Below are 115343 nucleotides of genomic sequence, written 5' to 3' on the forward strand. Positions count from 1 at the left end.
TAAAAAAACTCAGTTTGTCTCCCCGCGATCTTTGTACTTGATGGATCCTTCTGGTGGATAGCTGATTGTTCCACGGATGTTGGCGATATGCTGCTCCTCAAAATCCGGAATTTGCAATTCATTTTTTTCTTTCCACGCACGTACCTGCGCTTCTATCTCGTCCTTTTTTTCGGTTGTGGCCACTTCTTCCTGTTGTATGTAGATGCTTTGCGATGAGCGCGCGAGGTCTGTGCCGCTACCTTTGATGACTTCCAACAGGTGTAGGTAAAGATCCTCTTGTACGGATAGGAACATGTCGAAATCTACGGCATTGATGTAGGCAAAAATTTCGAACTTTAAACCCTCTTTACTGACGTTTACGAAGCGGACCCGGGCCGGAAGCGTATCGACCTTCGGATGGGCATAGAGTACGCTGCGCATCTCTACCAGTAGGTAGCGGATCTGATCTACGCTGCTGTCTAGCCGGAAATAGAAACTCGGACTGAACAGAAACTTATCGCGGTGGGTAAAATTTTCGATCTGTAGGGATGACAATTCGCCGTTCGGGATAGTTACCACCGTGCGTTCATTGGTCCGTATTTGCGTAGATCGCATCCCGATTTGTTCTACCGTTCCTACAAGCTGTCCGACCTTGCAAAAGTCGCCCACACGTACCGGTTGATCGGCGATCAAGGTCACACTGCCCACGAAATTTTCCACCGTCTTCTGGGCGCCCAAAGCCAGGGCGATACCCCCAATACCTAGTGCGGCAATACCGGTTGTCACATTGAAACCAAAGGTGTCCAGCACGGTGATGATAGCCATAAAAAACAAGGCGATTTTTATAGCTCGACGAAGAAAGAGAATCGCTGATACGCCCGCTTGATTACCCCGCTTTGCCAAGTTGCGCTGCGTAATTTTACTTCCGGCGTCTAACAGCTGCCACATCAACAATAACACGGCTAACATGTAGAAAATGACGCTCAGGCTGCTCAGCCGCTGCCTGACGATAATGGAAATATTGGCTTGCTCTAGCGCAAAAACGAATATCCATACGGCGAAAAATAGCTGAACGGGTCGAAAGAATGCGCGGATAATACCCGTGTTGGGTTCGCGGCGCGCAGCTGTCCATACGCGCGAGACGATAAAAATAATGATTTTTGTTGCTGCCCAAGCAAGTAGGTAGGCCATGAACACTAACAGGATGCTGATCATCCAGTGCGCAATAGGTACACCGCTCCACTTTTTATCGATCAATACCTTTGGCAGCACCTTCGAAATCCACGAACTGGAAAGTTCTTCATCTACCGGCAGTGGTATGCGTTGGATAGTCTGTGTAGAAAAAAGCCATAACGGCGCGCCATGTTCGTCCTGTATACTTTCGACCATGATGTCGAAGGATTCGTTATCGATCATGGCAGAGCCTACGCGGTCTATGTTGGGGCCCAAATTATCGTCGATATGGCCATCCGGACTATCGCTGATTAATGCATAAGGGAGGATGCTGCCGCTCTCATCGAGCAGCTGCTGCAGGCCTTGCGCCAGTTGTTCTGCATTTCTTTTCTTGCGCAGCTTGCGATCGATGTGTAGGTACCGTGCCGCCCGGGCATAGTTCTCTTTAGCAACGGCGCTGATAAAGCCGGCGACGGCACCACGCGGGGTGCGCCGATTCAACGAATCAGCGGGGTATTTCGGCGTGGAGGCACTACTGGTGGTATCGGGTTTGGGGATCTGAGCACTGACGGCCGTCGTTGCCATTAGCCATGCCAGTAGGCATAGCCCCATGTAAATAGTCTTTCGTAGTATATTGCTTGTATGGACAGCGTAAGTAGATGACATGTGTGATAGATTTTTTATGTTGCCTCGAGCAACGTGGTAACGAAATCGCCTATACCTTAGTTTAACGATCTTGGAGCGATGAATGTTTTTTATTTCTTGGATTGCATGGAGCTAGGTCCCTGCTTTGTTCAAAATAGCAGCAAGATACGCGGAAAAGCTATATCGGTTTGTCGAAAATTGGCTACATAATTTTACGCACACGATTGCTTGATTTTCTTTTAACCAATAATAATTTACAGTATTTTTCTGATTTTTGCGGCATCACATAGAACGTGCATGCGAATAAGCAAATTACAGAGGATAGGAACTCCGATTTTTACGTTGCGGTCGCTTGCCGGCAGTAAGCGTGCCTGCTATTATGTAAGTTACGATAGCGAACAGCTTTGCGGGATAGCAATCTTTCATGAGGATGACAACCACTGCACGCTGGCCATGGTTCGAGACGAGAACGGGGAGCGCGTAACGATGGGGTCTTTCACGCCGTCCCACTTCGTGGAACCGGACGATCTGGCGGAAATGGTTAGGCTGTATAATATGACCTTGGGCACATCGAGCGTAACCCTTATCTCACCAGCCATTTGATGGGATTTGTCCAGGCGCTATGCCCGTGTTTATTTCGTGCGCGCACCCGAAAGCAGATATACTGCCCGGCCGTAAAACCATCTTGGAAATTTTTGAATGACCGTGTCGTGACCATCGTTTTCCCCCATATTGCCTTTCCTTGCCGATTGATTAGGGCAAACCCATATGCATACCAGATATCGCGGCCCACGGGTTTGAATCCAAATTCCACTTCACCACTGTTGCGGCCGTCCTTAACAAATGCTGCTAGCGGGCGAGCTGGTATCGTGCTGGCCGCTTTCTTAGCCAGTACTGGAAAACCCGAGCTGTACAGTAAAGATAGCTTACCGTCGGCCAGCCTATTGACATAGAAAGCCAGCTGTTGCAGGATGTCAGCCAGCCGACGCTTGCTTGCTCGCTTCAGTGCAGCCTTTTCGCGATCTTTACCGCGGGCGTCAACGACCTTTTGGTAGTAGTTCCTGTAGGCCTCTTTGAGTATTTCCAACGGCGGGTCCAATGATGTAAATGTATCCGATTCCTTTAGGCAGGTGATAATATGCGCGGCCCTAACCTCCAATTTATCGTCGGGATATCTGAAAAAGCTGGCCTTAACACGTATGTATTTCATGTTGTTTCCCCCCCCTTGCTTTATTTATACTTGGTATCGCTTACTCGTTTTTCTGTTTACCTCTTAAATATAGCGAATTTTTAACCAAAAAAATATTTGTTCGCTTTAGCGCTGTCAAACAGCTGGAATATGTCAGCGGTGGAAAGTGAAGTGTTTCCTAGGTTAGCTACGTTAACGTTTACTAACAATATCCGATAGCGGTGCAGCAACGCACCATCGACAAAGAGATCGAGATCAGTCTTCCACAAGTCTAAGCTAAGGCGGAAGCCCGATGATGTTTTGTATACGAAGGATAGCCTGTGGAGTGGTAAAGGGAAGTTCGTGATTTCACACAAAACATCTATGTATATGGACAACAACATGCATCGTGAACGATAAACATCGTAGCGCAAGAAAGACGTCTCATACGCTTCGTACATGAAAGAAATGCTACGTAGCATTCTTCTAACGAAAGCATAGTTTTATTTTCAGATAGGTTTCTATAGTTTTAAGAAGCTATACTTATCATCATCGCCTCTCCAATTCACAACTTTGCAGATCGACGTTGACTTTCGTTGTCCAAGCAAAGGTAGATCGGGGGAGCAATATGGCGGATTACATTCGTTCGATACAAAAATGTTCAATCAAGACAATTTCCGATTCGCATTCAACAAGGCAAAGTGGCATGATAGCCCTTTCAGGGATGGATGCAATGCCTCGCATTTTGTCTGCATAACACTGTTGTATGACGGCTACAAACGAATGTTACGTAGCATTTGTACCTGCCAAAACAACAAAATATTGTTTTAAATAGCATTTAAGGCAGTTGTCGGACATAAATCGATCAGGAGATCGATATGCTGTCCGACACGTTGACGCCTATTTTTTCCTTCAGAACAAAAGTCAGTGCCGTATTAGCTATCGATCCCATCCTGTAGGGGCGATTTGGCAGGCAGCGTTTTCCCGGTTTTTCGGAGAAAGAAATACCCCAACAGGCCGGCCAAGATGGAGGTCAGGAGAATGGAGAGCTTAGCCTCTTTAATATAAAGCGGATCGCCAAACGACAGGATCGCGATAAAGATGGACATCGTAAATCCGATCCCGGCCAAGAGACCTACACCCAGCATATGTTTGTAGTTGCTGCCTTCGGGCAATTGGCTGATTTTTAGTTTGGAACAGATGAAAGACATCAATAGGATACCTAACGGTTTACCCAATAACAATCCCAAGCTAATGCCCAGTCCCAATGGGGCGATCAGGCCATGTGCCATTTCTGGCAAAAGCGTGATATTGGTGTTGGCGAAAGCAAATACCGGAATAATAAAGAAGTTTACCGGCTTTAGGAGTGCATGCTCGAGGCGTTCGAGCGGCGATTCGTCTGCCGTATCATTGGTGGGGATTGTCATCGCTACGAGTACCCCAGCGATGGTAGCGTGTATTCCGGAGTGATGTATAAAATACCAGATAAATGCTCCGGGTATTAAGTAGAGGTAAGGGTTTTGCAGGTTGAGCCTGTTCATCAGGAACAGCACAGCCATACCTGCCAAGGCATATAGCAGGTAGGTGGTTTCCAGCCCGGCAGAGTAGAAGAAGGCGATCACTAAAATGGCTATCAAATCATCGACAATAGCGAGTGCGGCGAGGAAAATTTTAAGACTCGGCGGTACGCGTTTGTCCAGCAACCCGATTACTGCTAGTGCGAAAGCAATGTCGGTGGCCATCGGAATACCCCATCCACCGGCTGTAACACTGCCCGCATTGAAAAAAAGGTAGATTAGTGCTGGGACAACAGCGCCGCCGAAGGCACACAAAATCGGGAGCGACGCCTGCCGAGGGGAGGATAGTTCGCCTTCGACAATTTCACGTTTGATCTCTAAACCGACCATCAAAAAGAATATAGCCATCAATCCATCGTTGATCCACATCAACACACTGTAGTTAAGATGAATGGACGCTGTTTCAAATCCTACTCTCGTATCTAGGAGGGTGTGCAACCAGCCGGCCAGCGGACTGTTGGCTACAATCATCGAGATGATTACGCAGCTAAAAAGGAGTATCCCACCGGCATTGTTAGAACGTAAAAAGTTTTTAAAAACGTTCAGATTAATTAATTTTCCCATTACTGTATATATGTATGTGCCAATTATTGGCTGTGCATTTATTGTGTCGATCTGTTTCCGCTAAAGTAGGGCTTTTCTATGGATAGCGTTAAAAAAGTTGTATAGATTTTATATTTTTTATAGTTGATTATTATAGATTTTAGCTATACTTTGTTTTGGCCTTGCAAGCAAACATGGGTATCTCCGTGCGCGCTGCGGGCTCGCATGGCTAGCAAGACGATCGGTCGGAAAAAAGCAGCTCGTCGGGCAAGATTTTAAAACCAAACGCATAGATTTCCTGTTCTATTGAAAACAGGGGAAGATGACAGAGTTAGCGTTAACAAAAGATATCGTGAAGGATTTGATCACGCGTGGATATCACCTATTGGTCAATGGTGTTCGTCAAAAGATAGAGGGTGATTTTTGGGACTATATAAAGCATTTGGATGAAGATGCATGTGTCTTGGTTTTGGAAGATCTTTTATTGTGGAAGGACAGGGAGCTGCAGCTTATTGCGCTTGTTGCTTAGCCATTTTGTTTTGTTGATCTGCGGACTTCTTCGCTGATGTCTACCGGAATCGTAACGTATCATGTTGGCCTTCCGCGGCCTTGCTTTTATACGAAAGCGTAGATTGCGCTCCCAATAACCGTCCGTTTTTTTCGTAAAACACGGCGATATTTTTTTAAATTTGGCGGTTATGACACATCATCTCAAAAGGCTAGTGGTCGCTATTGTTGCATGGCCACTTTTGGGGCCAGGCACGTCTTGCGCGCAATCCCTAAAACAACCTTCTTCCACATCCACATCGTCCTTGCCCAAAACTTCTATCTTGCCGGCTATTTTTCCGGCACCGGTATCGATGGAGCTAGGAGTCGGCAATTTTGCGTTGGGCAACTCGGTGACGTTGGTTGCCGGCCCGACGGTCGATGCCGGGACAAGGGCACTCTTGGACCAGACGTTCCGTGAAGCAGGAGTAAAGACGGTGAAAACGGCAAAAAATCTACCCTTAAATAGGAAAGGCACCTATGTGCTCTTGGGTACGCAGGCCGATTCGCAGGTGCTTACTGCGATAAAAGAAATGACAGACACGCTGGACAGCAATACCGGCGGTTACACCTTTGCTAGCCAGCCGCAGGGGTCAGGCGCTGTCGTTGCCATGGCAGCAAAAGACGCAGACGGTCTGTACTATGCCGTGCAGACATTTAGCCAGCTGGCCAGGCGCGGCGTGATCCCAGCAGTGGTTATCCATGACCATCCTGCATTGCCGATCCGTGGTACGATCGAAGGCTTCTATGGTAAGCCATGGTCGATGGAGGAGCGGGAAAAGCATATCCATTTTTTAGCCACGGTGAAAGCAAACACCTATATCTACAGTCCGAAGGATGATCCTTACGCGCGCGATCGCTGGCGCGAGCCCTATCCGGTGTCTACGTTGAAAGCGCTCAAAAAATTGGCCGAGGTGGCGGGCAACAACCATATCAACTTTGTGTATGCGATATCGCCAGGACCTACCGTATGCTTTTCTGATCCGGATGACCTGCAGGCACTACTGCGCAAATTCAACGCTCTGCGGGCGGTAGGGATCCATAGTTTCTACGTAGCACTGGACGACATTGAATACAAGCAATGGAACTGTGAACAGGATTCGATCACCTTTGGCCCCTCGGGGGCCGAGGCTGCAGCCCGTGCACAGGCACATTTGCTGAATGCCGTACAAGCCGATATTAAAAAGGTTGATCCGTCGGCACCGCCTTTGATTATGGTGCCCACCGAATATTACGATGCGAAGGAAACGCCTTACAAAGAAGCGCTACGCAAACATTTGAATCCTTCGATTGTGGTGCAGTGGACGGGCACTGACGTGGTACCGCCAGCTATCTCGATCGCGGATGCACGCACGGCCACGAAAGCGTTCGGGCGTAAGACATTTTTGTGGGACAATTATCCGGTCAACGACTACGGCGAATCGAGTGGTAGGCTGTTGATGGCACCTTATACGCGGCGTGAGGCGGGGCTATCCGACGAGCTGTCGGGCATCGTGTCCAACCCCATGAATCAAGAGGTGGCTAGCCGCGCCGCTGTTACGGGATTGGTGGCTTTCGCTTGGAACGATAAAGATTACGATGCCGATAAGACCTGGAGGTTTGCAGCGCGCGAGCTTGCCGGCTGGAACGAGGAAGTGAGCGAAGCGCTACTGATATTTTTTGATACGCAGCATCTTGCACCAACTTTTGGAACGCATCCTTGGCAGCCGCAAGCGCCACAGCTGAAAACATTTTTGGATGGGGTAGAGGATGCTATTGCCAATGGCGATGCTGACAGCCGTAAGCAGGCGATAGCAGCGCTATCGAAACATGCTGCTCGTTTTGCCGATGTGCCCAGCACCATCCGCAACGGGCATGTCGATACAGCATTTCTCATCGAAGCGGGTCCGTGGCTGGATGCCATGCTGTTATGGGGTAAGGCGCTGGCATGCACAGCCGCGGGACTGGCGGCCGCCAATGAAGCCGATTCGGCAGCGAGCGAGCATTTTAAACAGGCCGAAAAATTTACTGCAGAGGCAGCCGCTATCCGATCGATCCCCGGCGCTACACGCGTGGAGGGGCCGGTAAAGGTAGCGGATGGCGTATTGGATCGCTTTATTGCCAAGGCGCCATCACTCATATACTTTTAACGGGCTGTGGCTTCGTTTTCGATATGCCGCTGGCCATATGGAAAACGAAGCCATATTTCTTTCGCTGGGCGGACACGCTTTGTTTCTCTTGCTTGATGCATACCTCAAGTTACGGAAGGGTAGTCTTCCCTACCTCTTGTTCCAACGGTTTAAAATGGGTATACCAGTTGCAGGACGTGCCATCAAGATCAAAAGTTTCCACCCAGTCAAATCCGATCTTCGACAAGATCCGGTTGGAGCCGATGTTTTGACAATCCGCTACCCCATGGATCGCAGGCAAACCCAGTTGGTTAAAGCCATAGTCAATACAAGCCAACGCTGCTTCCGTTGCTATGCCTTGCCCCCAAAAACGGCGGATCAATCGATAACCCAGATCATAATAATACTGATATCCATTGGTCGTTTCGGTTATAAATTTCAGACCGGCCCATCCGATAAAATCGTTGGTTTGCTTATCGACAACTGCCCAACGACCAATACCGTAGGCTTCATACTGCTTTCTTATATAATCGATCACGGCAACAATATCCTGTTTGTCCTGGACAGGACTATTTCCAAGGTAACGATGCACTTCTGGGTCGGAATCCAATGCAAACATCCCCTCGATGTCGTTCGGCAATATTTCTCTTAAAATCAACCGGTCTGTTTCTATAAGGATCGTCATCGCTGTTCTGATGTAAAGAATAAAAATGGAAGGTAATCGCTTTATCGCAGGATTGGCCGGGCGCAAAAATCCCTCCATCGCATGACAGAGGGACTAGCACTGTCATTTTCCCCGACAGAACTTTCATAAGCATGACTAAGATATTGAATTATTTAGATCTATTAAAGTAATATTTATGTTACAAAATAAGATTTTTTAGCTTATTTTTTCAAAAAATAAGCTCTCCGCGGTAATGCGGAGAGCCGTGCTTATGAAAATTACGCCCTTGGGAGGGGCAGTATTGGAGTTAAAAATAATTAATTATTTTAATATTTTTATTAAAATTCAATATTTATTTTAAAATTCAAATATATTTGGCTGAAACATGGTCATGATAAGGGTCGAATCTCGACAAGCGAGAGCGTTTAAAATACGTAAAAAGTCGGGATGCAACGAGCAGGTTTTTATCAAAAAAGCTTTTATAAGGATGTTTTGGGGAAGTTGTTTCCTGAAAGTGAAATGAGGATTTGTGGTCTTCAGGAGGGCTGGTCATACGTCGTACAACGCGCTGTTCGAAAAAATCCCGTAACGTTAACGCACGGGATTTTTCAACCTCTACACTATTCTACTTCACTTGTATCTATTTGACGCGCCAAATAGGTAAAGGTTTAAAAAAAAATCCCGTGCATCGCTGCAGGGGATATAGATCATACTAAATAAACCAATTATTATTTGCTGTCTATTGAACGGCCGTTATCGTAAAAGGTTTTAAAAAAAGAAAATCCCCGGCCTCGCGCTGGGGATGTTCAATGTTGTGTATATAGAAGTTGTTTAATTAGCACGTTTTGGACGGCATTTTTGTTTTCGCTTTTGCAAATAAATGTTGCTATTCCGGCATCCGCTCGATTTGTAGGCCTGACTTCCCTTAGAGCGCACAGGCTGCTGGATGTGCAGTATGCATATTGTTCCGGAATGCGCCGGCCATTTTTTCGCGATACTGGGCGTTCTTTCCAGCGCACTCACTTTCACAATTATGCAACGTTCGTTATCTTTTCTTGTACGTTAGGCTTTGTTCCAAAACCTCGTATTGTCTAGTGCTTGATTGGGTGATGGTGAGTTGATCTCCGGAAATGCGGTATTTCAACGGGAGCGTTTCAGATCCATTGTCGTAAACGACGGTGATAAACAGCGAGTCGTTGGTATGGGTGAATGTTCCTGGACGGTTGACAGAACTGAGCACCTTTCCATCGGTCGTAAATTCCAAATAATCTTGGCTATCTTCAACCGTATCTCTGTCAACACGCACCGCACCAGTTTCTAAATCCCGCTCTATGTACTCTTGGGAGAATTCGTACCATCTTCCGTAAATCAAATCCTGTTGATTATCGTCTTTTTTGCATGCCACAAAAGCTATTGTGCCAACCAATAGTAGAAGGAGTCTTTTCATAGTTGAATGCGAACAATAACCGTACCTAACCTCTTCCATCGCCGTCAATCCAACGCACTTCCCCAACCGCTATCATACCGATGTATTTTTTCATATGATCATCGCTAATGCACGAATTTTCCTCCACATGGTATTGCCAACGTTTCCCTTCGCTACTGATACTGCCCATATATACATCGTTGACATACACATGCCATACCCCATGCGGTTTAGGTCGGATCTCGACTACCTGCCTTTTTCCCTCGTGGTAGAACATCTCTGCAACGCTGCTATCCAAACGTTGTAAGATAGCATCGATGCAGGCCTCCCTGATATCTTCCTGCAAAAATCCATATATCAGCTTCCAGCCGCTGGATTCTTTACTAAATATATATATGGATTGGCGGTTTTTTCCGGATAGGGTTACCTCTACACGACCGAACGGTTTTCTTTCGGTGGCATAGTGCACCTGAAGGATTTGACCTCGAGCTTGTACTTCTAGCAGTTTCATATTGCAATTTTACTAAAAATATTAGTATTAAATAGTATATTTGAATGTGATATTTAGTATTTATCGTAAGACAGAAAACATATGGACGTGTCGGTTTTAGAGCATATAAGAACGCAGGCCGTAGTGGTGGCGCGATCGACGAAAAGCGAAGATGAGGGCAGATCCCTCCTTGAGAAAGCGCTCAAAGATCATCCACAATTGGCGAGCGAGAGCTTGGTTTGGTTCAACGCAGTTATGAGGGGCATATCGAAAGAACAGATTTTCAGATGGATTTCCCAAGGTTTCACCATTCTGTTAAACGGGGTTCCTTATCGAACCTTCGGTCATCTTTGGCAATTTTTGGAGCGTTTGGATGAGGATTCGGACAATGTGCTTGTGCTGGAAGATCTGCTAAAGATGGACGAGGAGGAGCTGGCCAAGCTGTGGGAGATGCCTAAATAAAAATTTCCATGGTATAAGTGAACCAGCGAGAGGAGCAACTCGAACTGTTGAGGGCTCAACAAAAAAAACAACCTAAGCCTCGCGCCATGGATGTTTTAAATATATGTGTATATGTTGTAATTTACTATATGCACGTTTGAACATGTGCTTTGGTTTTTCAAAATTTAAAAAATATGCAACCGTTAGGTAAAACGAATGGGCTTGCACGACGTTCTCCTAATAAATTGGAAGATATGCAAGGCGAAACGTTTACTAAAAAGTTGATCATCGAACTTATCGAGCAGGGATATAAAGTGGTTGTGAATGGCGTTCCCACAAAATTGGACATCGACCTGTGGGATTACATCGATAAGATCGAAGATTTTTCGAGGTTCCATCTGCTGGAAGATCTGCTGCAATGGAGCGATCGCGATTTGACATTGATCGACCGTGCGGCTTAGCTGAGAGGGGTCTAGGATTTGCAAATAGTGCCGCTTCGCAGCAATTTAACAGTTTTGGCATTTAACTTGCTTAAGTGCTGTATCACCTAATCTTAATTCGTATGGAGACTATCTCTGAATATGTTATGCTATTAACTGCGTTTGTTACATTCGCCCTTGCGGCGATAGACCGATTTGACCATCGTCGCAACTCTCATTAAAATGGCTCTTTTCAATTTATTTGTTGGCAGTTTCGTCTTGGCAGCCGGCGTATTTCTGATGGACCAAAGAAAGACCCGTCTGAATCGCTTCCTGGCCGTTGTCGGTATGGCTTTTGGTGGCTATCTCGTCATTGGCTCGCTTGTGTCCATCTTCCACTGGATTAAGTCGATTTGATTTAAGCGGCCAATTTACAGTAGATTTTTTGGTCGGTTTAGTTTAGATGGACAAGGCGGAATTGATACCAGGGCGATTTTTTCGAATTCCAGCCATTTCAAGGAGGTGAGGATCTATCTAAGCGTCAACTTTTTTCCGAACATCAAACACCATCTTTGCACGTTCAAGATCTTCATGAGGGTTGGAAATTTCAATCTCGCCCATATTTGCAAGCTCCTTCAATCGATGATAGAGAAAAAGATCGCCTACGGAACCATCATGGAATGTATTCCAAATATCACAAAGGGTATAGCCAACAATCAACGACGACCTTTGGGGTGTCTCGCTGCATCGTCTTAAAAGGTATTCATCAAAAAACGTCTGGTCGCCGGCTACAGGATTTCCTGCACTATTAAATAGGTTAATTACTGCATCATTCTTGCGGATATGCGCCCAAAGTGATGCATAAGGTTGAATGTCAGGCTTGCTTAACCGTTGAAAGTGTTTAGCAGCCTCCAAAACTTGGTCTTCTCGCATCACCTGTAAAGAACCGGTATTTAGCTTTTCTCCTTGCTCATCCCTACAGTTCATGCTATGGAAATTAAGTTTATGAATAGGTGTCGACAGTTTTTTCAAGTAGGAAAGGAGGCGTGCTGTCGTGATCTTTTCATTGGCATTATCGCCAAGCCATAAGTAGATATGGCTATAGCGATCGGAAGAAGAGATTACCTTTTTCAAAAGCAGGAGATTGTCATCGACAAAGTTGTTATTCCCTTCGGTATGGATACAACCAACAGACTTTCTCCACCATGTCTTCCTGCGCACGATTGCTTGCAAGTCGTCTAAGTCACATAGCGGTCCAAGAGCAAGTGGATCAGTAAAACATAAGATTTCATCTTTCTCTAAATTAATTAGCTTGCTCTGAACAAGTGTAGCCTTCCCGGAAAAGCCAAATGTAATGTGTAGGCGTTCTTGAGACATGATTACCTACTTATCCTTCAGCAATCGCTCCAAATACGCCAACTTCGTTTTTTCGGCTTCCAACAGGCGTTCATACAATTCAATAATTTTATCTAATGGATTGATTGTGCATAGATAATTGTTATTATTCGAACTGCTATCTTGAAATGTGTTATTTATAATATTGAACACCGCTTCTTCGCTAAAATTCTCAATAGCTTCTGGCGTAACCCCTAGTATTTCGGCGACCTGCGCCAATAGGGCGGCTTCTATAGATTCACTTTTTTCGATATTGGACACGGTCTGCTGACTCACGCCCAATTCTATAGCCAAGGCTTCTTGCTTTAGTCCGCGTAGTTCACGGATGCGGCTGATTTTTCTCCCTATATGGTTTGTCGTGTTAGTTGTATGCATAAGTCCAAAGTTAACATTATTCAGTGTTCAAGATACGAAATTTCTTGAGATGGTACAAAACAAGTATATATCGGTGAGGTACAAATGACATTGGTGGTAAAAAACATAAGCTGGTTGGCTACCTGCCTTATATGTCGTTGATTTGCTTTGTGTTGAACTATTAAAATAATATACCGTTATGGATCATGCATATTTTACCAATCCGGCGAGCAAGTGGGATATACCTTGGGTATTACTAGTCTTTTGCTGCGCTGAATAAGTAGCTGACTTATCAGGAACGGCCCCAAGATACATCCCGCCTTCTGTTAGGTTGTTACGTAAAGTAGGCGGAGTGTGTGTTGATTAAGTTAATATTATTTTTACTTTATCGCTTGTTTTTTTTTAAGTATTTTTTTTATTTAGTGTTACCAAATAAATTTGAATATTATGAAGCCATTATTAATTGCTGGAGCTATCCTTGCCAGCGTTTGCAGGTTGTCGGCACAACATGTGACGGATTCGCTAACATTAAACGCAGCAACAGACTCTTTAAAGAACCGTATTGTAGCTCTTGAAAAAGACGTTGCGGAATCAAAACAAAAAATTAACCAACTTCGTGACAATGTGCCGCTCGAGAAGTATGAAAAATCGCTCCTTTCGATTGAACTTGGCCTGATGAGCGGTACAGAGATTGAGTCTTTGGTGCCAAGTACCATTCAATTGTTGGCGGTAAGTGATTTGGTCAATGTTGTTGCCGACCTGAACAGCCCTACGTCGCCTATCCTTGGTTCCACATTTGTGGATGTTGCGATAGAGTCAGCATCGAATAGCCTGTTACCTAAGTATGCTTCTAAAGCGGAAACAGATACCGCAAGAGCAAAGTTTAAGAGCTTATTGAAAGCGATATACACAGGGCCTTTGGTTCAAGGGGTTTTAAATAGTAATCCGATATCGAGCACGATCAATGGTATTATTCAACAGGCCGGGTTGTTCCAAATAGACAAAACATCGATTAAGATAACGAAACGGCAATTTAAAGACAAGAAAGATGCTAATATTCCGATCCAATTAACAAATACCAGTGGGCCTAATTTTGGAGCTGAGGAGATCAGACAATTTTATAGCCAAATTGCAGACAGGGTGAATTTTTATAAAGAGTTAAATGAGAAGACACTTAAAAATGATGTCGTCATCAGGAAATTAACCGTGGATGCGGAGGTGTTTGAAAAATCAATGAAGTCGAGCAGAGTGGAGATTTGCAAGTTGCTCAAAATCTCTTCTCCAGATAGCTCAAATGTGCTCCTTAGAGAACAATATGGTAAAAAGAGTTTAGCCGAGAAAATAGAACTACTTCGAGAGAACAGCAACTTCGTAAAAGCTGTGAGGCTTTCCGAGCTGGGTGTAGAGCAATTGCCGGAACTTAAGCTATTCAATAAGCAGGTTTCATCGGCTATGAGCAATTACGTTGATGACTATATTTCTGTTCTTAATAAATATGCGCTAATAGATGGTAGCAAACTCGATCACGAAGCTGTAAAAAGGCAGATCGATCGATTAAAGGCGATAAAAGATAGGCTTGCGGCCTATCCAAGACTGTAGGGTGGATTGTATTGGCGGGAATTACAAATCGCAACAGCTATTTGGGGCTTTTGTAGCAGAAAAATTTGAAAAGCATACGGATCCTGAAAGCGACAAGGAGAGTTATACTATGGACGATATTCGCGAACAACATCCGAAAGCGTATCGGCCATGGTCGACTGAAGACGATGAAAAACTGGAGGCTTCGTTTTGTGAAGTAATGACAGTCCAGGAATTGGCTAATATCTTCGAACGGAAAGTAGGCGCTATTACTTCAAGGATCAGAAAGTTGGAGCTAAGGGAGAAATATTCATAAAGCTTTCTTTAAAAGAATAGACATCTGCTTGTCCATGTGCATCAGTATGAGATTGTGATCGCATATTGTTGTAGCGCTTAACAGCTTCAGCAATATCCTCTTTGATGAACTCCCAGTACTTACCTCGTAAGCATACGGGATCAAATTCGTCGTCGGCTAAGGTAGAATCAGTAAAGTTTTTTAAAATGAGGCCTTTGTCATGCGTGTATGGGTAGCGATGTTGATGTAAATCTATCATAGCCTGAATATCTTTATTAGTCAACAGTTCATGCAGATCCCAAAAAAGCTTTCTTTCGGCCGATACGTTGAACGACATCGACCTTCATGGCAATAATCTCCTCTATCGTGGCCAATCGAATGCCGTCGACTACTAAGGCAGGCTGTATGAGCGAATCGGTATAAAACACATCTAACTTGACGGTATTATCATTATCGGAACCTATACTGTAGGGCTTTCCCATTGATGGGTTAATCCCAGAAGAATGAACGTGGAAGGGAAAGGCATTTTCTATAAAATAATCAATCTCTTTGAAGTCAATACTGCCGTATGGCGCATCGGTAAACAAGTCGATATCCACCGATATACGATGACCGATCTGCAGACTTAGCGAAGTGCCACCGACCAATCGAAATTGTTTCAATGATCCACAATTCATTAAAGTGATCAATGAATCTTTCAAGAGATTCGTAACGGTACCATAAAATAAACCGCGCATTTAATGAAAAGAAAACGATAAAGTCGTGGTGGCTTTATTCATTAGAAAGCTCGGCGAATGCCGGGCTTTTATTGTTTTTGAAAGAGCTCTTTCCCATAGCTATAAGTAAGTGTATTTTCTGTTGATAACAAAGAATTGTTGGTTGGAATTAGTAATATAGATTCTTTCCCGAACCTTTCGCTATTAATATAACAATCTTTAGTGCCAAATTCTTCTTTATCAGTATATTTAAAAAATAGCTTTCCATAGCTTTTTGTGAATAAAGTAATTTGTCCTTTCCATTCACGACCATCATGTTGTACAATTATCTCTATAAGGTTTTCGCTTAGTATTTTTAAGGTTGCAATTGAGCCACTTTCACCATGTATTTCAACAGAGTTTGATTTCTTGAAACTGTATCCCTTCCAATGAGTACTTTTATTATTTAAAAATTTGAATTTGCTTTTAAAAAGTCTGTCTCGGATAGATTTCTTGGATAACTTAAGGAGGAGCATGAATGCCTTATCTCATTCCCTTCATACTATTCTGTTACAAACAAACTTAATAGAAAATGAATTAGCACTTATTACCAATCGTGGAATGATAGGACCTAAAAATTGGGTCTTATCGAGCCACAGAAGGTAATCGTAAGTTTACAAAATGAGTGGGCTTGTATCCAAATTTATTTAAATTTAATTTTCTTTTGTTTCTAATATGCTGTAAGTTTGTATAAATGGGCGTAATAAAGGATATATCGCAAATCTTTCCCAAACATTTATTTTGGGATGTTGATCCGAAGAATTTAGATATTCTAGACGACAGGGATTTTATTATCCCGAGGGCGCTAATTGCTACAACTGAAGAGACGTTTGCTAAAGATATCCAACCCTTGGAACAGCTTTACAGCAAAACGCAGATCGTTAAAGAATTGCAAAGAACAAAAGAACGCATTAGCAATGAGGTATGTAAACTTGTTGCTCGTCGTTACCATGTCCGGCAATTTTTACGTTATCAATAATGTCTGCTATTTCTTAAGGTCTATTAAAGACTATTCGTGAATTGCAATCTTTTGAAAGTTTTAAGGGGTCTGCTTTAGGTGGAGGTACTAACTTAGCTATTCGATATTATCATCGGATATCCACGGACATTGATATCTTTTTCCCACATATTATCGGAAAAGCAGGTTATGAAAGAATCAAAGACGAGGTTGAGAATTTTTATGGCGCACGTGTGTTTGGATTCCAATTTCCATGCGATATAGATGACCAGTATATTTTTCTTCGTTTTTTTATTGTATGCCATGGAGAAACGATTAAGGTAGAAGTTCTTCAAAATATGAAAATGCTCAATAGCCTCGAAGATATAGATGGTATCAAATTCGTATCGGAACTGGATATTGCCTTATTTAAGATGATGTCGGCGGCAAACCGTGCAACACAAAAGGATATTTATGATCTTGACCTCCTTTCTGAGAAATTCCCACTGATAGACCTTTATGATCAACTTGAAAGAAAACGTTCGCTGTTTTCAGCCGAGGAGCACCGTACTATTTTTGATCTCGATGGAGAAAACAACCCATTAGATCAACCTCTAACTTTGTTGAAGTTTGACGAGGGAGATGCACAAGGTCGTAAATCAAGGCCTCACCATTCACAAAATAGAATAGACATTATAAAAGATCGAAAGAGTTGGCCCAATGCTCGATCAAGTTGGCGAAAAAAGGTTCGCAGTCTATTTGTTCAATTAAACATGATATTTCCAGATCCTTCTTCTTCGGATGCGGAATAGTAGCTCGTAAACGCAGGATTTCGTCTTCTCTAGATTAATGCCTGAATAGAATTGAGGCAAAAATCATCTATATTGATGGGGTGCGATTAGGGGATTCAAAGTTCTTAGCAAAGCAGTTCGAGTTAATGACAAGATCAAATGACAGACTCCAAAATCCACTTGGACATATTAAGCTGAAACTAAAGGATTTCCTTTAGAATGGCTATTGGATGATATTACAAAAAAGCGAAAACACCCAAAATTACACTCATTAATTTTGGGTGTGAAATTTACCAACTATTGATTTACAGGTCTTTTGTGCAATCGGAGGGATGTTTTGCGCCCCGCATGGCCCCCACATGGCCCGCAAAGAAATTGTTCGAACCCTTCCCACAGCAAGTTCGAATCCACCGATCACAAAAAAAGACATCGTTTTGATGTCTTTTCTTTGTGGAGCCGGAGGGATTCGAACCCTCGTCCAAACATAGTATGATTTACGCTTTCTACATGCTTAGCTTCTCTTTATTTGTCGGGAGAGGGAAGGTGAGTCGCTAACCTATACCGTTCTCCTTATTTACTGTTTCTTACCGATGCTTAGTAAAATCACATCGGCCAGTTCTATCGTTCGATGCCCCGTGTGCTAAACCAAAGAACAGGATCTAGCGGGACAAATAGCTATGTTAAGTCTAACTTAAGCAGCTAAGGCGTAGTTTTCTTCGCCAGTTGTAAAATTGAAAGTTCAGATTTAAGTGCTATACTAACAACGCACTGCATGCTTACATAACCATCGCTATCCTGTCAATTCCGGTCGACCCCAATTATGTAATAGAGTACAAACGTACGAAAAAAAATGGTTTCCTGCAATGGGAAAGGTCTTTTTGCGTGATTGAGCGTACGGCTGCTTTTTCGGTTACTATATGTTTGCGATGCTGATGGGCGCGGATCTGCTGCCGACTTGCTTAGACAGAAACGTACGATGATCGCCGTTTGTTGTGGAGATATACGTTGCACCGACGCTGTTTGCGGATTTATTACGTCGCGAAACGGATTAATACGTCAAATAAATACCTTTTACCCTACATGCCGAAATCTGGCAAATACTGGCGCGAATATTGCCTAACGCTTATCAATCACGAACGATAACACGGAGGTCTTATGAAAAAAGAATTGGAAATGTTGCTGCAGGCTAATAATAAGCTCGTTTATAACGCTCTTTGTGGGGTGGAACGCCTACAAAACAATCGCATGCTCTACTACTATGTGGGGAAACGGAGCGTAGATTATTTTGGCGAAAATATAACGGATGATACGTTGATCAACGTCTTTTTTGATACGGCTGAACTGGATGAGCAGGGCCGATTGATCATTACATCTGCACCAACTGGCTTTTTGCCGATTAAATACAAATATTTGAAAAATGCCGATGCATCCCTAAAGTTGGAGCAGGTCAAAACGTTTTACAAAGAAAGTGTCAATTAACGCTGATCTGGCCGAGAACAGCCGATAAAGTATCCTGAATCCTCTGCCGACGGCTGGGGATTTTTTTTGTCAACATATTCGCGAGCAAAAAAAATGCTGGCAACCTGCGACTTCCCAGTCTTTAGTGATTTAGTTTGTGCATTTCGTCTCCCAATCGGTAACGCAGCTAACTTATATTGCTCGCCTAGCTTCTTAAAATTATTTGCGTATGGTGCAAACAAAGCTAATTTTCCACTGTTAATGAGTAAAATACATTTCGATATGTCTACAGATAATAACGCTAACACAACAGACGCCTCTGCTAAAGAAGGGGTGTCCGCGAAAAGTGCGGAAGAAAAAAAAGTAACTGCGAAAAAAGCGCCTGTCACAAAATCTGCGGCGACAGGCAGTACGAGCGGCACAACGCCTACCAAGGCAACGACGCCTACAAAAGCTGTAGCAAAGCCAGCTACTACGAAGGCCGCTACACCAGCAAAACCTGTTACTTCCAAAGATCCCGCAGCCAAGCCGGCTACTACGAAAGCTGCTACGACAGCAAAACCGGCTGCTTCAAAAACGTCTATCACCAAAGCCGCTACGGCAGCAAAACCGGTTGCCACCAAAGCACCTGCTACAAAATCTGCTCCCACGCCAAAGTCTACGACTGGTGAAGAGCCAACCAGTGGGGAAACAGCTAGAAAAGCAACAAGCACCAAATCAGCAACAGCAAAACCACTGGTAAGCAAAGCTGCTGAACGGGAAGCTAAAAGTGAGCCGTCGGCAAAGCCTGCCGAAGCAACGAAACCAACACCCAAGCCAGCCGCCGCTAAAAAAGCAACAGTGGTAAACAACGTGGCGGAAGAAGATAAGGCCGTGAAGAAAAAAGAAACCAAAAAGTTGGAGAAAGAGGCGTTGTATAAAGAAGATTTCGACGAAAAAGTTAAGGAGGGGACGGCATTTGCGGATAAGACGGCCAAAAAAGATAAGGAAAAAAATGGCAAGAAAGCATCTGGAAAAGCAAAAGGGAAAGTATCGGATGCTAAGAAAACGAAGAAGATAACGGATAAAAAAGGTAAGGAAAAGTCGAAGGCGAAAAAAAGCGATGACGGCCTAAAGTCTAAAGTAAAGAAGATCGTGCAAGGGGTGATGAAGAAAATGGACAAGAAGCCCAAGAAAAAGAAAAAATAATATGGGGATTTTGAAAGCAAATAAGGTCGGGACAAATGCCCGACCTTATTATTTTTTATCCTTCGATATTCGTCCGTACTTCTTTGGCATCCCGCTTCCGTTCGCTGCGGATGATCAAACGGAGTCCAGAGTTGGCCGAGTAGAAAGACCAGATCCAGTTTCCCAATAGTTTCCATTTATTACGGAAGCTAGCGATGGGGATAAGGTGGATCAATAGCCACGTCAACCAAGCGAACCATCCTTTGAAAGAGAATTTCGGTAGGTCGGCAACGGCTTTGTATCGAGCGATTACGGCCATGCTGCCTTTGTCCCAGTAGGAGAATGGTTTCAAACTACCCTGTCGGTCTTTGGCAACAATGTTTTTGGCAAGCAAGGTGCCCTGTTGCATGGCGACCTGTGCCAGCTGGGGATGTCCATTCGGAAAGCCGGCATCGGTAGTCTGCAGACAGATATCGCCGATGGCGAAAATATTGTTGTAACCTTGAACGGTATTGAACTGGTCTACCAATACACGACGGCCGCGGCCAAATTTCTCGGCCGGTAGTCCCGGAAGTTCGCGCGCAATCACGCCGGAAGTCCATATCAACGTTTTGGTTAAGATTTCTTTACCATCGCTCAATACCACCAGATCGTTTTGGTAATCTTTAACAGCAACGTTTAACGTGATCTCTACGCCCAATTTCTCCAGTACTTCTTTGGCTTCCTGTTGTGCAACCTTGCTCATGGGGCCCAGTAGCACGGGAGCTGCATCCACTAGGTGGATTTTCGGTGTCAGACCTGCCAATTCCGGATATTCCTTGCGTACAATACGTTCACTGAGTTCGGCAATCATGCCAGATATCTCTACGCCGGAAGGTCCACCGCCAGCCACGACTATATTGAGGTAAGCATCGCGATGGGGATCATCTACCCGTTGGATGTATTCTTCTAAATTAACCAGTATCTTATTCCGAATAGCCAAAGCATCGGTGATATTTTTCATGGGGAACGCATTTTTCTTGACGTTATCCATGCCGAAATAGTTGGTTTCGGTTCCCACAGCCAGCACCAGGTAATCGTAGTGTAAGAGTCCGGTATCGGTTTCTATCGTATTGTCATCACTGTTGATCTGCAAAAGCTTACCTAAATGGAAGGCAAAATTTTTGTGTTTTTTAAACATCTTCCGGAAGGGCGAACTAATATTGGAAGAGTCGATAAATGCCGTAGCAACTTGGTAGATAAGCGGAGGGAAGAAGTTGTAGTTATTGATATCGACGAGCGTCACCTGATAAGCATCATTGCTCCCTAAAGAGCGGACGAAGTTTATCCCTGCGAAGCCGCCGCCGACAATTACAATATGTTTTTTACTGTTTGCCATAATAAGCTATTCGTTTGTTTTAAGATTTGCCAACAGCTTTAGAACAATAAAGTTGATTCTATAGTTTCGCAAATGAAGGTGCAAATATATTAAAATAAAAAGGGCAGCCGTCGTGGCGCACCCTTTTTTGTTTTATTTTCTGACGCTGACCGCATTTTTGTGCGCATGCAATCCCTCCAGTTCGGCCAAGATCTCTACAGTAGAGCCAATTTGGTTTAAGCCTTCAGCGTTGATGTGCTGGAATGTGATCTTTTTGACAAAAGAATCGACGGATACCCCGGAATAGGAGCGGGCATATCCTGAGGTTGGCAAGGTGTGGTTGGTGCCCGAAGCGTAATCGCCGGCACTCTCGGGGGTAAGGTGTCCTAAGAACACCGATCCGGCATTGCTGATGTACCGCGTTAAGCTTTCCCACAGGTCGGTTTCCAAAATAAGGTGTTCGGGTGCATAGCGGTTGGAAAAGCGTATGGCCTCCTGCAAGTTTTCTACTTCGACGGCGTAGGAGTTGGCGATGGCCATTTTGGCGATTTCTGCGCGCGGCAGGATCGCTAGCTGTTCGTCGAGCTTGCTGTTGACAGCGTTTAGCAGCTCCGCCGATGTGGATACGAGCACCGCTTGGCTATCGGGGCCATGTTCGGCCTGCGCCAATAGATCGGCGGCGACATAGGCTGGATTGGCGGTCTCGTCGGCTATTACGAGCACTTCCGATGGACCTGCCGGCATATCGATGCTGACATTGCTCATACCTTGCACCAAACTTTTCGCTTTGGTGACAAATTGGTTGCCGGGGCCAAATATTTTATCCACTTTGGGAATACTTTCCGTGCCGAAGGCCATCGCCGCAACAGCTTGTGCGCCACCGGAAAGGTATATGCGATCGATCTTCAACAGTTGGAGACAATAGGCCACAAATCCATTGATCTTGCCACTTTGCTGCGGCGGCGAGCAAACGACAATCTCTTTGCAACCAGCAATGCGAGCGGGCACCCCCAACATCAGCAAGGTGCTGGGCAATACGGCAGATCCCCCCGGGATGTATAGCCCTACCTTTTCAATGGGGCGAACCTCCCGCCAGCATTTGACGCCCGGCATGGTTTCTACGGCGCGCTCCCGACGGAGCTGCGTACTATGGAATTTATGTATGTTTTGGAAAGCGATTTCCAGCGCCCGTTGTTGATCGCGCGTAATGGTCATGGCCAACTCTTCAATATCGGCTTTCTCCAAGTAAAGCTGTTGCAGCTCTACCTTGTCAAATTTTGCCGCGAAACTGCGCAGCGCGGTATCGCCATCTTGCCGAACTTCAGCAATGATCTGCTGTACGGCTTCTTCGATAGCGCGGGTGTCATCCATGTTGCGGGCAACCAATGCCTCTACCGCCTCATCGGATAGATCGGTTAACGTATACTGCTTCAGCATTATAGAATAATTTTCTCAATCGGCATCACGACAATTCCTTGTGCGCCAGCCGCCTTTAACGTATTTATCTTGTCCCAGAAATCATCTTCCGTAATAACGGTATGTACGGCCACCCAACCTTCTTCCGCCAAGGGAACCACCGTCGGACTCTTTACGCCATGCAAAAGTTCCGTGATCTGGGGCAAGTTGATTTTTTCGACGTTCAGCACCACATATTTCGTTTCTTTCGCGCGCAGTACCGATTGCACACGCTGCATCAATTCGCAGACGATCGGATTTTCCGATAAACCGTCGCGGCCAATCAATATGGCTTCTGAACTGCGCACATCCGCAAAAGGCTTTAGTCCGTTGCTTTTTAACGTGCCGCCCGTGGATACGATGTCACAAATCGCATCGCTCAAACCCAAACCTGGCGCAATTTCCACGGATCCGGATATTTCGCGGATGTCGGCCTGAATGCGGTATTCATCCAAAAATTGTTGCAGGATAACAGGGTAGGAGGTGGCGATAGCTTTACCATTTAGGTCGGACAGATCTTTAATAGGGGAATCTTTGGGAATAGCAATTTTTAACGTGCAGCGTCCAAACCCAAGACGCTGTAGGTAGGTCACTTTGGCCTCACTTTCATCGATCACGTTCTCGCCAACGATGCCTAGATCGGCAATGCCCTGTGCTACATAACCTGGAATATCATCGTCGCGCAGAAAAAGGATTTCGAGATTAAAATTGTTAACGGTGGTGATCAGGGAGCTTTTATAGTTTTCAAAATCGAGTCCGCAATTTTTCAGCAGTTGAACCGATTTTTCATTTAATCTACCCGATTTTTGGATAGCTATCTTAAGATTTTTCAAAATATAAGGTTTTTGTTGTAAAACGTTTATTAATAAAAGAAATATAACTCGGGGAACTTTGCTTCACGTAGAAACACATAACATTACATATCGCCAAACTGGCGATGATGAAAATGGATGTGATGGGTGAACAAATGAGTCATTGTTTATTAATAGCACAACAAATGTAAGTTATTGCGATATGTTTTGCAAATTACGGACGTTAATTTTTAGAAAACTTTTGTTCACCGGGCGCTGCCCGTCCACAAGGCCCTAGTCAGCTCATATTCCAGCTGAAGTGTGTTTGGATCCGCCGGAGCCGGATAGCTTTTGGTATGCACCGCTCCCAGTTTGGCCAAAGCGGCCTGCGATCGGAAGTTGTGCTCCCGAACATGGAAGATCACGGTGTCCACATACTGAAAGGCGTGTTCCAGCATCATGGCCTTTACGGCGCTATTCGTGATGCCTCCCCAATAGGATCTGGCCAAGAAGGTAAAGCCTATGGCGATTTTGCTGGTTGCGGCGTCGTACTGGTAATAGGATGTAGCACCGATGACCACATCCTTCGCTTTGTCGATGATCAGGAAGGGCATATCTGTTTCCATCAGCTTGTCAAAATACACACGAAAGCCGTCGGGCTGGTACCGGTTCGCATCTGGATGCTGTGCCCATATTTCGGGATCCGATCCCACTTTGAACAACCTGTTTAAATCGCTTGGTTGCAGCGGTTTCAACGCTATATCGCTATTTTCTAATGCGCGAAATTCCATGTTACTTGATGATACGTTTAATCTTATTGGAGCGTTTGATCAACTTGTGCAGACCTTCGTAATCTTCCTGATCGATTTTATTGTACAGGTTTTGCAGTTGCTTGATATGCTCTTCCAGAACTTCTAGGACGTTGGAACGGTTTTGCTTGAAAATTGGTGTCCACATCTCTGGAGAAGATTTGGCTAAACGCACTGTCGACTGAAATCCTGACCCCGCCAATTCGAAGATCCGGCCCTGTGACTTCTCTTTTTCGAGTACCGTAAGGGCTAGCGCAAAGGAGGTCAGGTGCGATATATGCGATACGTAGGCGGTGTGCATATCATGCTCATCGGCATTCATAAAGGAGGTTTTCATCTCCAATTGATCTGTCAGCGCATCGGCCAGCTCAAAGGCGTCTTCATCGGTTTTGAAAGCTTCGACATATACCATCACTTTGTCCTTAAAAAGATTTGGAATCGCTGCTTCGGGACCCGAATACTCCGTACCGGCCATGGGGTGTGCCGCCACGTAGCGACCCCGGTTGGGATGGTCGGCAATGAGGTTGAGGATATTGGTCTTTGTGGATCCCATGTCGATGATCACGTGATCCGTAACCTTGTCGAGCAGACTGGGCAAAAGCGTCAAGATAGCGTCTACAGGAATGGTGAGCACAATAATTTTACAGCTCGATAAGGCCTCATCCAGTGAAAGTATCTCATCTACCAGCCCCATTTGCAGGGCTTTTTTTTGGTTTGATTCGTTCTTCTCCACACCAATGACTTGCTCGCAAAAGTTCGTTTCTTTCAAACGGATACCAATCGATCCCCCGATCAAACCGATACCAACAATGGCTATGTTCATTTTTAAAAGTAAAAATTAAAAGGTAAAAAATAAAAAAATAGGGCGCTAACGGAATGCCACTGCTACGGTAAGCACCACTCATTTAGACCATCGTCATCGCAGGGAGGCACACGATGACGCGATTTTCGCCATAACTTCCAAGCGCTTACTACTTGCCTTTAGCTTCCTTTTGTGCATTCAAGATGCGGGCAATAGCACGATCTAGAACATCCTCCTTTGCGCACAAACTGATGCGGATGTAGTTGTTCCCGGCAGAGCCGAATATGCCGCCCGGTGTAATAAACACCTGCGCTTTGTTCAGCACCTCATCGCTCAAGGCATACGCATCTTGATAGGTAGCTGGTATTTTCGCCCATACAAAGAGACCTACCTGTGCCGTATCGTATGTGCATCCCAATAGATCCATGATGGTGTATACCTTCTCACGACGTTGTGCATATACCGCATTCAACTCGCTGTACCAGCTTTCGTCCAATTGCAATGCTTTGGCTGCCGCCAACTGCATAGGCAGAAACATGCCTGAATCCATATTGCTTTTGAACCGCAATATATCAATGATACGGGTTTGGTCGCCCACCAGCATGCCTATGCGCCAGCCGGCCATATTCGATGATTTACTCAACGAGTTAAGTTCTATGGCTACCTCTTTTGCACCTTCCACGCTCATGATGCTCTGGGGGTGCGCATTGAGGATAAAGCTATAGGGATTATCGTGGCAGATCAATATCTGATGTTTTTTTCCAAAAGCGATGAGCTGCTCGAAAAGTGCGGTCGTCGCCAACGCACCCGTAGGCATATGTGGGTAGTTGATCCACATGATTTTGACGGCCGACAGATCAAGCTTCTCCAATTCCTCAAAGTCGGGTTGCCAGTTACGTTCTGCCTTAAGCTCATAAGGGATAGCTGTAGCCCCCGCGACCTTCACGGCACTGCTGTAGGCTGGATAACCCGGATTTGGGATGAGCACTTGGTCGCCCTCCTGTAGGTATGTCATGCAGATGTGTACGATCCCCTCTTTCGAACCGATTAAAGGTAGGATTTCGGTTTGGGGATCCAACGCCACATGGTAATAGCGCGCATACCACGCAGCCATAGCATCGCGCAGCGCGGGGGCTCCCTTGTAGTTTTGATAGCCATGGGCCGTTGCTCTGCTTGCTTCTTCCTGCAGAACCTGTATGACGGCTGGATGGGGAGGAAGGTCTGGACTGCCTATGCCTAAGTTAATTACTTGCGCACCAGCGCTGTTCATGGCGTCGATCTCGCGTAACTTTTTCGAAAAGTAGTATTCTTCTGTCTGTTTTAGCCTGCCGGCAACTTCCATATACATGCTGTCTATGTTGAAATTTAGCGCCTAAAATACAGATTTAAAGCAAGAAATAACTTATTAAAAAGGAATTTATCAGTTCTATGCAACAATATGGAGGCTTATCGAGGCAATTTGTTAACGCTCATTCTTTTTTATTACTTTTGTAGCCTGAATAAAATACATGAAGACATACTTTAGACTGTTGTCCTTTGCGAAACCTATCGAAAAATACGCCATTCCGTATATTATCTGTACGGTGGTAACGGTGGTTTTTGGGACGCTCAATTTGGCGCTTTTGGCGCCACTGTTGCAGGTGCTTTTCAAAGGAACGGGAGATGCGGATTTGGCGCCGGTAGAGCTTGCGCAAAAACCGCAGGGGTTGGACGACATTGGGGGCTGGTTTACCTATTATGCTGATAAGCTATATTATGATATCGGGCCATTCGAAGCCTTGAAATATGTATGTATCGTGATTGTGATCTCTGTTTTTATAAGCAATCTTTTCCGATATTTTTCGCAGCGGATCATGGAAAATCTCCGCATACACACTTTGCTTAACCTCCGAAAATCGGTTTTCAACAATGTGATGGATCTGCATCTCGGCTATTTCACGAACAGTAGAAAAGGAGATATTATCTCCAAGATAGCATCGGATGTGCAGGTGGTGCAATTCTCGGTTACCTCTACGTTGCAGGTCGCTTTTAAAGAACCGCTTCAACTTATTGCTTACATTGTGGTTCTGTTTGCGCTTTCTGCAAAGCTTACGTTGTTCTCCTTGGCCGTTATTCCTGTTTCGGCCTTTTTTATTTCAAGGATTGTTAAAAAACTGCGCGAGCAGGCACGTGAAGGGCAGAAATCCTATGCCAATATGATCTCCTACTTGGATGAAGCGTTGTCTGGCATTAAAATTATCAAGGCGTTTAATGGTACCCTATTCGTAAAAGATCGCTTCAATGGCGAAAGCGAATATTATTCGAAGATTATGCGTCGCATGGTGCGCAGACAACAGATGGGCTCGCCCGTGTCCGAGCTGTTGGGCGTGTTGATGGTGGCGGTGATCTTACTGTATGGAGGCGGTTTGGTATTGGATGGGGAAGGCGATCTGAAGGCGTCTGAGTTTATCACCTACATCGCTATATTCTCGCAAGTGATGCGCCCGGCCAAAGCATTGACTGATGCCTTTTCCAGCATCCATAATGGTATTGCTGCCGGCGAACGTGTGTTGGATCTTGTCGATGAGCGCAGTGTGGTGAACGATAAAGCTGATGCCGTGACGTTGACGGGATTCGACCAATCGATTGTTTTCCACGATGTGGATTTCTCTTACGAGGAGAAGCAGATCTTGAACAAGATCAACTTGGAAATACCGAAGGGGAAAACCATCGCCTTAGTGGGGCCTTCGGGCGGAGGAAAATCGACTTTGATTGACCTCATACCGCGTTTCATGGATGTCAAAGGCGGAAGCATTACCCTCGATGGGATCGATCTGCGCGATGTCAAGCAAGATTCGCTGCGTAACCTGATCGGTACAGTAAACCAAGAATCTATTTTGTTTAACGACAGTATTTTCAACAATATTGCCTTCGCAAAGGCTGATGCGACGATGGAAGAGGTGGAGCATGCGGCCAAGATAGCCAATGCCCATGAATTTATTGTGAAGACAGAGGAGGGCTACCAGACGAATATTGGGGATCGCGGTGCGAAACTGTCCGGCGGGCAGCGTCAGCGTATATGCATCGCCCGAGCTGTGCTGCGCAATCCGCCGATTATGTTGCTGGATGAGGCGACCTCAGCCTTAGATACCGAATCGGAAAAACTGGTGCAGGACTCCCTATACAAATTGATGGAGAACAGAACCACGGTGGTTATCGCTCACCGCTTGAGCACCATCCAAAATGCGGACAAGATCGTGGTGATCGAAGCGGGGAAGGTTGTGGAACAAGGAAGCCACCTCGAGCTGGTCAATAAACAAGGATTATATAAACGATTGATAGACATGCAGCAATTTGCTGATTGACATAGAAAAGCGGTTTCAGAATCGCTTTTTTCTTTGCTAATTGGTACATTTGCTTAGTTAGGAGGCTGAGATGAATGCAACGAAAAAACTTGATTTCTTGATTCAAGATAAGAATTTAGATGCGGACTTGAAACGTATCGCTCGGAAGGTAATGCAAGCCGAACGCATCACGTTTGAAGAGGGCGTATTGCTTTACGAACGTGGCGAGCTGGGCTACCTAGGTGTTTTAGCAAACTATATCCGAGAAAAGAGGCATGGCGATCATACGTATTTCAACCGCAACTTCCATATAGAGCCCACCAACGTATGTGTATACGACTGTAAATTCTGTGCCTATTCGCGCCTAATCAAGCAACGCGATGAAGGCTGGGAGATGGATGTCGACGGGATGATGGATATCATCCGCAAATACGACGATGAACCCGTTACGGAGGTACATATTACCGGGGGAGTCGTGCCCAAACAAAATCTCGACTTCTATGCCGAGTTTTTTAAGCGCTGTAAAGCACATCGTCCGGCTTTGCATATCAAAGGGCTTACGCCGGTGGAATACTATTATATTTTCAAGAAAGCCAAGCTGACGCATTACGAGGGTTTGAAATATTTGAAAGCATGCGGATTGGATTCTATGCCCGGCGGGGGCGCGGAAATTTTTCATGCAGATGTGCGCGAGAAAATTGCAGGCGACAAATGCACGGCCGAGCAATGGTTAGATATTCATGAGCAAGCGCATAACTTGGGGATGCGCACAAATGCAACGATGCTGTATGGGCATATCGAAGAATTTTGGCACCGGGTAGACCATATGGAGCGTTTGCGACAGTTACAGGATAAAACGGGCGGCTTCCAGACCTTTATTCCGCTGAAGTTTCGTAATCAAGGACATCAAATGTCTGATGTTCCGGAAGTATCGGTCATAGAAGATTTGCGTAACTATGCGATCGCGCGTATCTATATGGATAATTTTGACCATATCAAAGCCTACTGGGCAATGATTTCGCGCGATACCGCACAGCTTTCGCTAGCTTTTGGGGTGGATGATATCGATGGCACGCTAGACGATACCACTAAAATATATTCGATGGCCGGCGCGGAAGAACAACATCCGGGCATGAGCACACAACAGGTGGTGGAACTGATTAAACATGTCGGTAGGCATCCTATTGAGCGCGATACGTTGTATCAGGTAGTCACCGATTATAAGGATCATGTGTTTGAAACCACCAGCAAGGCAAACTATTATTCGTTACCCGTAGTAGAGTAATTATATCAATTTTGAAGAAAACTTTCTATTTTATAAGACACGGACAGACAGACCTTAATCTCAAAGGTATTGTCCAAGGAAGAGGAGTGGATTCTCCTTTGAATGCAACGGGGTTCAGGCAAGCTGAAGCATTTTACGAAGCCTTTAAAGCTGTACCCTTCGATAAGGTGTACACATCCACGTTGCTGCGAACGAAGCAAACGGTACAACGTTTTCTCGACGATGGTATCCCTACCGAGGAACTGATCGGACTCGATGAGATCTCTTGGGGAATCTACGAAGGCAAAGAACAGGACGAAGTTGTCATGACCGGATTTGAGCAGGTCGTCGCTTCTTGGCGCAACGGCGAGCTGGACCTCAGCATAGAAGAGGGCGAATCGCCCAATGCATTGGTTGCCCGGCAGAAAGAAGCCATAAAGCATATGTTGACCCGTACCGATGAAAAGACGGTGTTGGTATGCATGCATGGGCGCGCCTTGCGTATTATGCTATGCCATCTCACCGATGTGGAGGTTTGCCTCATGGATGATTTCCCGCATACCAACACGGCGCTATATGTCTTGGAGTACGATCAAGAGAAATTTACGATCGTTGATCATTACAATATCAAACACTTAGCAGATTTTTAAATGAAGAAAATAAGCGTTTCCGCTGTTTCTTATACCAATACACTACCCTTTCTACAAGGTATCAGAAACTCGGATGATGTGATGCATGCGATCGACCTGTCGGTGGATTATCCCAGTGTTTGCGCACAAAAAGTAATCGATGATGTGGTGGATATGGGGATCATTCCTATTGCAGCTTTGTTAAAATTGCCCGAATACCATATCATCGGCGATTATTGCATCGGTAGCGATGGTGCTGTCGACTCGGTATTTATCTTTTCCCAAAAGCCGATAACGGCAATTCGGTCATTGCGATTGGATGTACAATCACGCACATCAAACGGCTTGGCCCGTATATTACTTAAACACTATTGGAAACGAGACGTAGCCATCCTGACGGAAGGTGAAGCAGATGCATACGTGCTGATTGGTGATCGGACGTTTGGGCAGAAGGATGCGGTGCCCTACGTGTATGACCTTGGCCACTACTGGAAAGAAATGACTGGACTTCCATTTGCTTATGCCGTATGGGTGTCCAATAAGAAACTGCCTGAGGCATTTGTCGAAGCTTTCAATTACGCTTTGGCGGATGGCGTTTCCCGTCCGGAGGATGTCATAGCGGGGCTGCCGCTATACCCTAATTTTGACTACAAAAAATATTTGACGAAGAATCTGGATTTTCATTTGACGGCGGACAAAAAGGAAGCCATTAAGCGATATCTCGCATTTTACGAAGCACTTTAGCGAACTGCTGCTGTAGTGTAGAACAAGTAAAAGCCAAACGAATTTCGTTTGGCTTTTACGATTTAAAATAATAACCTCAGTTATTTCAGGAATCCGTACAGGAATGATTGGCTGTCGCTTTGTTGACGAAGACCACCAAGTGGAACCGTTACCGTAGGCGAACTGCTATCAACCCAGTCCAATACGAATGGGCCTTTCAGGATATATTCTTCCAGCACCCGTAGCTGCGCCAAGCGTGTGGTCCAGTTACCGTTGGAATAGTCACGTCTTGGACTGGTCAAGGTCAGCAGGTTTTGTTGCAAGCTGTAGGTAAAAGACATATCTGCCACGAAGTTGCTCGTGCCAGAAGAGTAAAATACCGATAAGGTGGCTTGCGTTTCCGAGATGATCTTGAACTCCATATACCTGATCGCACGGTTTGTGCTGGTAAAGTTGGCATTCACGGTCGACCACACATCGTTGAAGGCAGAGTTGACGCCTGCAGGAAGGCTGTTGGTGGTGGTGCCTATGGTGCTATACGTTTTGTTGAAGCCAAACTGGAGGTAAAGCGGAAAGACCGGGGTAGGATTGCTTTCCACGACATAGCTACTCCCATTGGTCTGCATCGTATAGCGGCTTGTACTGGCTTGCCAGGCTATTGCCTCTACAGGAGCCCCGTTAAAGGTAAGCTGTGCGGGCGTGATCCCTTGCTGTGTGTACGCAAAGGACGACGTAACGCTGCTGATGGTGATTCCGTCTTCCTCCAGTCTGCTTAAGGTCACCGTACGATTATTTGCGTCAACGGCAAATGCAACTTTGTTTGTGCCATCCGCGATATATAAGTTGCTGTTGCTCTGTAAATAACTATGCAATACTTCACGCGACGTCCTCAGCTGTCCCGCGATAAAACCGTCTTTCTCGTCTTCACTCGCACGGATCAATGTCAACGCGGAAGCATTTTTGTTGCCTAACAGCGAAACGGTATCCCCGGAGAATTTCACAAAGCTGTAATCGTTGTCGCCTTTCAACCCTTGGCCGTTGGTTCCTCCGTTTACTGAACCCTGCGGATCGGCAAAAATGGAGATATAGTTATAGGTATCGAAGATCAGGCTGGGGCGTTGCAGCGCCTTAAGACGATAACTGCTGCTGCCTACGGTCGCTGCAGATGCGTCGGCAAAATCTGAAAGCATGTGTACCCGCCCGTCGCTGTCGAATTGCATGAACAGGGTAAAGGTTTTGCCCTCAACGGTTTCGAGCGATGCCTTATAGCCATATGGTGCTTCCGTGAGGAAAGCAAGGCTGTTGGCCAAATATTCGCTCAAACGGCTATCCGGATCGGCTAGGATCGGATCATCCTCTTTTTTGCATGCGCCGAAAGCGAACAGGACAACGAGGAATATAAATATATGTGTACTTCTAAACTTCATGATTAATAAGTGTTTTTTAGCAATCCATAGATGTAATTTGTCTGATCGTCTTGTCTGATCATCTTGCTATAATCCGTTGGGTAAGCACCGTCGTCGGACCAGCTGTAGCGGAATGTTTGCCCATCAAAGTAATTGAGCAGCTCGACCACATAAGGTCTTATGGTATTGGCATTGCCGCCTGCCGTGCTGTTAAGGTCGGTTGAGGTACCCACATACGTAAAAGTGTTGCTTTTATTCGCCGTGTCCTCGGTGTAGTCAAAACGGAAATCGGCATTGAAAACCGACGTCGGGTTTGAAGGGTTCCGGTATTTCAAACGGAGCATCATTTTTCCTTGCTGATAATGGATGACGTTGAGGTCTTCCAAGTACCGACCAGCGTTGCCTAACGTTCCCAAAGAGCTGGACGCTTTTTGAAAGGTTTCTCTGAACTTTGCCGACCAATTTGTTTCGTCTGTCGTTACGGACGTAAATAGGACCGTATTGCTACGCCCGAAACCTAACCGTTCGAAGGCGGATGGGGGCGGGGAAAGCTTGTTGATTGCGGCTTCTGTTTTTGCTTGCAGATCATAGAGGTTGATATTCCAGGTCTGGCGGAAATAGTTCAGCACGATCTGTTGTTTCTGCCTTATTTTCTGCACACCATCGGCATTGCTGATCGAGCTGATGATGTTTTCGAAAGGGCGGTAGCCCTGTGTCAACATGATAGCGGCGATCTCAACAAAATCTTCATCTGGAGCAGACATCGCATAGGAAGAGATAAAGCCCTTGTTGCGTGCATCCGTCACGTTGACTTGGTTCCATGTCGAGGTATAATCTGCCGGGGTAATGGCCTCAAATTCTCTCGGATACATAACCGTCTGGTGCAGGATATGTGCAAATTCATGGTGGATCGTTTTCAACATGGCCTGTACCAAATCTCGATCTTTTAGATCAAACCAATTGACGCGATACAGCACAATCTTGGCGCCGGCCTCGGCGGTGCCCAACGTGATGGTTCCGGAGGTATTGTACTCTGGGCTTCCCACAAGAAGGTATTGCCGAGGTGCAAACTTTTTTATAAAGTCAGCACCGACCACGTCGATGTAAGGTTCGATCCAGCCCTCTCTGACCATTTCCATGACAGGCCTGATTTTATCTTCCTGTGGTGGAACGAGGTTGTTGACGAAGCTGACCTCTGATGGCGTCCATCGGTATAATACATCGATGTTGTAGGGTACGGTGAAGGTCTGGTAAATATAGTTGTCTATTTCATTTTTTACCCATTTTTCACCGCCCAATCCAACAATCTCTTTATCTAAATTATCTTCCTTGCTGCAGCTAAAACCCAATAAGGCAAGGCTGGCAAGGAGGGCATATGTAGTTATTTTTCTCATTTTCATAATACGGTTCTAGTCGTTTTCAGGTCTTGGGTTCAGCTCGACATTGGAGAGTTTTACTTCCTCAGGCAGTTGCAATACGCGGCGTAGATCATCTGCTGGTAGCGTAATGCTGCTGCCTCCATACACAGCATGCGTTACCGGGATATTGTAACGGAGGATATCAAACCAACGCAAGCCCTCGTGCATAAATTCGGCTCTTCTGAACTGCAGACAGGATTGGATCAATCCTTCTTGCAATACGGCATCGGTGTATGCCTCTTCCGGCAGTTCATTGTAGAAGTACACTTTAATTTTTTGCCTATCGATGACGCGTGTGCTATTGTAGTCTGCCACTTTGATGCGGTTCTTTGCATAGGCATTTAGATCGGCCATGGCTGCGTCGTACTGGCCTTGGTAAGCGAGGGCTTCCGCACGGCTTAGCAACACTTCCTCGGTCGAGAACAAGGGAACCATATTGTATCCCACGCCGGTGGTGGCATTGATGCTCGTACGCACGAAATGTTCCATGAATTTACGCGTGTAGAAGGACTGGCTGCTTAATGACCAGGTACGGATGGCTGTCAAGTTGCCGGCCACGGTGCCTTGGATAACGCTGTTTAACAATGCCGATGTGGTCGAGTAACGATATTGCCTAAAACGGCGTGCCCACCAAGAAGTGGTTTCACCGAGTAGGATATTGGCGCGTTCGGTTGATTTGGTGTATTCGTACGCAAATTCTTCTGAACCGAAAGTGGCGTAGCGCCCATTCATGTCACGCATGTTGTTTTCGATGTTTCCTTCGGGGAAAGCAAGATTTGCATGCGCGATAACTTGTGCGTAGTCTCTCTTGTATAGATAAAAACGAACGGCAAAAGCATGGGCCGCTTTTCTGTTAAAGTGGTAAGATGGAATTTTATAGTTGTCCACTATTAAAGGAAGACCCGCAACCAGATCACGTTCTATCTTTTCATAGACGGCACTCACCGTATTCCTTTCGTAGTTTTTCCAAACGACCGTTTCAGGAATTTCTACATAGGGAATGCCCATATCGACATTGGAGGTGCTGCTGTTGTAGAATTTGGCAAATAAATTGACGAGCATGAAGTGAGCATATGCTCTTGCTACCAGCGCTTCTCCTTTTTTTGAGGCAAATTCTGCCGGGTCTCCGGCATCGGCGATAGCCTTTAGCACTTCATTTGCGGCGGCGATGGCACGGTAGGCGTTGTTCCAGTAGTAGATCGGTGAATCTTGGTTGACCGCCGTTACATCGCGCCATGCGTAGCTGTTGGTATTCGTCTCGTCATTGGTGCCCATACCAAAGTTATCTGTTACGTTGTCGCTCATGGCTTCACAAAAAGTAATGTAGTTGCCCGATGGGTAAGCGGAAACCAACAGCTCTGACAGCTTTTCCCCATTGTTTAATAAGGTACGCTGGTCGGGCAATTGGTCTAAATATTTCTCACAACCCGCGAAGGGGAGTGCGATAAAAAGAAGGATAGGATATATAAATTTTCTTTTCATGGTCTAGATTCCAATTTTTAGGGTTAGGGTAAATTGTTTAGGCATTGGATTGGCCACACCTCCTGAATTGAAAAACTCTGGATCTTGGCCTTTGAGCCCCTTGTCTGCATAGATGAGCCATACGTTGTTGGCGTTCAGCGCCGTCGATAATGATTTTACACCCAATTTGTTGCTGATGCTATTGGGCAACATATAGTTTAGTGCAATCGTCTTTAAACGAACGAAAGATCCATCCACGACGCGCATATCCGAGAAGTTATAGTTGTTGTAAGGATATACGCTTCCTAAGGCTTGTTCCACCTGTCCGTCGATGATAGCAGGAATATTCGTGCTGGTCTCATCGCCTGGCATCGTCCAGCGATCCAAAAATTCACGCGGTGTGGCGTCGAGGTCGCTGTAAGAGGTTTTAAACACACGATCTAACCGTATTTTGTTGCCCCATTGATAGGTTACGAATACATTTAAACTAACGCCTTTATACGAGACAACGTTCGAAAGTCCTCCCGTGTATAGCGGATCTACGGATCCTTCTAATTTCAGGTAGTCGGTATTCGTGCTCTGCAGATAGACATTTGGGCTGGTCTCTCCCAAGTGATTCAGAAAGTTGGGAACACCAGTATAGGGATCTAGCCCGGCGAACTGTACAGAGTAAAGACCGCGTACAGGGCCGTCTAATTTGGGACCTCCTTCAGGGATCACCAAGTCGAAAATGCGCGGTAGGCTACGTAGGTTGGTAATTTTGTTTTTCACATACCCCAAGGTGAAGTTGGTGCGATATTTCCAATTTGATTCTCGAAACCATGCCATGCCCAAAGTAATGTCTACCCCGTTGGATGTCATATCAGCATAGTTTGCCGATTTGGTGGCCTGCCCGCCGATTCCGGATGTACGTACACTGTTGATCAGCTCAAATCCGTCGCGGTGGAAATAGTCGGCTGATAGGGTCAGGCGATTGTTGAAGACGCCCACGTCTAAACCGACGTTTCTTTCGTATTGCTTTTCCCAGGTCAGTTCTTGGTTTTCCAACGCAGTGATTGCTATTTTCGACTCCGTCTCGGACAGGTAAGGTCTGTTAGTCTGCGTATTGCTGAACAGCGCTGTGGAGTTGCGGGCATTTCCGATGTTGGCCGTAAGACCGTAGCTACCACGAAGCTTTAACATAGAGATCTGCGGTAGGTTTTCCATGAAGGGCTCCTCATCTATATTCCAAGATCCGGAAAATGTCCAAGTAGGTAACCATCTCGCGGCACGCGTATCACCCATTTTGTTGGATCCGTCATAGCGGCTGGCGAAACTAAATACATAGCGGCTTTTGTAATCGTACTGTAGATTACCAAAAAAGGAAACAAAGCGATCGTAGTTGTAGTCCATACCAAAATAGTTGTAATTCCCTTCCAACATCTGCTTGATGATGCGATAGTCGGTGAATGGTACACCACCTTTATCATACTGGTAGCCGTAGCCGTTGTTGTAGCTAGATTGGCGATCCGCAAAGCGGATGTCTTGCCCAATGAACACGTTCAAACCGTGATCCTGAAACATTTTTGTATTGTACTGCAGGGTATGGCGGCCATAGTAGCTTTTTAGCATGTCATCGCCACGCATGTAAAAGCCTCCTTCAGGCAGCACAACTTGTGCCTCTTGGTAGGGTTTGTCAGGATCGTTGTATAAGAAGTTGTTGCGATCGCGGATGGTCGAATTGTTGGCCGCGCGGTAAGCACCCGACATGTTTGAGTACTCGGTGATCATGTTTTCGCGACTTGTTTTTACGTAACGTACCGATCCGAGAGCTTTATACTCTAAGTTTTTTAAGATCTTAACGCCTAATTCACCTTGAATTTTGAAATCCACCATATTCACCATGATCTTGTTGTTATCCAACTCATGGATGATATTGAAAGGGGCATAGTTGCGCGTGAAAAATTCAAGATTGCCGTCTTCATCATAGGCGGTAAGGGCGCGGCTGGTATTCAGTGCGTAGGAGTACGGGTTAATGTCAAAGTTACGTGTGTACTCGCCGCGAACAGCGTCGTTTTCGCGGGCCAATGTTCCGGGGACGCGTTGGTCGCGAAGCGACCCGTTCACAATAACGCCGGCAGTCACGCGGCTGCCCAAATTATAGTCGGAACGCATATTTCCTGTAAAGCGCTTCACGTTATCGGCAATGGTATAACCGTTGTCGTGGTAGTAACTTCCGGAAAAATAATGCCGGGCTTTTTCCGTTCCGGACGAGATGCCGATGGAATGCTCTTGTACAAAGGAATTTCGAAAAAGGAGATCAAACCAATCGGTATTGGCACGCGCATAGCGGCTCAAGAATTGTTCACGTGCTTCGGTGCTGTTTTCCAGCATAAAGTTGCCTGTTTGCTCATCATAGGTGTTGATAAGCTCGTACATCTTTGTGTAGATACCCCCGTTAGATCGGCGAAGGGAGGGCGCAAAATTAAAAAGTCCTTTACGATCCATTTCGGAATAGACGGACATTTGGTCCGAAGAATTCATGATATTAAACGTCGAGTAGGAGGGTTTGAGGTAGGTGGAGAAGTTGGCGTTGTAGCTGACCGACGGCGCGCCCACCTTTCCTTTCTTTGTGCTGATAACCACGACACCATTCATGGCTCTAGCGCCATACAGTGCCGTCGCAGATGCATCTTTAAGGATTTCGAAGGTCTCGATATCTTCGGCATTGATTCCTGCTACCGATGATCCGATCAAGGTCAAGGCATCACCGCTGGATAGTTGGTCGTTGGAGATGTTTACGATATCTTCCAGAACGACACCGTCCACCACCCACAGGGGCTTGTTGTCGCCCGTAATGGATGTGGCACCGCGCACGCGAATTTTCGGCGCCGAGCCGAAGGTGCCGGAGACGTTTTGAACGGATACCCCAGCCACACGTCCTTCAAGCATACGGCTGACATCGGTCATCCCTTCAATTTTTGTATCTTCCATTTTTACCGATGCAGACGCGCCGGTAAACAACTTCTTGCTGATATTTTGGAAGCCCGTAACGACCACCTCGTCCATTTCATTTTCATTGATCTGCAGCACGACACGCATGGCATCGCCTTGGTACGGGCGTACCAACGTTTTGTAGCCTACCATGGAAAAGCTGAGGGAGGAATTGCTATTGCGCAGCCGGATACTGAATGCCCCGTCGGAACCACTGGAAACGGCGTTACTGCTGCCAATTTCTTTGACGTTTACACCAGGGATCACCGTGCCATATTCATCCATGATTTTACCGGTAGCGACCGTTTGCTGAGACGAAGAACCAAAATTTCTGGTCTGCACCTCGCTGGTTTTGCGCGGTGCGACGGTGATAATTTCATCGGTCAATGCATAGCCGAAAGGTTGGTGCTCGAAAATAAGATCCAGCGCTTTGTTGATGGGCATGTTTTTTAATTCAACCGACACGGATTTCGATTTGGCCAAATACTCCGCGTTGATCATGAAATCGTAGGATGTCTGTTTCTGCACCTCTTTTAGCGCATTTTTTAAAGGTACATTTTTAAGCGATAAGCTTACATGCTGAGCCACGGAATTGCCCATGGCCTGTAGGTTAATGCACAGAAAAATAAAGAATGTTAATCTCATACAGATCTTTTGAATTAGGCTAGTTAAGTCTGTCTTTTTACTTTTTTTTCGGTGAAATTGAACAGCATATACTGTTTTACATTTCATAATTTTCTCATTGAGTAGCACAGAAGATCAATGACGATGTCCATAGATATCGTTATATTTGTGCTAATAGGTTAGTTATTCTGTTTACGGATTCAGGATCAGGCCTTTTTATACGGGACTAGGGGTGTTGCAACCATCCCTGGTCTTTTTTAACGCCTTATATTTTGTACTATTTCTCCATGTAAACCCTCCTTCCTTTCATAGAAAAATCATACTTGGTATTGATAGATAGGACCTTCAAGAGTTTGTCAAGGGCTACATCTTTGGAAAGATTGCCTTCGATGCGGATATTCGGTAGTTCGCCTTCATATTCGAATTTAATGTCATACCAGCGCTCGATATCCCGTAATACCACTTCCAGAGGTGTTCCGGAGAAAACAAAGCGTTTGTTTACCCACCCCGTGTACTCCTCTGGCGAAACCTGATGCACTTGAATAGCTTTGGTATCAATTGTCGCTTGCTGTGCAGGTAGCAATAGGACGTCTTGTGGCTGTTGTAAATGGATGCCTTTCACTTTGACAGATCCTTCTACCAAGGTCGTTGTTTCTTGATTCTCGTTGTGGTACGATTTGATATTGAAGGTGGTACCCAATACTTCAATATGTTGATTGGCGGTATGGACGTGAAAGGGTGCATTTGGTTTTTTAACCACTTCGAAATAGCCTTCGCCTTCCAAGAATACGTCGCGTTTGTCTGCAGCAAACAGCAACGGGAAACGTAATGTTGATTCTGAGTTCAGGTATACTTTGGTGCCATCTTCCAGCTGAAACTTTGTGAATCCACCTTTGGAGGTATGAATGCTGTTGAATTGCTGTGCTTGAGCGGCTAGGTGCTGATTCTTATAAACAAATCTAAGTTCGCCATTTTCTACACGTACAATCTCCAACTCATTATTTTTATACAACGGTCCCGCAGTACTGTCCTGTATGGTAATAATCTCGCCGTTAGGAAGCGTGATTTGCGATACGTTATCTGCGGGATAGGTTGTCGATGCCGAGGTAGGTAATGGAGTTGGAGTAGTTTCCGACTGCCAAAAATAGAAGGCAAAGCTGAAAGCTAAAATAAGGGTTGCCGCTATTGCCGATAATCCTAAAAACTTGATACGTTTGGTGCGTAAGAGGGTTGATCTAGTTTCGGCTTCCTGTATGTCGACCGGCAATTCATTGAAGAGTTTACCCAGTTTAGCCTCCCACATTGCTTGATCCTTAATTTGTGGCCGCAAATGAAAATCTTGTTGTACTCCCCATGCCGCCAAATAGGCTGCCAAATCATTATCATCCACTTCCGCAAGCTGGTTGAAAAAGCTATCGAATTCCTCACTGCGGAGTTGATCGGTAAGAAAACGCTGAAGAAGGTCTTCAAATTCGGGTAATAAGGGCATAGTAGTATGACGTATACCTGTAATACGAAGCATCTCGATAAAACACACTATGCTAATCTAAACTTTTTTAAAAATAAAGATATTGCAAATATAAGTAGCTGATAATTATGATGTTTTTAGCCCGTCCGTTTAAAGTTTGGCGTAATGTTTTGAGAGCCGAAACCAATTGGTTGCTCACTGTCGAAACAGATACGCCCAGTTCTGTCGCAGCCTCTTGGTAGCTATAGCCTTCCAATTTGCAAAGTCGGAAGATTGCACGCCTTTGTGGAGGTAATTGGGAAAGTATTTGGTCGATGATAAGATGTTGTTCTTTTAAAAGAAACGCTTCTTCTACCGAAAGTGAAAATTCCTCCGCCTGCTCTTTTAACTTCTCTTTTTTTCGCTCGTTTTGAGCAACCTGTCGCAAAAGATCTATACTGCTATAGGAGGCAATTTGAAAAAGATATGCATCAAAAGACCTTTCCATGTCGATTTGGGCATGGCTTTTCCATACCTTCACAAAAGTTAACTGTAAAATATCCTGAGCGAGGTCGATGTCCTTGACGATTTTATAGATAAAGTTGAGTAATGGAGGAGCGTAGTGGTCATAAACTGCCTTAAAGGCTAAATAATTGCCCTCTTTCAACTGTAACAATGCTAATCTGTCGATTTTTTGGCTACTCATTCCGTTTAGATGGTGCTAATTTAGGTTTTATTTTCGTGAAGTAATAAAATAGACCGATATTTAGCATTGTGCGCCTCGCTAACAGTATAAACCGCCTACTACATCCTGCTTTTTATTTAGTTTCGAAATGCCCTACGAAATAGCCGCTTGGTTTTTCTCGTTTTTTGCATGCTGTAAATACCCCGACGACCCGATGCCCAAAAGCTGACGAAACTGATACTTAGAAAAAATAGGGCTGCTTGCCAGCCAAACAATTCTATTGCCATAATGCTGCAGGCGATTGGCGTTTTCGTGCAGCCAGCGAAGACAGCAACAAATCCCGTGGCGGCGAGTAATGCTATGGGCAGCGGAATAATGCTGGCCAGGGCGCTGCCAAGCGTTGCCCCGATAAAGAATAATGGCGTGACCTCCCCCCCCTTGAAACCAGCGCTGAGCGTAATCGCGGTCAACAAAATTTTTAAAAGAAAGTCCGTAGGAGGTAGGGCCGTTTCAAAAGAGGACAGGATGGTGGGAATACCCAAACCAATGTATCTACTGCTCTGCAGGCAAAATACGATCACGATTATAAGCAGCCCGCCAATAAACGGACGCAACAAGGGATGGGGTATTTTTTGGAAAAGTGAGCTAAACAGCTCGCTAGTGAAAATGAATAGGCGCGCCGCGAGGCCAAATGCGATACCAGCCAATAGGATATACCCCAGCAGCGGGATTGAAAGGGAGGGCGTTGTACCTATGGGGGGATAATGTGTGTGCAGCTGACCGTAAAAGCCGCATACCCCATTCGCAAGAAGAGCTGTGATCAAAATTGGGATGAAGGCCTTCCATCTGATTTTTCCTACCTGCACGACCTCAATGGCGAATATGGTACCTGCCCAAGGGGTGCCAAACAATGACGCAAATCCAGCTGCCATACCGCACAATAACAAGACTCTCTTTTCTTGTTTTGACCAACTAAACCATCGGTGGAAAAGACTAGCGATGGTGCCGCCATATTGTATTGCTGTACCTTCGCGTCCTGCCGATCCGCCAAACAGATGCGTCCCTAAGGTGCTCAGCAGGATCATAGGTGCCATTTTCAATGGAATGCCTACCGCCGGATCATAGTAGGATCGTAAAAGAAGGTTGTTGCCCTGTTGTGCTGCGCCAGCATATCGTTGGTACCAGTAGACGATCGCTGCACCGGCAAGGGGCAAGAATAGCAGGATCCACAAATGTGCTTCACGGAAAGACGTGACTTCTTGCAAACCGTACAAAAAGAATGCGGAGGTACTGCCCACTAGGGCGGCTATCATGCAGATAGATAGGAGCCATTTGCCTATGTTTTTAATGTTGGAAGGAGTAACGTTTGCCATGCTACATAAACTACACTAATCAATAGATATAAACTATTCAAATTAAGTAGACATCATCAGCTTCGTGGGCGGTTAAGGGCAGATATCATTGCCTCGGATGGTACGAAGATAAGTATTTTAATAAAAGCTTACAAGTAGCGCAATCCAGCCTACAATCATGAGCAAACCACCCAATGGCGTGATGGGGCCAAGAAAACGAAGGTTGGCTTTCCAATAATCTGCAAACGACAGCCCGTAGATACTCCCGGAAAACAGCAGGCTTCCGAAGGCAATACCGTAAAAAGCCCATTGCTGTGCGGTTTGTGTAAAATCGTTGTTGTAGCCAACGATGAGCAGCACCAATGCCGCATACATTTGATAACGAACACCTACTTCAAACGATTGCAGTTTGTCTTCGGGAAGTATTTTTTTGAAAAGATGGGCACCAAAAGCACCTAAGATAATAGCCAAGGTTCCAAGTATACCGGCCGTCGTTAAAACAATAGTTTGCATAAGGCAATGTGGTTTTTTTAACATTTTTGAACCATGCGTCTGTTTAAAGCGGAAGCGATTACGGCCGCAGCATGCGTATAGAACGTTGAAAACAAAGATAGTCAATCTGGCGGCTTTAACGAATAAAAAAGCCACCCTTTAGGAGGTGGCTTCGCTTTCTACTGCGGGAATATTAGTTTTTCACCAATTCGGTATTCACGATGATGTCCACATTTGCGGCAACAGCAGGGATACCGGTAGGCAATTTGTCGTTATACTTGATGTTGAAGTCTAAGCGGTTGATGGTAGTTTTCGCTGTAAAACCTGCACGTGTTTTTCCCCAAGGATCCGTGATAATGCCATTATTTTGTTGCACATCAAAGGTTACTTTTTTCGTCACGTCACGGATAGTAAGGTCGCCTGTCAACGCGTATTTTCCTTTGCCTACTTTTTTAAGTACGGCATTTTTTAAGGTAATGCTTGGAAACTTCTCGGCATTAAAAAAGTCATCGCTTTTTAAATGGCCATCGCGTGCTTCGATGCGCGTATCAATGCTGTTTACATCAATGGTGAAGCCAACACTTGCACCGTTGAAATCTTCAGCAGATTTTGTCTCTACAGCACCTTCCAATTTCTTGAACTGACCATCGACCATAGAGATCCCTAGGTGGTTTACAGAGAAAAGTACATTGGTATGCGCTGGATCAACAGACCATTTAACCTGTGCAAACGCGACGTTTAACATGAATGCGGCCGCAAACAAAATGGAGAATAGATTTTTCATATTTTTCTTATTTGATTTCTTTCCACAAATCTCCACAAACGCTGCAGGCTATACATTGATGTATGATAAGAAATCAAGAAAAAGTATTTATAGGTTTGCGCGCAGCATCGCGATAGCTGGAAGGTGTTATGGCCGTAATGGATTTGAATGTTTTATGAAAGCTGACGAAATTTTGAAATCCGCAGTCAAAACAGATTTCTTTGATACTTGCTCGCGTATCACTGAGCATTTTGCAGGCCTGACCAATCCGGAACTCGTTTACAAACTGAACCAGTGTCTTTCCGGTTTTCTGTTTAAAATAACGACAAAAGGAATTGGAGGTCATACCGGCTAGCTGGGCAATTTCTTCCAGTCGAATCTTGCTTCGGTAGTGCAGGCGGATATGCTCGAAAATTTTGTTCATGCGTCGATAGTCTTCCTGTTGCTGTGGATTTGCATATTCTTCGCTGACAAGGGTTGTCAATGAGGGGAGCTCTGTAATGGTGCAGAGCGTATCCAGCAGACTGCTAAGCTTGGATAGCGGACTTTTTTCAGCAAGTCTGATAAAAAATTGTGGGAGGAAACTATGCTGAATATCTAGGGAGATTGCCCGCTCGGCAGCCTTATAAATTTTTTTAATTGCCCGGGAATCAGGTAGATTGAGGAAGTCAGCACCGCAAAAATCGACTTTGAAATGTACCGCATGGATCTCTGCAGGGGCTGGCTGATCTTCACGAACGTATTGCTCGTCAAAAAGCCAATAGTGGGGTGTATTCGATCCGATCAATACCAAAAATCCATCTGAAAAGGGCTGTATGCAATCGCCGACGAAAAACGTTCCATTACCTTTTTTGATGTAGATAAATTCCAGTTCCTCGTGGTAATGCCAAATATTATGGTTTTGTGGCGTATGATCATGGCGAACGCTGAGCGTTGCTGCCTGTGATCCGCTGTGATCTAATCGTTGTATATACATGCTTTATTGGCTAGATTTATTTGCATTGCATCGCAGTTCTATTGGTACTTAACTATCCAAATTTACAATTAACTAACTAATTTATTCAATAAAACTGCTTAATATCGTGTAAATATGATAAAATAGTTTATTTATTCGGTAAAATAATTCAATATAGGCTTGTTGATTTATTTTAGCTTTACAGTTCCAATATAAATCTTATGACGCAAACAAAAAATTATACCCTCGCCATTGTTCTGATCACCTCCCTCTTTTTCTTTTGGGGATTTATCCACAACCTGGACCCGATACTCATACCACATTTGCGCAACGCATTCAGTCTTACGCATTTTCAGGCATCATTGGTTGACTCGGCTGTATTTATTGCCTACTTCTTGCTGGCCATACCTGCGGGACTCATTATGAAGCGTTTCGGGTACAAGGTGGGCATTGTCGTCGGACTGATTCTCTTTGCGGCGGGTTGCTTTCTTTTTGTACCCGCGGCAAACACGGTGAATTATGTTTTCTTTTTGGCGGCCTTGTTCGTGGTAGCTTGTGGTCTTACTATATTGGAAACCGCAGCGAACCCCTACATCACTGTGCTGGGGGATCCATCGAAAGCAACGCAACGCTTGAATTTTGCACAATCTTTCAATGGTTTGGCGGCTTTTTTAGCGCCCATTGTTGGGGGTAAATTTATACTAACGGAAGAACCAAAGACAGCAGAGCAAATCGCCGCGCTATCGGCACATGCAAAGAGTGTGTATATCCAAACAGAAACAGCTTCTGTAAAAGGGCCTTACGTCATCTTGGGTCTTATTATATTGGCTGTGACCGCGGTGTTTATCTTCACGAAGTTGCCCGATATCAAAGAGGAAGAAGGGGCAAGCACTGGAGGGGTGTTCAGTGCTTTTCGACACAAGAATGTCACTTGGGCGGTCGTTGCACAATTCTTTTATGTGGGCGCGCAAGTCTGTGTATTAAGTTTTTTGGTGATGTTTGCGACCGATGTATCCGGCATAGCGCCTTCAGATGCTAAATATTACGCAGGTGTCGCCGGTCTCGCTTTTATGGTTGGACGTTTTATAGGTACGTTTTTCATGCGCTATGTGTCACCTGTAAAGCTGTTGCTGCTATATGCGTTGATTTCCGTGCTGCTTACGTTTATCGTGATCTATGCAAGTGGGCTGTGGACGTTGTATGCATTAATTGGGATAGCATTTTTTATGTCCATCATGTTTCCTACCATATTTGCTGTCGGTGTAGAAGGAGTTGGGGCAGATACCAAGTCGGCCTCTAGCCTGATCGTGATGTCTATCGTTGGCGGGGCGGTGCTTCCACCATTGCTCGGGCAGGTATCGGATTCTACGGGAAGCTTTCAGCACGCTTATTACGTGGTGTCGATTTGTTTTGTTGTGGTCGCTTTATTTGCCTGGAACAATAGGAGCAGCAAACTACGTGAAGCAGCCGGTGGACACTAATAGATAACAAATAGATATATTATATAACACGATAAGAGGATGAGAAGATTTGCACTGGCACTGGATCTGGTTGACGATCCGCAATTGATTGATGAATACGAACGCTACCACAAATCGCTGTGGCCCGAAATTAAAGCGTCCATCCTAGATGCCGGAATTGGAATGATGGAAATCTATCGCTTTTCCAATCGCTTGGTTATGATTATGGAAGTGGACGATGAATTTTCTTTCAGTCGTAAAGCGGAGATGGATCAAGAAAATCCAAAGGTTCAAGAGTGGGAAGAGTTGATGTGGACATACCAGCGGGCGATCCCCGGTGCTAAGCCTGGAGAAAAGTGGGTGATGATGGATAAAATTTTTGAGTTAGAAAAATAATGGACAGCACACGGTTATCATATCTACAAATTCATCCGGCGGATAACGTCTTGGTTGCGCTACGGGACCTCCCGGCTGGGTTCATGATCGATTTTAAAGGACGCCAATTCCCGTTGGTAAAAGCTGTCGCGGCTAAACATAAGTTTACGGTAGATGCTTTACCGAAAGATGCATCCATTTTCATGTATGGTGTGCTGGTCGGTAAGATGAATGCGACGGTGGACCAAGGCGAGGTGGTTACGACAGCCAATCTGCGTCATGCAGCAGATGACTTTGAACTGGGGACCCGAAAGTTGGCTTGGACCAAACCGGATGTGTCACGCTATGTAGGTCGTACCTTTGACGGGTTTTATCGCAGCAATGGCACCGTTGGTACGGCAAACCATTGGTTGGTTATTCCTTTGGTTTTTTGTGAAAACCGCAATGTACTCACATTAAAATCGGCATTGGAAGAAAAGCTGGGTTATCAGGTCGATTCCAAAGATTATGCCGATGAAGTGAACGCGCTTATTGCACGTTACAAATCGGGAGCTTCTGTGGATGAATTGCTTGCGGTAGACTTGTCTTCGGAAAAAGAAAAGGTAAAAAAAGAGCGGTTGTTTCCGTACGTGGACGGCGTAAAATTTTTGAATCACGACATGGGATGTGGTGGTACCCGTATGGATTCCGATGCGCTGTGCGGGCTCTTGGCGGGCTATGTTACCCATCCGAACGTGGCTGGTGCGACCATATTAAGCTTGGGCTGTCAACATGCACAAGCATCCATCTTGCGCGATGAAATCAAAAAACGTGATCCGCAATTCGATAAACCGCTGTTTGTGTTTGAACAACAATTGGAGGGTACCGAACAGGAGCTGATGCAGAAAGCCATAAAGGCGACGTTTGCCGGTTTAAGCATGGCCAATGAACAACGACGCCAGCCAGCGTCGCTCGACAAGCTGTGTATCGGTTTGGAATGTGGTGGCTCGGACGGTTTTTCTGGGATATCGGCAAACCCGGCGTTGGGCTATCTCTCAGATATGCTGGTTGCGCTAGGCGGATCGGTTATTTTAGCAGAATTTCCGGAGCTTTGCGGCGTAGAGCAGGAGTTGAGTGATCGCTGTATCGATGAAGCTACAGCGAAAAAGTTTATGCACCTGATGACGAGCTACAATGCTAAGGCCGAGGCTGACGGATCTGGGTTTTACATGAATCCTTCTCCGGGAAATATCCGTGATGGTTTGATTACCGACGCTATAAAGTCAGCAGGAGCAGCTAAAAAAGGAGGCACATCGCCCGTCATGGCGGTTGTGGATTATCCGGAGCAAGCAAATTTCCCGGGTTTGAACCTGCTTTGTACACCAGGCAACGACGTGGAAAGTACCACAGCCGAAGTTGCTGCAGGCGCAAATGTGGTGCTTTTTACAACCGGATTGGGGACGCCTACAGGCAATCCTATAGCACCGGTAATCAAGTTGTCGAGCAACACGAAGACCTTTGAGAAAATGCCAGATATCATCGACTTAAACTGTGGTACGATCATCGATGGCGAGGAGACCATAGAAGAAGCCGCACATCGGATCTTCGATCATGTGATAGCCGTAGCGAGTGGCGTGTCGCAGGCCAAGGCGGTACAGCTCGGGCAGGATGATTTCATTCCATGGCGAAGGGGAGTTTCACTGTAACTGTATAAACTAAAATTATTGATATGAAAAAGTTATTGGTCTTTGCATTACTGTTCGGCTTGCTGAGCGGTTCTTTCGCACAAACTGCCTATCAACCTAGTGCGGCGAATCTAGAAAACAGGAAATGGTTTTCCGAATCGCGTTTTGGTGTTTTTATACATTGGGGGGTGTATTCCGTGCTGGGTGATGGCGAGTGGGTGATGAATAATAAAAATCTAGGGATTAGTGAATACGGGCTTTTGCCTACATTTTTTAATCCTATTGATTTTGATGCAAAAGCATGGGCCAGGCTTTTTAAAGATGCTGGAGCGAAGTATATAACTTTCACCACAAGGCATCATGATGGTTTTTCCATGTGGGATTCGAAAGCTTCGGATTATAATATCGTGAAAGCAACACCATTCAAACGCGATATTGTGAAAGAACTGGTGAGCGCCTGCCGCGAGGAAGGTATTCGTATCATGTTTTATTATTCGTTGCTGGATTGGAAGCGAGATGACTACACGCCGTTGGGCCGAACCGGAAGAGGTATACCCGGTCGACAGGTTGAAAAGGGGTCTTGGGATAAGTACATACAATTCATGAAGGCCCAACTGACGGAATTACTGACTGAATACGGGCAGATCGATGGCATTTGGTTTGACGGGCATTGGGACAAAAATGACGCGAATTGGCATTATGATGAAATTTATTCGTTGATTCATTCGCTGCAACCTTCATGTCTGGTAGGTAACAACCACCATCTTGCTCCTTTTGATGGGGAAGATTTTCAAATGTTTGAGCGCGACCTGCCCGGGCACAACACCACCGGTTTTGGAACAGCGGCCGACGCAGTGGGTCAGTTGCCTAAAGAGGTATGCGGCACTATTGCTGGTTCGTGGGGCTTCGATATCAAGGATAGGCAACAGAAGTCATTTAAGGAGGTACTTAATTATTTGGTGAAAGCGGCGGGATATGGGTCGAACCTCCTTCTTAACGTGGGGCCAATGCCGAATGGAGAAATCCAAGATTATCAACAGGAACGCTTGAAGCAACTGGGCGAATGGCTGAAAACCTACGGAGAAACTATTTACGGCACGGAAGGTGGCTTTGTGGTCCCAACCGACGACTATGCCTTAACAAAAAAGGGCAAGACGGTATATTTACATGTGCTCAATACCGAAAAGAACAGTTTTTTGATACCGAATTTCAATTTTAAGGTATCGTCACTGACATCCTTTGATGGAAAAACGAAAATTAAATACCATCAGCTCGACAACGATGTACTGGTGGTGCAGCTGCCCGAAGGAACGACCGACACAGCTGATTTAGTATTAAAGTTAAGTATAAAATAAATATGTCGAAACTAACGAGTAAGGTGGCCATCATTACCGGTGGCGGTAGTGGGATAGGCCGTGCGATTGCGGAACTTTTCGCTGATGAGGGGGCCATTGTCCATATTTTAGATCTCAATGCAGAAATTGGCCAAACGGTTGTAGACGATATCGTCACTCGAGGCGGACAGGCCAAAATACACGCGTGTAATGTGAGCGTGCAGGAAGAGGTGGTAGCAATCGTGACCAAAATAGGCCAAGTAGATATATTAGTGAATAATGCGGGTATCGCCCATGTTGGCAATCTCGAGAACTGCGCCGCGACAGATTTTGAACGTGTATTCAACGTTAACGTGAAAGGAGCCTACAATGCGCTTTATGCCGTTATTCCGGCCATGAAGAAGCAAGGTGCGGGCGCCATTCTCAATTTAGCTTCTATTGCTGCCGTGGTAGGCATCGCAGATCGTTTTGCCTATTCCATGAGTAAAGGGGCTATCCATGCGATGAGCATGTCTGTGGCGCGAGACTACATGCAAGATAACATTCGCTGTAACTCCATCTCGCCGGCACGCGTGCATACGCCCTTCGTGGATGGATTTATTGCAAAGAACTATCCCGGTCGAGAGGCTGAGATGTTCCAAAAGCTGTCGCAATCGCAGCCTATAGGCAGGATGGCTAAACCGGAGGAAATTGCTAAATTGGCCCTGTTCCTTTGTTCGGAGGATGCGGCTTTTATCACTGGAAACGATTATCCAATCGACGGCGGCTTTATCAAATTGAATAATTAGTAGAATACTAAGTTAAAAGTTAAAAAGGCAAATATTTTAAAAACGTGGAACCTGTTGGATGTATTGGTGGCTATTCCCTGCCCTATACAAACAACCGCTGTCCAATATTATATAAGAAATGAGATTATTACGATTTGGAGAATTAGGAAAAGAGCAGATTGCTGTTCAGATTGATGGTGTCAACTACGATGTATCGGCCTTTGGTGGCGATTACAATGAACAGTTCTTTGCGGAGAATGGCTTGGCAAGATTGGAAGAATTTGTGAAAGCCAACGCCGGAAAATTGATAGAGGTACCTCAAGATGCAAGGCTGGGCGCTCCGTTTGCGCGGCCATCGAAGATTGTGTGCATTGGCCTTAACTATAAGGATCACGCTGCAGAGACGGGCGCACAGATTCCGGCAGAGCCCATCATCTTTATGAAATCAACCACCTCTTTGGTGGGGCCTAACGATCAGATTGTTATACCTAGAAATTCTGAAAAAACCGATTGGGAAGTGGAGTTTGGTATTGTGATCGGTAAAAAAGCTTCCTATGTGGACGAAGCGGACGCGCTAAGCTACATCGCGGGTTATGTGCTACATAACGATGTATCCGAACGCGCCTATCAATTGGAACGTGGTGGAACTTGGGACAAAGGAAAAGGCTGCGACACCTTTGCTCCCATGGGACCATATTTAACGACGGCAGATGAGATCCCCGATATCAGCAATGTACGTCTTTGGTTAAAGGTAAACGGCAAAACTTTCCAGAATGGAAATACCAGCAATCTGATTTTCTCGGTGGCGCACGTTGTCTCTTACGTTTCTCAGTTTATGACCTTACTTCCGGGAGACGTTATTTCCACAGGTACACCGGCTGGGGTAGGCCTAGGATTTAATCCGCCGATCTACCTAAAAGCAGGAGATGTGGTTGAGTTGGGGGCAGATTATTTGGGAGAATCGCGTCAGGAAGTGGTAGCTTATACCGGACAATAAAAGAAAGATCGTTATGCGTATAGATGCCCATCAACACTTTTGGATTTTTAATTCGGATCGGGACAGCTGGATCACAGATGACATGGCTGCCATCCAGCGTAATTTTTTACCGACAGACCTAGCGCCGTCTTTGAAAGAAAACGGCGTGGACGGCGTTATTGCGGTTCAGGCTTCGCAGTCGATCGAAGAAACAAAATTTTTGGCAGATCTTTCCACCATGTATGCGATGGTGAAAGGCGTGGTGGGTTGGGTAGATCTGCAGGCTGCAGATATCGAACAGCAGTTACAGCATCTTAGTCAACATCGTGTCATCAAAGGTTTTCGTCATGTTATCGAAGGAGAGGATGATCCCGATTTTTTGATGCGTCCAGCGTTCCTGAGAGGTATAGAAGCTTTAACCAAATTTCATTATACCTACGATCTGTTGATCCGTCCACGTCATTATGCCAGCACACTTTCTTGCGTGGAGCAACATCCAAATCAACGATTCGTCTTGGATCATATGGCCAAGCCAAACATCAAGACTGGGGAGTTCACGGCGTGGGCTGCATTTATGGAAAAGTTATCCGCTTTTCCGAATGTGTACTGTAAAGTGTCGGGCCTAGTGACGGAAGCCAATTGGAATCAGTGGATGCTTGCTGATTTCAAACCTTACATACAGCACGCTATTAGGTGTTTTGGCAGCAAGCGTTTAATGTTTGGTACAGATTGGCCGGTGTGCTTGTTGGCCGGATCCTATGCCGATGTCATGCGTGTAGCTGCGGATAATATTACCGGATTTACTGCAGCTGAACGGGATGCATTTTGGGGCGGAAATGCTGCAGAATTTTACAATTTATAAAGAGAAGATAATTATGGACTTAAATTTAAGGGATAAGATTTTTATTGTCACGGGCGGTGCGAAAGGCATAGGCCGCGCCATTGTGATGGCCTTGGCGCAGGAGGGTGCCATACCTGTTATCATCGGGCGCAAGCAGGGCGACAACGATTTGGTGAAGGCGGAAGTTGAAGCGATAGGAGGAAAAGCATTTAGCGTCGAGGCAGAGCTTTCAGATCCTGAAGCCTGCAGGACTGCCGTAGAGAGAACGTTGGCCGTATACGGGCGGATAGACGGGTTGGTCAATAACGCTGGCCATAACGATGGGGTGGGACTCATCTCTGGGAGTTATCAAGGTTTTGTTGATTCCTTACATAAGAATTTGATTCACTACTATTTAATGGCTCACTACTGTATTGATGCGTTGCGTGTTTCCAAGGGAACAATTCTTAACATCAGCTCGAAGACAGCGGAAACCGGACAGGGTAATACGTCGGCCTATGCGGCAGCTAACGGGGGGCGTAACGCCTTGACACGTGAGTGGGCAGTAGAGTTGCTCCCTTATGGTATCCGTGTCAATGCTATTATCGTTGCCGAATGTGCGACGCCACAGTATGACTCTTGGATTCAGACGCTCGACAACCCTAAAGAGACTTTACAGAAAATTACGGATCGAATTCCGCTGGAACACCGCATGACCACGGCGGAGGAGATCGCGCAGACGACAGTCTTTTTGCTGTCGGACAAATCCAGCCACACGACGGGCCAATTGATCCATGTGGATGGCGGATACGTACATCTCGATCGCGCTCTAATCAAGGAAAATTAAAAAAAATAGGCATTTCCATGATGCTAGGGATAGCGATAAGCTCGCGTGGTAAAATGTACATATCGAGATGGCAGGAGCGGTGCTTACACCCTTTGGCTGCCATCTCGCTATGTTATCCATCACGTGTAGCTATCTATTTGCTGTGATCGCAGCTGGAATCTTCGTCGAAGGGTTCGATATGCACAAATACGTTCCCGATATTTGCTATGTGGGCGATAAGATAATCTTTCAGCCGGTGAGCGATCTCATGACCCTCACGTACCGAAATATGGGGTGAGACAACGGCGTGCAGATCAATTTGAAAAAGCATGCCGATCTTGCGGATATAGCATTTCTCGATCAAAAGTATGCCTTCTACTTTTAAAGATTCTGCGCGGACTTCTTCTTCGAGCTCCTCATACCGATTCTCATCCATAATCTCCGCCAGCGCAGGACGGAAAATGCCATAACAGTTGTATAGGATCAGCGCAGATGCTAATAAAGCAGCCCAGTCGTCTGCACTTTCGTAACCTTCACCGCAAAACAAGGCGATCGAAATACCAATAAATGCGGCGACCGAGGTTATAGCGTCACTACGATGATGCCAAGCGTCTGCTTTTAATGACGTGCTGTTGAGTGCCTTACTCCGTTTCATGATGATACGAAAAGAGGTTTCCTTCCAGATGATGATGGCAGCCAGCACAATCAACGTCCATGGTTTAGGTAGATCATGTGGTGTTTGGATATTGTTTATACTTTCCTTTGCAATCACAAAGGCAGAGACCACCAAAAAGATGACGACGATAAACGTGATGAGCGGCTCGATACGGCCATGGCCATAGGGGTGCGATTGATCTGCCGGACGCTTAGAATATTTTAGTCCCAACAGGACGAGGAAGGATGAAAAAATATCTGCCGTTGATTCGATGGCATCCGCTATCAGCGCATATGAATTTCCGAAAAACCCGGCTAGCCATTTGATTAGTGCCAATAGAAAGTTTGTCAGTATGCTGAAATATGTCGTTCTTATTGCTTTATCCGAGTTTGACATACGCGCTTTTTTTTGTCAAAGATAGCCCATTTATTCCAAATATCTTCACCGGTAAGACGCTTGGGAAGAAAAGATTTCATGCGCACCATCGCAGCGATGGTTGCTTATTGCAGCAATGCACGGCGAAGAGCCTGAGGCTGCGGCGTAAAAGATTAGCTATCCGTTGGCAACGTTCAGGTTCAGCATGCTACGCAGTTTTTGGCTACATACAAAAAAAATGGTATCTTGCTGTTATGAGAAAGATGAGGTGGATACGCGCATTTCAGCTGTTTGAACAATTCCGTAAGACGTCCATATCGCAAAGCGACTTGCACCGTGCGGAAGGAAAGGCTGTACATTTGGCGGATAAAATGAATGACTTTAAGCTACTGTTGGCCATGGCCAAGGATAGCCTTTCGGGGCATTACAAGATGAACAAATGGAATTTATCCATCATCGTAGGTACGGTGCTTTATGTGCTTTCCCCACTAGATGCCATTCCAGATGTCGTGCCGGTTTTGGGATGGCTCGATGATTTAACCATCGTAGGTTATGCCATCAGCAAGCTTTCTGAAGAAATGCTAAAATATAAAAAGTTCAAAGAAAAAGGTATGGCAGCAGCCGGTTAGCCAAAGTTAATTCATATCAAGGTGCAAAGTAATGGTTTGGCTTATGCCCTTTTCTGCTGTACTATCCTATCCCAGAACAGGTGGTAGCAAATATCAGCACAAATGCGACAAATGCAAGAACCAAAAATGTTGTTAACGGTGTCCTTTTCATTACTGTTTTTTGTTTAGCGTGTTTGTGGATACACTATAAACAATTAGTATGCCCAAAAGTTGAGATAAAAACCGATTCTGTAAACTTTATATTAAAGCGCGCTAAAAAAGCTGTTTTTTTAACTTTTAAGCTCGCATGTATATCACGTTTAGCGCTGCTGTGTCGGTCTAAAACACATTAACTTGGTACACTATTTACACTTTGGGGGCTTATTTATTAATGTCACCGCTAATAGGGGACCGTAATTCCTAGGTTAGTTGTTGCATCAATTTATCAAATTCCTCTCTCAAGGTAGCCAGCTGTGCTTCAAGGCTTGCGACACGTGCTTCCAGCATCTGTGCGTCGTTATCGTTACCTGTGGGCGTTTCATAATCTTCGTCAGTTACTGTTCCCAGCAGATGCATATAGCGCACTTCCTTTTGTCCGGCTCGCTTAGGTAGCATTTGAACAAAGGGGGGATCCTGCGCTTGCAATCGGTTCAATACTTCCTGCACCTCGTCGATGCTTTCAAAGTCGAACAGACGACCGGCGTTGGAGTTGATTTCTCCTGGGGTCATCGGACCTCGTAGTAGTAACAAACATAGGGCTGCCAATTCTTGGGGAATGAGCGGGTATTGGATAGCCATGTTGTGCTTGTATTTTGTAACCCTACTGCCACCGCCGACTACCGTCGAGATAAGACCACGCTTGCGTAGCGTATCCAACGCCTCGATAATCGTATGTTCATCATAGGAAACCACAGGTTTTCGGGAAGACTTTTGATTGCAGGCCGCTTGCAAGCTGTTAAGTGTCATAGGGTAATACTCCGGGGTCGTCTTTGACTTCTCCAAAAGAGAGCCAATTACGCGTAGTTCAACGGCACTCAATATAGGTAAACTCGCTAGGTCGTCCATTTTTTCTAAATTAATTTGGTCTATTTTTCGAAGATAAAAAAAATATATAGTTTTCAAAATTTAAATAGCCATGAGACAAGACCCTTATTAAAATGAGTTTTCTAGCCTTAAATCTTTTAGTAAATTCGCGATAAACAAAATAGGTAAACTGTGTTACGCATTGCACACCATCCGGCATACATACATCCGCTTCGCGAGGGGCATCGTTTTCCGATGCTGAAATATGAGCTTATTCCTGCACAGCTTTTGCATGAAGGGGTTGTCTCGGCTGCGAACTTTTTCATACCCGGCCTGGCTCAGCAGGCAGACATCTTGCTGGCGCATGACGACAGGTATGTGAAGGCTTTGCTGGACTTGACATTGGATCCAAGGATGGTAAGGCGCATTGGCTTTCCGCTGTCGAAAGGATTAGTGGATAGAGAGCTTTACCTCGTTGATGGGACTATACAAGCCAGTATGTTTGCGCAGCAATACGGCGTAGCCTTTAATACGGCCGGCGGTACCCACCACGCGGGGCGCGATTTTGGCGAAGGTTTTTGTTTATTCAATGATCAAGCGGTCGCCGCAGCCTATCTGCTTAACCGTAAGCTAGCAGAACGAATCCTGATCATCGATTTGGATGTGCATCAGGGAAACGGCACGGCACATATTTTCGCAGGGCACCGGAATATTTTTACGTTTAGTATGCATGGTGACAAAAATTTTCCGTTTGTCAAAGAGCTGTCGCATATCGACGTTCCGCTACCAGATGGTGTAGGAGACGAAGCTTATTTGAGCCTACTGGAAAGTGAATTAGAACAAGCCCTAGCGAGATACAATCCGGATTTTGTGTTTTATCAGGCAGGTGTGGATATTCTGGCGACAGATAAACTGGGCAAGCTGAACATTAGTGAAGAGGGATGCAGGCAGCGTGACAAATTTGTTTTTGCCGCCTGCCACGAGCGTGGTATTCCGGTACAGGTAAGTATGGGCGGAGGATATTCCGTGCACATCAAGGATATCGTTAATGCCCATGTCAATACTTATAAAACTGCAATAGAAGTGTTCGGCTTTTAATTTTAAGCTATTGCGTGCAACCGGTGATTTTTCTCATAACACTTTGTATTTTTAAATTTTAATTTTGACTTTTTAATTTTCTTCATGTTTTTTCACCAAGACGCTACATTCGAACAACTGTCTATCCATCGGGTCGGTAACAAAACTCAAGATGAGTTTTATATCCTGTCTGATAATCCCATTGACCTGAGTCAAGACGAGGTCTTACCTGATCTATTGATGCAATATTTTATGAAGCCTTTTGGCAAGGCAAACGAAGTATATCGATTCTACCATCCGAATGATGATCTGCAATTGAATGAGGTTTACTACTTCAGCAAGCAGTTCTTTGCTGGTAAAATCGCCTTTCACGATATGTCGCAGCAGCTGGCTAAACATCTGTACGAAGTGTCGGAACATCCGAAAATAAAAGGAGGGGAGCTATATATCGTAGCCCTTAAAAATGTACAGATGGAAGGGGAGGACCACGATGCTATCGGTATTTTTAAGTCGGAGAACAAGGAGGCGTATTTAAAGGTATACCCTAATGGCGAAGGCTTTGACCTTGATTATGAACAAGAAGCGATCAATATCAACAAGCTGGATAAAGGCGTGGTGATCGTGAATGTCGAAGAGGAAGAAGGTTACAAAGTGCTGGTTGTTGACCAAACGAACCAATCGGAAGCCGTATATTGGAAAGACGATTTTCTAAAAATCCGGACGCGCAATGATAGCTATCAGCAAACGGGAAGCATAATGAAGGTGTATAAAAAATTTGTTAACGAAAAGCTCGACGAGGTATTTGAGTTGGAAAGTGCGGATAAAATCGACCTGTTAAATCGCTCGATGAACTATTTCAAAACCAAAGATACTTTTGACCAAAGCGAATTTGAGGAGGAGGTCATTGCCAATCCAGATGCGGTATCACTTTTCAAAACGTATCAACAAAATTTCGAGGAGGAATTTGATACATCATTCCAGTCCAGTTTTGAGATCGCTGCTCCCGCGGTGAAAAAAATGGCTTCCGCTTATAAATCCGTTGTCAAACTGGATAAAAACTTCCATATCTATATCCATGGCAAACGGGATTATCTAGAAACTGGATTCGATGAAGAGCGAGGGCTACATTACTATAAGCTGTATTTTGAAAACGAAACGCAATCCTAACACAACCTGGTCTAGGCGTATTAAACGCCAGTATGTTATTATTGCAGCACTGCTGCCGATCATGTTTCTTTTGGAGCTGCTCAAACAATATCCAGGTGCCGTTGAGCAGTACTACAGCCAAGGCTTTTATCCTTGGTTTTCCTATTTGCCAAAATGGCTTGTCGGCTGGATACCCTTTAGTGTTGGTGACCTGTTCTACATCGTAGCATTGCTTTCTTTTCTATTCTTACTTGTGCGCGCGATCGTGAGGCTATCCAGAAGGCAGTGGCAAGGGGCTTGGCTGTGCGCATTACGTGTTTTTACTTGCAGCGTGCTGCTGTACGGCTATTTCTATGTGAGTTGGGGGATGAATTATTACCGTATACCGCTGCAGGTACAGCTTCAATTGCAGGTGGATAGCTTAGACCAACACGATTATTTAGACATATTGGATCGTTATATTGACACGTTAAATAAACTACGGGCTCAGATCGATACGACCGCACTGGACAGAGCGCACGTGCAGGAAGAATTAGCTACGATGATGAAGCAGAAGGTTGAATTCCTGCCTATGCTGTCTCGCACACAGGTGCGCGCTAAAAATCCGCTGTCAAGCGAGATGGTCTCTTATTTCACGGTCACGGGTTACCTCAACCCTTTTACGCAGGAGGTGCAGGTAAACGCAGTAGCGCCTAGCACCTCGTATCCGTTCACGGTGGTACACGAACTGGCACACCAAATGGGGATAGGTTTTGAAGACGAATGTAATTTTATCGCTTTTTTAGCGCTACACGATCACAGCAATTTACGCTACCGATATGCGGCCTACTACGAAACTGTAGCATATCTGTTGCGACCGCTTTATTTTCAAGATGAACAGCAGTACCGTGCCTATGCAAACAAACTGACGGGTGCTGTGAAGAAAGATTACCTTGTTGACCGTTTGTTTTGGCAACGTTATCGTGGTCCTGTCGATCGCTTGATGGGCTTTTTCTACGGGAATTACTTGAAACATAACAATCAACCAGAAGGGGTGGCGCGCTACTCGTTGATGTCTCGCCTAGTCGTGGCTTGGGATAAAAGCCATCCGGTCGAATAAAAACAGAAGCGAGCCTTTCTCCGTGCTTCTGTTTTTATTGTCACACGTTCATCTTGGCGCGGACCACCTTAACCCAAAAAGTGTAAGCCAAAACAGCACCTGTGGCCGCCATCACCACACCGATCAAAGAAGGGTAATTGTAGGCATAGCCCAAGCTGATGGGAATAGCGCCCAAATAGGCTCCAAGTGTGTTTCCTATGTTAAAGCTAGCCTGCCCTCCTGCAGCGGCAAAGGTTTCGGCACCCTTTGCATTATTGATCAGCATCATCTGTAGCGGAGAACCGATGGAAAAAGATATCATACCCGTAATGAAAGCCATTGGATAAGCTAAAGCGGTGATATGGGCCGTGAAAAACACGACAACCAAACAAATGGACATCGCCGAAAAACTTAATATGGCCGCCTTCGAGGGCGAAATGGTGTCGGAGAGCTTCCCACCAACGATATTTCCGAAAAACATGCCTAAACCTATCAGTACCATGATGATCGGCACACGATCGGCATCGAGCTTTGAAACAAAGGTGACGAGCGGCGCGATATAGGAGATCCAAGCAAAAAGTCCGCCAGTCCCGATAGCAATAACGGCCACCATTAACCAAGCATCCCAACGTCCAAAATAGCCGATCTGCTTCCTAATGTTTCCATCTTGGTTGGCTTCCATCTTGGGCATCCAAAAATAAATGGCCAAAAAGGTGACGAGCCCCAGTAGGCTGATCACCCCATAGGTGATGCGCCAAGAGTAATGATGGCCTACGTAGGTACCTAGTGGAACACCAGCTAGGTTAGCGATGGTCATACCGGTAAACATCATGGATATCGCTTGTGCTTCCTTGCCCGGTTTAACCAATCTTGCTGCGACCACCGATCCTACACCGAAAAACGCACCATGAGGTAGCCCTGCAATAAAACGGGAGGTTAACAGTAGGATCTTGTTTGGCGCGATGGCAAAGATGCCATTGAAGACAAAAAAGAGTAACATCAAAAAAAGCAACACGCGCTGCGGCGAATATTGGGACGTAAACGCAACGAGCGTGGGCGCGCCAACGACGACTCCCAGTGCATACAATGCGATCAGATTACTGGCAGTAGGGATATCTATACGTAAATCTTTCGCAATGTCGGGAAGGATACCCATCATGGTAAATTCTGTCATACCGATGGCCAATCCACCAAGGGCTAAGGCGATTAGTGCTTTGTTCATGTGATATCTGCGTGAGACGGCAAATGTAAGCTTTATTGAGGAATGCGGCTAATTAATTTTCCATGAATCTTTGCGGTAGCTGTATGGTTGTGCTGCAAATTTTTTGATGGATTCCTTGTGATTAAATCCGCCTTATTAATTAACTTTATGCCTTAATGTGTAACCCTAAGTTCAAATTTTATGTTTTGTAAACCATCCGTATGTTTTTTTTATGTTTTATCGGTGCTTGCCGTCGCTTTTTCTTGCAAACAAGCGGATAAAACAAAGGAAAAATCCAGTAAAGCCCCAGAAAAGCTTGTGCTGACGGAAGAAAAAGCAAAAGTCATATTTGCGCTTCCTACGCATTGTTTGACCGTGGAGTACCCGAACAAAATGGGGGAGGTGCTCGGGAGTGCCTCCGATTTAAAAACACCAAAAGCCTTACGTCCGATTTTCTACGGCTGCTTTGACTGGCATTCGTCCGTACATGGCTACTGGTCTATCGTTCGTTTACTGAAAAAGTTTCCGCATCTCGATGCGGATGGTATGGTTCGGCAACAACTGAAAAGACATATCACCATCGAAAATTTATCCGTTGAGCTTGCTTTCTTCAACGATAAAAACAACCTGAGCTTCGAGCGTACCTACGGTTGGGCTTGGTTAATGAAACTACAGCAGGAATTGCGTTCCTGGGATGATCCGGATGCCAAGCAATGGGCAGCGGTGCTGCAGCCCCTAGCCGATTTGTTGTCCCAACGTACGCAAGTTTACCTGACGAAGTTGGTTTATCCTATACGTACAGGCCAGCATGAAAACACCGCATTCAGTTTGACGCTCATGTACGAGTATGCCGAAGCGGTGGACGATCGGGATCTACTGAATGCGATAAAAACAAACAGTGTACGTCTTTTTGAAAATGATAAAAATTGCGATCTCGCCTACGAGCCTAGTGGATCGGATTTTCTTTCTCCCTGCTTGGAAGAAGCTTATCTGATGAGCAAGATTTTGGCGAAGGACGCCTATCAACCATGGTTGCGCAACTTTATGCCTGTACTGTTCGAAGAAGAGGTAGACGTGTTGCAGCCCGGTATCGTCAGTGATCGTACAGATGGCAAACTTGTGCACCTTGATGGTTTGAATTTTAGTCGCGCCAACTGCTTGTACGGGATCGGAAACGCTATTCCTGAACTGCAAGCGAACCTAATTCCGTTGGCCAATCGGCATATTGAGTTTTCGCTTAAGAATATTTCCAACGACGATTATATGGGCAGCCATTGGCTGGGGACATTCGCCCTACTCGCACTGTCCAACGCCAGCCTTTAAATTGATCCCAAGTAAGAATTGTTATGCTGCTACTGCCGCAACGGTATCAGGACATTGTTCTCCAAACGAAGTTTCACAATTTGGATGCTGCTGAAACCATCCTCTCTGGAAATAATCGGCGAAAGATCAATCCCTTTTTTTACCAAGGCTGTGAGAATCGCATGGCGGAATGTAGACCGCGAGGTACCCCAGCCGTCACGATCCACAATGTCGTTATTAATAGTAATTAGCTCTGTAATACTGTAGTTATTGAACTGTTCTTGAAGGTGTTTTGATAAAGGAAGTATCGTTGACATACAATTTAAAATTAAAGGTTTAACCATAAATTGTATTCAGAAACTACTAGGTTGAAAACGTTATAAGATCTTTTGGCTCTTTACCCGTATTATTTAACCACCGCGGTGACGACACTCGGTTGGTATTGCCGAAGCAATTCTGAATACTCTACAAAATTAGTAGTCTTTTTTGAAATTCCAAATTTTTTGCACATAAAATGCAAAGTCGTCAGTTTTTTGTGCGCCTAACGTCAGCAAACTGTCATCCTGTCTGCAAAAGTCTTTTTGGAATATTACTTGTAGATCGTTCAACATTAAATAGATAAAAACATCATAGTATATGCAAGAAAAAGGTAGTATTTCGATTCACACGGAGAATATCTTCCCGGTGATCAAAAAATTTCTCTATTCGGATAACGAGATTTTTTTACGGGAGTTGGTTTCCAACGCGGTGGATGCATCGCAAAAAATTAAACGTTTATCATCATTGGGCCAGTTCCAAGGTGAGTTGGGTGATTTGACGGTGGATGTTAAATTTGACGAAGCAGCGAAGACGATCACGATTTCTGATCGTGGTATTGGAATGACCGCTGACGAGATTAAAAAATACATCAATCAGATAGCTTTCTCTGGAGCAACAGAGTTCATGGAGAAATTCAAAGAAGCAAATGATGCGAATGAGATCATCGGTCGTTTTGGTTTGGGTTTCTACTCGGCGTTCATGGTGGCCGATCGTGTAGAAATCGAGTCTCTTTCATACCAAGAAGGGGCAGAACCTGCACACTGGACATGCGATGGCAGTACCTCTTATGAAATTTCGGAAGGCAGCCGCACCGATCGCGGTACAGATATTATCCTACATGTCAATGAGGAGTCGGCCGAGTTCTTAAATAAGAGCCGTTTAGGCGATATACTGAACAAGTATGCACGCTTTTTGCCTGTTCCGGTTCGCTTCGGTACCAAAACGGAATCGCAGCCCGATGGGGAAGACGAAGAGGGAAAGCCGAAATATACTTCTGTTGATGTCGATAACATCATCAATAACACCAATCCTGCTTGGACGAAAGCGCCTTCAGAATTGAAAGATGAAGACTATTTGGCCTTCTATCGTGAACTCTATCCGCATTCCATGGATGAGCCTTTGTTTTGGATTCACTTAAATGTTGATTATCCTTTTAATCTAACGGGTATACTATACTTCCCGAAGGTGAAGAACGAGATGGAAATCCAGCGCAACAAAATCCAGCTTTATTCGCGTCAAGTATTTATCACGGATGAAGTAAAAGATATTGTGCCAGAATTTTTGATGCTATTGCAAGGTGTTATTGATTCGCCAGATATTCCTTTAAATGTTTCCCGTTCTTTCTTGCAGGCCGATAGCAATGTGAAGAAAATCAACAACTACATTACCAAAAAAGTTGCGGATAAATTGAACGAACTATTCAAGGCAGATCGTAAAAACTTTGAGGAAAAATGGAATGACATCGCGCTTTTTATTAAGTATGGTATGTTGAGCGATGAGAAATTTGCGGAGAAAGCGAACGACTTTTGCCTGTTGAAGAATACCGAGGCAGCAAGCTACACCTTGAAGGAGTATTATGAGAAGGTTAAGGATATCCAAGTGGACAAAGATGGCAACATTATTTATCTCTACACCAACGACCCGGCACAGCAAGATGGTTTCATTGGCTCGGTAAAAGCTAAAGGTTACGATGTGTTGGTGCTGGATGGCCCATTGGACACGCACTTTACCAGTTATTTAGAGCAAAAAGGCGGAGAAAAAGTGCAAGCGAAGCGCGTGGATGCGGATGTGGTCGATAAGTTAATTCCAAAGGAGGAGCAACAGACCCTAACGCTTTCGGAGGACGAATCGAAGAAGGCATCAGCAGTCTTTGAAAAAGCCATTGCTCGAGCAGATATGAAGGTCGAGGTTGATGCCTTAGCAGCAGACGATCTACCGGTTGCCGTTACTATTGACGAGTTTATGCGTCGTATGAAGGATATGGCGAAAACAGGAGGCGGAATGGGCTTCTATGGGACGTTGCCAGATAACTATAAAGTGACCGTCAACGGAAACCATCCCCTGATAAAACGTATTATCGATAGCGGTGAAGATGAAGGTGAGAAACTTGCAAAACAGGCTTTTGATTTGGCTTTGCTGTCAAGAGGCCTCTTAACCGGAGCAGACCTGACTTCGTTTGTCAAACGTAGCGTAGAGATGATCTAAGCTTATCGTGCACAAGAGCTGGTTAGCTTTCTGAAAGTGGCTAAGGGATACCTGCGGTATCTTTTTAGCCACTTTCATCGTTTAAATAGTTCCTTTCGGAAGGCGCTGGGACTTTGCCCGAAATGCTTTTTGAAGGCTACGGCGAAGTAATTGGCAGAAGAGAAACCTACTTCGTTGGCAACTTCATTGATGTGGAATCCTTCTCTGATGAGGTGCTTGGCTTTTGTAAGGCGGCGCTGAAGGATATACTCGTTCATGCTGCAGTTTAAAAGGCTTTTCGCTTTGCGATATAGTTGCACGCGCGATATCTGTAAGGCCTTCGCAAGCTCTTCGGTTGTTAGCTTTTGGTCACTCAACCGTTCCTCGACCAGTAGCTCCACATGTTGCAGAAAGCGCTTGTCTTGATCGCTCATCGAGCTGTGATCCTGCATGGAGTTGTGAACACCCTGCGGGATGCTGGAGAAATGAGCTTTTAATTGTTTGCGCGTTTCTAGTAGATTTTCAACCATAGCTAATAGATGAGGAACCTTAAACGGTTTGTTGATATAGGCATCGGCCCTCAGCCTGATACCATCCAGCTTACTCTCCTCACTATCGACGGCGCTGAGCAGCAAAACGGGGATATGCGATAGGCCGGTGCTTCCCTTCATGGTCTTTAAGAACTCTAGGCCACTGCCATCCGGCAACATGATGTCACTGATGATAAGGTCAGGAAGTTGATCGCGGAGTTTTTCTTCTGCCTCACCTATATTTTTCGCAAAAACAAGGTTATATTGTTTGTTCATGATACTGCGCAGCAATTGTCGGATTTCTGCATGGTCATCAATAATAAATATCGTCGCGGCTTTGTGCGAGTAAAATGAACTTAGATCATGCTGGTCTGTTGCAAATGCGATTCCATGCTGTTCGGGAGGGGCGTTGGCAGGCAATCGGTATATTTCTTCTTGAGATAAATGGGCATTACCAACGGGTAGTCGCAGCGTGAACGATGATCCGACATTGATCTTGCTACTCACCGTAATTTGTCCGTGGTGAAGCTCGACGATTTGTTTTACGTGTGCAAGCCCGATGCCCGAACCTTGATGGTTAGGCTGACTTTGGTAAAATGGTTCAAACACATGGTCAATGTCAGATGGTGCTATGCCTGTGCCATCATCCTGTACGCGGATGTAAATAAAATCCCCAAAGCTGTTGTCCTCCAGCAATATCGCTATTTTACCGCGCTCTTTGGTGAACTGAATAGCATTAGCTAGCAGGTTGGAAAGGGCTTGCTCCATCAGGTAGGGGTCTATCCATATCTCGGTTACGGTACTTTGGTTGCTAAAACTGAGGGAAATGTGCTGGTGTTGCGCAAAAGGCTTAAAATTGGCGAGTACTTGTCGTATGAATGCCGGAAGGGCTGTGCAGGTAGCCTTTAGCTGCAGTTTAGTGTTATCGCTGCGATGAATGTCCACAAGGCTCTGTAGCAGCTGCAATAAAGTGTTGGCATTGCGCTCTATGCGGTGGAGTTGTTCTCTGCCTTCGGCGGATAGTTGTCGCTCGGTTTGTAAGATATTCAACGGCGCCAATATAAGCGTAAGTGGCGTTTTAAACTCATGCGATACCTGCGCAAAAAATCTGTTTTTGGCATCGGCAGCCTCTTGTACTTGCTTACTCATCGAGATAATCTGTTGCTGCTGTTGTTTAATCTCGATATTTTGCTGTTCTAGATTCCGGTTCTTCTTGCGGTTACTGCGAATCACAATAAGGGATAATGCACCAAAAGCAACAGCAAGGGCCAAGCTTACCGCTAGCGTATTCAAGGTCGTTCGTTGGTTTTTGTAAACCTCCTGTTGTGTAGCAATAAGCTGCTGCCGTTTGTCTATATCCTCTTGTTGATCCTTTATCTTTTGCGACTGTAAAGCCATCAATGCTGCGTTGGTATGATCGATGACCACGGTGCCTAAGATGTTGTCTCGGATAAAGGGCTTTTTCTCTAAAATAGCAATTGCTGTGCGGATGGCTTCGGCGCCGCCGGTGGGATAGAGCAAGGATGCATATAGCACCCCCTTGTTCACCGCTTCCAATCCGTTTCCTTCACCAGGAAGCGCGTCTATACCTAATATTTTGCGGTCGGTATGGCCAGCTTCTGTATAGGCTTGTTGGACGCCTTTTGCCATTTGATCATTGAATGCAAGCACCACATCTTGCTTCAGCAATTCGCTGAGGTTAGCTTTTGCAAGTCGGTAAGCAGTCTCTTTTGTCCAATCGCCTTCCAGCGCAATACCGATACGCATGGACGGAAGGCTATCGACAACTTTTCTCAGGCCCCTCTGGCGTTCGATGGATGCCGAGGACCCGCCCAATCCTGATATCATACCGATATTGAGTCGTTTGGAGGATAACTGATGGATGTATTGACCGGCTAGCCTTCCTATCGCGACATTGTCTGCACCGACATAGGCATGGTATAATCCTGATCCTGTCTTTCTATCAGTAACGATAACGGGAATTTTTTCGCGGAAAACAGAATCTACGATAGGAGTGAGTGGCTGTGTTTCGTTCGGCGATACAATAAGTAAGTCAACATGTCGCCGCATCAAATCGCTGATTTGGGCAACTTGCCGTTCATTGCTGCCGTTAGCATCACGATATATAAACTGCACATCGGGATAAAACGAAAGCTCGCGTTTCATTTCCTCCAGCATCGTTTGTCGCCAAGCATCATTACCTACACATTGCGAAAAGGCCACTACGTATTTTCTCTTTGTAGTCGACTCTTGGCAGCCCAAAGTAAGTAATAGTCCAATGATCAATAACCAAACACGATTGTACGCTGACATCCCCAGTAAATTTTGAAAAAGCAATATACATATTTTTGTTTTTATGGGTAAGCACATGTCTTAGGTGTAATAAGTACACTATTTCATCGTCGGATCAATGCGAAACAAAATAGATAGATCTTGCTTACTTATCGATGATTCGGATCTGTTGGTATGTTTTAAATCATTATATATCAATATTTTATTTGGTTTTGTTCAATGTAACAAAATCTGTATTTTTTGTTTGATAATAATTATGCCCGTCCTGTCCCTTCCAATAACTTTGATTGCATCAATGAGGGAACATACTATGCGTAGCCAATCGATTTTAGCCTGGTCATTTGTCGTGGCCTTGGGCGGTTTTTTATTTGGGTTTGATACAGCGGTCATTTCTGGTGCAGAAAAGGCTGTCCAGTTATTTTGGTCGCTGAACGAGTTCCAGCATGGTCTTACCATGGCGATTGCGCTATTTGGCACGGTGCTTGGCGCAGCTCTAGGGGCCTTTCCGTCCGATAGGTTTGGGCGTAAAAATACCTTGTTCTTTGTGGCTAGTTTGTATTTCTTTTCCGCACTGGGCACGGCCTTGGCTCAAGACTGGACTATATTTATTGTTTTTCGCTTATTAGGCGGTATCGGTGTAGGCGTGTCGTCGGTCACGGCGCCGATTTATATCTCTGAAATATCGCCTGCAGAATCACGAGGGAAGCTTGTTGGATTATTTCAGTTTAATGTGGTGTTCGGTATTCTTATCGCTTACCTATCCAATTATTTTATCGGGCAGTTTGGCGAAGAGTCTTGGCGATGGATGCTGGGCGTTCAGGCTTTTCCAGCGTTGTTGTTTTTTATCTTGATCTTCTTTGTGCCAGAAAGCCCCCGTTGGTTGCTTCTGCATGGCAATAACAGACAGGAAGCGATGCGGGTCATGCAGCAGATCAGCGGTGATCACTACTTAAGGGATATTAACGATATGCTAGCGGCACAAAAGCGTACATTGCAGGGCGGGCGTTTGTTTACGAAGGGAAATCGCGTTCCGGTCATGTTGGCGATTCTTTTCGCGGTGTTCAATCAGGTGTCGGGTATAAACGCCATTATTTATTACGCACCACGTGTTTTTGAAATGGCTGGTCTAGGCGCCCAAAGTTCGTTGCTATCCTCGGTGGGCATTGGCTTGGTCAATTTTGCGTTTACGTTGATAGCGATTAATTTTATCGATAAGGTGGGTCGGCGTAAACTGATGCTGATCGGTTCGTTCGGCCTAATTGCTTCGTTATCGCTGGTATCCTATTCTTTTTTTGCCGGTCGTACAGAGGGTGTAGCCGTAACGATCTACTTGATGTTTTATATTGCCTTTTTCGCTTTTTCGCAAGGGGCAGTCATTTGGGTCTTCATCTCGGAAATCTTTCCTAATGATGTGCGGGCCAAGGGGCAGACTTTAGGTAGTCTGACGCATTGGGTAATGGCAGCCGTTATCACCTTTTGTTTTCCAGCGCTCACCGAAATGTTGGGTGGCGGCTACACGTTTTTGATATTCGCAGGTTTTATGCTGTTACAATTGCTTTTTGTGTGGAAGATGATGCCCGAAACCGGAGGGCGCTCTTTGGAAGAGGTGGGCAGGAGCGTGGCCGATTAAAAAAAAATATTGGTACAGGGATTTCCCTATTTTTAGTGTCATAAAATTTAAGAATGAGAACAGAAAAATTAACGATCAAAGGGATGTGTTTTGGTGAGGTGCTGTGGGATAATTTACCGACAGGTCGTCAATTGGGAGGTGCACCGCTCAATGTGGCCTATCATTTAAACAAGCTCGGTGTGGAGACCCTATTGTTAACGCGGGTTGGCGAGGATGAAGCGGGCGACGATCTTTTGCAGCGGTGTGCGAGCCTGGGCATACCGACGGGCCTCTTTCAGCGCGACCCTATACATCCAACCTCTACTGTAGAGGTACATATCGATAAAAATAGGGATGTCACCTACGAGATCTTGTTTCCTGTTGCTTGGGACTATATTGCGCTAGGTGAGCAGGAGCTTCAAGCTGTTAAAGAAGCTGATTTTTTGGTGTTTGGAAGTCTGTCAACAAGAAATCAAGTGAGTTATGAAACATGGAAGCTGTTGCTGCCTTTTGCTAAGTTTAAGGTGCTGGATGTAAATCTCCGAGCTCCCTTTTACACGCCGGAGCGTGTCTTGGAACTCTTATCGCATGTGGACTTGGTGAAAATGAATCAAGAGGAGTTGGGCATGGTGGCTACTTGGATGGGGCTTGCTGAGACGTCGACCGATAGGATGAAGGTGGATGCCATTATGGATAAGTGCTGTGTGGATGAGATTATTATTACCTATGGTGCTAAAGGAGCTGTTTACCATGTGCAATCAGCCGGTTTTAGTTATCACTTTCCGGCGTTGCCGGTTCGAGTGAAAGATACGATCGGTAGCGGCGACTCCTTTCTTGCGGCCTTTTTGGCACAGCGCTGCCGGAAAGATAAGGTTACAAGTCCAGAGGAGATGCTCTCTTTCGCCGCTACATTAAGTGGCTTTATCACGCAGAGTGAAGGGGCTTGTCCGATCTATCATGCCGCGACCTTAAACCGGTTTCAATGGCTGCACGATTTAGAAGCGTTTCATATTAATGGGGCGAGTTAGATGTTGAAAAACCTATACATAATTGCTACACGATGAATAAACCCATGTTTTTGATTACTGTTTGTTTGCTGCTATCGCTTACAATTGAAGCGCAAACGCGTTTTTCCAGTACGTTTCGCGGCGAGAAAAAATTTCTGCAAATTCCTATCAGGAATGGTGCCAGCCCACGGCAGGTCGACCTTTTGCTCGACAATAAGAAAGTACGTTGGTTTACTGCCGAGCTGGCCGAAGGTAAGGCAGATTGGTTTGCCTACCTCGATATCAGTGATTGGAAGGACAACGAACTTATGATTCGCGTAGATGGACTTCCTGAGGACAGCCAGGCTTTCAGTCCCATTGTGCAAACGGATCAGGACAGCAATGCGCATGTTTACGCAGAACCGCACCGCGGGCAGATCCATTTTTCGCCTAAACGAGGGTGGACGAATGATCCCAACGGATTGGTGTATTACAATGGCGAATATCATCTGTTCTTTCAGCATAATCCTTATGGCGTCAATTGGGGCAATATGCATTGGGGGCATGCCGTTTCCACGGATTTGGTGCATTGGAAGGAGCTGGCCATCGCATTATACCCCGATGAACTTGGTACGATGTTTAGTGGAGGTGCTGTGGTCGATACCAAAAATTCTTCTGGTTTTGGATCGCTTCAAAAGGTGCCACTGATCCTGTTTTACACCGCCGCAGAGAAGAGCTGGACGCAGGGATTGGCGCATAGCACTGACGGACGTAACTTTCAAAAAACGGACAAGCCTGTCGTGGATAAGATCACAGCCGGTAACAGGGATCCAAAGGTCATCTGGCACGAACCTTCGAAGCGTTGGGTGCTGGTGGTATACGTTACAGAAGAAGGGGATCAGCATGCGATGCATTTTTTTACTTCAACGGACCTGAAATCTTGGACATTTACCAGCAAAGTCCTGGGTGGGCAGGGCAACGATCGCTATCTCTTTGAATGTCCGGAGTTTTTTGAGCTTCCGGTCGAGGGGGCCACAAAAAAGGAAAGCAAATGGGTGCTTACCGGCGCGAACAGCCAATATGCCATTGGTACTTTCGATGGTAAAACGTTTCGTCCGGAAGAAGAACGTATGTATAGTCAACAGGGGCGCGATTATTATGCAGCGCAGACCTTTAGCGACGAACCAAATGGTCGCCGTGTAGAAATCGGTTGGTGGCGCACCAATACCCATCAAAATGGGAGCGCATTTAATCAATCTATGAGTATCCCGACAGAGCTCTCCTTGCGGAAGACGGCGCGAGGGACACGTCTTATTCGCAAGCCTGTTGTCGAATTGGAAGCTTTAAGAGTAGACGCACAGCAACTGCAGAGCAGCAACTTGACGCCAACATCAGCTAATGCATTGGCAGCCTTTGATAGTGAGCTGGCAGAGATTAAATTGCGTATTAAACCAAAAGACGCGCATACTATCCATATTAATGTGCGCGGTCTTCATATTTTGTACCAAGTGGCCGATCAGGAGCTCGTGGTCGATAATGTGCGTGCCCATGCTCCGCTTATTAATGGCGAACAGGAGCTGACTATTTTTGTCGATCGTACAGGAGTCGAGATTTTCGCTAGTGAAGGCGAGGTTTTTATGCCGATAAATTATAATTTCGATCAGAAAAATATGCGCTACAGCCTCCATGTTGCAGGAGGTGCTGCGACATTAGTTAGTGGGCAGCTACATACGTTGAAAAGTATTTGGTAATCTTGCACCGCCGTCTACTAATTAGCCGCTCGCTTCAACCGAAATAACGGAAAGCCATGAAGCGTGATTGGTCAATCTCTCGTGGCTTTTTTTGTATTTCATCGGTCATGTGGAGGCAAAAACTTTGCATAAGGAATTAATAGGAGCGGGTGCGTCATCGTTTTATTAGCCGTGCCAGATAACTTTTCCCTAGAGGGGGCTGCTTTCAGAAAATTATCTCGTTAAAAATGAACTTCTTTACTGTCTACACGTATTAATTTGTTTAAAATATTTGGAGGATATGGGTATTTGTTCTACTTTTGTGTCATCAAAATCACGGTAGGTATAGCTCAGTTGGTTAGAGCACTAGATTGTGGTTCTAGGGGTCGTGGGTTCGAGCCCCATTACTTACCCAAAGATAGAGGTCCAATAGGCCTCTATTTTTGTTTTTGCTCCCTTCTACTTTCAATGCTGTATATAAAACTATCTGCTCTGTAATAACCCAAGTTGTATTCTACCGGCCGGTCGGCTTGATCGAAAACAAACCGCTTACGAAACAAAACAGGGCTGCCCACTTCCAGGTCAAGTTTAGCAGCGATAAATTTGTCGGCCATCCGTGCACTTATTTCTTCTTTGGAAAGATCGACGCGCACAGCATAATCTTGTTCCAGAATTTCGTATAGCGGACGTTTGAAATCTTCTTCACCGTCCATTCCTATGCGGGGATGGAAGTAGGAAATAAAGTAAACAAAAGGTCCCTCCGCCCTTCCACGCAGGCGTGCCAATTTTAACACTTTTCTGTTGACATCAATGTCAAAAAAATGTGCTAATTTCTCATCCGGCAATTCCCAACTGATGTGCAGTTCAAAATTTTTGATAGGAATATTACGGGCTTCCATTTCTTGCGAAAAGCTGAGCCAGTTGTTGGATTTAGAGCTAACCGAAGCGTCAGCAACACGCGTTCCTACGCCTTTCTTTCGGATCAGGAGTCCTTCATACACCAATTTATTTAATGCTTGCCTCAAGGTAGTACGCGAGATGGCAAGCTGTTTCGCCATCTCTACCTCATTAGGCAAAAATTTTGTGGCATAGGCAGGGTCTTTGATCAGCTCCCGTATCAATTGCTCTGCTTGGATATGAAGAGGTATGGGGCTTTTATGATCGATAGAAAGTTTCATAGCAACGTCGTACAGTAATATCTTTTCGTTATCGCAAAAATAGCTAAAATATTGTCAGGTTGCTTATAAGTGTGAACATAAAGCAGCGTACCTTGCACACTGCTTATACGATAATGCGTTAATTGTTTTTTTTGCTCGCTGAAATGCTTTACGTACAATATTTTATAGGAAATTTTGTTTATATGTTGGTATGTATGTACATTTGTTTAAACGTAGTAAGATAATTAATGAAATCGAAAACAGACAGGTTGTCGGATGAAGGAGCTTCTAGCTGGCGAAAAAGTGGGGAGCGCTTGTTGCCAAGTGATATTTCGCAGATTGTTCCCGCCAAAAATGGGTATGATATCTATCCGTATCATCCTATGGCTTCTGGTAACATTGCCGATATTGGGCAGCTTGCTGATTGGATCATTGATCAAGGAACAGTGTCGATAGACGGATATGTTGGTGTGTTATGGAAACAGCTAGCGGAGCTTCTACAACGTGAATTTGACCAGCGTGGTGTTAGGGTAAATTGGATTCCCACCAGCGATTTTATGAAGGAAAGTGCAGCGATTGATGCGCTCGTGTCGCCTTTTTTAGGTCCTGCAGATAGTGTATGGGGGACGAAAACATCGTTGATGTTGACCGACTTTTTCGACATGCCACAACGGAAGCTTGAAACAACGGATGGCATCAACGTGGTACTCGGAATAGGTGCGGCCCTTGTTTGTACGGAAACACCGGTGGTTTATGTGGATATCCCTAAAAACGAAATTCAATATCGCATGCGGGCGGGTGCGATTAAGAACGTGGGGTATGTTGGTGAGGCCTCGGCCGCGGCAGTCTACAAACGTTTTTATTTTGTGGATTGGGTGGTCTTAAATAATCATAAGGAGGCAATCCTAAACCGTATACAGGCGGTCGCTGATGGGCAACAATTAGACAGACTCCACTGGATGTTCATGGCTGATCTGAAAGATGCGCTACACCACATCGCACACTCCGTATTTAGGGTTCGCCCTTGGTTTGAGGCGGGAGCGTGGGGTGGGCATTGGATGCAGAATCGTTTTGCAGGTCTAAACAAAGAAGAGGTGAACTACGCTTGGTCTTTTGAACTGATCGTTCCGGAGAACGGCTTGGTATTTGAAAATGGAGGAAAGCTGCTGGAAGTAGCTTTCGATTGGCTCATGCTTTTCGAACAGGAAGCCATATTGGGTAAACATGCCGAAATATTCAAGACGGAATTTCCCATTCGTTTTGATTTTTTGGATACATTCGAGGGGGGTAACCTATCGATTCAATGTCATCCGTCGCTGTCTTATATCCGAGAAAATTTTGGCGAGCATATTACCCAAGATGAAACCTACTACATCCTAGATAGCAAAGCGGACGCCAAAGTTTACCTAGGATTTCAGGAGGATATCGATCCGTCTGATTTCCGCCAAGCATTGGAGCGAAGCCAAGCTGTGCAACAAGAACTGAATATCGAACAGTATGTGCAGGCGATGCCTGCAAAAAAACATGATCTGTTCTTGATACCGAACGGCACGGTGCATAGCGCTGGTGTTAATAACTTGGTGCTGGAAATCAGCGCTACCCCTTATATTTTTACGTTCAAGATGTATGATTGGGTGCGCCTAGGCCTGGATGGCAGTCCCCGGCCAATTAATATCGAACACGCGTTCCGAAATCTGAATTTTGATCGCAAAGGAAAACGGGTGGAGGAAGAGCTCATTGCCAAGCCTTATGTGTTGGAAAATGGAGAAGACTGGAGCATCATGCATTTGCCTACGCACGCCGATCATTTTTATGATGTGCATAGGTTGGAGTTCGATAACGACATGTCGGTGCAGACACGAAATTGCTGTCACGTATTGATGCTCGTGGAAGGCGTGTGCATTGTTGTAGAAACCGCGGATGGATCGGAGAAAGTTCTTCATTATGCCGAAACATTCGTTATCCCAGCAGGGGCAAAAAGCTATCGGTTGCGTAATATGGATAACGAGCGTGCAAAAGTGATCAAGGCGTTCGTGAAGGACGATGTGACCTATCTGTTGCAGCATGAAGCCAAAACCAAGCAATCAACTCCGAATGGGGGTAAATCCGGGGATTTTTCTTAAATTAAAAAACCATATTTTATGAGCGATCGAAAGTCCTTGGGTTTACTATTTATTACGTTGGTTGCTTCTGTGGGGGGCTTCCTATTTGGATTCGATATGGCCGTCATCTCGGGGGTATTGCCTTTAGTCAAACAGCAGTTTAACCTCACGGCCGGGCAAGAGGGGTGGTTTGTATCATCCGCCCTAGTAGGTTGTATCATTGGGGTGCTATGTTCGGGTGAGATCAGCGATCGCTTGGGCAGGAAAAACGCACTGAATTTGGCGGCCTTGCTATTTATCTTATCCGCGATGGGCTGTGCCTTGGTTCCCAGTCTAATGGGTGTCATTGCTTTTCGAATTGTAGCAGGCTTGGGGATCGGCATGGCATCCAGTGTCGTCCCGCTGTATATTTCTGAAATCGCGCCAGCGAATCGCCGGGGACAATTGGTGACATACTACCAATTTGCCGTCACGTTTGGCATACTACTCGCCTATCTCAGTAACGCGGCTTTATTGCATGGTTATGGTATATCGATGTTACCTTTTTTACGGCATACGAAAATGGTGGACCAAATTTGGCGGCTGATGTTGGGGATAAGCGTTTTACCATCGTTCCTTTTTCTTGTTGGCCTACTATTCGTTCCGGAGAGTCCGCGATGGCTTTTACAAAAAAAGGAAGTTTCGACGTCGGAAAGTAAGGAAAAAAGGACACTCAAAAACATGGAAAGCGATTTGCTACAGCCAGGACCCGCACTGGATACCCAACCAGCAGCTGGCTATCGCGCGCTCTTCGCTCCACGTATCAGACGAGCACTATTGATCGGAATCTTGCTTCCTGTATTCTCGCAATTTAGCGGAATAAATGCCATTATCTATTATGGACCGACCATATTAAGCAATGCAGGTATCCCTTTAAGCAATTCACTCTATAGTCAGGTGATTTTTGGTGTCGCAAATATGATGTTCACACTGTTGGCTATTTGGAAAGTAGATCAATGGGGACGTAGGCCGCTGTATCTTTTGGGGACGGCTGGTGCTGCCATTTCCTTATTGGCAACGGGTCTTTGTTTTTACATGGGTGCGGTAGGCAGTATCTGGCTTTTGCTTTCCGTATTGATGTTTTTGGCTTGTTTCGCCTGCTCTATTGGTCCGTTAAAATTTGTTGTGGCGTCAGAAATATTCCCAAATGCTATTCGCGCGCGCGCCTTGGCGTTTAGTGTAACGCTGATGTGGATTGCGGATACGGCTGTGGGACAAATCACACCGCTTTTATTACAGCACATAGGGAATGCGGGCACGTTTTGGGTTTTCGCCACCTGTTGTATCGCCGCTTTTGTGGTCGTCTATCGCCTTCTTCCGGAAACGAAAGGAAAATCGTTGGAAGAGATCGAGGAAGGTTGGAACAGCCAAAGGAATAATTGAAACCCTGCATCTGCAAATAAGAAGGATGGGGGCGCTTTGCACCTGTAAACCGATAAAATATGAAAAAATTACTGTTATGCTGTTTTTCGCTTTTGCTGGTAACAGCACTTTTTGCTCAGGCAGACCATGATTTGCTGGCCTATGTCGACCCGCGCATCGGGACAGCACATGCGCGCTGGTTTTATTTCACCCCGGGATCGAGTCCCTTCGGGATGGCAAAACCCGCTCCTTCAACAGACGCTTCATACGGCAACAAATCTGGTTGGGAAGCTGTAGGCTACGACGCCCGGCATCGTTCTATAGAGGGTTTTGCCAATTTTCACGAATTTCAGATAGGAGGGGTGGTGTTTGCACCAATGGTCGGAGAGCTTAAGACGGTTCCGGGTAGGCTGGAAGATCCGGATAAAGGTTACCGGATGACGTTTAATAAGGATGATGAATTGGCCTCTCCGGGGTATTATTCGATCAAGTTTCGGAAGGAACGGATCCAGGCCGAGCTAACCTCCACGAAAAGAGTCGCTTTTCATCGCTATACCTTCCCAGAAACGGAAGAAGCAATTATTCTCTTCGACATTGGAAAACAACAGGGCGAAAGTGGACCTGTGGAAAATGCCGAGGTATACTTGACGACCGACGGCCGAATTGAAGGCTATGTCGCCACGTTACCAGCCTACGTGCAGAAATACCAACCCGCCGCTACGGTCAAAATGTTTTTTTCGGTGGAACTAAGCAAGCAGCCGAAAGCCTATGGTGCATGCAACGGCAGTAGCATAACTCCGGGCGAAAATAGCAGCACAGGTAAAGGCGCCGGCCTTTATCTTCGATTTTCGACTTCCCAGCAGGAAAGTATTGTTCTCAAGGCAGGCCTTTCCTATACCTCAGTGGCCAATGCCCGTGCCAATCTGCGCGCAGAAGCGGCTGCACTGTCGTTTGATGCCGCTCGCGCGCAGGCAGAGCAGGACTGGGCAGAACATCTTGGCCGGATTCGTGTGCAGTCGAGCAGCAAGGTGGATATGGTCAAATTTTACACCGGCCTGTACCATGCTTTGTGTGGAAGAGGATTGGCAAGTGATATCAACGGCGCCTACCCTAAAAATGATGGAACGGTTGGGCAGATCCCACTGGACGCCTCCAATATTCCTCTGCATCATCATTATAATACAGACGCTATTTGGGGAGCCTTTTGGAACTTGACGCAGCTTTGGACGCTCGCTTATCCGGAATACTATTCCGACTGGGTAAAAAGTCAGCTGTTGGTTTACAAAGATGCCGGCTGGCTAGGTGATGGCATCGCGAACAGCCGTTATGTTTCTGGCGTGGGCACAAACTTCGTAGGCCTAGCGCTGGCCTCGGCCTACACATCGGGTATTCGCGATTTTGACGTCGAGCAAGGTTATGCGGCAGCGCTAAAAAATGAGCTACAGTATCAAGATCGACCTTTCGGTGCTGGAAAAACAGACGTGGACCGCTTCCTAAAATATGGTTATGTCAACCATCTCGATGATGGTTCGGGTTTTGATGAGCGCTGGCGTTTCTCCGCATCACATACGCTGGAATATGCATATAGTGCTTATGCGGTAGGGCAGTGGGCAAAACTATTGGGAAAAAGAAATGATCAGCGTAAATTATTACGGCTTAGCCAAGCCTGGCAAAATATTTTTGATAGGCAATCACGTTTTATACGTCCCAAAGATGCCGAAGGTAAGTTTATCGATAATTTCAAGCCAGCGGAAGCCTGGCGTGGTTTTCAGGAGGGTAACGCGTGGCAGTATAGTTTTTATGTGCCTCATCAACCAGAGCAATTGGTGAAAGCCATTGGTCGGGAAAGGTTTGTGGCCCGGCTCGATAGTATATTTTCGGTGTCCCAACAAAATAAATTTGGCGGAGGAACCACGTTGGATGCCTTCTCAGGTCTGGAAGGGCTTTACAACCATGGAAATCAGCCCAGTCTGCATATCGCTTGGTTGTTTAACTTTGCCGGCAAACCTTCACTTACCCAAAAATGGGTTCGACAGATCTTAAACGAATTTTATGGTGCCGACCAGATACATGGTTATGGCTACGGACAGGATGAGGACCAGGGGCAACTGGGCGCTTGGTATGTGCTCGCCGCGATGGGGCTATTCGATGTAAAGGGATTCACCGATCCACAGGCAGAGTTGGGCATCGCTGCTCCGCTATTCGATTCAATAAGAATAAAGGGTAACCCAAGCTACTTCAGTGGCCGTGATTTCGAGATCAAAGTGCTAGGCAATAGGGAAGAGACTAGCTATGCGCAATCGTTTACCTTAAATGGAAAGCGTTTGAAGAAACCATTCATTCGACTCAGCGATATCCAAGCAGGCGGAAAACTTGTGATAGAACTGGGAAGCCAGCCAACAGATAAATATGAATAGACATCTTTCTCTTTCTGACCCTGTAATGTTCATTTCTACCTGCTTTTCTTTTTATTGGAGTAAAAGTAGTTAGGTGGTATGGGCTAAACAAAACCGGTAAGAAAAAGTGAGGTAAACCAAGATACTATGATGCAAGATTTCAAGACGATATGTCACCAGCCATATCTTGTCATGTGGCTGCTTAGTTTGATGATTTCGGCTACCGTGCAGGGACAGACAATTTGGTCAATAGGTCAATTGGATGGGAAAAGCGATGAGTTCGCACTCGCTCCAAACGGTTATATGCGTTTTTTGGAGGAAGATTTTGGATGGGAAGATCGGTTTTATCTAATTGGAAAATCATCTCCTGAAAAGGATTGGCCGTATGTATTGCCAGGGCCAGCTGACTCTTGGGGAGGGACGGGCCCGACATCCGGCCTACGTTCGCATCAGCTCCATATCCTTTTCGAACCGATATTTCCCCTAGCTGGCGATGCATACACGTTCATTACCGATGTTTTGGCTTTTAACGGGAAGAATCCGCCCCTGTTGAAGGTGACGGTTAATGGAGCAGATTTCAAGTTCAGACTACCGAAGACCAACGATGATAGCGGCCTAAACGTAGCGACAAGCGATCAGCAAGGTGCAACGTACCGGGTGCCCATTCCTGCGCATTTGCTGCGTCGGGGAGGCAATGTGATCCAGCTGACCATATTAGAGGGGAGTTGGCTGGTATTCGATGATGTGCGTTTGGAGGGGGCCGGTGCCACCCGTCCGCTTCCCTCGAATGAAGTTTTTCTACGCGGCGTGCAAGCAGCAGACTATACGCTGTATGAGGGAAAAACTCGTGTGCAGCCGTTGCTCGTGGATCTTGAACATTTGTCCGGAACACCAAAGGTTTCGGTGCGTATAGATGGCAAGCATGTATTAGGTCGACAACTCGATACAGGCCGATATATCTTGGAGGTGCCTATGCCTCTTTCAAAAACGGAAACGAAACGTCACTGGCAGCTGTACGTGGGAAGAAGTTTACTATGGGAAGGGGAGGTTACGACTGCGGATAAACCGCTACGTTCGTCGAGCGGATATGTCGACACGCGCGTGGGTACGGCGCATTCGCGCTGGATGATTGCACCGGGACCGTGGATGCCGTTCAGTATGGTGAAGCTAAGTCCGGACAATCAAGATGCGGGCTGGATGGCCGGCTATGATCCCACGATAGAGAGCATTGGTACGTTTAGTCATATCCACGAGTGGACGATGGCCGGACTGGGGATGATGCCGGCAAGCGGAGAGATGAAGTATACGGTTGGCAGCCAATATGATCCCAATAGCGGATATCGTTCAGAAATTGATAAAAGCACAGAGGAGGCACCCATCGGCTATTATAAGGTGATGCTTAAAAAATATGGTATTGAGGCCGAGCTGACCTCCACCACGCGATGCGGTTTTCAGCGTTATACCTACCCCAAAGGAGTCGATGGCCGGGTTATGATTGATTTAAGTATTCCGGCTGAGTACCCATATCACATCCGGCAGTTTAAAATCAGGAAAGTAGGGCCCCGCCGTTTGGAGGGATATAGTGTACAGCAAACCAAAGATGCGTGGGCGGGAGGCGTAGACCAAGATTATACTTTGCATTTTGTTATTGAATTTGATCAGGATATCAAGCATTTTGCCGGATGGATTGACGGTCATGAACAGCTTGGTGAAACGGTAGCTGGCAGCGCAGTAGGCAGTGCCGGAGCGTACGTGGTTTTTGATACCCAGCGGCATCCCGTTGTGCAGGCGCGATCCGGCATTTCGTTAGTGAGCATCGACGGGGCGGCGGCCAATTTAGTAACGGAGATCGCACAGCCCTTCGGTTGGAATTTTGAAGCGGTGCGTCTGGCTCATGTGGCAAGCTGGGATGCTTTAATGAGCAGATTACAGGTCTCTTCGGACGATAGCCGAGAGAAAGGACGCTTTTATAACAATATGTACCGCGCGCTGTGCAGCAGAAATACCTGGAGTGATGTTGATGGTGCTTGGATCGATGCAAGCGAACAACGGCAGCAGCTGGCCAACCCGCAAGATGTGGCTCTTGGTTGCGATGCTTTTTGGAATACCTTTTGGAACTTAAATCAGTTTTGGAACCTAGTGACGCCCGAATGGTCTTCTAGGTGGGTCAAGTCGCAGCTGGCCATGTACGATGCGCATGGTTATTTGGCAAAAGGACCTGCCGGTATGGAGTATATCCCGGTGATGGTTGCAGAGCACGAGATCCCGCTGATAGTGGGTGCCTATCAAATGGGGATACGTGATTTCGATGCGCAAAAGGCCTTTGATGCCGTATATAGGATGCAAACTACACCAGCGGTCAACGTAGGAAAAGGCAGGGCGGGCAACGAAGATCTAGTGGCTTATTTAACGCATCAGTACGTACCCTATGATAAGGGTCGTTTTAGCAATAGCCTCGAGTATGCATATGATGATTGGACGGTGGCGCAGTTCGCGAAGGCTTTGGGAAAGGAACAGGAATATGGCATGTTTCAGCAACGCGGTGGATGGTGGAAAAATGTGATCGACACGGTGTCGGGATTTGCACGCATGCGTAAATCAGACGGATCATGGTTGCCAGATTTCGATGCTTTTAAATCGGGTGCCAATAAGCACTACGTGGAAGGGAATGCGTGGCAGTTGACGTTTTTTGTTCCACAAGATATCGCTGGATTGGCCGCCGTGATCGGCAAGCAGCGTTTTTCCGATCGGTTGGAGTGGGGTTTTCAAGAAAGCTATACTTGGCGCTTCAATGCGCCAAACGATGCGTATTGGGATTATCCGGTGATACAGGGCAACCAGCAATCGATGCACTTTTCGTTTTTGTTTAACCATATCGGCAAACCTTGGTTGACCCAGCGATGGAGTCGAGCCATCATCGATCGCTACTACGGATTCGATGTCGCCAATGCTTATCTAGGTGATGAAGACCAAGGACAAATGAGTGCATGGTTTATCATGGCTGCGCTCGGACTGTTCCAAACGGATGGCGGCTGTCGAGTAGATCCACAGTACGAAATTGGTAGTCCAATTTTTGAACAGGTAACCATCGACCTCGGCAATCAGTACGGTCGTGGCAAATCCTTTGTGATCGAGGCGAAAAATGCATCTCGCGCCAATAAATATGTGCAAGCGGCGAAGCTTAATGGTAAACGGTTAAATCATTTTTTCTTCCCTGCGTCAGCACTGCTGCAGGGCGGTAAGCTAGAACTGGAAATGGGCAATCAGCCGAATAGGAAATGGGGACTAGCCGGCTACATAAAATAACGTAAACAGAACCCTATCCATAAAATCACGATGTGACTATCTAGCTGGGGCTCGAAAGCGCAAATGTTTTTATTCTTTTTATTGTTGCTTTTGCGCTGTGCGATGAAAATTCGTAGAAGTCGGCAAAGTGTATCGTTTCATTGGAAAGCTTTAACTGCCCACAGGCGGAACCGAGCTTTCCGTGCGACAGTACATCCTGCAATTCGAAAGATATCACCGAAAGGTTGGCATTTTTTTCGATAAAATCCCGAACAGCATCATGCCCATGCATCATCTGTTCACCAATGATTTCCCACTGTATATCTTCGTGCAAAAAGCTTAATGCGCTGGCTATGTCCGAAGCGGCATAGGCCAAATTGAAATCGGCGATAAATTGCATTTTCGGCGAATTTCCGCAATAGTTTGGTACGCTAGTTTTCATCGTGTATCTGTTTGTAATTTGGCGCCTGCTTTTTTTGCAGAGGCAATGCAGCAGGGGCAGCCGTATGTTGGCATTTTTTTGAGATCGTTCACCTCCAGCATCGTCCTATCCGAGAGCCGCTGGCTATATCAAAGCCTGTTTCAAATGTGGTTTGAGAACGTATTAGCCGACATTTTTTGCTAGTTCCAACAACTTTTGATACGTGTTTAAATTACGTCCTGTGGCAGTTACCTGTAGTTTTTTTTCAAAATAACTATTGCTCAGCTTTGCTTTCGCGGCACCTTCTGGCAAATAAAAGTAGAGGATATTGCCTACGAGAGCAAAGGTTTCGCTTCCGTGATCCGCAGTTTGCAGTGTATCGACTAGAACTTGCTGGGGCGTTTTATCCAGTACCGTGATAAACAGCCTATTTGGCAGCAGCTCGCCTGTTATCGGAATTGTGCGAAGCGCCCGTTCAATAAATTCGGCATCGACAACGAAGGTGTGTATCGCGAGACCAAATTTATCCAAGATGAGTTGTTGCACTTTTTGTCGGACAAGATCAGCTGTATCGCTCGATGCCAGTAAGATGTTTCCGCTTTGTATGTAGGTGCTCACATGCTGGAATCCGACATGGACTAACTCCTGCCGTAGGTCGGACATTTTGATGATGTTCTTTCCGGCTACGTTGACGGCACGAAGGAGTACCACATATGTAAATAACGTGTTTTCTATACGCATCTTTTTTCTTTAAGGTTTTCTGCATAAATTTAAAGAACCTTTTGGCAAGATGGAGGCCATATTACTGATATGTCTCCAAGAACATCACCAGGTTTATCCATCCAACAGTTTGTTTTTTCATCTGCTCGGGGCCTTCGGATCTGTGGTCCAGCAGTTGGAACGTTTTATCTGCTGTAGGCATGGTCTTTTTATCTGTTAGGAAAGTAATGCCGCGATATCAATCTTGTTCATTTTCATCAATGCTTTGTTGGCTGCAGGATTCGAGCGCAAAATTTCATCAATGTTGTGGGGTACAATTTGCCAGCTTACGCCATAGGGGTCTCTGCACCATCCACAACGGCTTTCTTCGCCATCTTTGGTCATTGCCGCCCAATAATAGTCAATTTCTTCCTGATCTTGACAAGGAATCACCAAGGAAATGCCCTCATTGAAGGTGAAATCCTGCGTTACACCACTGTCCATAGCCATAAGCGTAAAGCCATGGATAATAAATTGTGCATGCATCACCTGTCCCTGCATATCACCATCGGGGTAGTGCACGCTTCCTTGCTCAATAAAGTCGCTGAAAACCGTTTTGTAAAATGCGATGGCTGCTTCGCATTTCCCCTGTTGTGGCCCGCAGAACATCAAGGTCGGCACAATAGCTTGTTGGTTAACGTCTGCTAACGTTCCCAAGTAAAGTTGCCAAGACACCTTGTTCTTGTCGATCAGCCAGCCATAGTGGGGACTCCAAGGATAGGCTTGTAGGGGCATCATGACTTCGCCCTGATCGCTCAACATGGCCCACAAGCGATCAATCTCCTCTGTCGTTTCGCAGATCACCATAAAGGAAATGGAAGCATTGGGCGTAAAGTATGGCCCTCCATTGATACCGATAAAGGGCACGCCATCTAGCTTGGCCGATACCACCACCGGATTGCTCTCGATAATCGAGCTGTTCTGGAATGTGTCTACGTAATCGTTAAAGGCTTCCTTGGCCGCTTCGCTAAACCATATCGCCGGGTAAATAGCTTTTGTCATCGTCTCGTGTTTTTCGTTTTAATCGGTTGACTTGTGTGGTACGCGCTGCATTTTGTAGCTAACTTCCTGCGTTTCGTTTTTCAGGTAGATCTGAATGTCGTTATCGCTGAGCAGCTCGTAGATAATAATTTGAGGGAAATCGTTAGCTGGATTCTCGTAGATCCATTGCATCCCTGCTTTTCGCTGTAAAAACGAGAACGTCTCTCCATCATGCTGTCCAGGTATATTTACCTTACACCAAACGCTGTCTTTTTCCTGCACGATCTCCATGTATTCAAGTACTTTGGGAAGCTCGTTGTTTTTTGTATAGGAAAAGCCTTTTAACAAGTTGCCGTTCATCCGGTCCCAATGCTCATAGCTTTCTTTGCCCTCAACTTTCCAGTCGCCCGTTAGAAAGGTTGGTAAATCCTGTGCACGGCCGCTGAGGGGGAGGAGCAGGCCTAGTAAAAAGATGGCTATGTAGTGCTGTAAGAAATCGATCGCCTGTTGCATTATTATTGCTCTAAAATACTTTTTAGACTTTGCAAGCCTGCCTCAAAGTCCTTATTCATGTCGTAAAAAAGGTTCATGAAATTGAATGGATAAGGCATCTTACCATCAATTTCCCAAGTCACTTGACTCTGGGTAGGACTGAGCTCCTTCACCTCCATAAAGGAGGGGTTTGCGATATCTGTTCCTTGAAAGTAAAGGTTCATATCAATCCGCTTACCCGGCTCTATTTTAGTGATTACCTGTTTGCCGTCACCGACCTTTTTACTCTTCCATTCGTAAGTGAATCCCACGGTTCCATCGGTACCGCTGTATTTCTTTTCAATGTTGGGATCCTGTTTAGACCAAGCGTCATAGTTGCCTTGGTTTTTAAGGGAGGATATGTAGGCAAACACTTCGGCGCTAGGGCGGTCAATGTTGATTTGGCTGCCCGCATGGAACGTTTTAGGCAAAAATAATGCAACGATTAATACGAGGGCTATCAAGCCTATAATCGTGAAGAGGATGTACTTTAAGATTTTCATAATAGTTTAAGAATGAGTTGTTGGTACTGTGTAAATAAGCTGTACTACGCCTTGCTGATAGGCAATGCTTTCGGTTAAAGTTAGGGAAAGATGTTCAAATTCTGCAGGAAAAAGTGTGTACCCTTTGCCGATGGCGATAGGGCATATAAACAAGCGGATCTCATCAATCAGGGCGGCACGCAGTAAGGATTGTGCCAAGGCGATGCTTCCCCAAATGACCAGATCTTTGCCATGATCGGCCTTCAAGGCCTTGATGTAGTCGATGGCGTTATCCTTGATTAGGATAGCATTGTTCCAATCTCCCCAATGTACGTTTTGCAACGTTGACGAGAAAATAAACTTAGGAAGCTTGTTTAGATCGTTAGCTATAACCTGTTCATCATGAGTAGTTTTTGGCCAGAAGTTTACGAACATTTCATACGTGCTTTTTCCGAGGATAACGCTGTCTATTTGGCGTATGAACGATAACAGGTCATCATTCACGGCAGCATCGATCAAAGGATTAGTGTCAAAAAAGCTCGTGGTCTTGTTGCGATCGGCTGCAAAACCGTCCAACGAGACAAATTGGGACATGATAAGCTTTCTCATGCTTTCTTTTTTAATGGATCAAGGGATCGTGCTTTCATTTTTGCCAAAATTGCAAAAATGAAAGTTAATCATTTTGTGACGAGTGACTTGATTGTGGTTACATCTAGTATACATTAACCCATTTTTTTATTTCCCTCGTAGTGAATCATCCAGCTGATGCCGAACTTGTCGGTGAATGAGGAGAAGAGTTCTGCAAAAAAGGTTTCGACCAGATCCATCTCCAGATTTTGCGCATCTACGCTAAGTTTTCCGTGCAGCTCCTGTGCTTCTTCTGGCGTCGCGGTATCTAACATGATATAAGTTCCCGTTCCAAAAACGGCTTTTTGTCCAAAACTTTCGATGCAATCGGAGCCCATCAGCATCACATCGTCGTTGATGTGCAAAGCGGTGTGCATAATCTTGTTGTTGTCGCCTTCCGGAATACTGAAGTTGGGGTCTGCCGGCATATCGCCAAATCGATGGGTGCCCAATAGTGGTGTATTGAACACCGTTTGGTAAAAATTGAACGCTTCTTCGCAGTTGCCGTTAAAGTTTAGGTAAGCATGTAGTTTTGCCATGATTGCTAGTTTTTTATATGTGATTTAAATTGAACTGTTGTGTGTTGATCTCGTCTTATCGACTATGTTCTGCCAACCATGCTTCGAGGTTGTTCTGTCCCATCTCAAATCCTTCTCTAAATCCTAGGCTAATCAATTGTTGAAGCTCGTCTGCCGATTTTGCGCGCAGGTGGTTCTTAACAAGCGTACCCAATTCGTTTTCGCTAAACTCGGTGCGCCAATGTATGGATGGGAAGTCCTGATTAGGATTTCCATGCTCGTCACAAAAAGCATCCTTGCCTTCGAAGTAAGATAGTGGCTCTATTTCTTCGTAGCTACAAAGGCTCCATCCTTCTTCTCCTTCGGGGCCTTGCATGCTATATAGCCACTGTCCACCTTCGCTAAAGTCCATGTGCTTCGTGCGGCATTTCCAAGGTTGTGGCGCCCACCATTGGTCCAAAATTGTTGCATCTGTCCATGCTTCCCAAACCTGCTGCAAAGGAGCCGCATATTGCCTAGAAATATGGACAGATTTGCCATCTGCGGCCAGCTTAAATTGCATTTGATGTGTCTGCTCCATGATTTTTCGTTTTTTAGTGTATCGGTGTCTTTTATTTGTTGCGTTAGCTTTGGCTTATTGACTTCATCAAAGTTAATCCCTTACCTAAACGATGCGCTTAGCATAGGGCAAGAATTCATTGGTTATCGTTCTTTTTGTTTTTAAACACGAAAACTATGTTTTTGTTCGTAAACATGACCGTCATCCTATCACTGCGTATAGCTCCGCCAGATGAAATGTCGCCGTTCTGTTTAATAAACGTTTTGTTGACATTTAATTATTTTTGTGTATTTTGGATGTGCTGGGCTTCAGCGATGCTGTGCGTTGGCCCTGCGGATATGAACTTCATGATAAACCTATTTTTTTAGCTATGAAACGTTATTTATTTGCTGTTCTTATGACGGGATCGTTGTTTGGGCATGTTTCCGGACAGACAACTGTTCAACTGGCTCCGATCGAGAAGCCGGTACAAATCAGTAAACATATTTATGGACATTTTGCCGAACACCTCGGACGTTGTGTATACGACGGCTTTTATGTCGGAGAAGACAACGCGGTTATACCGCACACCAATGGTATCCGGAACGATGTAATCGACGCGCTCAAAGAGCTGCAGATCCCAAATTTGCGGTGGCCTGGCGGATGTTTCGCAGATACTTACCACTGGAAAGATGGGATCGGCCCGAAAGCAAACCGACCAGCAATCGTGAACAATTGGTGGGGAGGTGTCACGGAAGATAACTCCTTCGGTACGCACGACTTTTTGGATATGTGCGAGCTATTGGGCACCGAGCCCTATTTGGCGGGTAACGTAGGCAGTGGCGAGGTACAAGAGTTGGCGGATTGGGTGCAATATGTCAATTTCGAAGGCAAAAGCCCGATGTCCGATCTTCGTCGGGAAAATGGACGTGATAAGCCTTGGAACGTCAAGTTTTGGGGCGTGGGCAATGAAGCTTGGGGCTGCGGCGGAAACATGACCGCCGAATACTACACCGACATCTACAGAAAGTATGCTACTTTCATGGCGGATTGGACAAATACCGGCGGACTCTATCGCATCGCATCAGGTGCTAATAGTGCGGATTACCACTGGACGGAAACCTTGATGAAGCAGTTGCCCAAACATTTGGTGAAAGGTATCGCTCTGCACCACTATGCCGTAATCGATTGGAAACAAAAGGGGCCATCTATTACTTATAGCGACGAGCAATACTTCCAGACGATGAAGTCTGCTTGGTTCATGAATGAGCTGGTGGAGAAACATAGTGCTATCATGGATAAGTATGATCCGAAGAAGGAAGTTGCGCTGGTCGTGGACGAATGGGGCGGATGGTACGAGGTGGAGCCCAACACCAATCCGGGCTTTCTCTATCAGCAGAATACCATGCGGGATGCGATGATCGCTGGGTTGACCTTAAATATCTTTAACAACCACGCCGATCGTATCAAGATGGCCAACTTGGCACAGACGATCAATGTGCTGCAGGCCGTTATTCTCACCAAAGAGGATAAGATGCTCAAGACACCTACCTTCCACGTGTTGGAAATGTATAAGGTACATCAGGACGCAGAGCTGATTCCATTGCATATCAAGAGTGCCAACTATGTGCTCAACGGTGAAGCTATTCCGGCGGTATCGGCCTCGGCTTCTTTGGATAAGAACGGTCGCACACATATTTCCTTGGTCAATATTGACCCGAAGGTTGCTCAAGAGGTTACCATTGACCTTGCGCAGCAGCGTAAGCTCCATGGCGCTCGTCTGCTAACCTCCGCCAACCTCCGCGATTTCAACGACTTTGATGCTGCAAACCGCATTGCGCCCACAAGTTTCAAAGCCGTCAAACTGGATAATCAGCAGATGAAGGTAAAACTACCGCCTTTCGCGGTGGTGGTGCTAGCGCTTGACTAAGCGCTGCCTCGTATGCTTTTGATACACGCAGCTAGCGCGCGACCAGCGTTTTTACGCTTTTGCATTCATTCGATCCAAGTTGAATCGAACAATATTTTGTAAAAGCTGCTGCGGCAATGGCGCATCTAAGGGTAACTGTATGGTTCCTTTAGATGTTTTGTAAGGAGCAAGTTCGGCTTGGTAATGGGTGATGGCCTCCGGGCCAGGATAGATCCCTAGGTGATTTTTAAACAGAGCAAAGTGGATGAGATTCCCCCGTTGCCGAAAGGTGGGCATTTGATAGCTGATTGTTTCCTCGGCCATTGGAGCTGCCTGCTGTAAAATTTCCCGTATGCGTTGAAGCAGGGCTTGCTGCTCCGTGTCAAACTGGGCAATGTATTCGTCGATGTTTGTAAAAGCCTTATGATCCATAATGTTTATTTTTTAGATTTCATAGCCGGCACCTTCTTGATGCTGTCTGTGCGGAGCAGTGCTTGGTATTCGTCGGAGGCAGAATCGATCAGCCGTACTTTTCCTGCCGCATTGGAGAGGATACCCCAACCATAGGTTTTGGCCAAGGGCGAGGTACGTAAGCAGGGCTGTCCTTTGGCAAAAAACTGCGCGCGGGCTTCTTCCATTTCGGAATCAAGTAGCTCATGGCGGTAGGCGTAGGTCAAAAAAATCACCTCGTCCGAATTATGGGAAAAGGGTTGCTCGGTCATGAGTTCGAATTGCCAATTGGCGATGGTCTTCTTTCCGTTTTTTGATAATGGTACTTGGCCCTGGTCGGCCTTGCTATCTTCAGCTACGGTAATCAATGTATCGTAGTAATTGGTGGAATGGATCTTCATGATGCTATGCTAAGCGTAATACGATGTTTTAGTTGTTGGCCACGCGCGTGTAGGTATTGCTTAAAAAGGCGATCGTTTCCGTCATCAATGTAGTTAATACCGTGCTGTCAATATCCGTCAGTCGTTTGACGTAGATGCAGGCTTTGCCCATCTTGAATTTTCCCAAGCCATCCAAGAGGTGGCGGTGTTCATCGGCACCGGTATATACGTAGAGGGATATGGCATCTTTTCGTGGGGAGAAACCAACCAGCGGCGCTTCGCCTGCGTGGCCGCTGGCATAGCGGTACGCATATTTGCCAAAGCCGATGATGCTCGGGCCAAACATTTGTGCCTGCTCGCCGCTCACTTCCTCCATAAGCGCTATCAGCGCGAGGCTATCTTGCCTTTTTTGTTCATCGCTCAGCTGCTGTAGGAAGTTACTTACCTCTTCGCCGGTGTAGGTGGTTTTGTTTTTTGCCATAGCGTCTTTTATGATTTTTATCGCAGGCTTATGCTTTGCTGTTGCCGTAGATCCGCTCTACATAGCTCTTGAAGTTATCCAAGATGGCCTGCCAGCCGTCACGCTGCATGTTGATGGGATGTTCAGATTCTGCATCGAAGGTGATGTCCACCGTTGTGCTTTCGCCCTGCTCACGGAAGTGTATGTCGACCTGTCGACCATCTTCCATTGCATACGAGATGCGCTTGAAAGGTTCGATTGCGGTATATTTCCCTTCGAAGTCAAAGCCGAAACTTCCGTCTTTGGCTTCCATGCGGTTACTGAATTTCCCCCCAACACGTAGGTCGTTAAAAGAACTGGTACAGTGCCAATCCGCTGAGGCGTGGTTCCACTGCATAATATCTTCGGCAGAATTATAGGCATTCCAAATAGTGGCTACATTGTTGTTTATCGTGGCTTGGATGTTTATCTTTTCCATAGTTTCTTATTTATCGTTATCCAATTTTTTTACTAACAATACGGTACCCGCTGGATCTTTGATCCAGTGCATACCCGGGCTTATCTTTTCGATATCATCGCAGGTCTGCACATCGTTGGTTTGCAGGTAGGCGGTGGCGCGATCTACATCTGTCGTTTGTAGTTCCAGCCATAGCTGCCCCTGCGTCACACCCTCTACACAATCCAACCACAGTATCGTTTCGCCAAAGCGAAGCTTGTGTGTGGCCAGCACCGTGGGGTGGTCGATCGGCACTTCCTCCACATCGAATAGGAGGATATCGCGGTAAAACGCGACCGTCTTTTCATAGTCTCCCGGTGGAATTTTCATCGCTATGTTAGGCCCGCCTCTAAAATTGATTTCCATACGTACATGCTGTTTGTTTTCCTCTATCAAAATTACGTGCCTGTGCGAGGTAAACGCTTGTCTTAGGGCAACTTTTTGCGGATATAGCTTATTTGCCGACCAATTCTTTTCGTATGCGGCTCAGGGAGGTGTCTGTTATCCCTAAAAAGGTCGCTATATGCTTCAAGGGCGCTTGCTGCAGGATCTGCGGCTTTTCGTCCAGCAGCTGCTGGTAGCGGTCGATGGCCGAAAGGGTGATCATATCCAAGGCTCTTTTTTTGGTTAAAAACAGTTGGTGCGCAAACCAGGCGCGTCCCCATTCCGTTAAAGCGGGAATACGCTCAAAAAGATCTTGAAAGGCATCAAACTTGATACGCCATAATACACAATCGGTTAAGCAAATGATGTTTTCCTTTGTTGGGATGTGGTGGAAGATAGATGCTACCTCGATCACGATTTCATCTGCACAGAAGAAATTGGTGCTGATATCGTTGCCATCATAATCATACACGAAAGAACGCACAATTCCTCCTTCGAGAATATAGTAACAATCGCTCACCTGGCCCTCGCGTAATAAGAGGTCGCCTTTTTTGAACGTCACACGTTCGTGCTGTGCCGTAATCTGGTCGAGATCGGCATAGCTCATGGATGGATACTGGTAAATCAGATGGAGTTTGTCTGGGTACATAAGCGTTAGCTGCTAGTCTGCATTGTTTATTCGTTAGTAAGCTGTAAAAGCCCAATAAAAATAGAAAAATCTTTGCAATGTGCAAGGTTTATCCGGTACAATCGATAGTATTCATTGAAAAAGTGTGACTACTTTCAGACCCTTAGCGTCTAACAAAATGCTTGGTTATTTTTACACACCTGTCTTGCGGACATAGCTAACACCCAAACCAAGCGTAATTGACGGAAGTTTTTCATTTTGTTAACGACTTTTATAGAGAATATTTGCGTTTTTTGTTAACTGAAATGCCGTTTAAAATTTCATCGATTTGCTGAGGTTAGACCATATCCGTTTGAAAATGGATTGGTCGTCGGTAATGATCTCTGCATCCGCATATATTCCCGGCTTTAACTTGATCAACGAGTCTTTCGCTTCGCGGATTAAGCGCGCGCGCGCAAAAAACAAACTATCTTTTATAGGGATATCTGATATGTAATCCACCTTTCCGCGCAAGAAGCCATATTCTTTATACGGGTAGCTACGCACCTTGACCAAAACTTCCTGTCCTTGCTTCACTTTCGCTATCGCCTGCTGAGGCAGCAGCATTTCTCCGTAGTAACGATCGCTATTCGGATTTACATAAAATAATTCCTGATCTACCTGTACCAATTGATTCTCCTGAAGGAAAGAACCGTAAATCAATTTGCCCCGAGCTGGACTGAGGAGTACATATTTCTTTTCCCATATTTTCGCGTCGCTGATAAAGCTGTTTAGCGATTGGACAAACTTCTTTTTCTCATCAACAATTTGGTTATCAAGATCAGACAACTCTTTCTTTTTACTAAGCAGGTTGCTCTCATAAGCAATCATATTTCCTTCCAGCTGCGGTATAGACTGTCGCTTGGCCAGTAACAGCGCTTCTTTCTGTTGCAGTTCCAGCGGACTGATCACCTTTTTTTCTGCCAAAATACGGTATCTATCATATTCCTGCTCGGCAAGATCAAGCTGTGCTCTTTGCAACTTAAAAGACTCTTCTGCACGATCGTATTGTTGGCGGATGTTGTTCATTTCGTTATGCAAGATTCCCTTGCGCTGATGATAGATTCCATCTTCACCCGCCGATCGATAATTAAGGTAAGCCAGATAAAACGATTCGTAGCTACCTTGCAGTTCGCCTAACTGCAGCTGATTGGGCGGGATAATATTCTCCAGGTCGTATACATGATCAGTTTCCGTTCGAAATTGTTGCAGCGTAGCCAGTAAGTTTAATAGCTGTTCATGATCTGCTGTACTTTCTAGGTACGCAATTGGCGTTTGCGCTTCAACCCAAGTACCATCATTTGCTAACAACTTGGTAATACTTCCGCTAACGCGGCTGACGACAACTTTTGGTGCATTAGCCGTATTAAACTTCAATTCTGTCATCACCAGCTCCGGATAACGAATAAAAAACGATAGCCCCAACAAGAGAAAGATCGTCAGCAAGACGAAGGAAATTCCGCGCTCTAGTAACCAAGAGGGTGGCTTAGAGATTATTTCCTGCAAATCTTCCGAATGCAGATCCTCTTCCGATAAATTGTATTTCTTTGCCATAACTTAATTGCCTAATTCCAGTTGATTTTTGACGAGTTCGAAATATCTTCCTTTTTTTGCAGTAAGTTGTTGATGGTTTCCTTCTTCCACGATAGCGCCTTTTTCCAAAACAACGATATTATCTGCGTTTTTTACCGTGCTTAAGCGGTGTGCCACTACGATAACGGTTCGATTTTTGAAGAAGCGATCCAGATTCTCGATGATCACTTTTTCGTTATTGGCGTCGAGCGAATTCGTCGCCTCATCCAAAAAGATAAATTCAGGTTCCTTGTACACCGCGCGCGCAATCATCAAGCGCTGTCGCTGCCCTTGGCTAATACCTTTTCCCGCTGTTCCAATTTTTGTTGCCAACCCAAAAGGTTGCTCATCAATAAACTGATTAAGGTTCGCCATGGCTATCGCGTTTCTTAAGCGCTGCTCATCCGGAAACTCATCATTTATTGCAATATTTCGTTCGATCGTATCAGCGTATACAAAGTTATCCTGCAATACAGAGCCGCAGCTATCCCGCCACATGGCAAAATCCAACTGTTCCAATTTACGTCCACCTACTAAAATCTCGCCTTCTTCATAGGGATAAAACCGCAGCAAAAGTTTCAGCAAGCTAGTTTTTCCGCTGCCGCTCGTTCCCACAATTGCCGTTGTTTTACCTTCCGGAAACGTAATATTTAATTTATTAAAGATTGGCTCATTGCCGGCGCCAAAATAACGAAAGGTCAGGTTGCGCATCGTGATGCTCCTGCTCGCAGGCAATTGCATCAGGTAATCCTTCTGTATTGTGTCTTCTTCTTCTGTTTCATAGATTTCATTCAATCGTTCTAGGCTTATCTTGGCATCTTGGTAATCCTGCATAAAGCCGAGTAACGATTGCACCGGATTACTGACCATCCCGACGATATATTGAACAGCCATCATCCCGCCCAGTGTAAGCTCATCTTCGATCACGGCCTTCGCACTGATATACGTAATGAAGATCCCTTGTACCTGGCTGATTGCCAGCGAACCCGCCGATTGATATTGTGATAAGGCTAAACTGCGTACCTTAAATTTAAAAAGCTTGGCCTGCAAAGCTTCCCAGCCCCATCGTTTTTGCTTTTGCGCATTATTTAACTTGATATCTTTGATGCTTTGGATCATCTCTACCATGTAGGTCTGGTTTTCGGACGATATTTTAAATCGCCTTTGGTCCAATTCCCGTCGGTAGCGCATAAACAGCAGAATCCAAATCGTATACAGTATCGTAGCGCCAAAAAAAACGAAGAAAATAGTTTTATGATAGACCAAGAGCAGCGTACCAAACACCAACATATTGACCATAGAAAACAGCGTATTTAACGTGTTTCCGGTCAAAAATGCTTCGACGCGTTGTTGATCCGCCATGCGCTGCATCAAATCGCCATGCGTTTTCAAATCGAAGAACGCCATGGGCAGGCGCATGATCTTGATCAGCAGATCGGTCAAAATTGAAATATTCACCCGAGTACTGATGTGCAGCATAATCCACGATCGGATAAAAGAAACGGCCGTACTGCCAACAAAAAGCATGAGCTGTGCGATCAAAATGAGGTTGATGAAACTTATATTTCTGGTGTTAATCCCGATATCGACAATCGATTGTGTAAGAAAAGGCGCAACCAACTGCAAGATCGTTCCTAATACCATTCCGAGGATCAGCTGAAAGAAAAGCTTTTTATACTTATAGAAATAGGTAAAGATTTTGCGCCATTCAAGCTTGTTGGACGGTTCATCTTCTTCGAGTTGATAGAAGTTAGGTCCCGGGCTTAATATCAAAGAGAGGCCGGCATGTAATTCACGTGTTGAAAACCAATTTTTTGCGAACTCTTTTTCGTCGTAGGTGAGTAAACCGGATGCCGGATCGGATATATAGTATTTCTTTTTCCGAATTTTATAGAGTACCACAAAGTGATTTTGGTTCCAGTGCAGGATACAGGGCAGCTCTGCTTCTTGCAGTTGCTCCAAGGTTAGACGAACGCCATAGGTTCGAAATCCCAGTTTTTCCGCAGCTTCGCTAATCCCAAGTAGATTTACACCATTTTTCGTGGTTTGACAGAGCTTACGAATTTTATAAATGGATATCTGCTGACCGTAGTATTTGAACACTATTCGTAGACAGGTGGCGCCGCAGTCCATCATATCCATTTGCTTATAATGTGGGAAGCGCTTTAGCATGGTTGTTTTACTATCATATAATCGTGAAGAAATTATAAACATCCTAAAGTCGAATATATCCTAATCTTCGTTATAGTCGGATAGCTTATTAAAATCCCTTTGGTTGCAATACCTTGTTTAATCATATCGACGGCCTAAATAATAATCTTTTATATGGCAACTACATTTTTAATTTCTAAGATAGGCTGACCATTTGTCGCTTGGCAAAGCATATCTTGAAAACTTATCCGAAATTTTAGAAAATTAAACTACAGTCATTCTGTGTTTCGGTTTTTCATATCGAAATCATATCATCAAAAATTATATCGTTTAAGCCCCTTCTTTCTTCTCACCTCTTTTTCACCATCAAACTGCTGCTTCCTATTTATCGAATGATCGTTATTACTATGTAATCTATATTCATAAGTCGGTGTATAAATGAATTTCGTTTTGTCGAATCCCGCTAACTCAAAAAGTGGTAACAAAATTGCCATGTCATAGGGCATACGTAGTAAATTTCCATGTTTGTCCCGAAATAGCTTTAAAGTGGGGTCCAGTTCGATAAATTTTTTAAAAACCTTATATTTAAATGTACGCATATGCGAAGCCTTCCATTGGGATTTCCTAATATTTTCAAAATCGGACTCGTAGTAAGGCTGGCCCCATTTGCTGTATTCATTAATAATCGATGTCGATCCATAAGTTAGTAACAGAGATTCATCTTGATAGATGGTTTGTAGAATATTTAAAACGTATTTGTGAGGAAGTCGGTCATCAGCATCAACCAAACAAACGACATCATCGTCAGCAATCTTTTCGGTAAGTAAAATATTTAAAATATTTTGAAGGGCGTATTGACGATTTATATTGGTGTACATTTTAAAAGTCGTATTTTCCTTGACGCAGCTTGCCCCCTTGTCTGTAGAGCAATCGTCGATGAGATAAACATTATAATTTGTAGAAACCTGCGCCTGTATAGACGATACATAATCCGGTAGAAATTTGGCTGCATTCCGAAACGGCGAGATAATGTGAAAATTAATTCGTTTTTGACAAGCAGTGGAGTTTTCGGAAATTGCAAATGCGTGGGGCGAAAGAATTGAAAGGAAATTTAACCATGACATGTGATTTACAAAGTTATTATTTTCCAAAATAGATAGCGCCAATTTGAAAATAGGTCTGGTCAAAATAAACGAAGAAACACTCGAAATGCCATCAATTGCAATATAATTTTCATTAACAATAACTTGTTCCGCATATTCAGCCTCGACGTATAAAAAGTAAATTCCTTCCGCGACGACATCAAAAATCAAACTTTCCAATTTTTCATAACATGGCGGTGTACTTTGTATATGGTCGGAAATACAAAATATCACATCTTCATCTTCCATCAAGGCCCATTTAATGACGTTTGCTAGGCTGGCATTTAGTGAGCTGCAAACCCTATACCCTTTAGGGTTAACGGTAAACCCCATTGTCAGATCTTTATTTAATCCTTTAATTTCTTCATTCAAAATAAAAGCAGTTAACATAATCCTCCTTATTTGTACGTAATGTCCGTCTCTCAAGAAGCTGTGGCTCCCCAATAACGGAAATAATAGATATATCCCCCCTTTGACATTGATTAAGCATTACTTATCAGTTAGTTACAACGATGTTTGATAAACATTCAAAAATAAAATGGTGACTTTTTCTAGTTCTGCGAGCTCTGCCTAGCAAGCAATCTCGAGTCCAATGATCTTTTCGAGCTATTTCAAACCAGCCGTCATCGTTTGGATTAGCTACAATTGCTCTATTGAATACTTGTCTAATCTTGCTTTCCCAATATGGATTTTCATACTGTCTAACTGCAATATAAAGTTTAGCAAGATCTATAAGGTAGGCGTCCAAATTTTGCTGTTGTTCAAAAAACGTGATCAATCTTTCTATAGCGAAATAAAGGGCCTCTTCTACGAGCGACTCACTTAAACAAACTTTAACTAAATAAGTGTATTTTAATATTACTTTTAGCTGCGTCGAAACACCTTCAGGAGACAACCTACGATCATTTAGTAAAAAATGATTGAGTTTACCCAATAAAAGCTTTGTACATTCTAAATGTGTAAAGCTTCGGTAAGACTGAATCGATGATTTTGAACTTAAACGATGCTGATAATAGGTTATATGATAAAGCAGAGAGTCTATATTATCGTCTTGCTGCGTCACTTCTCGAATCGTGAACTTGTAAACTAAGTCATCAATATGCTCCAATATTTCATCCGCATTACCTTCCATATAGTTAATATCTATCAAATAACCTATTAGCCAACCTAAGCCTATAATACCAAATTCGAAATCATACCTCTCTCTTTCCACCACTTCCTTAGCCCAATTATCAATAGCAGCTTTATTCCTATTTTCTTTGTCAGAAAGCAGAAACAGGTATAGCATGTCAAACGTACTTACGTAATTATTCATAACAATTATAAAAAATTAAATGCCACTTCTATATTTTCTCGAGCCACTTCGTATTTTGGCGCATTGCTCGTGTAAGTTTCCAATACTTTACATTTACTTTCAACGTCGGGAGGTAGTCTAAAATAAAATAAACCTCGTTTCGTAATGTCGGCTTGCATATTAAATTTCCCTCGATTAACGTAAAACAGTTCCATATCCAACACCTTGGCAAATGCTTCTAGGAAAAGCTCATCGACTCTATATAAAGTTGTTGAATAAAAGAAACGATCCGACTTTTCCGTTCGATTGAAAATTGCTTCTACAGTTACATAGTCTACACAGAAATCTAATGACATCAGAATAGCCTCTGAATAATCATTAGCGACAATCTTATTTATCACTTTTTCTTGATTGAAATTATGATCGCTACCGTGTTCATTTTTTTCGAGTATAAAAACATCCAAAGCGAGATACTTTTGCAGATATTTTTTTAAAACAAGGTACCTTTCTAGCGTGCGATCCGTAAGCGTTTCTTGATTGAAAATGACACAAATTTTGGAATAGATTGGACGTTCGTCATCTAACCGCTGCCTATGTGACTGGATAAATTCTACAATTTTGTAGCTACAGGTGTCTTGATTAATCTTGATTAAACCGTCATCATACCACGGTGGATAATTCAAGTACTCTGTCTTCTTAAAATGCTGCGTTTTATCCTTTATATCTCCGGAGTAATGTTGGATAGCTTTTTTATCCCAATCGACAATAGAGTCGAAAGGCCACGAAAAATCCATCTCCGGATGAATCTCTACTTTCTTATCTAGTAACCAAAGATTCCACAGAACAGCCCACATGTCAGCACACCAAGCTTGAATGCCTCTTTTTTTGCTTCGATATTCTTTATTAATAGCATACTCTTCTTCCCAACATTTTTTGTTATAGGCATTCATAAGCACATATAGATTTTCTGAATCTTCTTCCACTTTTTCCCAGAAAGAACTGTTGATACCTTTTAGTATGTATTGCGCTCCACCAGTTTGAGCATCTTCATTTAAGAGTTTACTCTTTTCTAGCCCGACTTCTTTTAGCATCCCTTCCAAAAGTTCTTCAGAGCTCGATGCTCGGATATATGACACATCCAGATAATTTCTGGTATCCGAAACATAACACGTAGTATTATGCAGTTCAACATTTATATTGAGACTTCTTGAAAAAAGTATGTCAGAATCATGATAAAAAATAGTCTCGTCTTCCAAATATTTAAATTTTGCAAAGTGCTGTTTTAAAATATGCGGCCGTATAGTGGAAGTGTAGCTTACATTGCTACGTAAATCGGGATAACAAAAAAACTCGGCAAGCAATTTATTTCTATCGGTAAAAGAATTTAGCTCTTTAGGAATTTCAATTTCAGGATCAAAAGAAAAGAGTACATGAATACAATCTTTAGCGATACCATGCTTACTAAAATTATGCAGTTGTATTTCCAGCTGCCAGGCAAAGTAAATAGAAAAGGGTTGAGCTGAGATATGAATCATACATCAAAATTTATGTAGCAACGCTATCTATTTCATTATACTGTTGAAGTTGAGATTTTAACTTTATTAAATCAGATCGCAAAAAATCTTTCTTATTTTTCAAAACCATTATTGACTTTTTTTAATTTGCCAGTGTGTTTGCTATATCTCCCTATTTCCAATATCATTGCGCTAATTTTTTGCACGCTGCTCCGACTTCAATGAGTTCTGGATAGACAATGTTGTCGATTGGCTTTCCATGGATTTTTAATACTAAATAACAAGTATGTTTAAATATTTCAATCTTTAAAGATTATTTTAGGGCTTCCTCACAAACCTTATTATATGGTTTACTTGGACGTGTAATCAAACGCTCGCCATAGTCAGACACCTTTTCTTGGTCGATTTAAGTAAGGATGACAGAGTATAATAGGTTATTACTCCCGTATTTTCCAATTTTGGATCCAGGCTCACGATTGTTAAGATTGATAAAAAAATCACTTTTTTTGTAAAATTTAAAAACTGATAAGAACTAAAAAACACCGAGAAAGAAATATGACATCATAATATGTTTCTGTATTCCCTTTATTTTATAGTACTTCCGATCCACTTAATTAGTTTCTCGTTACCCATGTAACCTCCAATATTTTTGTGCGCCAGACTGCCATTTTTATCAAAAAGAAGATAACTAGGTATAGATTCGATATTGTATTCGGTATATATAGCATTCATTTGTGTTTTAGATAAGTAATAATGCTCTCCAGCAATTATATCAGCGTAGCCTTCCCATCGGGAGCGATCCGAAGATTGGTCTGTTAAGTAAACAAACACGACATCATCAGAAGATGTATATTGGGCCTTGACTTCCTTAATCTTATTAAAGGCATCAATACATGGTCCACACCAAGTTGCCCAAAAATCAGCGATTACAACCTTGCCTTTATATTTTAATAAAAGATCGTTTAACACATCATTTTTTGCAGTGTCGTAGGGTAGATAATATCTTCCGAAGGATTTTTTAGAAAAATCTGAGACTAACGCATTCCGATAGTGTATATAATTGCTAATTTGCGCATTCTTAAAATAGCTATTCACTATTGTTTTCTGATTTTCGGACAAAGGTATTTTTTGATTTATTTGATCTACATATGCCCCTATCAGTATTACTTCGTAAAATAAATCGTTTTGTCCAGGCAACAATTTCCGTAGCCTGCTTATAAATGAATCAGCCGGATTATTGATCAAATTTGGCAAATCTAAAACTGAATCTTTTCTGATCGCTTGTAAAAATGTGGGATCAAAAAACATTAGGATATCATCTTCTGAATTATTCAACTTCAAGAGGTTTTGATAATATGAAATATCTCTTTCAGGACTCACTGGGCTATCTAACAAAGAATCAACAACAATTTCTCTGTTATACCTAACGACCAAACTATCGTATTTATTTATCAAATCGGCCTTCATAAACATGGATAGTTTATTTTGCAAAGAACGGGAAACAGTAAGGGGCTTCATTTTTTCAACAGCAAAAGCAATTCGATCGTCAAACTCTCTTAATTTACTATCTCTAAAATCATTTGCGCTCTGAAATCTGCTCTTCTTTGACAGCGGATTTCTGTCTTTTGGAGATTTATATCCGAAGAGGGCATTTTTAATTAGCTCAGCGTAAGCTTCCGACTGGCGAAAAACCTGTTCAAATTCCCCCTCAAACTTTACGTTGTAATTGTTACAATCAATATGCGCAAAATTTAAGGTTGTTGTTTTGTTAGGACTGAGAAGGATAAGATTGTATTTTTCTTTGTAAAAGAAATAAAAAAATGATTGTCCCAATATGAACGTGGAAAAATGTAATACACTGTCGTTGACAATAGTAAATTTTGCCGGCACATCGCTTTCGAAGAGCGATGATAAATGAGCTTGATTTAGGCTATGAACACTATCGCATGAGCCCGAAATTTTTATATATAAATTCGTATTACCAAATTGAAGCGACTGGGCCAAGGCAGGCTTGCCGTAAAAAAAGAAGATCATGGTTAACGATAAATACGCGGAAAACATTTTATATGTGTACATAAAAATCTATAGGGAGGGGATTTCGATATACATCGATCGAAATCCCCAATAACTATTAATGATATTTAAAAATTAATCTTGAGGCTTATTTACATCCAAAAAAACCCATATACCAGCCACAAGTACCAGGTTTACAATCTGTTGTTATACAGCTGCTTCCTTCAGTTCGACAAGCAACGGCGCAACCACCCCCAGTAGTTGGTTGAACCACTCCTCCGAAAACATCTTTCAACTGCTCTCTTGTTAATTTCTCTACCTCTTTAAGATTAAGATTTTTTAATGAAATTTTCATAACTTTGTGTTTTAAGTAAATCGATGTTCACTCACTCCTGAACATCTTGGGAGGGCCTTTTTACAGAGGAACCTTCTGTTTGCCCGAGATCGTTTGCAACCGGCTCGGGCTTTTCTATATAGTTTTATAAAATATTTTTTAGCTCAGCAATTTGATAGCTGTCTGGCAACTCTCTTCCATTGATAAAAATGGTTGGTGTAGCCCTTATTTTCATTGCATCACACCATGCATTCATAGCTTCCACTTTGGCTAAAGCCGTTGTCATCTCCCCATTAACTGGGTGTTTTGCAGCAAATAGTTCGTAATCTTTCTCTTTAGCCAAATACCAATCATCTAAGGCTTCTTTAACTTGCTCCGCACCATACACTTGTTGTATGGCTAGTAAATGTGCTACCGGAGCCGTTCTTTTATCATCTTCCCGCCCGCTGGCAGTAAAAATAATCCGTACACGAACATCCGGGTTTTTATGAACAACCGCATCCAACGCAGGATGGGCTTTTGAGCAAGGACCGCAGTAGGGATTGCAGACTTTTACAATCTCTGTCTTTGCTTGTGGGTTACCAACAACAATACCCAAGCCTTCTACAGAAAATGTAATTCTATTGTTCTTTTCCAGCAGCGATTGAAAAACATCCGGGTTATAACGCAAACGTTTCCACCGCCGCTCTAAATCTTTACTTTTCTTAGCGTCTTTTAGTAAAGGAACTGCCTTATGTGTAAGCGCTAGCATGCCGAAAAATAAAAATGCCATAGGCAGTAAAGCAAAGCTATTTAGTTCATTAAAAGCTGCGTCAGATTGCTTAAGAAAATAGTAGGAAGCAAGAGCATTAACCAGCAATACCCCTTGCACAAACAAGCAGAGCGGACACCATTGCCGCACAACAAGAGCTTGATAGTAAATTGAATAGATAATGTATGGCGAAACAAATAACGAAGCATATGCAAGCCAATTGTATCCCGCTGGATCCGCTATAAAAAAGAGTTGCGCTGCAAAAAAAGAGGCAAAGAACGCCATACCCCAAGCTGACCAACTTATGCCCAAAAAATTGGATCCGGCGGAAGATAGCACGGCGTTACAGTCTGCTTTTTTTCCAAAACCACCGCATACTTCCTTGAGAAAAGGGTGGAAGGCATCGATATCGTGCCATATGAGCAAGGAGGAAAGCGCCAAACCAATAGATGAGCTTATTAAAAAGGTAAGAGCAATCCAGTTGGATGCAGGCGAGCTGTTCCATGCAGCGAAACCCGCAAGCAGTATGAAGATTCCTAAACCACCAAAAGAGACCTGTCGAAGCGACTGACTTCGCTTTTCATCGGCCCTATTTTTTTCATAGTCCATTTCGTCTTTCTTCGTCGTATCGTCCAGTAACAAGACTATTTCCTTATCTATGGATTTAAAATCGGCTATGCGCACAGTTTCCTGTCGTTTCTTTTCCGGATCCCAGAAACTGATATGCTGCTCACCCACTTCCGTAACGAGTGTTAATGCGGCATTCGGCCAGTGCTCGCGCTGTAGCGCGCAAACAAAAGGTGTTTCAAAATCCTCGTATGCGTATTCACCTAGCCTGACGCCGGCACTTTCCACGCCATAGTCTTTCAAAACGTCCTGCACAGCGACTAAGGAAATGGGGTCTAGATGTTTTTCTATCGCCCTGGATAGATTAAGTCGAGTGTGTTTGATGTCCGAAGCATGAAGAATCAGTTGGAAAATATCCAACAGGTTTTCTTCCAAATCGATATAGTTTTGACCGAATAGTTTCATTAGGGTTATATTTTCATAGCACTGAACATCATAAAGGAAAATTTGCCAGCTTGATTTTTACTAACCAAATATAAATAAATAACAACAATTAGGAGATAATATTTTAATGCAAACGTTTGTTTAAAATATATCTAACCAAAGTATAATCTTTATTTGTCGGTTTTGTAGTTTTTTACGAAACTATAGGTTTTAAATTCAATTTAATTGTTATTATAACATTAATTTTTTTTACCAAATAAAGATGGTTGTAAATTGACAAGCACGATTATAAAATAATTTCAAAAGACGTTAATAGGTAGAGGGCCTAATTTTGACTATTAATTGCTCGAATCATCTGCAGGCGAGGAGTGCTGTGATAAAATCTCAGTGCCCATGATTTTCCAATCGATCTTTTAGCAACACAACCTTTTTACTTTCTATAGTGCCTCCTAAAGAAAATAGGACACACCATCAGATTCATCTAATGAAGATCTCTTTCAAAAATATTTTTTAAAAACAGCTCTATTTGTTCTCCTCGGAGTCCTCTAGCGATAATTCTACCTTCGGGATCCAAAAGAAAGTTATCCGGTATGCCTTGAACGAGCAATTCGTACCCTGCTTTATTCCCGCGAAAGCCTTTTAAATCGGATACTTGCTTCCACAGAAGTCCATCATCCAACACCGCCTGTAGCCATTTATGCTTGTCTTCGTCCAACGAAATACCTAAAATCTCAAATCCTTGATTCTGATATTGTTTGTACAATTTTACCAACATAGGATTTTCGGTTCGACAGGGAACACACCAGCTCGCCCAAAAGTCCACTAACAAATATTTGCCACGGTAATCGGAGATTTTATAGATGCGACCCTCTGCATCAGGTTGGTCGATATCGGGAAGTTGGGCACCTGTAACGAGGTTTCTTTTCCTCCTAATATCATGTGCGAGATTCGTATTTTTCAGATCCGAGGGCAGGATTGCCATCATTTCATCCAAAAAGTCATAATCAACATCCGTCTTCATCAACATATACCATAACAACTCCAGTGCGTAATAAGTTGCTATATTTTCCCGGATAAACTGCTTTGAACGAGCATCTTGCTGATGAACGTCTAACTTTTTCAACGCTGTTCGTAAAGCACTATAACGTTGTTGCAGCCTGTCTGTTTCTGAGTTGGTAAGTGTATAGGCTCTGTCGGCTTTGCTTCCCATCGACCGCGCTTTGCCATGGAAATCCATTTCCTTATACGGTTCTATCCAAAACAAATACGCCGACTCTCGTTCTTTCTCGCTTTTATAATACCTTATCTCAACCAACGTTGGTTCCGGTATTGCGCCAATCAATTTAAATTCACTGTTTTGATCAAGGATCAAAGGTTCAATTACGAGGGAATCAAAGCGTACGTAATAACAGGCTTCATATGCTGCGAAAGGGACTGTGTCGATTTGACCTTTGACCACAAAGGGTTTGTTAACTTGTGCTACTGCTGTTGAACAAACTGACAAAAATGTGATTAGATGTAATAGTTTCATATCGTTTTAAATCTGTGGAAATACATAATACTGGTAGGCTGTACTATCATAACCAATTGTTGATCTATACCTTCTCAAAGCAACAATCGTTGGTTACTTCGACACAAGATGTCCGAACAAATACCTCTCCTGCACATCTTCGGAGGGCCTTTTACAGGGTATCTTTCGCTTTCCCGAGCTAGTTTACCGCCGGTCAAGAGATATTGTAAAACACTCACTATTGTTTTCAAATCCTTCGACATCATGATAGCGTATATGTTTAGCTATGGGTAAAGCTCTATCCAATTATTATCGCGTTTGACTTGTTCGCTGATTTGTTTTTTTTGAAGTTGGCTTCCCTTTAGATGAACATCCGTTCCGTTTTGAGATGCAGTACGAATCTCCCAATGATTTTTCAACAAACTCTTAGCTTGTTTTAGAAAATCTGTTCGGGTTACTCTTCTATAGCGCACCCCTTCGTCAAAGTTGAAAGCGATACGGCTTTCTTTTCTTATGAACTTGGTTAACTCAAACTTCCAAGAAGATGTAGCATCTTCAATTGTAACGATAAGACCTGGAAGTCCACAAAACTTATAGGGACCATCACTAATAGGTATTTCCGTCGAAAACCAAGCCTCCCAACGACGACCTCCATAATCAACAACAGCTTTTTGACATCGGTACCCCATCACTGTCATCGTATCCGTTAACAAGTCCCAATCTAAAACATTTTGTGGTTCAGAATAATAAAAATGTACCATATTATTGGCTCCGCCGGCATTGATTCCCTGAAAATAAAATAGACTATCGCTGTCTTTAATAATTGTATAATCTGGTTTAAATTGTCCAGCTATTGAAATGGCTGCTCCACCCTTGAAATTAGATCTATCAAAAAGATATTGGTATCGCGCTAAATCTTTCTGTGCCTTCTCTTCAGATCGGAAAAGCGACTGCTTGTTATTGATAAGTAATTCGCAGTTTAATTGGTCAACTATATGCGATAGACTATCTTTTTTGAATCTCAAGGTGTAATCGACCTTTATATCGAAAACGAAATCTTCACGACTCTGTGCAAATATTGCTTCATAATTGATGCTGAAAAATAAGCAAATAATGAAAGGCAAAATACCGTTATGTTTCATGCTAAAATTTGATAATCCTTAATATAAAAGGAATGTTCGAAAAGTTTATCTGACTTATAAAAAGCTACATTTTGCTGCTTTATGATTTATCCGCAACTCAACGCTAACCAGCGAGCTGGTTAGGTAACAACTTTTCGAACAATCCTCACACTAATTACTACGGATTGCAAAAGCTACTGCAAAAGAGATAGACACGACTCGTAGTCCAACTCATCGCATGCCAATACGGTACCTCTGCCGTCCCCACATTCGCAACTCACGACACCAATCCCAGTAGTTTGTTGTGTCTGTCCTCCTAAAACATCTTTTAATTGGTGCTTTAATAAACGCGTCAATTTTCACTAAAATTTAGCGTTAGAAAAAAAATAATAACGACAAAAAATAGTATGTCTCAAAAGACGATTTTATTAGCTTTACTTTCGAGCAGTTTCAATCCACTCAATCAGTTTTTTGTTACCCATGTAACCTCCAATACTTTGATGACTCAAACTGCCATTTTTATCGAAAAGAAGATAGCTAGGTATCGATTCGATATTGAATTTTGTATAAATAGCATTCATTTGTGTTTTATATAAGTAGTAATGTTCTCCAGCAATTATATCAGTGTAGCCTTCCCAGCGAGATCGATCCGAAGATTCGTCTGTCAAGTAAATAAATACCACATCATCAGAAGATGCATATCGGGCCTTCACTTCCCTAATTTTATCAAAAGCATCAATACATGGTCCACACCAAGTAGCCCAAAAATCAGCGATTACAACCTTACCTTTATACTTTGATAAAAGCTCCTTTAACACATCATTTTTTGAGGAATCGTTAGGAAGATAGTATCTACCGAAGGATTTGGAAAAATCTGAGAGCAACGCATTGCGATACTGAAGGTAATTGGCAATTCCCGTATTTTTAAAATAGCTATTCACGCTTGTTTTCTGATTTTCTGACAAAGGTATTCCTTGATTTATTTGGTCTATAAATGCACCTGTTAGGATTATTTCATAGAATAAATCCTTTTGTCCAGGCAACAATTTTCGAAGCTTTCCTACGTATAAATCTGCTGGATTATTGATCAAATCCGGCAAGTTTAAAAGCAAATCTCCTCGGATCGCTTTTAAAAATGTGGGATCAAAAAACATTAGGATATCATGTTCCGAATTATTTAAATCCAAGAGCTTTTCATAATATGAAATATCTCTTTTCGGAATCAATGCGCTATTTAATAAGGAGTCGAGATCATTATTTCTATTGTATCTAACAAACAAACTATCGTATTTATTTATTAAATCCGCCTTCATGAACATGGATAGTTTATTTTGCAAAGGACGGCCAACAGTAAGGGGTTTCATTTTTTCCATAGCATAAGCAATTCGATCGTCGAACTCCCTCAATTTACTGTCTCTAAAATCGTTTGCACTCTGAAATCTTGTCCTCGTTGACAGCGGATTGGGATCTTTTGGAGATCCGTATCCGAAGAGGACATTTTTAATAAGTTCGCCGTAAGCTTCCGACTGACGAAAAAGATGTTCATATTCTCCATCAAACTTTACGTTGTATTTGTCACAATCAATATGCTCAAAGTTTAGGGTGGTTGTTTTGTTAGGACTAAGGAGGATAAGATGGTATTTATTCCTGTAAAAGAAATAAAAGTATGATTGTCCCAATATAAACTTGGAAAAATGTAATATACTATCGTTGACCACAGTAAATCTTGCCGGCACATCGTTTTCAAAGAGCGATGATAGATGGGCGTAATTAAGATTATGGACACTATCACATGAGCCCGAGATTTTTACATATAAATTCGTGTTACCAGATTGAAGCGATTGGGCGAAGGCAAGTTTGCCACAAAAAAAGAAGATCATGGTTAACGATAAATACGCCGAAAACATTTTAGATATGTACATAAAATTTATTGGTAAGGGATTTCAATATACAATTTCCTGTCGTCTCTTTTCCGGATCCCAGAAACTGATATCCTGCTTACCCATTTCCGTAACGAGTGTTAATGCCGCATTCGGCCAGTGCTTACGCTGTAGCGCGCAAACAAAGGGTGTTTCAAAATCCTCGTATGCGTATTCACCTAGCCTGACGCCGGCACTTTCCACGCCATAGTCTTTCAAAACGTCCTGCACCGCGACTAAGGAAATGGGGTCTAGATGTTTTTCTATCGCCCTGGATAGATTAAGTCGAGTGTGTTTGATGTCCGAAGCATGAAGAATCAGTTGGCAAATATGCAACAGGTTTCCTTCCAAATCGATATAGTTTTGACCGAGTAGTTTCATTAGGGTTATATTTTCATAGCACTGAACATCATAAAGGAATATTTGCCAGCTTGATTATTACTAACCAAATATAAATAAATAGAAATAATTAGGAGATAATATTTTAACGCAAACGTTTGTTTAAAAAATATCTAACCAAAAAAGACTCATTATTTGTCGGTTTAGGAATGTTTTGCGAAATTCTTGCTGTTACATTAATATTAATTGTTGTTTTAACATTAATTTTTTATCAAATAAAGATGGTTGTAAATTGACAAGCACGATTATAAAATAATTTCAAAAGACGTTAATAGGTAGAGGGCCTAATTTTGACTATTAATTGCTCGAATCATCTGCAGCCGAGGAGTGCCGTGATAACATCAAGTCCGTCCATCAAATGGAGTAGTCCGCCTTTACCAGTTTAGGCTTGCATGTTGGGGATCGTCATACCCAAATGATGGAAAGATCGACCTTCTCACCAATTTTTAAAACTCGTAAAGAAGGCGAAAAACAATCATTTGTTTGCATTGCCATGTGAAGGGAATGTTTTTAGCTATTCCAAAACGATTAAAAGTCAAATTTTACCCGCACGCGGATACCGTGCTTAGGGGCATCCGGCTGATCGAGGTAATTCAATCGACGTACATAGTCGACGCGAATGAACTTAAAGATATTTGTTAATCCTACGCTGGCCTCGATGTAGGGTTTGCTGCCAAATCCGTAGGTGATCGGCTCACCATTGTCATTTTTTTGAAATTGGAAGACATTGTTGGTGTAAGCTGGATTGTTTTCATTGCGGAGTCCGCCGTAGATGGCTTTCATGCTGAACACCTCGCGCCATTTGAGCTTCTTGATCAAGGGCACCTTATTCAGGATAAATCCGTTCATGTAATACTGGATGTTCGCCGATACGGAATGGTCGCTCACAAACTCTAGGAAGTTCATGAGGTTATAGGAGCGTAACTGATAGGCATAGGTTTGGTTGGCGCGGTGGATGTTTAGGAATGGGAAAGGGATGTTTTCGCCCAGTATGTAGTTGCCCTCTACATTCACATCCGCATAGCCCAACTGGGAAAAATAGAAACGCTTGTCGGCGCCCAGCGTAAAATTATGGTAGTTGTACTCCCCATCCAGCACATCCTTTATTCCAGCTACATAGTTGAAATAAAAGATGGGGTACTTGTTGAAAATCGGCGTGCGATACAATTTACCTTGATAGTATTCTTCGTGTGGCGCATAGCGCAGGCTGAGTGATAGCTCTGTCGTGTTCAGTTCGTTGAATAATCGGTTGTTTCCGTTTTCATCAAACATCTGGTAGGTCAGGATACCTGCGGGCTGTTGCTTCCATTTGGAGAACCCCAATACGTAGGATAGGTTATTGGCAAATTCACGTTTATACTCCAATCGATAGATATCATTGTAGAGATAGCGCTCGTTTTCGCCCCGTTTGAAGGAAAGTAGGAAATTGTCTTCCTGTACAAATTCGAGGTTCTGTCCGGGTATTTTGGTATCGCGCATCACCGAGGCACGGAGGTAGTGTTGCGGGAAGGTGTATACCGATTTGTTGTTTAAGGCATAGGTAGCGCTTAGGAAATATTTCCATTTCTCATCCTTGAAGCCATATGCCGTGTATCCTTCTGCATAAAAACGTTTGCTCAGCCGGTCGGTGGTGCGGCCTCCGAGTCGCAGGCGAAAGCCCTCCACGGGATTGAAGCTGTAGAAGGTATTTACCGGACCAACTTCGATCGGCCCCAACTGCTTATAGCCCGAGAGCACCAATGCACTGATATCCAGAAAACGCTGAAAAGAAGGCATCAGCTGCAGAGTGTCTATATTGCGGTAGATATTTTGTTCGTTGGATTGCAAAGGCACTGGGCGATGCGTGAGCCAATAATCCTCCGCAATAGGCGCTCGCTGCTGTTCAAAAACCTTCACCACTGCCGGACCTGCATAGGTACTATCTGGTTTGACGAGACCCGTTTTGAAATCCTCGTAAACCACCGTACGGTTTCCTTTGATACCGGTACCCTTGTCTGTTAACGAAAAATCCAATCCCAGCGAGCTGGTTTTTAAGTAGTAGCGGTTGTTGCTATGGCGTTCGTAATCCAGTTTTGCGTCCAAGTCGCGCACAAAGTTCAGGTTAATGTCATTGGCAACGCTTAGCTCGGCATGTTTTACGGCATAGCGACCATCCAGCGTGATATAGAGCTTCCCTTGGAAGAGCAGGTCCGCTTTATTGCGCGGAAAAAAGCTCAACTCGACCAAGTAAGGGGTCTCCGTTTTGATCGTATCGGTGATGTAGAATTTATAAAATGTTGGCGAAGCACCGGAAATTGGACTTAGGAACTGGTTGGTGACCAACTCGATGTTGCTGTCATAGATATCGATATCCTGATACAGTTTATTGAAGTAAGCGCTCATACCATTGTTGTCAATGAATTTGGGATCGAACTGTGCGCGCTGTTCGGCCAAGATCAACTGCTTGCTGTTATTGGGCTTTTTACGGGAGTAAATCTGGGAAAGACGCTCTTCAATATACGCCGGTAGGGTATAACCTTTTGCGGTACCCTCTTCGGCATCTTCCTGTTCAAAAAGGAATTGGTAGTTCTTAAACACCTTCCGATTTTTAAATTTCTCCGATAAGTTGCTTAGACCAAGCGATATCTTCTCATATTGCTGGTATTCGACATAATCGTAAGCCTCCAAACGGTTTTCATCTTTATGCGCAATTACCTGACGAATCAATTCTACAGCCGGATTGTTTTTGTTGGAGTATTTGGAACGCCTGGGCGCATTAATTTGGACGGCCTCGAGCGTATTTTCCTCTGGAACGAGATAGATAGTAAGTTCTTGGTAGGCATCACTGCTTATGGACAGATCCTGCGGTTCGTAGCCAACATAAGAAACCCTGACCTTCGAAAATCCAGGTTCTATGCGCAGGGCAAAGTTCCCGTTATCGTCAGTAGCAGCAGCAGTGGTTGATCCCAAAGCAGCCACCGTGGCGTAACCTATAGCCTGTTTATTGGTGACATCGATAACCCGACCTTTAATATGGATACTTTGCGCAATGGAAAAAAACGGAAGAGTAAGTAGGGCAGTTAACAAACTGACATACCGAACGGCCACCCTTATATATCTTGTAAACATAACGTATAAATTTGAAACTATCGAGTTGACTTTTGAACTATTAAAGTCAGCTCTTTAGGAAGTCGAACAAAAGTAGCGATTGTTTAAATGATTTTAAAAGGGAATATTCGGTCGCGAGGTTAATGTGACGTTGTTCTGATGATTCTGTTTTTTCCGTTACAATCAAAAGGGATCGGGAACGTGGAAACGCACGATTTCGCGGCTCGTAGGGTGTTCAAATTGGATGTATCCAGCATGGAGATGTAAACGTTCATGTCGGGTGCCATAAAGATCATCACCGACTATGGGGCAGTGGAGCCCCAAGTGGTGGGCGGCATGTACACGCAACTGATGGGTGCGGCCTGTCAACGGAAAAAAGTGAACGCGTGTTTTGCCTTCCTCATGTTTCAACAGGCGGTAGCGGGTGCGAGCAGGCTTGCCATAATCATAGCACACCACTTGCCGAGGTCGGTCGTCAAGGTCTACCCGCAAGGGCAAATCGATCTCTCCCTCTTTCAGCGGAAGCTCGCCGTCGAGTAGGGCAGTATAACGCTTGATCACGGTATGCCGTATGAATTGATCCTGGATACATCGATGGGCTTCCTTATTTTTTGCTAAAATCAGTATACCTGAAGTAGACATGTCTAACCGGTGGATGATCACCGGACCGGATATATCGGGTATTATGCTGAGGATACGGCTATATACCGAGTCCTGTATATGAATGCCAGGCACGGAGAGGAATTCCGCCGGTTTGTTAGCTACGACGATGTCATCATCTTGGTAAATAATCTCCAAGTCCTTACCGAAGGCCGGGTTTTCCAATAGTGGGTTGGGATCCACGGATAGGCCTTCGAGCATATGCGACAAAATAGGCTCGCATTTGCTTTTGCAGGCCGGGTAGTAATTTTTATGTTTGCGCACCTCCGATGCAGGCGATGCTCCCCACCAAAATTCAGCCATAGCTATGGGCTTTAAGTTCTGTTGGTAGGCATATTGGAGCAGCTTTGGCGCCGCGCATTCTCCTGCTCCGGCAGGTGGTGTAAGTTGTTTGCTGTCTGCAAAGATGGACAACACACTGCGTTGTTCGCCGGCAGCATTCAGAAACTGGTATTGGTCGAACAGGCGGCGCTGTAGCGCGGCAGAGCGCGACTTACGCTCGTTTCGCAAGCGCTCGATCGCTTGCTGCCGATCCACCAGCTGCTGTTGCATGGCCTGCACGGTGTTTTTCCAGCCAGCCTTCAAAACGTCGTATTCGTGCTGGTCGCGGTAGCTTTGTTTGATAAGGTCTTCTTCCAGCAGTAGATAGGCCGCTTCATCGAGTTGCTCTTTCCCTTGCTTACGCTTTTCTTTGCGGCCCGCCTTTTCTCTTTTCATGTGTTGGCGAAATTCGGACAAGGCGGTTTGCGCCTGCTGCTGTAAGTCGGCAAGATCTGTCTCCAACTGCGGGAGCGTTGTGTCTTTCGTCAGTTGCTCGATTTTGCTGTTCAAGGCATTAATCTGTTCTTCTTCCTGCAAAAAGAAACTGTCCTTGCTTAGCATATCAAAAACCGGAGGTACAAAGTATTGGTGTGTATTGCTATTGGCTAGCTTGCCCGATACAGCGGCTAGATAGCCAAGTTGTCCATCTTTGGTTTCGACCACCAGCACGCCGAACATCTTCCCAATAACCAGCCCTTCCATGGCCTGCAAACCGAAGTTGTGCACGAAATCTTCTTGTGTTTCCAGATAGTGCTGTAGCTCGCTTACGGCCAACTGGCTCAGCGGATCGGGCTCATAGCTAAACGGAAAGGTAAAGCGTACCGGTTTGGTCAAATGAGAGACTTCCGATTGGAATGGGTGTAAGAAAGGGACGCTTGTTGTTGCCATCTGGGTACTTTGTTGCGGGACAAAATTAAAAATTTATCCGGATTTATGACAATATTATGGAGCAGCGCTTTTCCTGAAAAACGGTAAAAAGCGTAACTTGTCTTAGAACAAAATGAACGTATACATGGAAAAAATAACATTAAAAAATACCCAGCTTGCGATTGCGCCGATTATTTTCGGAGGCAACGTTTTTGGATGGACATTAGACGAAAAAGGTTCATTTGCTATTTTAGATGCTTTTGTGGATCGTGGTTTCAACGCCATTGACACCGCCAACCAATATTCATACTGGGTGCCGGGAAATCAGGGAGGCGAGTCCGAGAAGATATTGGGTGCTTGGACAAAATCGAGAGCCAATCGGGAGCGGGTGGTGCTGATGACAAAAGTTGGCGGCGCGTTTGCAGGTAGCGCAACGCCAAATACCACACGGCAGCATATCATCGAGCAGGTGGAGCTGTCGCTGAAACGTCTGCAGACAGACTACATCGACCTGTACCAAACGCATTTTGACCAGGAAGAAACACCGGTAGAGGAGACGCTTCGCGCTTACGAAGAACTGGTCAAAACAGGAAAAGTGCGCTACATTGGCGCCTCCAACCTGGCTCCGGATCGGCTTCGGGATTCGTTAGATACCAGTCGCAACTTGGATTTACCCACCTACAGGACGCTGCAGCCGGAGTACAATCTGTACTCGCGCGAAGGGTTCGAGACAAACTATCGCGACATCGCGCAGGCATACGAGTTGTCGGTCATTCCCTACTTTTCACTCGCTAGTGGTTTCCTGACTGGGAAATACCAAAGCGAGGATGATTTTGGTAAATCGGCACGCGGACAGGGGGTGAAGGAGCAGTATTGGAACGAGCGTGGTCAGAAAATCGTGACGGCACTGCAGCATGTGGCGGAGCAACACGACAGCACGCCATCGGCAGTGGCGCTTGCTTGGCTATTGCAGCAGCCGACGGTGGTGGCACCTATCGCGAGTGCTACCAAGGAATTGCACCTGCAACCGTTTTTGGATGCCGTAGGGTTAACCTTTGCCAAAGAGGAATTGATTTTGCTGGACGAAGCTAGTGGTTATTAATTTTATTTAAAGTAATATGAAAACAAGCATTGGTATTAAAGAGAAAGATACGCAGGCTGTGGCCGCGATATTAAATAAGTTGCTAGCCGATGAGCATGTGCTGTACGTCAAAACACGCAATGCACACTGGAACGTGGAAGGTTCTGACTTTCATGCGCAACATTTGTTTTTTGAAGGTATTTACGACCAACTGGGCGAAACGATTGATGAGATCGCCGAACGGGTCCGCGCAATAGGACATTACGCCGTAGGAACCATGAAGGAATTTTTGGCGCTGACACAGCTGTCGGAAATGCGACACAACAAGAACGACAGCCAAGGGTATATCAAAGAGTTGTTGACCGACTTTGAGTCGATTATCGTCTCCCTCCGCGAGCAGATCGATCTTGTTGGTGATACACACAAGGATGCCGGAACGGAAGATTTCTTGGTGGGCATTATCGAGCAGCACGAGAAGACGGCTTGGATGCTTCGTGCCCACTTGCGCTAGGGGGCACGAAGATGATTTTACGCTGCAGGCTTGGTGTTTCCCCCGAGTCTGCAGCTTATTGTTATGATCCAGGGTGGTGATCTATCGCGGATATTTTTATTGATAAACGGGTATTTCTGTTATATTTGTTGTAGATAACTTTTAACAACCATGAAGAAATTTTTTCTTTCTGTTCCAAAAGGGACTGCCACATCGAACTTAGCTGCGTTCATTCTTCGTGTCGGCTTCGGTGCACTGATGATTCCCCACCACGGCTATGTCAAATTGGTCGAGTTTGGTGAGCGAAAAGGACAGTTTATGGATTTTTTGGGTTTAGGGAGTACCATATCGTTGAGCTTGACGATCTTCGCGGAGTTTTTTTGTTCGCTTTTTTTAATTTTGGGGCTTTTCACACGTTTGGCCACCATACCTTTGCTGATCACGGCCTTGGTCATTCTATCGGTACACCAATGGGCGTTCTTTGGCAAGCACGAGCTAGGCAGCGCTTTCCTTTTGGGATACCTGGCTATTTTCTTGCTCGGGCCAGGCAAGTTTAGTTTAGATTATCTGTTGTTTAAACGCGGGCGTTAAGTTGTTGAGATATAGTGATGAGGTGACAACGTGATAAGGTGACATAATGACGATTGATGGTGGTAATCTCAGCATTTATCGCTCCCTTTATCGCATTACGCTATACTCAATACCCAATACTTTTTTGTCCCTAAGCCCGGGACGGGGGCGATACTTGTGTGGGGCAAAGGTTTACGGCTACGCCGGAGTAATACTTTTTGTCCCTTTCAGGGACCGGTTCGTCCCTAAGCCCGGGACGGAGGCGATACTTTTGTGGGCAAAGGTTTACGGCTACGCCGGAGTAATACTTTTTGTCCCTTTCAGGGACCGGTTCGTCCCTAAGCCCGGGACGGGGGCGATACTTTTGTGGGGCAAAGGTTTACGGCTACGCCGGAGTAATACTTTTTGTCCCTTTCAGGGACCGGTTCGTCCCTAAGCCCGGGACGGGGGCGATACTTTTGTGGGGCAAAAGTATCCAAAACCCTGTCGCGAATTTTTGTTGCATCCTAATTGGGTAGTGCAGGGGCAAATGTCTACAGACGCAACAAAAATAAGGCGACGTTCGTGTTAATATTAGGCAGTAGCTATACCGATAGCAGTGATGAGATTTTGCTTTGT

General features: G+C 44.6%; 101 protein-coding genes, 1 tRNA gene, 1 other RNA gene and 2 riboswitches. Of the genes, 41 read left to right on the forward strand and 62 right to left on the reverse strand.

Annotation, left to right across the window (positions count from 1 at the left end; genetic code table 11):
- Positions 1-9: 9 nt before the first annotated feature.
- Positions 10-1818 (reverse strand): mechanosensitive ion channel family protein, encoded by a 1809-nt coding sequence (locus IE165_RS06595; protein ID WP_229826401.1) that lies wholly within the window; start codon positions 1816-1818, stop codon positions 10-12.
- Positions 1819-2094: 276 nt separating this feature from the next.
- On the opposite strand from IE165_RS06595, the gene IE165_RS06600 reads away from it, so the two are divergent.
- On the forward strand, positions 2095-2400 hold the full coding sequence (locus tag IE165_RS06600; RefSeq protein WP_189625810.1) for a hypothetical protein: 306 nt from the start codon (positions 2095-2097) through the stop codon (positions 2398-2400).
- Here the strand turns inward: IE165_RS06600 and IE165_RS06605 are convergent.
- The 3 genes from IE165_RS06605 to nhaA all read right to left on the reverse strand — a co-directional run bounded on the left by IE165_RS06605 (position 2381) and on the right by nhaA (position 5106).
- Complete coding sequence (locus IE165_RS06605; RefSeq protein WP_189625811.1) at positions 2381-3007, reverse strand: hypothetical protein; 627 nt, start codon at positions 3005-3007, stop codon at positions 2381-2383. The genes IE165_RS06600 and IE165_RS06605 overlap by 20 nt on opposite strands.
- A gap of 80 nt (positions 3008-3087) precedes the next feature.
- Entirely contained in the window at positions 3088-3447 is a 360-nt protein-coding gene (locus IE165_RS06610) for a hypothetical protein (protein ID WP_189625812.1), read from the reverse strand.
- 453 nt (positions 3448-3900) lie between these two features.
- Positions 3901-5106, reverse strand: coding sequence for a Na+/H+ antiporter NhaA (gene nhaA / locus IE165_RS06615; RefSeq protein WP_189625813.1), 1206 nt, complete (start codon positions 5104-5106; stop codon positions 3901-3903).
- Between the two features lie 301 nt (positions 5107-5407).
- On the opposite strand from nhaA, the gene IE165_RS06620 reads away from it, so the two are divergent.
- Together IE165_RS06620 and IE165_RS06625 are read left to right on the forward strand one after the other, a co-directional pair.
- On the forward strand, positions 5408-5614 hold the full coding sequence (locus tag IE165_RS06620) for a hypothetical protein (protein ID WP_189625814.1): 207 nt from the start codon (positions 5408-5410) through the stop codon (positions 5612-5614).
- A 169-nt stretch (positions 5615-5783) separates the two neighbouring features.
- On the forward strand, positions 5784-7760 hold the full coding sequence (locus tag IE165_RS06625; protein WP_189625815.1) for a glycoside hydrolase family 84 protein: 1977 nt from the start codon (positions 5784-5786) through the stop codon (positions 7758-7760).
- Between the two features lie 109 nt (positions 7761-7869).
- On the opposite strand, the gene IE165_RS06630 is transcribed toward IE165_RS06625, so the two are convergent.
- From IE165_RS06630 to IE165_RS06640, 3 genes are all read right to left on the reverse strand, one after another.
- Complete coding sequence (locus tag IE165_RS06630; RefSeq protein ID WP_189625816.1) at positions 7870-8424, reverse strand: GNAT family N-acetyltransferase; 555 nt, start codon at positions 8422-8424, stop codon at positions 7870-7872.
- Positions 8425-9448: 1024 nt separating this feature from the next.
- On the reverse strand, positions 9449-9850 hold the full coding sequence (locus IE165_RS06635; RefSeq protein ID WP_189625817.1) for a hypothetical protein: 402 nt from the start codon (positions 9848-9850) through the stop codon (positions 9449-9451).
- Positions 9851-9875: 25 nt separating this feature from the next.
- Entirely contained in the window at positions 9876-10340 is a 465-nt protein-coding gene (locus tag IE165_RS06640; protein WP_189625818.1) for a hypothetical protein, read from the reverse strand.
- Between the two features lie 81 nt (positions 10341-10421).
- Here IE165_RS06640 and IE165_RS06645 point away from each other — a divergent pair, with 81 nt between their 5' ends.
- Together IE165_RS06645 and IE165_RS06650 are read left to right on the forward strand one after the other, a co-directional pair.
- Entirely contained in the window at positions 10422-10781 is a 360-nt protein-coding gene (locus tag IE165_RS06645; protein ID WP_189625819.1) for a hypothetical protein, read from the forward strand.
- Positions 10782-10954: 173 nt separating this feature from the next.
- Positions 10955-11221 (forward strand): hypothetical protein, encoded by a 267-nt coding sequence (locus IE165_RS06650; RefSeq protein ID WP_189625820.1) that lies wholly within the window; start codon positions 10955-10957, stop codon positions 11219-11221.
- Between the two features lie 492 nt (positions 11222-11713).
- On the opposite strand, the gene IE165_RS06655 is transcribed toward IE165_RS06650, so the two are convergent.
- Positions 11714-12556, reverse strand: coding sequence for a DUF1835 domain-containing protein (locus IE165_RS06655; protein ID WP_189625821.1), 843 nt, complete (start codon positions 12554-12556; stop codon positions 11714-11716).
- A gap of 6 nt (positions 12557-12562) precedes the next feature.
- Complete coding sequence (locus IE165_RS06660) at positions 12563-12949, reverse strand: helix-turn-helix domain-containing protein (protein WP_189625822.1); 387 nt, start codon at positions 12947-12949, stop codon at positions 12563-12565.
- A gap of 426 nt (positions 12950-13375) precedes the next feature.
- Between IE165_RS06660 and IE165_RS06665 the strand changes: the two genes are divergently transcribed.
- Positions 13376-14527 (forward strand): hypothetical protein, encoded by a 1152-nt coding sequence (locus tag IE165_RS06665; RefSeq protein WP_189625823.1) that lies wholly within the window; start codon positions 13376-13378, stop codon positions 14525-14527.
- Between the two features lies 1 nt (position 14528).
- The gene (locus IE165_RS06670) at positions 14529-14822 is read left to right on the forward strand and encodes a hypothetical protein (protein ID WP_189625824.1); all 294 of its coding nucleotides are present in this window, start codon (positions 14529-14531) and stop codon (positions 14820-14822) included.
- 266 nt (positions 14823-15088) lie between these two features.
- Here IE165_RS06670 and IE165_RS18510 read toward each other — a convergent pair whose 3' ends face one another.
- Complete coding sequence (locus IE165_RS18510) at positions 15089-15538, reverse strand: nucleotidyl transferase AbiEii/AbiGii toxin family protein (protein WP_229826403.1); 450 nt, start codon at positions 15536-15538, stop codon at positions 15089-15091.
- Between the two features lie 68 nt (positions 15539-15606).
- Entirely contained in the window at positions 15607-16032 is a 426-nt protein-coding gene (locus IE165_RS06680; protein WP_189625825.1) for a hypothetical protein, read from the reverse strand.
- Positions 16033-16250: 218 nt separating this feature from the next.
- Here IE165_RS06680 and IE165_RS06685 point away from each other — a divergent pair, with 218 nt between their 5' ends.
- Together IE165_RS06685 and IE165_RS06690 are read left to right on the forward strand one after the other, a co-directional pair.
- Positions 16251-16535 carry a DUF6922 domain-containing protein gene (locus tag IE165_RS06685; protein WP_189625826.1) on the forward strand — a complete coding sequence of 95 codons (285 nt, stop codon included), beginning with the start codon at positions 16251-16253 and terminating at the stop codon, positions 16533-16535.
- A 41-nt stretch (positions 16536-16576) separates the two neighbouring features.
- Positions 16577-17305, forward strand: coding sequence for a nucleotidyl transferase AbiEii/AbiGii toxin family protein (locus tag IE165_RS06690; protein WP_189625827.1), 729 nt, complete (start codon positions 16577-16579; stop codon positions 17303-17305).
- A 427-nt stretch (positions 17306-17732) separates the two neighbouring features.
- Here the strand turns inward: IE165_RS06690 and ssrA are convergent.
- Positions 17733-18100: a transfer-messenger RNA gene (gene ssrA / locus IE165_RS06695) on the reverse strand.
- Positions 18101-18439: 339 nt separating this feature from the next.
- Here ssrA and IE165_RS06700 point away from each other — a divergent pair.
- Both IE165_RS06700 and IE165_RS06705 read left to right on the forward strand, forming a co-directional pair.
- Complete coding sequence (locus tag IE165_RS06700; protein ID WP_189625828.1) at positions 18440-18763, forward strand: hypothetical protein; 324 nt, start codon at positions 18440-18442, stop codon at positions 18761-18763.
- A 261-nt stretch (positions 18764-19024) separates the two neighbouring features.
- On the forward strand, positions 19025-19930 hold the full coding sequence (locus IE165_RS06705) for a hypothetical protein (protein WP_189625829.1): 906 nt from the start codon (positions 19025-19027) through the stop codon (positions 19928-19930).
- Positions 19931-19985: 55 nt separating this feature from the next.
- Here IE165_RS06705 and IE165_RS06710 read toward each other — a convergent pair whose 3' ends face one another.
- From IE165_RS06710 to IE165_RS06735, 6 genes are all read right to left on the reverse strand, one after another.
- Positions 19986-21287 carry an NAD(P)/FAD-dependent oxidoreductase gene (locus tag IE165_RS06710; RefSeq protein ID WP_189625830.1) on the reverse strand — a complete coding sequence of 434 codons (1302 nt, stop codon included), beginning with the start codon at positions 21285-21287 and terminating at the stop codon, positions 19986-19988.
- Positions 21288-21419: 132 nt separating this feature from the next.
- Positions 21420-22703 carry a histidinol dehydrogenase gene (hisD, locus tag IE165_RS06715; RefSeq protein ID WP_189625831.1) on the reverse strand — a complete coding sequence of 428 codons (1284 nt, stop codon included), beginning with the start codon at positions 22701-22703 and terminating at the stop codon, positions 21420-21422.
- The gene (gene hisG / locus IE165_RS06720; RefSeq protein ID WP_189625832.1) at positions 22703-23554 is read right to left on the reverse strand and encodes an ATP phosphoribosyltransferase; all 852 of its coding nucleotides are present in this window, start codon (positions 23552-23554) and stop codon (positions 22703-22705) included. The genes hisD and hisG overlap by 1 nt, the downstream gene beginning before the upstream one ends.
- A gap of 224 nt (positions 23555-23778) precedes the next feature.
- Positions 23779-24303 (reverse strand): GNAT family N-acetyltransferase, encoded by a 525-nt coding sequence (locus tag IE165_RS06725; RefSeq protein WP_189625833.1) that lies wholly within the window; start codon positions 24301-24303, stop codon positions 23779-23781.
- A gap of 1 nt (position 24304) precedes the next feature.
- A complete protein-coding gene (locus IE165_RS06730; protein ID WP_189625834.1) occupies positions 24305-25144 on the reverse strand; it encodes a prephenate dehydrogenase in 840 nt (279 codons plus the stop codon).
- Positions 25145-25292: 148 nt separating this feature from the next.
- Complete coding sequence (locus IE165_RS06735) at positions 25293-26471, reverse strand: pyridoxal phosphate-dependent aminotransferase (RefSeq protein ID WP_189625835.1); 1179 nt, start codon at positions 26469-26471, stop codon at positions 25293-25295.
- 160 nt (positions 26472-26631) lie between these two features.
- Here IE165_RS06735 and IE165_RS06740 point away from each other — a divergent pair, with 160 nt between their 5' ends.
- The 4 genes from IE165_RS06740 to IE165_RS06755 all read left to right on the forward strand — a co-directional run bounded on the left by IE165_RS06740 (position 26632) and on the right by IE165_RS06755 (position 31083).
- Positions 26632-28467, forward strand: coding sequence for an ABC transporter ATP-binding protein (locus IE165_RS06740; protein WP_189625836.1), 1836 nt, complete (start codon positions 26632-26634; stop codon positions 28465-28467).
- Between the two features lie 70 nt (positions 28468-28537).
- Positions 28538-29731: a radical SAM protein gene (locus IE165_RS06745; protein WP_189625837.1), complete on the forward strand. Its 1194-nt coding sequence runs from the start codon at positions 28538-28540 to the stop codon at positions 29729-29731.
- Between the two features lie 11 nt (positions 29732-29742).
- On the forward strand, positions 29743-30360 hold the full coding sequence (locus IE165_RS06750; protein ID WP_189625838.1) for a histidine phosphatase family protein: 618 nt from the start codon (positions 29743-29745) through the stop codon (positions 30358-30360).
- A complete protein-coding gene (locus IE165_RS06755; protein WP_189625839.1) occupies positions 30361-31083 on the forward strand; it encodes a menaquinone biosynthetic enzyme MqnA/MqnD family protein in 723 nt (240 codons plus the stop codon).
- A gap of 80 nt (positions 31084-31163) precedes the next feature.
- Here IE165_RS06755 and IE165_RS06760 read toward each other — a convergent pair whose 3' ends face one another.
- From IE165_RS06760 to IE165_RS06805, 10 genes are all read right to left on the reverse strand, one after another.
- Positions 31164-32489, reverse strand: coding sequence for a DUF4302 domain-containing protein (locus tag IE165_RS06760; protein ID WP_189625840.1), 1326 nt, complete (start codon positions 32487-32489; stop codon positions 31164-31166).
- 2 nt (positions 32490-32491) lie between these two features.
- The gene (locus tag IE165_RS06765) at positions 32492-33868 is read right to left on the reverse strand and encodes a zinc-binding metallopeptidase (RefSeq protein ID WP_229826404.1); all 1377 of its coding nucleotides are present in this window, start codon (positions 33866-33868) and stop codon (positions 32492-32494) included.
- A 9-nt stretch (positions 33869-33877) separates the two neighbouring features.
- Positions 33878-35368, reverse strand: a complete 1491-nt coding sequence (locus tag IE165_RS06770) for a RagB/SusD family nutrient uptake outer membrane protein (protein ID WP_189625841.1) — start codon at positions 35366-35368, stop codon at positions 33878-33880.
- A gap of 3 nt (positions 35369-35371) precedes the next feature.
- A complete protein-coding gene (locus IE165_RS06775) occupies positions 35372-38965 on the reverse strand; it encodes a SusC/RagA family TonB-linked outer membrane protein (protein ID WP_229826410.1) in 3594 nt (1197 codons plus the stop codon).
- 256 nt (positions 38966-39221) lie between these two features.
- Positions 39222-40433 carry a FecR family protein gene (locus IE165_RS06780; protein ID WP_189625843.1) on the reverse strand — a complete coding sequence of 404 codons (1212 nt, stop codon included), beginning with the start codon at positions 40431-40433 and terminating at the stop codon, positions 39222-39224.
- Between the two features lie 67 nt (positions 40434-40500).
- Positions 40501-41097, reverse strand: a complete 597-nt coding sequence (locus tag IE165_RS06785; protein WP_189625844.1) for an RNA polymerase sigma factor — start codon at positions 41095-41097, stop codon at positions 40501-40503.
- A 116-nt stretch (positions 41098-41213) separates the two neighbouring features.
- Positions 41214-42449: a chloride channel protein gene (locus IE165_RS06790; RefSeq protein ID WP_189625845.1), complete on the reverse strand. Its 1236-nt coding sequence runs from the start codon at positions 42447-42449 to the stop codon at positions 41214-41216.
- Positions 42450-42489: 40 nt separating this feature from the next.
- Positions 42490-42551, reverse strand: a riboswitch (Fluoride riboswitch).
- 15 nt (positions 42552-42566) lie between these two features.
- Positions 42567-42941 carry a DUF423 domain-containing protein gene (locus IE165_RS06795; protein WP_189625846.1) on the reverse strand — a complete coding sequence of 125 codons (375 nt, stop codon included), beginning with the start codon at positions 42939-42941 and terminating at the stop codon, positions 42567-42569.
- 172 nt (positions 42942-43113) lie between these two features.
- A complete protein-coding gene (locus IE165_RS06800) occupies positions 43114-43704 on the reverse strand; it encodes a YceI family protein (RefSeq protein WP_189625847.1) in 591 nt (196 codons plus the stop codon).
- A gap of 73 nt (positions 43705-43777) precedes the next feature.
- Positions 43778-44659, reverse strand: a complete 882-nt coding sequence (locus IE165_RS06805; protein WP_189625848.1) for an AraC family transcriptional regulator — start codon at positions 44657-44659, stop codon at positions 43778-43780.
- A gap of 200 nt (positions 44660-44859) precedes the next feature.
- Between IE165_RS06805 and fucP the strand changes: the two genes are divergently transcribed.
- The 8 genes from fucP to IE165_RS06845 all read left to right on the forward strand — a co-directional run bounded on the left by fucP (position 44860) and on the right by IE165_RS06845 (position 52881).
- Positions 44860-46119, forward strand: a complete 1260-nt coding sequence (gene fucP / locus IE165_RS06810; RefSeq protein WP_189625849.1) for an L-fucose:H+ symporter permease — start codon at positions 44860-44862, stop codon at positions 46117-46119.
- 39 nt (positions 46120-46158) lie between these two features.
- Complete coding sequence (locus IE165_RS06815; protein ID WP_189625850.1) at positions 46159-46494, forward strand: L-rhamnose mutarotase; 336 nt, start codon at positions 46159-46161, stop codon at positions 46492-46494.
- A complete protein-coding gene (locus tag IE165_RS06820) occupies positions 46494-48158 on the forward strand; it encodes a UxaA family hydrolase (protein ID WP_189625851.1) in 1665 nt (554 codons plus the stop codon). The genes IE165_RS06815 and IE165_RS06820 overlap by 1 nt, the downstream gene beginning before the upstream one ends.
- Before the next feature lie 23 nt (positions 48159-48181).
- Positions 48182-49492 (forward strand): alpha-L-fucosidase, encoded by a 1311-nt coding sequence (locus IE165_RS06825; protein ID WP_189625852.1) that lies wholly within the window; start codon positions 48182-48184, stop codon positions 49490-49492.
- A gap of 2 nt (positions 49493-49494) precedes the next feature.
- Complete coding sequence (locus IE165_RS06830) at positions 49495-50259, forward strand: SDR family NAD(P)-dependent oxidoreductase (RefSeq protein WP_189625853.1); 765 nt, start codon at positions 49495-49497, stop codon at positions 50257-50259.
- A gap of 118 nt (positions 50260-50377) precedes the next feature.
- Positions 50378-51235 (forward strand): fumarylacetoacetate hydrolase family protein, encoded by an 858-nt coding sequence (locus tag IE165_RS06835; protein ID WP_189625854.1) that lies wholly within the window; start codon positions 50378-50380, stop codon positions 51233-51235.
- A 13-nt stretch (positions 51236-51248) separates the two neighbouring features.
- Positions 51249-52076, forward strand: a complete 828-nt coding sequence (locus IE165_RS06840) for an amidohydrolase family protein (protein WP_189625855.1) — start codon at positions 51249-51251, stop codon at positions 52074-52076.
- Positions 52077-52089: 13 nt separating this feature from the next.
- On the forward strand, positions 52090-52881 hold the full coding sequence (locus IE165_RS06845; RefSeq protein ID WP_189625856.1) for an L-fucose dehydrogenase: 792 nt from the start codon (positions 52090-52092) through the stop codon (positions 52879-52881).
- 133 nt (positions 52882-53014) lie between these two features.
- Here the strand turns inward: IE165_RS06845 and IE165_RS06850 are convergent, their stop codons facing one another.
- Entirely contained in the window at positions 53015-53911 is an 897-nt protein-coding gene (locus IE165_RS06850) for a cation diffusion facilitator family transporter (RefSeq protein WP_189625857.1), read from the reverse strand.
- 233 nt (positions 53912-54144) lie between these two features.
- Here IE165_RS06850 and IE165_RS06855 point away from each other — a divergent pair, with 233 nt between their 5' ends.
- On the forward strand, positions 54145-54519 hold the full coding sequence (locus IE165_RS06855) for a YkvA family protein (protein WP_189625858.1): 375 nt from the start codon (positions 54145-54147) through the stop codon (positions 54517-54519).
- Positions 54520-54918: 399 nt separating this feature from the next.
- Here the strand turns inward: IE165_RS06855 and IE165_RS06860 are convergent, their stop codons facing one another.
- On the reverse strand, positions 54919-55563 hold the full coding sequence (locus IE165_RS06860) for a YceH family protein (protein ID WP_189625859.1): 645 nt from the start codon (positions 55561-55563) through the stop codon (positions 54919-54921).
- Between the two features lie 150 nt (positions 55564-55713).
- Here IE165_RS06860 and IE165_RS06865 point away from each other — a divergent pair, with 150 nt between their 5' ends.
- The 3 genes from IE165_RS06865 (at position 55714) to IE165_RS06875 (ending at position 58843) form a co-directional block, all read left to right on the forward strand.
- Positions 55714-56619, forward strand: a complete 906-nt coding sequence (locus IE165_RS06865; RefSeq protein WP_189625860.1) for a histone deacetylase family protein — start codon at positions 55714-55716, stop codon at positions 56617-56619.
- An 84-nt stretch (positions 56620-56703) separates the two neighbouring features.
- Positions 56704-57765: a nucleoid-associated protein gene (locus IE165_RS06870; protein ID WP_189625861.1), complete on the forward strand. Its 1062-nt coding sequence runs from the start codon at positions 56704-56706 to the stop codon at positions 57763-57765.
- Positions 57743-58843, forward strand: a complete 1101-nt coding sequence (locus tag IE165_RS06875; RefSeq protein ID WP_189625862.1) for a DUF3810 domain-containing protein — start codon at positions 57743-57745, stop codon at positions 58841-58843. Before IE165_RS06870 ends, IE165_RS06875 begins: the two co-directional genes overlap by 23 nt.
- 40 nt (positions 58844-58883) lie before the next feature.
- Here the strand turns inward: IE165_RS06875 and IE165_RS06880 are convergent, their stop codons facing one another.
- Complete coding sequence (locus tag IE165_RS06880; RefSeq protein WP_189625863.1) at positions 58884-60044, reverse strand: MFS transporter; 1161 nt, start codon at positions 60042-60044, stop codon at positions 58884-58886.
- Positions 60045-60341: 297 nt separating this feature from the next.
- On the opposite strand from IE165_RS06880, the gene IE165_RS06885 reads away from it, so the two are divergent.
- A complete protein-coding gene (locus IE165_RS06885) occupies positions 60342-61346 on the forward strand; it encodes a DUF2891 domain-containing protein (protein ID WP_229826414.1) in 1005 nt (334 codons plus the stop codon).
- 29 nt (positions 61347-61375) lie between these two features.
- Here IE165_RS06885 and IE165_RS06890 read toward each other — a convergent pair whose 3' ends face one another.
- Entirely contained in the window at positions 61376-61642 is a 267-nt protein-coding gene (locus IE165_RS06890) for a 5-oxoprolinase (protein ID WP_229826418.1), read from the reverse strand.
- A gap of 58 nt (positions 61643-61700) precedes the next feature.
- A riboswitch (SAM-I-IV-variant riboswitch) is annotated at positions 61701-61794 on the reverse strand.
- 167 nt (positions 61795-61961) lie between these two features.
- Between IE165_RS06890 and htpG the strand changes: the two genes are divergently transcribed.
- A complete protein-coding gene (gene htpG, locus IE165_RS06895; RefSeq protein ID WP_189625866.1) occupies positions 61962-63848 on the forward strand; it encodes a molecular chaperone HtpG in 1887 nt (628 codons plus the stop codon).
- A 74-nt stretch (positions 63849-63922) separates the two neighbouring features.
- Here the strand turns inward: htpG and IE165_RS06900 are convergent, their stop codons facing one another.
- Positions 63923-66670: a hybrid sensor histidine kinase/response regulator transcription factor gene (locus IE165_RS06900; RefSeq protein WP_189625867.1), complete on the reverse strand. Its 2748-nt coding sequence runs from the start codon at positions 66668-66670 to the stop codon at positions 63923-63925.
- A 274-nt stretch (positions 66671-66944) separates the two neighbouring features.
- On the opposite strand from IE165_RS06900, the gene IE165_RS06905 reads away from it, so the two are divergent.
- The 4 genes from IE165_RS06905 to IE165_RS06920 all read left to right on the forward strand — a co-directional run bounded on the left by IE165_RS06905 (position 66945) and on the right by IE165_RS06920 (position 71387).
- The gene (locus IE165_RS06905) at positions 66945-68279 is read left to right on the forward strand and encodes a sugar porter family MFS transporter (protein WP_229826420.1); all 1335 of its coding nucleotides are present in this window, start codon (positions 66945-66947) and stop codon (positions 68277-68279) included.
- 53 nt (positions 68280-68332) lie between these two features.
- Entirely contained in the window at positions 68333-69286 is a 954-nt protein-coding gene (locus IE165_RS06910) for a carbohydrate kinase family protein (protein ID WP_189625868.1), read from the forward strand.
- A gap of 32 nt (positions 69287-69318) precedes the next feature.
- Positions 69319-70995, forward strand: coding sequence for a glycoside hydrolase family 32 protein (locus IE165_RS06915; protein WP_189625869.1), 1677 nt, complete (start codon positions 69319-69321; stop codon positions 70993-70995).
- A gap of 318 nt (positions 70996-71313) precedes the next feature.
- Positions 71314-71387: transfer RNA gene (locus IE165_RS06920), tRNA-His, on the forward strand.
- A 24-nt stretch (positions 71388-71411) separates the two neighbouring features.
- Here the strand turns inward: IE165_RS06920 and IE165_RS06925 are convergent.
- Entirely contained in the window at positions 71412-72152 is a 741-nt protein-coding gene (locus IE165_RS06925; RefSeq protein WP_189625870.1) for a GntR family transcriptional regulator, read from the reverse strand.
- A gap of 227 nt (positions 72153-72379) precedes the next feature.
- Here IE165_RS06925 and IE165_RS06930 point away from each other — a divergent pair, with 227 nt between their 5' ends.
- The 4 genes from IE165_RS06930 (at position 72380) to IE165_RS06945 (ending at position 81336) form a co-directional block, all read left to right on the forward strand.
- On the forward strand, positions 72380-74254 hold the full coding sequence (locus IE165_RS06930) for a class I mannose-6-phosphate isomerase (RefSeq protein WP_189625871.1): 1875 nt from the start codon (positions 72380-72382) through the stop codon (positions 74252-74254).
- Positions 74255-74272: 18 nt separating this feature from the next.
- Positions 74273-75655 (forward strand): sugar porter family MFS transporter, encoded by a 1383-nt coding sequence (locus tag IE165_RS06935; RefSeq protein ID WP_189625872.1) that lies wholly within the window; start codon positions 74273-74275, stop codon positions 75653-75655.
- Between the two features lie 59 nt (positions 75656-75714).
- Positions 75715-78051, forward strand: a complete 2337-nt coding sequence (locus tag IE165_RS06940; protein WP_189625873.1) for a GH92 family glycosyl hydrolase — start codon at positions 75715-75717, stop codon at positions 78049-78051.
- 126 nt (positions 78052-78177) lie between these two features.
- Entirely contained in the window at positions 78178-81336 is a 3159-nt protein-coding gene (locus IE165_RS06945) for a GH92 family glycosyl hydrolase (protein ID WP_229826422.1), read from the forward strand.
- Positions 81337-81376: 40 nt separating this feature from the next.
- Here IE165_RS06945 and IE165_RS06950 read toward each other — a convergent pair whose 3' ends face one another.
- From IE165_RS06950 to IE165_RS06985, 8 genes are all read right to left on the reverse strand, one after another.
- Positions 81377-81757, reverse strand: a complete 381-nt coding sequence (locus tag IE165_RS06950; RefSeq protein WP_189625874.1) for a nuclear transport factor 2 family protein — start codon at positions 81755-81757, stop codon at positions 81377-81379.
- A gap of 162 nt (positions 81758-81919) precedes the next feature.
- Positions 81920-82477, reverse strand: coding sequence for a DUF1697 domain-containing protein (locus tag IE165_RS06955; RefSeq protein ID WP_189625875.1), 558 nt, complete (start codon positions 82475-82477; stop codon positions 81920-81922).
- 195 nt (positions 82478-82672) lie between these two features.
- Complete coding sequence (locus tag IE165_RS06960) at positions 82673-83497, reverse strand: VOC family protein (RefSeq protein WP_189625876.1); 825 nt, start codon at positions 83495-83497, stop codon at positions 82673-82675.
- Positions 83498-83515: 18 nt separating this feature from the next.
- Positions 83516-83989, reverse strand: a complete 474-nt coding sequence (locus tag IE165_RS06965) for a DUF6265 family protein (protein WP_189625877.1) — start codon at positions 83987-83989, stop codon at positions 83516-83518.
- 2 nt (positions 83990-83991) lie between these two features.
- Positions 83992-84510 (reverse strand): SRPBCC family protein, encoded by a 519-nt coding sequence (locus IE165_RS06970; protein ID WP_189625878.1) that lies wholly within the window; start codon positions 84508-84510, stop codon positions 83992-83994.
- Between the two features lie 6 nt (positions 84511-84516).
- Positions 84517-85098 (reverse strand): dihydrofolate reductase family protein, encoded by a 582-nt coding sequence (locus tag IE165_RS06975; RefSeq protein WP_189625879.1) that lies wholly within the window; start codon positions 85096-85098, stop codon positions 84517-84519.
- Between the two features lie 113 nt (positions 85099-85211).
- Positions 85212-85655: a VOC family protein gene (locus IE165_RS06980; RefSeq protein WP_189625880.1), complete on the reverse strand. Its 444-nt coding sequence runs from the start codon at positions 85653-85655 to the stop codon at positions 85212-85214.
- Positions 85656-85710: 55 nt separating this feature from the next.
- Complete coding sequence (locus IE165_RS06985; RefSeq protein WP_189625881.1) at positions 85711-86214, reverse strand: SRPBCC family protein; 504 nt, start codon at positions 86212-86214, stop codon at positions 85711-85713.
- 349 nt (positions 86215-86563) lie between these two features.
- On the opposite strand from IE165_RS06985, the gene IE165_RS06990 reads away from it, so the two are divergent.
- The gene (locus IE165_RS06990; protein WP_189625882.1) at positions 86564-88102 is read left to right on the forward strand and encodes an alpha-N-arabinofuranosidase; all 1539 of its coding nucleotides are present in this window, start codon (positions 86564-86566) and stop codon (positions 88100-88102) included.
- A 51-nt stretch (positions 88103-88153) separates the two neighbouring features.
- Here the strand turns inward: IE165_RS06990 and IE165_RS06995 are convergent, their stop codons facing one another.
- The 20 genes from IE165_RS06995 to IE165_RS07090 form a co-directional block, all read right to left on the reverse strand.
- On the reverse strand, positions 88154-88513 hold the full coding sequence (locus IE165_RS06995) for an iron chaperone (protein ID WP_189625883.1): 360 nt from the start codon (positions 88511-88513) through the stop codon (positions 88154-88156).
- A 5-nt stretch (positions 88514-88518) separates the two neighbouring features.
- Positions 88519-88932, reverse strand: a complete 414-nt coding sequence (locus IE165_RS07000) for a DUF6157 family protein (RefSeq protein ID WP_189625884.1) — start codon at positions 88930-88932, stop codon at positions 88519-88521.
- A gap of 28 nt (positions 88933-88960) precedes the next feature.
- Complete coding sequence (locus IE165_RS07005; RefSeq protein ID WP_189625885.1) at positions 88961-89392, reverse strand: DUF1801 domain-containing protein; 432 nt, start codon at positions 89390-89392, stop codon at positions 88961-88963.
- 28 nt (positions 89393-89420) lie between these two features.
- Entirely contained in the window at positions 89421-89849 is a 429-nt protein-coding gene (locus IE165_RS07010) for an SRPBCC family protein (protein WP_189625886.1), read from the reverse strand.
- A 6-nt stretch (positions 89850-89855) separates the two neighbouring features.
- Positions 89856-90233, reverse strand: a complete 378-nt coding sequence (locus IE165_RS07015; protein WP_189625887.1) for a VOC family protein — start codon at positions 90231-90233, stop codon at positions 89856-89858.
- 88 nt (positions 90234-90321) lie between these two features.
- Entirely contained in the window at positions 90322-90900 is a 579-nt protein-coding gene (locus tag IE165_RS07020; protein ID WP_189625888.1) for a Crp/Fnr family transcriptional regulator, read from the reverse strand.
- Positions 90901-91191: 291 nt separating this feature from the next.
- Positions 91192-92472 (reverse strand): HlyD family secretion protein, encoded by a 1281-nt coding sequence (locus IE165_RS07025; protein ID WP_189625889.1) that lies wholly within the window; start codon positions 92470-92472, stop codon positions 91192-91194.
- A gap of 3 nt (positions 92473-92475) precedes the next feature.
- Positions 92476-94662, reverse strand: coding sequence for a peptidase domain-containing ABC transporter (locus IE165_RS07030; RefSeq protein ID WP_189625890.1), 2187 nt, complete (start codon positions 94660-94662; stop codon positions 92476-92478).
- Positions 94663-94955: 293 nt separating this feature from the next.
- Positions 94956-96173, reverse strand: coding sequence for a glycosyltransferase family A protein (locus IE165_RS07035; RefSeq protein WP_189625891.1), 1218 nt, complete (start codon positions 96171-96173; stop codon positions 94956-94958).
- A 106-nt stretch (positions 96174-96279) separates the two neighbouring features.
- A complete protein-coding gene (locus tag IE165_RS07040) occupies positions 96280-97098 on the reverse strand; it encodes a hypothetical protein (RefSeq protein ID WP_189625892.1) in 819 nt (272 codons plus the stop codon).
- A gap of 5 nt (positions 97099-97103) precedes the next feature.
- Positions 97104-98612 carry a hypothetical protein gene (locus IE165_RS07045; protein WP_189625893.1) on the reverse strand — a complete coding sequence of 503 codons (1509 nt, stop codon included), beginning with the start codon at positions 98610-98612 and terminating at the stop codon, positions 97104-97106.
- Positions 98613-99176: 564 nt separating this feature from the next.
- Positions 99177-100625, reverse strand: a complete 1449-nt coding sequence (locus IE165_RS07050) for a TlpA family protein disulfide reductase (protein ID WP_189625894.1) — start codon at positions 100623-100625, stop codon at positions 99177-99179.
- A 127-nt stretch (positions 100626-100752) separates the two neighbouring features.
- Positions 100753-100959, reverse strand: a complete 207-nt coding sequence (locus IE165_RS07055) for a hypothetical protein (protein ID WP_189625895.1) — start codon at positions 100957-100959, stop codon at positions 100753-100755.
- A 124-nt stretch (positions 100960-101083) separates the two neighbouring features.
- Positions 101084-102721 carry a vitamin K epoxide reductase family protein gene (locus IE165_RS07060; RefSeq protein ID WP_189625896.1) on the reverse strand — a complete coding sequence of 546 codons (1638 nt, stop codon included), beginning with the start codon at positions 102719-102721 and terminating at the stop codon, positions 101084-101086.
- A 460-nt stretch (positions 102722-103181) separates the two neighbouring features.
- On the reverse strand, positions 103182-104231 hold the full coding sequence (locus tag IE165_RS07065) for a TlpA family protein disulfide reductase (RefSeq protein WP_189625897.1): 1050 nt from the start codon (positions 104229-104231) through the stop codon (positions 103182-103184).
- Between the two features lie 263 nt (positions 104232-104494).
- Positions 104495-105352, reverse strand: a complete 858-nt coding sequence (locus IE165_RS07070; RefSeq protein ID WP_189625898.1) for a GLPGLI family protein — start codon at positions 105350-105352, stop codon at positions 104495-104497.
- Between the two features lie 413 nt (positions 105353-105765).
- Positions 105766-106704, reverse strand: a complete 939-nt coding sequence (locus IE165_RS07075; protein WP_189625899.1) for a TlpA family protein disulfide reductase — start codon at positions 106702-106704, stop codon at positions 105766-105768.
- Positions 106705-107274: 570 nt separating this feature from the next.
- On the reverse strand, positions 107275-107631 hold the full coding sequence (locus tag IE165_RS07080) for a hypothetical protein (RefSeq protein WP_189625900.1): 357 nt from the start codon (positions 107629-107631) through the stop codon (positions 107275-107277).
- A gap of 546 nt (positions 107632-108177) precedes the next feature.
- On the reverse strand, positions 108178-110757 hold the full coding sequence (locus tag IE165_RS07085) for a DUF5686 and carboxypeptidase-like regulatory domain-containing protein (protein ID WP_189625901.1): 2580 nt from the start codon (positions 110755-110757) through the stop codon (positions 108178-108180).
- Positions 110758-110919: 162 nt separating this feature from the next.
- Complete coding sequence (locus tag IE165_RS07090) at positions 110920-112605, reverse strand: pseudouridine synthase (protein ID WP_189625902.1); 1686 nt, start codon at positions 112603-112605, stop codon at positions 110920-110922.
- Positions 112606-112729: 124 nt separating this feature from the next.
- Between IE165_RS07090 and IE165_RS07095 the strand changes: the two genes are divergently transcribed.
- From IE165_RS07095 to IE165_RS07105, 3 genes are all read left to right on the forward strand, one after another.
- Positions 112730-113686, forward strand: coding sequence for an aldo/keto reductase (locus IE165_RS07095; RefSeq protein ID WP_189625903.1), 957 nt, complete (start codon positions 112730-112732; stop codon positions 113684-113686).
- Between the two features lie 16 nt (positions 113687-113702).
- A complete protein-coding gene (locus IE165_RS07100) occupies positions 113703-114176 on the forward strand; it encodes a Dps family protein (RefSeq protein WP_189625904.1) in 474 nt (157 codons plus the stop codon).
- Positions 114177-114326: 150 nt separating this feature from the next.
- Positions 114327-114746: a DoxX family protein gene (locus tag IE165_RS07105; RefSeq protein WP_189625905.1), complete on the forward strand. Its 420-nt coding sequence runs from the start codon at positions 114327-114329 to the stop codon at positions 114744-114746.
- The last annotated feature ends 597 nt before the right edge of the window (positions 114747-115343 follow it).

The sequence above is a fragment of the Sphingobacterium griseoflavum genome, assembly GCF_014653155.1.
In the GTDB taxonomy this organism is placed as follows: Bacteria; Bacteroidota; Bacteroidia; order Sphingobacteriales; family Sphingobacteriaceae; genus Sphingobacterium; species Sphingobacterium griseoflavum.

Bases quoted from the DNA above. Each gene is read 5' to 3' on its own strand.
- IE165_RS06595 (WP_229826401.1), bottom strand. From the start codon at position 1,818: ATGTCATCTACTTACGCTGTCCATACAAGCAATATACTACGAAAGACT.
- IE165_RS06600 (WP_189625810.1), top strand. From the start codon at position 2,095: ATGCGAATAAGCAAATTACAGAGGATAGGAACTCCGATTTTTACGTTG.
- IE165_RS06605 (WP_189625811.1), bottom strand. From the start codon at position 3,007: ATGAAATACATACGTGTTAAGGCCAGCTTTTTCAGATATCCCGACGAT.
- IE165_RS06610 (WP_189625812.1), bottom strand. From the start codon at position 3,447: ATGCTACGTAGCATTTCTTTCATGTACGAAGCGTATGAGACGTCTTTC.
- nhaA (WP_189625813.1), bottom strand. From the start codon at position 5,106: ATGGGAAAATTAATTAATCTGAACGTTTTTAAAAACTTTTTACGTTCT.
- IE165_RS06620 (WP_189625814.1), top strand. From the start codon at position 5,408: ATGACAGAGTTAGCGTTAACAAAAGATATCGTGAAGGATTTGATCACG.
- IE165_RS06625 (WP_189625815.1), top strand. From the start codon at position 5,784: ATGACACATCATCTCAAAAGGCTAGTGGTCGCTATTGTTGCATGGCCA.
- IE165_RS06630 (WP_189625816.1), bottom strand. From the start codon at position 8,424: ATGACGATCCTTATAGAAACAGACCGGTTGATTTTAAGAGAAATATTG.
- IE165_RS06635 (WP_189625817.1), bottom strand. From the start codon at position 9,850: ATGAAAAGACTCCTTCTACTATTGGTTGGCACAATAGCTTTTGTGGCA.
- IE165_RS06640 (WP_189625818.1), bottom strand. From the start codon at position 10,340: ATGAAACTGCTAGAAGTACAAGCTCGAGGTCAAATCCTTCAGGTGCAC.
- IE165_RS06645 (WP_189625819.1), top strand. From the start codon at position 10,422: ATGGACGTGTCGGTTTTAGAGCATATAAGAACGCAGGCCGTAGTGGTG.
- IE165_RS06650 (WP_189625820.1), top strand. From the start codon at position 10,955: ATGCAACCGTTAGGTAAAACGAATGGGCTTGCACGACGTTCTCCTAAT.
- IE165_RS06655 (WP_189625821.1), bottom strand. From the start codon at position 12,556: ATGTCTCAAGAACGCCTACACATTACATTTGGCTTTTCCGGGAAGGCT.
- IE165_RS06660 (WP_189625822.1), bottom strand. From the start codon at position 12,949: ATGCATACAACTAACACGACAAACCATATAGGGAGAAAAATCAGCCGC.
- IE165_RS06665 (WP_189625823.1), top strand. From the start codon at position 13,376: ATGAAGCCATTATTAATTGCTGGAGCTATCCTTGCCAGCGTTTGCAGG.
- IE165_RS18510 (WP_229826403.1), bottom strand. From the start codon at position 15,538: ATGCGCGGTTTATTTTATGGTACCGTTACGAATCTCTTGAAAGATTCA.
- IE165_RS06680 (WP_189625825.1), bottom strand. From the start codon at position 16,032: ATGCTCCTCCTTAAGTTATCCAAGAAATCTATCCGAGACAGACTTTTT.
- IE165_RS06685 (WP_189625826.1), top strand. From the start codon at position 16,251: ATGGGCGTAATAAAGGATATATCGCAAATCTTTCCCAAACATTTATTT.
- IE165_RS06700 (WP_189625828.1), top strand. From the start codon at position 18,440: ATGAAAAAAGAATTGGAAATGTTGCTGCAGGCTAATAATAAGCTCGTT.
- IE165_RS06705 (WP_189625829.1), top strand. From the start codon at position 19,025: ATGTCTACAGATAATAACGCTAACACAACAGACGCCTCTGCTAAAGAA.
- IE165_RS06710 (WP_189625830.1), bottom strand. From the start codon at position 21,287: ATGGCAAACAGTAAAAAACATATTGTAATTGTCGGCGGCGGCTTCGCA.
- hisD (WP_189625831.1), bottom strand. From the start codon at position 22,703: ATGCTGAAGCAGTATACGTTAACCGATCTATCCGATGAGGCGGTAGAG.
- IE165_RS06725 (WP_189625833.1), bottom strand. From the start codon at position 24,303: ATGGAATTTCGCGCATTAGAAAATAGCGATATAGCGTTGAAACCGCTG.
- IE165_RS06730 (WP_189625834.1), bottom strand. From the start codon at position 25,144: ATGAACATAGCCATTGTTGGTATCGGTTTGATCGGGGGATCGATTGGT.
- IE165_RS06735 (WP_189625835.1), bottom strand. From the start codon at position 26,471: ATGTATATGGAAGTTGCCGGCAGGCTAAAACAGACAGAAGAATACTAC.
- IE165_RS06740 (WP_189625836.1), top strand. From the start codon at position 26,632: ATGAAGACATACTTTAGACTGTTGTCCTTTGCGAAACCTATCGAAAAA.
- IE165_RS06745 (WP_189625837.1), top strand. From the start codon at position 28,538: ATGAATGCAACGAAAAAACTTGATTTCTTGATTCAAGATAAGAATTTA.
- IE165_RS06755 (WP_189625839.1), top strand. From the start codon at position 30,361: ATGAAGAAAATAAGCGTTTCCGCTGTTTCTTATACCAATACACTACCC.
- IE165_RS06760 (WP_189625840.1), bottom strand. From the start codon at position 32,489: ATGAAGTTTAGAAGTACACATATATTTATATTCCTCGTTGTCCTGTTC.
- IE165_RS06765 (WP_229826404.1), bottom strand. From the start codon at position 33,868: ATGAAAATGAGAAAAATAACTACATATGCCCTCCTTGCCAGCCTTGCC.
- IE165_RS06770 (WP_189625841.1), bottom strand. From the start codon at position 35,368: ATGAAAAGAAAATTTATATATCCTATCCTTCTTTTTATCGCACTCCCC.
- IE165_RS06775 (WP_229826410.1), bottom strand. From the start codon at position 38,965: ATGAGATTAACATTCTTTATTTTTCTGTGCATTAACCTACAGGCCATG.
- IE165_RS06780 (WP_189625843.1), bottom strand. From the start codon at position 40,433: ATGCCCTTATTACCCGAATTTGAAGACCTTCTTCAGCGTTTTCTTACC.
- IE165_RS06785 (WP_189625844.1), bottom strand. From the start codon at position 41,097: ATGAGTAGCCAAAAAATCGACAGATTAGCATTGTTACAGTTGAAAGAG.
- IE165_RS06790 (WP_189625845.1), bottom strand. From the start codon at position 42,449: ATGGCAAACGTTACTCCTTCCAACATTAAAAACATAGGCAAATGGCTC.
- IE165_RS06795 (WP_189625846.1), bottom strand. From the start codon at position 42,941: ATGCAAACTATTGTTTTAACGACGGCCGGTATACTTGGAACCTTGGCT.
- IE165_RS06800 (WP_189625847.1), bottom strand. From the start codon at position 43,704: ATGAAAAATCTATTCTCCATTTTGTTTGCGGCCGCATTCATGTTAAAC.
- IE165_RS06805 (WP_189625848.1), bottom strand. From the start codon at position 44,659: ATGTATATACAACGATTAGATCACAGCGGATCACAGGCAGCAACGCTC.
- fucP (WP_189625849.1), top strand. From the start codon at position 44,860: ATGACGCAAACAAAAAATTATACCCTCGCCATTGTTCTGATCACCTCC.
- IE165_RS06815 (WP_189625850.1), top strand. From the start codon at position 46,159: ATGAGAAGATTTGCACTGGCACTGGATCTGGTTGACGATCCGCAATTG.
- IE165_RS06820 (WP_189625851.1), top strand. From the start codon at position 46,494: ATGGACAGCACACGGTTATCATATCTACAAATTCATCCGGCGGATAAC.
- IE165_RS06825 (WP_189625852.1), top strand. From the start codon at position 48,182: ATGAAAAAGTTATTGGTCTTTGCATTACTGTTCGGCTTGCTGAGCGGT.
- IE165_RS06830 (WP_189625853.1), top strand. From the start codon at position 49,495: ATGTCGAAACTAACGAGTAAGGTGGCCATCATTACCGGTGGCGGTAGT.
- IE165_RS06835 (WP_189625854.1), top strand. From the start codon at position 50,378: ATGAGATTATTACGATTTGGAGAATTAGGAAAAGAGCAGATTGCTGTT.
- IE165_RS06840 (WP_189625855.1), top strand. From the start codon at position 51,249: ATGCGTATAGATGCCCATCAACACTTTTGGATTTTTAATTCGGATCGG.
- IE165_RS06845 (WP_189625856.1), top strand. From the start codon at position 52,090: ATGGACTTAAATTTAAGGGATAAGATTTTTATTGTCACGGGCGGTGCG.
- IE165_RS06850 (WP_189625857.1), bottom strand. From the start codon at position 53,911: ATGTCAAACTCGGATAAAGCAATAAGAACGACATATTTCAGCATACTG.
- IE165_RS06855 (WP_189625858.1), top strand. From the start codon at position 54,145: ATGAGAAAGATGAGGTGGATACGCGCATTTCAGCTGTTTGAACAATTC.
- IE165_RS06860 (WP_189625859.1), bottom strand. From the start codon at position 55,563: ATGGACGACCTAGCGAGTTTACCTATATTGAGTGCCGTTGAACTACGC.
- IE165_RS06870 (WP_189625861.1), top strand. From the start codon at position 56,704: ATGTTTTTTCACCAAGACGCTACATTCGAACAACTGTCTATCCATCGG.
- IE165_RS06880 (WP_189625863.1), bottom strand. From the start codon at position 60,044: ATGAACAAAGCACTAATCGCCTTAGCCCTTGGTGGATTGGCCATCGGT.
- IE165_RS06890 (WP_229826418.1), bottom strand. From the start codon at position 61,642: ATGTCAACGATACTTCCTTTATCAAAACACCTTCAAGAACAGTTCAAT.
- htpG (WP_189625866.1), top strand. From the start codon at position 61,962: ATGCAAGAAAAAGGTAGTATTTCGATTCACACGGAGAATATCTTCCCG.
- IE165_RS06900 (WP_189625867.1), bottom strand. From the start codon at position 66,670: ATGTCAGCGTACAATCGTGTTTGGTTATTGATCATTGGACTATTACTT.
- IE165_RS06905 (WP_229826420.1), top strand. From the start codon at position 66,945: ATGAGGGAACATACTATGCGTAGCCAATCGATTTTAGCCTGGTCATTT.
- IE165_RS06910 (WP_189625868.1), top strand. From the start codon at position 68,333: ATGAGAACAGAAAAATTAACGATCAAAGGGATGTGTTTTGGTGAGGTG.
- IE165_RS06915 (WP_189625869.1), top strand. From the start codon at position 69,319: ATGAATAAACCCATGTTTTTGATTACTGTTTGTTTGCTGCTATCGCTT.
- IE165_RS06925 (WP_189625870.1), bottom strand. From the start codon at position 72,152: ATGAAACTTTCTATCGATCATAAAAGCCCCATACCTCTTCATATCCAA.
- IE165_RS06930 (WP_189625871.1), top strand. From the start codon at position 72,380: ATGAAATCGAAAACAGACAGGTTGTCGGATGAAGGAGCTTCTAGCTGG.
- IE165_RS06935 (WP_189625872.1), top strand. From the start codon at position 74,273: ATGAGCGATCGAAAGTCCTTGGGTTTACTATTTATTACGTTGGTTGCT.
- IE165_RS06940 (WP_189625873.1), top strand. From the start codon at position 75,715: ATGAAAAAATTACTGTTATGCTGTTTTTCGCTTTTGCTGGTAACAGCA.
- IE165_RS06945 (WP_229826422.1), top strand. From the start codon at position 78,178: ATGATGCAAGATTTCAAGACGATATGTCACCAGCCATATCTTGTCATG.
- IE165_RS06950 (WP_189625874.1), bottom strand. From the start codon at position 81,757: ATGAAAACTAGCGTACCAAACTATTGCGGAAATTCGCCGAAAATGCAA.
- IE165_RS06955 (WP_189625875.1), bottom strand. From the start codon at position 82,477: ATGCGTATAGAAAACACGTTATTTACATATGTGGTACTCCTTCGTGCC.
- IE165_RS06960 (WP_189625876.1), bottom strand. From the start codon at position 83,497: ATGACAAAAGCTATTTACCCGGCGATATGGTTTAGCGAAGCGGCCAAG.
- IE165_RS06965 (WP_189625877.1), bottom strand. From the start codon at position 83,989: ATGCAACAGGCGATCGATTTCTTACAGCACTACATAGCCATCTTTTTA.
- IE165_RS06970 (WP_189625878.1), bottom strand. From the start codon at position 84,510: ATGAAAATCTTAAAGTACATCCTCTTCACGATTATAGGCTTGATAGCC.
- IE165_RS06975 (WP_189625879.1), bottom strand. From the start codon at position 85,098: ATGAGAAAGCTTATCATGTCCCAATTTGTCTCGTTGGACGGTTTTGCA.
- IE165_RS06980 (WP_189625880.1), bottom strand. From the start codon at position 85,655: ATGGCAAAACTACATGCTTACCTAAACTTTAACGGCAACTGCGAAGAA.
- IE165_RS06985 (WP_189625881.1), bottom strand. From the start codon at position 86,214: ATGGAGCAGACACATCAAATGCAATTTAAGCTGGCCGCAGATGGCAAA.
- IE165_RS06990 (WP_189625882.1), top strand. From the start codon at position 86,564: ATGAAACGTTATTTATTTGCTGTTCTTATGACGGGATCGTTGTTTGGG.
- IE165_RS06995 (WP_189625883.1), bottom strand. From the start codon at position 88,513: ATGGATCATAAGGCTTTTACAAACATCGACGAATACATTGCCCAGTTT.
- IE165_RS07000 (WP_189625884.1), bottom strand. From the start codon at position 88,932: ATGAAGATCCATTCCACCAATTACTACGATACATTGATTACCGTAGCT.
- IE165_RS07005 (WP_189625885.1), bottom strand. From the start codon at position 89,392: ATGGCAAAAAACAAAACCACCTACACCGGCGAAGAGGTAAGTAACTTC.
- IE165_RS07010 (WP_189625886.1), bottom strand. From the start codon at position 89,849: ATGGAAAAGATAAACATCCAAGCCACGATAAACAACAATGTAGCCACT.
- IE165_RS07015 (WP_189625887.1), bottom strand. From the start codon at position 90,233: ATGGAAATCAATTTTAGAGGCGGGCCTAACATAGCGATGAAAATTCCA.
- IE165_RS07020 (WP_189625888.1), bottom strand. From the start codon at position 90,900: ATGTACCCAGACAAACTCCATCTGATTTACCAGTATCCATCCATGAGC.
- IE165_RS07025 (WP_189625889.1), bottom strand. From the start codon at position 92,472: ATGGCAAAGAAATACAATTTATCGGAAGAGGATCTGCATTCGGAAGAT.
- IE165_RS07030 (WP_189625890.1), bottom strand. From the start codon at position 94,662: ATGCTAAAGCGCTTCCCACATTATAAGCAAATGGATATGATGGACTGC.
- IE165_RS07035 (WP_189625891.1), bottom strand. From the start codon at position 96,173: ATGTTAACTGCTTTTATTTTGAATGAAGAAATTAAAGGATTAAATAAA.
- IE165_RS07040 (WP_189625892.1), bottom strand. From the start codon at position 97,098: ATGAATAATTACGTAAGTACGTTTGACATGCTATACCTGTTTCTGCTT.
- IE165_RS07045 (WP_189625893.1), bottom strand. From the start codon at position 98,612: ATGATTCATATCTCAGCTCAACCCTTTTCTATTTACTTTGCCTGGCAG.
- IE165_RS07050 (WP_189625894.1), bottom strand. From the start codon at position 100,625: ATGATCTTCTTTTTTTACGGCAAGCCTGCCTTGGCCCAGTCGCTTCAA.
- IE165_RS07055 (WP_189625895.1), bottom strand. From the start codon at position 100,959: ATGAAAATTTCATTAAAAAATCTTAATCTTAAAGAGGTAGAGAAATTA.
- IE165_RS07060 (WP_189625896.1), bottom strand. From the start codon at position 102,721: ATGAAACTATTCGGTCAAAACTATATCGATTTGGAAGAAAACCTGTTG.
- IE165_RS07065 (WP_189625897.1), bottom strand. From the start codon at position 104,231: ATGAAACTATTACATCTAATCACATTTTTGTCAGTTTGTTCAACAGCA.
- IE165_RS07070 (WP_189625898.1), bottom strand. From the start codon at position 105,352: ATGAAACATAACGGTATTTTGCCTTTCATTATTTGCTTATTTTTCAGC.
- IE165_RS07075 (WP_189625899.1), bottom strand. From the start codon at position 106,704: ATGGAAAAAATGAAACCCCTTACTGTTGGCCGTCCTTTGCAAAATAAA.
- IE165_RS07080 (WP_189625900.1), bottom strand. From the start codon at position 107,631: ATGAAACTACTCGGTCAAAACTATATCGATTTGGAAGGAAACCTGTTG.
- IE165_RS07085 (WP_189625901.1), bottom strand. From the start codon at position 110,757: ATGTTTACAAGATATATAAGGGTGGCCGTTCGGTATGTCAGTTTGTTA.
- IE165_RS07090 (WP_189625902.1), bottom strand. From the start codon at position 112,605: ATGGCAACAACAAGCGTCCCTTTCTTACACCCATTCCAATCGGAAGTC.
- IE165_RS07095 (WP_189625903.1), top strand. From the start codon at position 112,730: ATGGAAAAAATAACATTAAAAAATACCCAGCTTGCGATTGCGCCGATT.
- IE165_RS07100 (WP_189625904.1), top strand. From the start codon at position 113,703: ATGAAAACAAGCATTGGTATTAAAGAGAAAGATACGCAGGCTGTGGCC.
- IE165_RS07105 (WP_189625905.1), top strand. From the start codon at position 114,327: ATGAAGAAATTTTTTCTTTCTGTTCCAAAAGGGACTGCCACATCGAAC.